The sequence below is a fragment of the Streptomyces pallidus (ex Mingjun et al. 2026) genome (assembly GCF_051550185.1).
Classification (GTDB): Bacteria; Actinomycetota; Actinomycetes; order Streptomycetales; family Streptomycetaceae; genus Streptomyces.
The window spans coordinates 1352923-1466770 of the sequence record NZ_CP196181.1 but is presented as its reverse complement, the minus strand read 5'-3'; the positions used below and the strand labels follow the sequence as shown (position 1 = coordinate 1466770).

Sequence of the window (113848 nt, the reverse complement as noted above, 5' to 3'; positions counted from 1 at the left end):
GTCGTGCGTCGGCGGGCCCTGGTGCTGGAGGACGTACGGGACTTCGCGCGGTTCGCCGGCAACGCCGTCGTCGACGAGAGCGGCGTGCGGTCGTACGCGGGCGCGCCGCTGACCGACCGCCAGGGAATGGTCCTGGGCACGGTCTGCGCGGTGGACGTGGAGCCCCGCCGGTGGGGGACGGAGGGCGTGGCGACCGTGAAGTCCCTGGCGGCGGAGCTCGCGGACCTGGTCCGGACGCGGGAGGACGCGGTGCGGGTGGGCTGACGGGGGCGACGGTTGTCGGTGCCGGACGCCACGGTCACTGACGCGGACCCGCTGACCGCCGAGCCCGTGGATCCGTGGATCGGACCGGGCGGAGCCGCGGGCGATCCTCGTCGACTCCTGGCGGCAGGCGGCCCCCACCGCCTGCCCGAGACCCACCCCGACCTGGCAGGGAAGTGACGGTGCCCGGCGGGGGCGGGATCACCGCAGGAACGCGGTGATCCGTTCCCGCAGGGACCGGGCGTCCAGCCCGTGGGCCGCGGTGTGCTGCTCGATCGTGCCGTAGCGGCGCAGCTCCGCCCGGCCGACGCCCAGCCCGAGCACCCGGTGCGGCACGTCGACGAGCGCCTGAGCGGCGGCCGCCGAGGAGGTGCCGGCCAGGTACGGCTCGACGAGGACCACGTCGGCCGTGGCCCGGCCGACGGCCGCGCGCAGCGCCGCACCGTCGAAGGGCCGCACGGTGGCGGCGTACAGCACCGTCACGTCGAGCCCCTCGGTCGCCGCCAGGACCTCGTCCAGCAGCGGGCCGACGGCGACGACCACCCCGCCGCCACCCTCCCGTAGGGTCTCCGTCCGTAGACCGTCCACCGGGCGCGGGGCCGCGTTCGACTGGAGCGAGAGCCGGACGTAGACCTTGTCGTCGCCCGCGGCGTAGGCGTGCCGCAGCAGCGCCTCGGCCTCGTCGGGGTGGCCGGGCACGTGGACCGTCCAGCCTTCCAGGGTGTCCATCAGCGCCACGTCACCCGGTGACATGTGCGTGAAACCGCCGGCCGGCCAGTCGTAGCTGGCCGCCGCGCTCACCAGGACCCCACCCGTTCCCTGGTGCCCGAAGTCCAGCTTGAGCTGCTCGAACGGCCGCTCGACCAGGAAGCTCGCGAAGGTGTGCATGACCGGTCGCACGCCGGTCAGGGCCAGCCCGCCGCCCACCCCGACCAGCAGCTGCTCCCGGATACCGACGTTGATCACCCGGTCCGGGTGGCGCTCCCGGGCGGGCCGGAACCCGTCCATGCTGATCTCGGCCAGCACCAGGGCCAGCCGGGGGTCCTCGTCGAGCAACCGCGACGTGACCGCGATGAACCGCTCCCGCATGGTGTCCATGGCTTCTCCCCTCAGGCCTTCTTCTCGACGCGGGCGACCACGGCGTGCGGCCGTCCCGGATGCGGCGCGGTGAACGCGGCGTACAGCGCCTCGTGGTCCCGGCCGTCCACGGTCACCGCCGACCAGCCGGCCGCCTCGAAGCGGGAGGCGATCCCGCCCCGCCAGCCGTGGGTCGCCGAATCGTTGTCGATCACCACCGTGTGCAGCCGATCCAGCCCGGCCGACCCCGCGTAGGCGAGGGCCTCGTGGTTGCTGCCCTCGTCAAGCTCGGCGTCGCCGATCAGCACCCACACCGCCGGACCGGCCAGCCCCTGGGCCCGCAGCCCCAGGGCGCTGCCGACGGCGAGCGGCAGCCCGTGCCCCAGCGAGCCGCTGGCGATCTCCACGCCGGGGACCAGCACCCGGTCGGGGTGGTGGCCCAGCGGGGAGTCGTACGAGCCGAAGCCGCTCAGCCAGTCCACGGGGAAGAACCCCTTGGCGGCGAGCACGGCGTAGTACGCCATCGGCCCGTGCCCCTTGGACAGCAGGAAGCGGTCCCGAGCCGGGTCCTCGGCGGTCTCGGGCCCGACCCGCAGCACCCGGTCGTAGAGCACCCACAGCACGTCGAGGGTGGACGTGGCGGCGGGCCCGTGCTTCTCGGCGCCGGTCATGAGCGCCATGAGCCGGCCCAGGTCCTGGTGGCGGAACTCCGTGTCCGCGGTTCCTTGTGTCATGCATCGATCCTGCAACCTCAACCGCGGTCGAGGTCAACCGCCGACCCCCACGCCCCGCGACCGAAACCTGCGCGCGACCACCCCGGGAAGTGCGGTATTGTTCTTGTGCGCGTACGGCCGGGGGAAACCCCAGGTCAGCGGGCATCGGGACGTGGCGCAGCTTGGTAGCGCACTTGACTGGGGGTCAAGGGGTCGCAGGTTCAAATCCTGTCGTCCCGACTTTGCGAAGTCGCAGGTCAGGGGCCGTTTCAGAGGAAATCTGAAACGGCCCCTTGATCATTTTCGTGGGCCGGCTGGGGGCCGCTGGGGGCGGGTCGATTGGGCTGCTGCGCACCTCGGCACAGCCGGATGCGCCATACGGTCCGTCACGTGCGCGTTTTCCGTTGACCGGGCCCGGTGGCAGTCCGTGAGCGTGCCCATGGCCCGGTATCCGACCAGTGACAGGTGCCGCGGCGCCGTCGTGGCGGCAGGAGGCGCGAGGGGGTGACGTCCCAGGTGCTTCCTGTTCGGCGGCTCGTCGGTGTGCTACGGACATCGGGGTGCCGTGTCGGCAAGGAGCTGGTCGGCGCCTATGCCGGATCGCGCATTCCCCTGTAGTCGCGGACTCCTCGCTGCGAGGGCGGCTCAGTTGCAACGGCCCCTGGAATCCACCGTGTTCTGGTGGCGCTTGGCGCGCCGTGATCGTGTGTCCGACGGATCCTTGTGCCCGTCGGGTACCCCTCCGGCGGGCCTGACCAGTCATCGTCCTGGCTCCGAGGTGAACGCGGACGCTCCCCTGCCGCCTTCCGGTGTACCTCTGCGGTGTCGCAGCGCCCACAGCGCGACGGGAGCTCCCGCCCCCACCAGTGCTGACGCCAAGCACAGACCGGCCTGGTAGCCGGAGAGAAAGGCATCCGAGTCCTTGGCCCCGGCTGCGGCTGCGGCATGTTTCACGAACGACGTGACGGCGCCCACCAGACCGATCCCGACGACTCCGGACGCCTCCCGGACGGCGCTGAATAATCCGGCCGCGATTCCGGAAAGGTGATCGGGTGAGGATTCCAGAGCACGGGTGGTCAGCGGAACGGCCAGCGCAGAGCCGAAGCCGATGGCCGAAAGCCCGGGCAGGATATGGGTGAGACTCCCTCCGGAGCTGCCCAGTGCGACCATCAGCAACCCGACGCCGACCAGGAGCAGGCCCGCAGCGGAGATCCGGCCGTCTCCCCAGCGGCGCGCCATACGCGCGATGAAAGGGGTGGTGATGATCAGGAAGAAGGCCACGGGAATGAATGCGAGCCCAGCTGGGGTCGGGGCGAGGCCGAGGCCGTTCTGTAGGAACTGGGACGTCAAGAAGAAGACTCCGCTCACGCTCAGGCCCCACAGTAGTTGAATAATGACTCCGCCGGTGAAAGGGCGTTGCCGGAAGAGGGGCCGCAGCACGGTGTTCCGGCGCGATGTCAGTTCGTAGGAAAGACCGACGGCCGATGCGGCGATGATGCCTGCTGACGTGGCGAGGGGAATGTCGCCGAATCCCTTTTCGGGCCCTTCGATCAGGCAGTAGGCGAGGGCCGCCAGCGAGCAACAGGCCAATGCCACGACGCGGAGCGAGAGTGTGGCCGAGGGCGTGGACGCGGTACGGGGCGAGGGCCCGGGCCGGGGGACGAGGAAGCCGGCGAGGAGGCTCGTGCAGCCGAGTGGCGTGTTCATGGCAAACACGGATTGCCAGCCCAGGTGCTGTGTCATGACCCCGGAGACCACGGGGCCGCAGGCCAGCGCAGAAGCCAACGCGGCGGTGATGGCGTTGAATGCCGCATTGCGCGCGCGAGGCGGCAGGTCGTGGGAAAGGACCGCCAGTGAGGCCGGCAGGATCAGCGCCGAGCCCGCTCCCTGCAGCCCCCGGCAGGCGATCAGCGCCATTCCCGAGGGCGCCGCACTGCACCCGACCGATGCGACGGTGAAGAGGGCGACACCGAGCCACAGCGTCGCACGCCGCCCGACGGTGTCGGCCAGATGCCCGCCCAGCAGCAGAAGGCTGGCGAGGGTGAGCGGATAAATGGCCGCAACCCATTTGAGGTCTGCCTCGCGCAATGCGAGTTCGGCCTGGATCTGAGGCAGGGCCACATTGACGACGGTGTTGTCCAGGGCCGTCATGAAGGACGGCAGCAGTACAGCCACGAGGATTGCGAGGACACGCAGTCGGCTCACGATACCTGCCTTAAGCGGCGTGGGCGCTGGTAAGGCGCCGCCACGTTCTGCGCGCCCTTTCTGCGTACTCTGCCCCGTGGGCGTGCAGGCGCGACTACCGTTTTGAGGCCCCCCCGCCGGGGAGATGCTGAATAGCTGGTCGGGTGGGTCGGCGTGATTTCAGGTTCGCCTATTCGGTGGCTGCCTGGTTGGCGTATTGTTTCTGCTCGAACCCGATGGGGCTGAGGGAGCCGGGCCGTTTCCGGATACCGCGGGGGTTGTGGAAGCCGCCGGTGTACTCGAAGAGCGCTGGATCGGCCTCGGCCCGGGCCCCGGCTCCGGTGACGAAGACGTGGCCGCGGACGCACTCGGTCCTGACCGGCACCCACAGGTTCTCCGCCAGGGCATCGTCACACGAGTCTACGATCGAGCCCACGGATACCTGGGCTCCGGCTCTGACCAGGCGTGTTGTGAACTCGATGGCGTGCACTGCCCGGGCTCCGCATGATGCACGAGCTGCCGGGCGGCCTCGCGACCGACCAACGCGCACTCCCGCGAGGTGAGGACCAGACCGGCGTCCGCGTGGGCGGAGGTCTGCCAGGCCACGACCCGGCGGGAGAAGGCGTCCCGGATCGCCGACAGCCACAGCGCGGTCCCTCCGGGGTGGCGATCACGGCGAGATCGGTGGTACCCGGAGTACGGGCTCGCCCCCGGGAGGGGGTGCTTGCTCGCCGGGGAGCGCGGTCGCCTGGGCCGGGTCGGGCCGTCCCTGATGAGTCCCATCTGACCTGTTGCCACCTTTTCGTTTCTCGGGGGAGCCCCAGGCACCCTGATGACGGTATCCGGTGGGGAAAACGCCGCTCGGGTTCCGTACGCCGATCGGGCGTGGCCCTCGGCGTGGCGCTGCCTCTCGGTACCCGGCCGTGTTTGGCTGATCGCCCACCATTGCAACTATCCGTTGCGAAGCGGTGATGGGCAGCGGCGGCTGCCCATCAATTCGCCTGACGGGCTGACGGCCGAGGCGTCCCGAATGCCTGTCGAGAACGAAGGTCCGGTGAGTTAGTGCTGAAAGCCATGAAAGACACGATCAGTCATCATCTCGCCCGGGCCGCGGCGCAGACCCCAGATGAAAAAGCGTTTACTCTGGTGGACTTCAGCACCGATCGTGACGGTTCCTACAGCTGTCTGACGTGGCGCCAGCTGGAGCAGCGGGTACGTACCCTCGCGGCTGTCCTGCGTCACGGCGGCGCGGCCGGCGAGCGGGTGGCGGTCGTCGGTCCGCAGAACCTCGACTACGTCGTCGGCTTCCTCGCGGCCACGTGCGCCGGTGCGATCGCCGTACCCCTTTTCCCCCCGGCTCTGCCGGGCCATGCGGAGAAACTGGCCGCCGCGCTCACCGACGCCAACCCGGTGCTCGCCCTCACCAGCCCCGACTCGCTTCAGGCCGCGGAGAAGTTCTGCGCCAACCAGGACGGCCTCCGCGTGCGAGTGGCCACCGAGGAGGACCTGCTTTCGGACTGGGCGGCACAGGCCGCACCGACGGACGGCGAGCCCTCTCATCCGCGCCCCGAGGACTGTGCCTACCTGCAGTACACCTCGGGTTCCACCCGCATGCCGTCCGGCGTGGAGATCTCCCACGCCAACGTCTGCGCCAACGCACGCCAGGCGCTGAAGGCGTACGACATCCGAGCCGGGCGCAACTGCACCGTCGGCTGGCTTCCGCTGTACCACGACATGGGGCTCGTGCTGGCGATCGTGCTTCCTGTCGTCGGCCGCATCCATTCCGTGCTCATGGATCCGCTGTCCTTCGTACAACAGCCCGTCCGGTGGCTGCGGCTGCTCAGCGAATACCCGGGTGCGCTCACCGCCGCCCCCAACTTCGCGTATGACTACTGTGTGCGCCGCGTCACCGACGAGGAGCGCGCGACGCTGTCGCTGGGATCGGTCGCCGCCATGGTCAACGGCAGTGAACCCATCGCCGAGAAGACGCTCCAGCGGTTCCAGCAGGCCTTCGCCCCGGTCGGAGCGGTCCCCACAGCGATGCGCCCGTCCTACGGGCTGGCCGAGGCGACTGTGTTCGTCTCCGCCTCACCGGCCGGTGCGGAACCGACCGTCACCTCCTTCGACCGTGACGCGTTGGCGGCCGGCACCGCCCGGCCTGCCGAGGGCACCGACGGACAGGCCGTGACCCGCCTGGTCGGCTGCGGACGGCCCACCGACCAGGAGGCCGCCATCGTCGACCCGGTCGGCCTCGTCCGGCTGGAGGACGGGCGAGTGGGCGAGATCTGGCTGCGCGGCCCCAACGTCGGACGCGGCTACTGGGGACGCCCGGAACAGAGCGAGGCCACCTTCCGTGCCACCCTCCACGGCGACGACCCGGCTGAGGGGACGCATCACTGGTTGCGCACGGGAGACCTCGGTCTGTGGCACGACGAGCACCTCTACATCACCGGTCGCATGAAGGACCTCGTGATCATCGACGGGACCAATCACTATCCGCAGGACATCGAGCACAGCGTCGAGAACGCCCACCCGGCGATCCGCCGCCACCACACCGCGGCGTTCTCCGTCCCCGGTGATGACGGAGAACGCCTGGTCGTCGTCGCCGAGCACACCCGTGACCTCGCGGAGCCCCACAGGGTCCAGGACGAGGTGACACGCGCCGTACGCGTGGCGGTGTCCGCCGGTCACGCCATCGCGATGCACGACTTCGTCCTCGCCCAGCCCGGCACCGTACCCCACACCACCAGCGGGAAGGTCGCCCGCAGCGCCTGCCGCGAGCACTACCTCAGGGGTGCGTGGACCTCCGACCCCCAGGTACAGAGGGAGACCGACAACGTATGAACCAACCAGGCGGACACCAGGAGTCAGTCGAGGACAACGCCCAGGCCGCCACCTCCACCACGGATGGCCGCTCCGGACCGGGCGTGGCAGAACTGCGAAACGCACTGGTGCAGTTGGTCTCGAACATCAGCGGTATCGCTCCGGAACAACTCGACCACGGCCGACCTCTGGCGGAGTACGGCCTCACCTCCCGAGACGCCGTCGGACTGACCGGCGAACTGGAGAAGATGCTCGACCGACCACTGGCCGCCACGCTGCTGTGGGAGCACCCCACCATCGAACAACTCGTCGCCACCCTGACGAAGGCCGACCAGGCCGATGCTGCGCAACCGGACCGGCAGCCCCGTGCCGCCGATGAGACAGCCTCCACCGCCCGCTCCGACGACGGTGCGATCGCCGTCGTCGGCATCGGCTGCCGCCTGCCCGGCAACGTACAGGGGCCGGACGCTTTCTGGCAGCAGCTCACGGCGGGAACGGACGCGGTCGGCCGGGTGCCAGAAGGCCGCTGGCCGAACTTCGCCGGCACAGCGCCCGACGTCACGGCCCTGATGGAATCCACCACCCAGTGGGGCGCCTTTCTCGACGACATCGAGGGATTCGACGCCAAGTTCTTCGGCATCACGCCCCACGAGGCCGAAGTCATGGATCCCCAGCAACGGCTGGTACTCGAAGTCATCTGCGAGGCCCTGGACCACGCGGGGGTACCCGCCCACGCCCTGCGGTCCACCCCCACCGGCGTCTTCGTCGGCTTGAGCGCCCTGGAGTACGGGTATCTGACCACCTCGGATCCCGCGCGACTGACCCCGTGGACCAGCACCGGATCCGCAGGCAGCATCGTCGCCAACCGCGTGTCCTACCTGCTCGACCTCCGCGGCCCCAGCATCACCACCGACACGGCCTGTTCGTCGTCCCTCGTGGCCGTGCACCTGGCCTGCCGCAGCCTGCGCAGCCGGGAGTGCGACACGGCACTGGCCGCGGGAGTCAACCTGCTCCTCTCCCCAGCGGTCACGGCCTCGCTCGAACAGGCCGGCCTGCTGGCCGCGGACGGCAGGTGCAAACCCTTCGACGCCGCGGCGGACGGCATCACCCGCGGTGAGGGCTGCGGCGTCGTCGTGCTCAAGCGGCTTGCCGACGCCCGGCGCGACGGCGACAGGGTGCTCGCCGTCATCAAGGGCACCGCCGTGAACCAGGACGGCCGGTCGGCGGGCCTCATGGCACCCAACCCGGCAGCGCAGGAAGCGCTGCTGCGCGACGCCCTGCGCGACGCACGCATCGACGCGGCCGACGTCGACTATGTCGAGGCGCACGGCACGGGCACCCTGCTGGGGGACCCCATCGAGGCGGCCGCCCTCGGAGCGGTCGTCGGACGCGGCCGGCATCCCGACCGGCCACTGCTGATCGGATCCGTCAAGAGCAATCTGGGCCACCTCGAAGGCGCGGCCGGCATCATCGGCCTGATCAAGACCGTGCTGGCCCTGCATCACGGCCGTATCCCGGTCAGCCTGCACTTCCACAGCCCCAACCCCCACATCGACTTCGCCGAGCTGGGCCTGCGCGTGGTCACCGAACCGACAGTTTGGCCCACGGCGGGGGGCCGCCCGGGGCGCGCCGGTGTGTCCGCCTTCGGCTTCGGCGGCACGAACGTCCACGCCGTGCTTGAGCAGGCACCGCCGACCGCTGCGAATCCCGCACAGCCTACGCGGGCCGACGACGAAGAGGCCGGCCACCCGCACATCCTGGTGGTGTCGGCCCGTTCCTCGGACAGGCTCGCCGACGTGGCCGCGAGCCTGTCGCGATGGGTGGCCGCCGACGACGCGCCCGCCCTCACCGACATCGCCCACACGCTCGCCTCGCACCGCCGCGGCCCGTCCTGCGCCGCCGTCATCGCGCGGACCCGCTCCGAGACGGCTGCCGGACTGGCCGCGCTGGCCCGGGGCGAGACGGTTCCCGGCGTGGTCGCCGCGTGCACCGACGCGCGAGGATCGCAGTCGTTCACAGCGTGCCGACCGGTCTTCGTATTCTCCGGCTACGGCTCACAGTGGGAGGGCATGGGGCGGCGCCTGCTGACCGACGACGCTCTCTTCGCCGCCCAGGTGTCCGCGCTCGACGCGAACTTCCTCGCGGAAACCGGCTCCTCACTGACCGACATGCTCATGTCCGATGCCGCCCGGACAGTGGACCGGATCCAGCCGCTGGTCTTCGGACTCCAGCTGGCCCTGGCACGTACCGTGCAGGGCTACGGCGTGGAGCCCGCCGCCGTCATCGGCCACTCGATGGGCGAGGTCACAGCCGCCGTGGTCGCCGGCGCTCTCGACGAACGCGACGGACTGCGCGTCATCGCCCGCCGATCGGCCTACCTCGCCGTCCTCGAAGCCGAAAACGCCGGCGCGATGGCCGCGGTGGAGCTTCCCGTACAGTCCCGTGCGGCCGTCCTCGGCCGCTTTCCCGGTGTCGAGGTCGCCGTCCACTCCTCGCCCCAACGCTGCACGGTGACCGGACCGGCCAGAGCGGTGCGCGACCTGGTGGACGAGCTGACCGAGCAGGGCTGGCTCGCCCGACTGCTCGAGACCGGCGCAGCCGCACACTCAGCCTTGGTCGATCCCGTCCTGCCGTCCCTGCGCGAAGATCTTGTCGACGTGCACCCGCACACGCCCACCACACCCTGGTACAGCACAGTCCTCGATGATCCCCGCGCCGGCACGGCAGCCGATACGAGCTACTGGTGCGCCAACGTCCGCCGCCCGGTGCGCCTGCAGCAGGCGGTGACCGCGGCAGCGGAGGACGGCCACACCCTGTTCCTGGAGATCTCGCCCCACCCCATCGTCATCGTCCCGCTCGCGGAGAGCCTCGACGCCACCCCGGCGGGGGACCAGGCGCTGGTCGTCCCGACCCTGCACAAGAACACCGACGACGCCGTTCAGCTAAGGGCCGCACTGGCCAGACTGCACTTCGCCGGCGTCACGCTGGACCCCGGGCTGTGGCCCGCCGGTGCGCGCACCTCACTGCCCACACCCGCCTGGCGGCACGAACGCTTCTGGTTCCCCTGCCCCGCCCGGACGACCGAGGCCGGCGGCCACCCTCTGCTGGGGGGCCGCACCGACGACCCGAGGACCGGCGCAGTGCTGTGGCGGGGAGACGTCGGCACGCGCCGGCACGGCACCCGCAGCACGGTCCACGGCAGAGCGGTGCTGACCCTCGTCGAGGCGGCGGAGCTGGTGATCGAAGCCGCCCTGGACCTGTGGGCCCGGGAGGGCGTCACCCACCTCGGCATCGAGGACCTGCAGATCCATCAGTGGCTCGCCATCTCCGGCAGCACCCCCCTGACCGCGGTGTGGGAACCGACCTCCGGCACCCACGGAACCATCACCCTCCACGCCCGCGGCCCCGGCACCACGTGGCGCTGCTACGCCTCGGCCCGCGTCACCCGCGACCCGGAACCCCAGGACGAGCACGACCCCGAATCGGAACCGGCCCCCGCCCTCGTCCGGCACTTCGCCCCCGAAAACCCCCGGTCCCCCCACCGGTCGTCCTACGCAGATGTTCTGACCGCCATGCTGTGTCCGCAAAGCGCTGCGGACACGCCACCGGGCAGCGCCCCCGCCGTCGAGGCCGCCGCACACACCGTCCCGGTCGGTGTACGGTTCCTGCACATCAGGGGGCAGGGCCTCCTCGACACCGGCTATGACATCCGCTGCACGCCCGTCGACGGCGCCGACCCGGCGGAGGCGGGCGTCGACCAGTGGCACGTCTCCGCCCGGGGCGCCACGAGCGAGATCGTCGCCCGGTTCGTCCAGATGCAGCCCGTCGAGCGGCGCGAGGTCCCCCGGTCCCTGGAGACGTTCACTTACGACATCCAGTGGGAGAAGTCCACCGTTCCCCTGCCGGCGCGCCGTCTGGAACGAGCCCTGCTCCTCAGTGACGAACCGGACGCCGGGGGCGGTGCCACGGCCTCGCTCGTGGCGGCCCTGGAAGCCGAGGGCGTCGACGTCACGCCGACCGACGCCCTGGACGAGGCCTGCGACGCCGTCCTCGACGCCTGGCTGGAGGCCCCGCAGGACGGCCCGAGCGCCGTAGTCCTGTTGTTCCAGCATCACGAACGCGACGACGACATGCGGCCACTGCACAGAGCGGCCCGGTTGGCGCGCCGTCTGGCCGGCGCCACGCGCCGGGAACCCCCGCGTCTGTGGATGGCCACCGTGCTGGCACAGGCGACGGGGGCCGGGGAACCCGGGACGCCGTATCTCGCCTGCCTGCGTGGACTCGTCCGGGTCCTGGCGCTCGAACACCCTCATCTGAGGGCCTCGCTGGTGGACATCGACAAGCAGCCCGGCGCGCTGGACGACCTCGCCCGCGAACTCCTCGCGGGCGGCGACGCGGACGAGATCGCCTGGAGGGCCGGCACACGCCTCACCGCCCATCTCGCCCGGGCCGACCTCAGCGCACAGCACAACGACAAGGTGGCCTTCACCCGTCCCGACGGCGCGTACATCATCACCGGCGGCCTGACCGGACTGGGCTTGGCGACAGCGGGCCGGCTCGCCGAGCAGGGCGCCGGGCGCATCGTCCTCAACGGACGCCGTGCCCCGGGACCCGAGGCCCAGGCCGCCCTGGCCGAGCTGCAGGACCGGGGAACCTCCGTCGTCCTGGTCCAGGGGGACATCGCGGACGCAGACGTGTCCACGGACCTGGTGCGCGCCGCCCTCGCCGAGGGGCACACCCTGCGCGGCATCGCGCACTGCGCCGGCGTCCTGCACGACCGCGTGATCACCGACCTCGAACCGGCGGACATCGACACGGTGCTGCGGCCGAAGGCCGTCGGAGCCCGGAACCTCGAGGCGGTCATCGCCGACCACGATCTGGACTGGTGGGTGATCTACAGCTCCGCCGCGGCACTTCTCGGCTCACCCGGACAGTCCGCCTATGCAGCCGCCAACGCCTGGCTCGACGCCGTGGCCCTCCGCCGCAGAGCCAGCGGCCTGCCCGCGATCTCCATCGCCTGGGGCCCCTGGGCGAACGTCGGCATGGCGGCCGGGAACCCGGTGTCGGCCCTGGAGCCCATCCAGATGAGCGAGGGACTGGACGTCCTGCAGGCACTCGCCACACTCAATCGCGCGCACGTGGGCGTCGTCCACCTCGACACGGAACGCGTGCTGGAGGCGTTCCCCGGCCTGTCCGCCATCCCCTTCTTCTCCGACGTCCTCGGGGAAGGCTCTCCCGGCGCCGACGACTGGGTAGGCCCCCACGGCATCGCGAATCTCGGCAGCTCCGCCCCGGACACGGTGTACGCACGCCTGGTCAGGAGAACGGCGGCCATCATGGGGTTCACGGCCGCCGAACTGAGCGAGACGATCCCGCTGACCGAGCTGGGCCTGGACTCCCTGGTGGCGGTGCGCATCCGCAACGCGTTCCGCCAGGACTTCGGCATCGACCTGCCGGCTCCCCTGCTGCTGCGTGGTGCCAGCCTGCGTGAACTCGGCCGCGCGGTGCTCGAACAACTCGGTCTGGAGGCTACGCAGCCGACGGCCCCGATGGCGCCCAACGACACACGACAGGCAGAGCCTTCCACACCCGCGCTGCCGAGCTTCCTCGGCCCCAGGGACGCCGCGGAGCGGCTGGTTGCGAGCACCTGGGCCGAAGTCCTGCAACAAGGGCCCAAGGACATCCGGGAGGACTTCACCACCGCCGGCGGGGACCAGGCCGCCGCCGCGGCCATGGCGGACGCCATTCGCCGGCGCCTCGGCGACGACACCGAGTTGAGCCTGACGGCCGACGCCATTCTCGCCCAGCGCACCGTCGCCGCCGTCGCCGAACTGATCCGGCCGGTCGTCAACCGAACCGGCCGGTCGGCGGTCACCACCCTGCGCCCCCCACTCGCCGGGTCGGAACGGCCCCCGCTGTTCACCTTCCACCCGGCCGGCGGCCCGACCTCGGTCTACCTGCCCCTGATCGGGCTGTTGCCGGCCGAACAGCCTGTGTACGGCCTGGAGCGCGTCGACGAGTTGGGCACCATGGAGGAGAAGGCGGCCCACTACCGCACACTCATCCGTGACCTCCAGCCGGAAGGGCCCTACCACCTGCTCGGCTGGTCCTTCGGAGGATGTCTCGCCTACGAAGTGGCTTGTCAACTGAGGCAGGAAGGACGGGGCATCGGGTTCCTCGGACTGATCGACACCATCCTGCCGCCCGCCTTGCCGCAATCGGAATCCCGGGAGTTCCTGCTCGAGCGTTTCGGTCGTTTCGCCGAATACATCGAGAAGACGTACGGGCACCGTCTTGACCTGCCCTACGAAGAGCTGGCGGCCACCCCGGACGATCAGCAGATCGACGTGGTCATGCGTCTGGTCGCCGAGGCGGGCCTCGACATGAGCCCAGGAATCATGGAGCACCAAAGGACCTCGTACGTCGATGCCCGCGTCGGCGAACGGTATGTCCCCCGTCCCCAGGAGGGCCATGTGGTCCTCTACCGGGCCAAGCAACCGCAGCTGCTCACCGCCGCTCTGGACCCGCGCTACCTCCGGCAGGACGCCGACCTCGGATGGGCGCCCCTGTGCGGGACCCTCGAGATCGTCCCCGTCGAGGGCGACCACCTCTCCGTCATCGACCCTCCCCACGTCCAAACCATTGCGCGGCACGTCACCCGCTCCATGGGGTGGCCGACCCAGTGATCGTGCACCGCGCCTGTTCCGTGGGCCCACCTGCGGAACAGGCGCGACCGCACGTCCAACACGGAGGTGTACGGGACACTGGTCAGCACGCATCGCGATCACAGTGAGTGACGGGCGTTTGCGGGGAATGGCCGATTCGCTGGCCTCGCACCTTCGTGGAGCGGCCTGTCGAACAGGTGGTCAGCGAAGCAGGAAATGCCTCTGGCCAGCGAGAATGAGGGCCGAAGTCCTGTTCCCGCTCCCGGCGGAGGCGCTTTGCTGCTCCGATCGAGTGACGCGGCAACCTGGGGCTTGCGGCATATGCCGGGTCCTTGCGTTACTGGATGTATTCCAACCACTGGGCAGCCCGTACCGCTCGGGAAACGTGGTACCGGGGTTGACTGCCCCCTCCACACGTGGGGAGGGTTGCAGGTTCGCCGGGATCACGATGGGCATCCCGAGAGGGGTTGGATCGCCAGTCGGTGCCGCTTGCGCGGTGCCGACTGGCCTGTTTTCTGCTGACCCTGCAGAGCGAACTGTTACGGGTTCGGTGGAGAATCAGACGCGTCTAGGTCGTGTTTCAGGAAGCGCGGGCGGCTAGCCACTTGGTGAGGTCGCCCGCGATGCGGTCAGTGCTGGTCTCGACGGTCACGTCGTGTTCGCGGCGCGTGGTGTCGCGGCGGACGACCTCGTATCCGCCCTCGTCCAGGACGGCGACAGAGGCAAACCAGACAGGGGCGTCCTGGTCAGGCTGGATCACGACGAACGTGTTATCCGAGTCGTTCAGGTCGCCGATCAGGGTGAACAGGGCGTTCTCGGACGGGTCGTCGACGTGGTCGCCGTTCTCGCTGTCGGCGCAGTGGTACCTGGCGGCCCGAAGCCCTCCCCAAAGATGTGCTGCCCAATGCCGTGATCAGCATGGTAAGGCCGTGCGGGCATCCGCTGATTCACAGCCACTGGTGGATCGCCGCGATCTGGACGGCCGCCTCGAACCGGACGGCGAGCTCGTCATACCGGGTCGTGACAGCCCGGTTGCTTGTGGCGGCTGATTGCGCAGTCGACCGCGTGGCGGGCCTTGTGGTCCTCCCGGTCGAAGGCCGGCGGTCGGCCACCGGCCCGGCCGCGGCGCTTGCGGTTGCGGACACGGGACGGCCACCGCCGACCTTGGGCACGGCGCTCGCTTCGAGGACCGGTTCGAACTGCGGACTGTCACCCCGCTGACCCGCCGTGACCAGCAACGACAGCGGCTTCTGCCCCTGCTCGCAGGCCAGATGGATCTTCGTGGAGAACCCGCCCCGCGACCGGCCCGGCCCGTCATCCTCCGGCTCGGCCCCGACCCCTCCGGGGGGCTCCTTCTGCCCGGCCCCGTCCCGGCGGGCACCAGCCGCGTGCTGATGGGCCCGGCAGACCGTGGAGTCGACGTTCACCTCCCACGTGATCAGCCCGGCCGCGTCAGCCCTCGCCTGCAGCAAGGTGAGAATCCGGGCCCACACACCCTCTAACTGGGTGTTTCATCCCTGATTTGTGGATCATGTTCCGCGCCAGGTCGGGGTGGTTTCGTTGGTCAGTCGGCGGGTCATGAGGTTGATCATTGCGACGTGGATCACGGCTTCGGAGCGGGCTGGGAGGGCTTCGTAGTCGCGGGCGAGGCGGTGGTGGTTCATGAGCCAGCCGAAGGTTCGCTCGACGACCCAGCGGCGGGGCTGGACAACGAATCCCCTGGTCGTGGGGTCGCGGCGGGCGATCTCGACGTCGATGCCGAGGGTCGCCCCGTGTTCGATGACGGCGGTCTCGTAGCCCATGTCGGCCCAGGTCTTGCGTACGGTGGGGTGGTCGGCGGCGACCGCGGTCAGCAGGTGCTGGCCTGCGGTGCTGTCCTGGACGCTGGCGGCGGTGACCAGGACGGTCAGCAGGAGTCCGATGGTGTCGGTGACGATGTTCCGCTTCCGGCCGGCGATCTTCTTACCGACGTCCACGCCCTGGGTGGCGGACGGGGCGTTGGTGGAGGTCTTGACGCTTTGCGAGTCGATGATGCAGGCCGTCGGCTCCGGATCGCGGCCCTCGCTGGCGCGGACCAGACGACGCAGGAGCCCGTTGAGCTGCTCGAACACGCCGTCGCGTTGCCATCGGGCGAAGTAGGCGTAGACCGTTTGGTGGGGCGGGTAGTCGTGCGGCAGGTAGCGCCGGGGGATGCCGGTGCGGTCGACGTAGAGGATCGCGTCGAGGAGGTCTCGCAGGTCGTGCTCGGGCGGCCGGCCGAAGGCGAGTGCGCGTGCGGTCCGGGCCTGGCGCCAGGCTGTCAGGGTTGGTTCCACCAAGGCCCAGCGGGCGTCGGACAGGTCGCTCGGATATCGTCGACGATCCGTCATAACGACGGCATACTGCGGAATCGCCGCTCCGGCCAGGGTCCGCGGGAGTAGGCAGACAGATGCTCTCCGGCCTGGCCTTTTGGAATGAGACAGAACGAAGTGCACGGTTCCGGCGGACATGCGCGCGCCAGCGACACTCCTGCCACCACAGCTTCCGGAGTCACCGCAGCAGAGCCGATCACACACCCCGCGAACCGGCTTGAAACGGCGATTTCGGAGACGAAACACCCAGTAAGGGCTGAGTCATGGCATGGCCTTCCTCCTGCTCGCTTGAGTTGCGTCGACGTGCGGTGCGTATGGTCGCCGAAGTGCTCGGCGACCACCCGGCCGAGCCGGCCGCGCTGAAGGCCGTCGCCCAGAAGCCGGGAGCCGGTACGGCCGAGGCACTGTCCAAGTGGGTGCGGCAGGACCAGACGGGCTCCGGCCGGCGGCCGACCGCGAAACCCCGGCTCGCGCCCGACCACCGAGATCTCTGCCGAAGCCGGACCGGTTCAGAGATCGATGGCGTACGCCGGTGACATTCAAGCGCCCGTGTGGCGCGCTCAGCCATCCAAGTGCATTGATTGACGCCTTGTCAGCGATATGGCCGTGTGGGTTACTTGAACCAGCGAACCGGTGGGCCGCCCATCCCATGGCCGGGGATCACGATAGAGGGCGGTGTCTGCCGGTTCTTCCTTTGTGCTCCTACGAGGGAACTCCGTTGACCCGGCGGCACGGTTCAGCCGTCCGTCCTCCCGTGAGGGTCTTCCGCGAAGGTCGGCCCGGCGGTCCCCCGGTTCCGCTGTGTCCTCTGGCCCCGTCCTGTCAGCGAGGAGTCTCTCCATGCCCATCTCTCCGAACCAGGGATCCACCGGCGGCGGCACACTGGTGACCATCACCGGTGCGAACCTGTCCGGCACCACCGCCGTCACCTTCGGCACCAAGCCGGCCACCAACGTCACCAACGTCTCGCCGACCCAGGTCACGGCTGTGTCGCCGTCGGGCTTCGGCAGCGTCGGGGTGACCGTGACCACCCCGGGTGGCACGAGCAACCCGATTCCGTTCTTCTACGTCGGAGCCCCGTTCAAGTCCACGCTCCAGCCGCTGTCCGGCGCCCTCGCGGGCGGCAACACGGTCACGCTCAGCGGTGTGGGGCTGGCGACGGCCACCAGTGTGTCTTTCGGTGCCAACACCGCCACGCCGACGGTCCTCTCCGACACGCAGCTGACCGTCACCGTGCCGGCGGGCGCAGCGGCGGGCCCTGTCGGAGTGAGCGTGACCACCGCGGGCGGGACGCACAACGGCATGTCCTACACCTACGTGGACGTCCCCACGGTGACCGCTGTCACGCCGACCTCGGGACCGACGTCCGGCGGTACCGGTGTGACCATCACCGGCACCAACCTCGGCACCACCGAGTCGGTCACCTTCGACGGCAACCCGGCACCGTTCTCCGTGGTGAACTCCACCACGGTCTCGGCGGTGACCCCGCCCGGGACCGCCGGCGCAGTCGACGTGGTGGTGACCAACCCGGCGGGCTCCGTCACGGCCGACGACGCGTTCACCTACGTCGCGGCTCCCGGCATCTGACCCTCAACCGCGCTGCCGCCCGGTCTTCACCGGGCGGCAGCGCGATCGTTGTTTCCCGCCCTCCCCGCCGTCCGGCCACGTGATCCTCAGTGGGCGGACGCCCCCATCCGCCGAAGCCAGACGCGACGGTTCCCCCGGCGCCGGATCGGCATCCGCGTCAACCGGGTTTCGTCCAGGCTGCCTAGGAGCATCCTCATGCCGCCCACGATCAATACCATCAATCCCTCGCAAGGGCCGACCACCGGGGGTACCACCGTCACCCTCACCGGCACCGGAATGACGGGGTCCATCGCCGTACGGTTCGGCAGCACCAACGCCACCTCCTTCACCGTCAACTCGGCCACCCAGATCACGGCTGTGAGCCCGCCCTACGCCGCAGGTGCGGCGGCGGTGACCGTCGTCCATCCGACCGGCACCAGCAACTCGGTGATGTTCACCTATACAGCGGCGCAGGTGCCGGTGGTCACGGACATCGCGCCCAACAACGGTCCGACGTCGGGCGGTACCAGTGTCATCCTCACGGGAACGGGGTTCACCGGCGCCACGGCCGTGAAATTCGCCGGCGTCCCGGCGACGTCGTTCACGGTGAACTCGGCCACCCAGATCACCGCCGTAACCCCTGCCGGAAATGCCGGAGCCGCTGCCGTGACCGTCACGACACCGGCCGGCACCAGCGCCCCGGGCGCCTTCTTCTACGTCGCGCCTCCCGTCCTGAACAGTGCCGATCCCGCCCAGGGCCCGACGGCCGGAGGCGCGGTGGTCACACTGACCGGGAGCAACCTGCTCAATGCCACTACCGTACGGTTCGGCAGCACCAACGCCGCCTCTTTCACCGTGGTGTCAGCGACACAGATCACAGCCACCGCCCCGCCCGGAACGGGCAGTTCACCGATCACGGTGATCACATCGGGTGGCACAAGCAACCCCGTCGCGTTCACCTATGTCGCCACACCCGCCCTGACAGCACTGGTGCCCATTGCCGGTCCGACGTCCGCGGGCACCGTGGTGACCCTCACCGGCACGAACCTGGCGACCGCCAAGGCCGTCACTTTCGGGGGCACGGCCGTCTCGTTCACCGTCGTGTCGGACACACAGATCACGGGGGTCGCACCCGCGGGACCTGCAGGTCCGGTTACTGTGACCGTCACCACTGCGGGTGGCACCAGCCCCGGGCTGACCTACACCCGGAAAGCCCAGCCCGGCATCTGACACCCGGACAGCGGGGAATGGAAGCACGCCGCCCCCCGCACCTCGTACGGCCCTTGTGCCGCTCCCGCACTCGTCTGCCGACGACCGGTTCAGGCGGTGATCCGACCAGGCTACTTGCGCGCGCCGCCTTCCCGGAAGGCAAAAGGGGTCGCCATAACGTGAAGCTCCACGGCGCCGGCAACCCGCCGGCCCGCGACAGAACGAGGAGTTGAACCGGTGAGGATCACACAAGGAAGAACGAGACTGGTCTTCGTCACAGCCCTGGCTGCCGTGCTGGGGCTGGCCTCGCCCGCCTGGGCCGTAGCGTCGGGCACCACCGTGACGGCCACTCCGCAGTCCGCCGCGGCGGGCGCTCCGGTGCAGCTGGTGGCCACGGTCGACTGCCCTGCCGACCCCGCCGGCGGGCTCGGCGTGACGTTCTTCGACGGCAGCGACCTGCTCGGCACCGTGCCCGTGCACGCCAACGGCCAGGCCAGCTACACCGCCACGTTCGCCACCGCCGGCTCGCACAGCATCACCGCCGCCTACAACGGCAACGCGGAGTGCGACGCCTCCCACGACACCACGACCGTCCAGGTCACGTCCGCCCCGACGCTGCCCGCCCCCGGATTCTGTCTCCTCGTCTGCGGCGGCCTGATCAACTTCTCCGTCGGTGACATCAACAACACCGTCAACATCTCCGAGGGCACGTACAGGGCCCAGGTGCAGCGACACCTCCGCTAGCGTCCGGCCCCGGGAATCCGTCGAACCAGTAGGCTGCCGCCATGGTCAGGGGCGGTACATCGTTCGGCTCTGACGAGACTTTCGTAGTCGTTGATCGTCTTCTCGGTTCCGGCCTCGGTGGGTGGCCCGTTCGGGGCAGGCTGGTGGAGTACGGCGTCGAGTTGACGGCGCTACTTCCCCCCTGGCTTCGGTGCTGTTCGAGGTGGTGGAGACAGGCAGTACTGCGAGAAACGGGCTGCTCCAAGACCACGTTCGTCGAGCAGGTCCCGGGCTGACGCTGCTACAGCGGCGTACCCCCGGTGCTGCAGAAGGCGATCGCGGCGGTCGCGTCGGCTCCGGCCGGGAGAGCCGGGGCCCGGCTGCTGCTCCCCCTGCACGGAAGAGCCCGCCGTGGGCGAGCGTGCCGACCCGCTCGTTACGCATCCCCTGCCCCCAGTAGGGGTGCCCCCAGTGCTCGGTGCTGACGACTTCACCATGCGGTGAGGCCGCCGCTACGCCACGATCCTGAACGACGCCGCAACCTGCGAGCGCGTCGACGCGCTGCCCGACCGAGCCGTTCGTTGGACAGACCCGGAGTCCTGGCGACGCTGTGCGGCTGTACGGGCTACTGGCCTCCGTTGAACGGAGTGTCTGGTGGTGATGACCAGCGCATTTCGTCATGCTCCCAGCTGTGTGGGTCACTTTTCTGAAGTACGCAAGAACGTATCTGGTGTGCCTTTGGCTCGCCGCCGCTCTCCTCTCGACCGAGGCGCACGCAGCTGAGCGGAGCCCGGACGGCACGTCCGGGCCGCACCACGCAGAGGCTCGTGTCACTGCCGTAACAGTCATCGACGACCGGATTCACGATCTCACGGTCCGTTCTCCGGCGATGGGAATGACGATCCCGGTCCGCGTCATCCTTCCAGCGAGCTGGAAAACAAAGCCGAAAGCCACCTTTCCGGTTCTCTACATGTTCCACGGCGGAGACGACGACTACACGTCCTGGGTGCGCGAGACGGACGTGGAAGAGTTGGCGAGGGACTCCGACGTGCTCATCGTCATGCCGGACGCCGGAAGGGCCGGCTACTACAGCGACTGGTTCGCCGGTGCTCCCCGCTGGGAAACTTTTCACACCGGCGAACTCGTGAGGCTCATGGAGAAGAAGTACCGTGCGGGCCCCTCACGGGCCATCGTGGGACTGTCCATGGGAGGCTTCGGCGCCCTCAACTATGCGGCGCACAACCGGGGGATGTTCCGTTACGTGGCCTCAATGAGTTCTTACGTGGATCTGAACGATTCTGCCGTGCGCCTGGAACTCTCACTCGGCACCTGGAGGGAGGGAATCGACATCAGAGAAGTGTGGGGCGATCCGGTGGACAACGCCGAAGTCTGGCAAGCCCACAACCCCGCTGCCATGCCGCGTTCGTTCCGCGGAACGCACGTCCACCTGTCCGCGGGCAGCAGCAAGCCCGGACCGTTGGACACGGGACGCCCACACGATGTGCTGCTGGTGAGCATGCTGGGCGAGGCACCGCTGTCGAAGCAGACCAAGAGATTCGCGCGGTCGCTCCGCTCGGCGGGTGTAGACGTCACGACGCACGTGTACACACCGGGGACGCATTCCTGGCCGTACTGGCAGAACGAGTTGCACGCCATCTGGCCGACGGTCATGAAGTCACTCGGGTAGCGGTTTCATGCGGACAGTGGTGATCTTCGCCGCGGGGTCCCGCGGCGACGTCCAGCCCTGCCTGGCCCTGGGGCGAGCACTGCTCCGTCGGGGCGACACGGTAAGGATCTTGGCCAGCGTCCGCTACGGGCGTCTGATCGCCGAGGCGGGCCTGGACCTCCATCCCCTTCCGGTCGACCCCGCGGAGATCATCGAGTCCGCAGAGGGGCAGGAACTCCTCGCCGGACGACGGAACCCGGTGGCGTTCATCCGCCGCATGGACCGGGTCCTGCGGCCCTGCATCATGCCGATGCTGCAGGAGACGCAGGCCGGTGCGGAGGGAGCCGACCTGGTTCTGGCGCCGACCTTCAGCTTCCTCGGAGTTCACCTGAGCCAGTACCTCCGAGTCCCCCACGCTGTAATCCACTTCCAGCCGAGCCAGCCCACGAAGGCCTTTCCGCACCCGTTCGCACCGGCTGCACGGATGCTGGGGGGCGTGGGCAACCGGCTCAGTTACGGTGCGGTCGACCTCGGGTCCTGGATGGTGTTCCGGCGGTTCGTCAACGCATGGCGCCGGGAGAGCCTCGGCCTCCCGGCGCTCTCCCTATCGGCCCCCTTCCGGCAGGTTCGCCGAGCCCCCGTGCTGTGTGCGTTCAGCCCGACGGTCGTACCGCGGCCGTCCGACTGGGGACCGAACGTCCACGTCACCGGCTTCTGGCACCATGACCAGCCGCTGTGGAAACCCCCACGGCGACTGCTTGCCTTCCTGGCCGACGGCCCCCCGCCCGTCTACGTCGGATTCGGCAGCATGAGGACCGGCGACCCCGAGGCGACCGACGCCCTCGTACGGACGGCCCTGCGTCGGGCGAACCTGCGCGGAGTGCTGCCAGGGGACCCCGCCACCAGCGAGGACGACGTCCTCGTGGTCGGCGACACCCCCCATGACTGGCTGTTTCCCCGGATGGCCGCTGTCGTCCACCACGGCGGGGCAGGCACCACGGCCTCGGCGCTGCGCGCCGGAAGACCATCCCTGGTCTGCCCGTTCTTCGGGGACCAGCCCTACTGGGCCGCACGGGTGCACGAGCTCGGCGCGGGGCCCGCGCCCCTGCCGGTCCGTGAGCTCACCGCCGCCGCCCTCGCCCAGCGCCTGCAGGCCCTCACCCGGCACGCTTCCTACGCTGAGGCCGCGCGTCGGCTCAGCCGGGCACTGGAAGCCGAGGACGGCATCGCTCGGGCCTGTCAAGTCCTGGAACGGTACGGGGTCGGCTCTGGGTGACGGGTGATCAAAACGTCCTCGAACGCTCCCGTCGGAGAACGCGGTGTCCAGGCCCGACGTGCGGACCGTCTCGGCCGGCAGCGCCGCCCGGGCCTACGAGACGACGGGGCGGCGATATGTGCTTGATCTTGACTTATGCGGCATTTAGTATCTGCCGGGACGCGAACGCTGCGAGGCCCGAGCCCCGTGCCACCGTCCGGAAGCGAGGTGTGGAGCGCGTGCACGCGAGGTGCGGCTGCCGGCCGGTTCCGGGTCGGAGGGGAAGTCGCAGAGGGACGCGCTGGCTGCGGGCGTTCGCCGTGATGCCGTTGCTGGCGTCGGTGCTCTCCGCGTGTGGCGGTGACGAGGGCTCCGGCAGGCCGACCCTCAACTGGTACAACTTCCCCGACGACTCCGGTGCGCTCCAGAAGGCGGCCGACCGGTGCAGCCGGGCGTCGGGCGGCCGCTACCGGATCAGCTACAACAGGCTCCCGCGTGCCGCGGACGGCCAGCGCCAGCAGCTCGTACGCAGACTCGCCGCCGAGGACGACTCGCTCGACATCCTGGGCCTGGACGTCACCTGGGCGGCGGAGTTCGCCGAGGCGCGCTGGATCCGGGAATGGACGGGGGCGGCGAAACAGCAGGCTGTCGAGGGCACCCTGCGCGTACCGCTGCAGACCTCGACCTGGAAAGGCAAGCTGTACGCCGTCCCGTACAACACCAACACCCAGCTCCTGTGGTACCGCAAGGACCTGGCGCCCACCCCGCCCAGGACCTGGGCCGAGATGCTGGACATGGCCGGCGCCCTCGCCCGGCAGGGCAAACCGCACTTCGTCGAGATCCAGGGCGCCCAGTACGAGGGCCTGACCGTCTGGTTCAACACCCTGACCAACAGTGCGGGCGGCTCCATCCTCAACGCGAGCGCGACCGGGCCCTCCCTCGGCCCTCCTGCCGTGCGGGCCGCGGGGATCATGCGTGAACTGGCGAATTCCCCGGCCGCGAACCCCTCCCTGCCCAACCAGATGGAGGACCAGAACCGCCTCGCCATGGAGGCGGGGACGGCGGCCTTCGAGCTCAACTACCCGTTCGTCTATCCGTCGATGAAGGCGAACAACGCCGAGCTGTTCAAGAACTTCCGCTGGGCGCCGTACCCCCGGGTCGACGCGAACCGTCCGGCACGGCCCACCATCGGCGGCATCGATCTGGCTGTGAGCGCCTACTCGCGCCACCCCGACCTGGCCTTCGAGGCGGCGCTGTGCCTGCGCAACCGGGAGAACCAGCTCACCGCCGCGATCGAGGGCGGTCTGCCGCCCACCCTGCGCGCCCTGTACGACGAGCCCGCGTTCATGAAGGAATACCCCTTCTCCGAGGCGGTGCTGGCCGCCCTGGAGTCGGCGAGCGTGCGCCCGCTCACCCCGGCCTACCAGAACGTGTCGATCGCGGTTTCCCACACGCTGTCTCCGCCGGCCGGGATCGAGCCGGAGAGGTCCGTCGACACCATCAGGGAGCAGATCGACGATGCCCTGCGATCCGAGGGTGTGATCCCGTGAACCACCACCTCCTCCCGCCCCGCTCTGCCGGCCGGCGCCGCAGTGCGCGGGCCTCGTCCTCGGGCGGCCCGACATGAGCACGCGAGCGCAACCGGCCGGAACCCTGCCGCCCCCCGCGGCGAGCACGCAGCAGGCGGGGCCGGACCGGGCGGCACTCTCGGCGGGCGCCAGGCAGGAGAGGCGGCTCGGCTGGCTGCTCTGCGCGCCCGCTGTCGTCGTCATGATCGCCGTGACCGCCTACCCCATCGGGTACGCCGTCTATCTGTCACTGCAGCGGTACGACCTGCGCTTTCCCGGACGAGCGGAGTTCGTGGGCCTGAGCAACTACGGGGCGGTGCTGTCCTCCCCGTTCTGGTGGGACGCCTTTTGGGTCACCCTGTTCATCACTGTCGTGTCCGTGGCGATCGAACTGGTCCTCGGCATGGGGCTCGCCCTGGTGATGCACCGCACGATCTTCTGGCGCGGCGTCGTCCGCACATCGGTCCTCGTGCCGTACGGGATCGTCACCGTGGTCGCCGCCTTCTCCTGGCAGTACGCCTGGACCCCGGACCTCGGATACCTCGCCGGGCTGTTGCCCAGCGGAGAGGCGCCGCTGACCGAGCACTGGCCCGCCCTCTGGCTGATCATCCTCGCCGAGGTGTGGAAGACGACGCCGTTCATGGCCCTGCTGCTGCTCGCGGGCCTCGCGCTCGTCCCCGAGGAGACCTTGAAGGCGGCCATGGTGGACGGTGCCACCGCCTGGCAGCGCTTCACCAAGATCATGCTGCCGCTGATGAAGCCGGCCATCCTGGTGGCACTGCTCTTCCGCACGCTGGACGCGTTCCGGATCTTCGACAACATCTACATCCTGACCGCCGGCGCCCAGGACACGGGCTCCCTGTCGATCCTCGGGTACGACAACCTGTTCACCGCGTTGAACCTGGGCATCGGGTCGGCGATCTCGGTACTGATCTTCATTTGTGTCGGGGTCATCGCCTTCGCCTTCGTCAAAATGTTCGGCGCCGCCGCACCCGGCGCGGAGACGAAGCGCTGATGGCCGCGGCAGGAAGGACGCATGCCGCCCGATGGGGCGTCGTGAACGTGTTGGTGGTGCTGTACGCGCTGTTCCCGGTGTGGTGGATCGCCGCCCTGTCGTTCAAGGACCCCAGCACCCTCACGGACGGCGACTACATCCCCAGGGACTGGACCCTGGAGAACTACCGGGGCATCTTCGACACATCCGAGTTCACCCGCGCACTGATCAATTCGATCGGCATCGCCCTGATCACCACGGTGATCGCGGTGGCGCTCGGCACCATGGCCGCGTACGCGGTGGCCCGGCTGCGCTTTCCCGGCAAGCAGGTGCTCATCGGCATGTCGCTGCTGATCGCCATGTTCCCGCCGATCTCCCTGGTGTCACCGCTGTTCAACATCGAGCGGATCGTGGGGATCTTCGACACCTGGGTCGGGCTGATCATCCCGTACACGGCCTTCTCCCTGCCGCTGGCGATCTACACCCTGTCGGCGTTCTTCCGGGAGATCCCCTGGGATCTGGAGAAGGCCGCCAAGGTCGACGGGGCGACGCCCGCGCAGGCCTTCCGGATGGTCATCGTGCCGCTGGCCGCGCCGGGCGTGTTCACCACGGCCATTCTCGTATTCATCTTTTGCTGGAACGACTTCCTGTTCGCGATCTCGCTGACTTCCACCGAGTCCGCGCGCACAGTACCGGCCGCGATCGCGTTCTTCACCGGGAGCTCCCAGTTCCAGCAGCCCACGGGGTCGATCGCCGCCGCCGCTGTGGTCATCACCGTCCCGATCATCGTTTTCGTCCTGTTCTTCCAGCGGCGGATCGTCGCCGGACTGACCTCCGGGGCAGTCAAGGGGTGAACGGGCCGACCGCGGCAGACGGGCCACCGGTCCGAGACATCGACCGCAGTGCTCGGACCCCGGAGGAATGAAGGCAAGGAGGCACCATCCATGGCCGAGATCATCCTTGAGGGAGTCACCAAGCGCTTTCCCGACGGGGCCCTCGCCGTGAAGGACGTGGACCTCGAGATCGCCGACGGCGAGTTCGTCATCCTGGTCGGTCCGTCCGGATGCGGCAAGTCCACCACCCTGAACATGATCGCCGGACTTGAGGACATCACCGAGGGCACCCTGCGCATCGGCGGCCGAGTCGTCAACGAGCTCGCTCCCAAGGAACGCGACGTCGCCATGGTGTTCCAGAGCTATGCCCTGTACCCGCACATGACCGTCCGGGAGAACATGAGCTTCCCGCTCCGCCTGGCCAGGGTGGACAAGGACACCATCAACGCCAAGGTGACGGAAGCCGCCCGGATCCTCGACCTGACCGAGCACCTGGACCGCAAGCCCGCCAACCTCTCGGGCGGTCAGCGCCAGCGGGTGGCCATGGGGCGGGCGATCGTCCGTGATCCCAAGGCGTTCTTGATGGACGAGCCGCTGTCCAACCTGGACGCCAAACTCCGGGTACAGATGCGCACTCAGGTCTCCCGGCTGCAGCGGCGCCTCGGTACGACCACCGTGTACGTCACCCACGACCAGACCGAGGCGATGACACTCGGGGACCGCGTCGTGGTCATGAGGCAGGGCCTGGTCCAGCAGATCGGCACCCCTGCCGAACTGTACAACTCGCCGCGCAACATCTTCGTCGCCGGTTTCATCGGCTCCCCGGCGATGAACTTCCTGAACGCCACTTTGGAGGACGGTGCCCTGCGCTCGCCCCTGGGCGACCTGGCCCTCGACGACCGTACGAGGCAGGCGCTGGAAAGACGGAACGCGCCCCGCGAGGTCATCGTAGGGCTACGGCCGGAGGCATTCGAGGACGTCGCCCTGTCACAGGACCGGGACCGGACGGGCCCGGTCTTCACCGCTACCGTGGAGGTGCTGGAGTCGCTGGGCTCCGATGCGTATGTCTACTTCACAGCGGAGGGGCGGCCGGCGACGACCACCGAGCTGGAGGAGCTCGCCAAGGACTCGGGCCTGCGCGACACCGGCGCCGACACCCATCCCGTCGTGGCCCGCCTGGACGCCGCCACGCGTGCCCGGGAAGGCGATCCGATAGAGCTGCAGGTCGACATGGCCAAAGCCCACGTGTTCGACCCGGCGACAGGAGCGAATCTCAGCCATCCGGTGGGGGCGGACTGACGATGCGCCACGCAGGGCTGCCCTCGCCACGCAGACGCCCGCACCCCAGCAGCTCGGCCGGGCCCCGGTCGGCTGCTGTTCACGGTCGGTCTCCGACACCTTCCCGGACCCCGGCCGCTGGGGTCCGTGTACGTGGTGTCCTTCATCCCGAGATCCCTGGCAGCGGCGTTCATCTTCTCCACGAACGCGGCCTCGGAGTCGCTGCCGCTGTCCCAGCGGGCCAGCAGCCGGGCGGCGTTGTTGCCCGACGGGATCATCAGCATCTTGAGCATGTCCTGCTGGCTGAACTTCGACCCGGCCGTGAGCCCCTTGATCCGGGACTCGTTCTCGGAGGTGCCCTCGGCCACGGCCTTCGCGTCGACCGTGATCTCGGGACCGGGCTCGTTCTTGCGCAGGGGGTGGTCCTTGAGGATCACGTAGGCCGTCATCACCTTGGCCACGCTGGCCGTGGGGACGGGCTTCTGCTCGCCGAACGTGCCGATCTCGCCGGAACCGGGGATGCGGACCGCGCCTTGGCCCTTGGCGGGCCAGGGGACGGAGAACTGCCCGTCGACGGTGCGGCTGGCCTCGGCGGCGACGAGCCGGGGGGCGGGGAGCGGCCGCAGCAGCTGGGCGCCGGCGTATGCCCCGGCGAGGACCAACAGGATCGGCGTCCACACCTTGACGCGGCGCACCGCGGTCCGGCGGGGGGTTTTCCGGCGGGGGAGGGGTGTTGGTGAGCTCGGCCAGCAGATCCAGCGGTGCCTTGGGCGTCGTGGGGGTGGAGGCCTGCGGGGCGAGCGGTCGGCCTTCCGTCTGGCCTCGGCTTCGGGCTGGGCTACGGGGCTGTCGCCGGACGTGGCGGCGCCGCGCGCGGGCTGCGTGCCACCGGTCGGCCTGCGGGCTTCGGCTGCGATGTCGGCGTGGCTGTCGGCCGAGGACCGGGCCTCCGCCCCGCTGCTCGCGGCTTCGTTGCCTGCTGCGGCAGGGGTGGCTGCGAGCGGCGGCGCCGCGCCCACGTGGTCGCCCCCGGGATCCGTCTTGTGCCGGACGGTGTCGCGGGCAGGCTCGGGCCCGTCGGACTCGGCCCTGCTCTCGGGCTCGGCGCCCGGTGCACCAGCACCGCGGGTGAGGAGCGCGCCGTCGGCGTCGGTCTCGGCCGTGTTGTCGGCCGGCGGCAACGCCACGGCAGGCGCGACTCCGGTCTCGGCGACATCCGCGGTGACCGGGTCCGTTGGCGCGTCGTCAAGGCCCGCCCCAGCTGCGGTGACTCTCCCGGGCTCCCGGTCGTTCGCAGAACCGCCCGCCACCGTCATCGCCTTCATCGGCGGACGCCGGCCGCGGACGGTCAGGGTCGCCCGCCCGCCTGACCGTGCGCACGCTGTGCGGCGAGTGCACGGTCCGCACCGCCGCCCGGGTGTCCGTGCGCTGGTCAGACCGCACCGCCCGGCGCCTGCTCCTCCAGGACACCGACGGCCGGCACGCCGAGACCGACCCCGGCGTGCCGTTCGCCGATCCCCGCATGGGCCCCGGTTCGGCACCGACGCGCGGGCCCCGCGCGGCGCGGCGCGCTGCGGTACGGGGCGTCCGCGCTGCGGCGACTGGCCGCACGCGTCTACGGGGAGGCAGCCGAAGACCGTGTTGGGGGCCGCCGGACTCCGGCTGACCTCGTGCCAGGTCGTCAGGACGACTGGTCGGTCAGGATCGCCGGGTCGGAGAAGCCGGCGGCGCCGGTTTCGACCTTGCCCGCGAAGCGGCGCACGAAGTCCGGAGCCCCGGACGCGGTGACCGTCACGTCGTACCAGCGGCGGCTGTTCTTCAGCGGGACGCTGTGCGTGACCGTGGTGCCCTTGGCGACCGTGAGGCGCTTCGGGTCGCCGCCGTAGGCGTTGGCGACCGTGAGGATGGCCGTAGAGCCGCCGGCGTTGGTGCAGGTGAGGTCCAGGTTGCCGGTGGCGGCGTTGTGCCGGGCGGTTACCTCCGGGCCCGGGGTGGTGCCGGGGTTGCGGAAGCGGCGCAGGAAGCCGTTGGGGCCGTGCACGGTCAGGTCGGTGACTCCGGCCGAGTAGCGGGTGTTCCAGGTGTCCGCGATCGACTTGCCGGCCTCGGCCGTGTACGTCCAAGGGGCGTCGGTGCGGTTGCCGGAGGTGACGTAGAACTGCGCGCCCAGGTCCGGGCCGGCGCCGAAGGCCAGCCGGAACTTCCCCTCGCCGGTGAGGGCTGTGCCGTCCACGTACGGGGCGTACTTCAGCGGGCGGGTGGGGCGCAGGCCCCTCTCCTGGCGGGGCATGCTGCCCACCGCCGGAGGGACGGCGTGGAAGTCGGGGTGGCGCTCGCGGTCCTGCGGCTGCCAGGCGCCGGTATCGGGCAGCCGGACCTCGCCGGTGTCCTTGCGGGCGAAGTCGAAGGCGGAGGTCAGGTCACCGCAGACGGCGCGGCGCCAAGGCGAGATGTTGGGCTCCAGGACGCCGAAGCGCTTCTCCATGAAGCGGATGACCGAGGTGTGGTCGAAGGTCTCGGAGCAGGAGTAGCCGCCGGTGCTCCACGGGGATACCACCAGCATCGGCACGCGCGGGCCCAGGCCGTACGGGCCGGCGACGTAGCCGGGCTTGCCGCCGAAGACGTCCAGCGCGGTGGGCGTGGTCGACAGGCCCTGGCCGGCGTCGGTGGGGGCGTACGGCGGGACGACGTGGTCGAAGAAGCCGTCGTTCTCGTCGTAGGTGATGAACAGGGCGGTACGGGCCCACACGTCCGGGTTCGAGGTGAGGGCGTCCAGTACCTGTGCGATGTACCAGGCGCCGTAGTTGGAGGGCCAGTTGGAGTGCTCGCTGAAGGCTTCGGGGGCAGCGATCCAGGAGATCTGGGGCAGCTTGCCGGCCTGGACGTCCGCGCGCAGCCGGTCGAAGTAGCCTTCGCCCGCCTTGGCGTCGGTGCCGGTGCGCGCCTTGTCGTAGAGCGGGTTGCCTGGCTGGGCGCCCCGGTAGTTGTTGAAGTAGAGGAGCGAGTTGTCGCCGTAGTTGCCGCGGTAGGCGTCGTTGATCCAGCCCCAGGAGCCGGCCGCGTCGAGGCCGTCGCCGATGTCCTGGTAGACCTTCCAGGAGATGCCGGCCGCTTCGAGGCGCTCCGGGTAGGTGGTCCAGCCGTAGCCGAGCTCGGCGTTGTTGAGGACCGGGCCGCCGCCCTTTCCGTCGTTGCCGGTGTGGCCCGACCACAGGTAGTAGCGGTTGGGGTCGGTGGAGCCGATGAACGAGCAGTGGTAGGCGTCGCAGATGGTGAACGCGTCGGCGAGGGCGTAGTGGAACGGGATGTCCTCGCGCGTCAGGTACGCCATGGTGGCGGGCGTCTTGGCGGGCACCCAGTTGTCGTACCTGCCCTTGTTGAAGGCGCTCTGTCCGCCCGCCCAGTCGTGGTTGAGGCCCTGGAGGAACTCCATGCCCAGATCGTCCGAGGGCGGCCGGAACGGCAGGGTCTCCTTGCCCGCGTTGTCGGCCTGGTGCCAGACGGACTTGCCGCTGGGCAGGGTCACCGGGCGCGGGTCGCCGAAGCCGCGCACACCGCGCAGCTTGCCGAAGTAGTGGTCGAAGGAACGGTTCTCCTGCATGAGCACGACGATGTGCTCGACGTCGGCGATGGTGCCGGTGGTCCCCTGCGCGGGGATCGCGGCAGCGCGCGCGATGCTGTCTCCCAGCATGCTCAGGGCGGCGGCGCCACCGGTGAGCTGCAGGAACCGGCGGCGGTTGAGTTCTGCCATGGCGGATGACCTCTGCGGTTGAGGGGGTGCGGAGCGCCCCCAGCACAGCGGGCCCGGGGGACAGGAGAGGGAGCCTGGCGTGACCGCGGGGGATACACCAGGCGAACGGCAGCCGGATTCCGCAGGGGTTCGGCCACATACTGCCGCCGCCCGCCCGCCGGTGCCATGCCCGATCGCACCTGACGAGACGTCAAATGATGTCGCGCTAGGGTGAGTACGGTGAACCTTCATGTTGTCGTGGGATTCGGGCCCGCCGGAGCCGCGACCGCCCGGCTGCTGGCCGCGCAGGGCAAGTCCGTACGGGTCGTCACCGCGTCGGGACGCCGCCCGGAACCCGGAATCGAGCACGTCGCGCTCGACGCGCGGGACGCCGAGCGGCTGACCGAGGCCGCGAAGGGCGCGGCCGCCGTCTACGGCTGCGCCGCACCCCCCTACCACCGCTGGGCGGGCGAATGGCCGGCGCTGTCCTCGTCGCTCTGTGCCGCCGCCGAGGCCACCGGGGCCGTCCTGGCCGTGCTCGGGAACCTCTACGGCTACGGTCCGGTGGACGGCCCCCTGACCGAGCGGCTGCCGCTCGCGGCGACCGGCACCAAGGGGCGGGTCCGCGCCGCCGCCTGGGAGCAGGCGCGGAAGCTGCACGAACAGGGCCGCATCAGGGCCGTCGAAGTGCGGGCCTCGGACTTCTTCGGACCCGGCGTGACCGACGGCGGACACCTGGCGGCCCGGGTCGTGCCGGCGCTGCTGCGCGGCAGGCCGGTCTCGACCCTCGGGGACCCGGACGCCCCGCACAGCTGGACCTATCTGCCCGACGCGGCCGCCGCCCTGGTGGAGGTCGCGGGCGAGGAACGGGCCTGGGGGCGCGCCTGGCACGTCCCGACGGAGCCCGCGCTGTCCGTCCGCGAGACGGCCGGCCGCCTGGCCGGGCGGGCGGGGACGGGGCCGGTCGCGGTGCGCAGGCTCCCCGCGGCCGTGCTGGCGGCGGCCGGGCTGTTCTCGCCGCTGCTCCGCGAACTGAAGGAGGTCCGCTACCAGTTCGACGGGCCGTTCGTGGTCGATTCCCGTGCCTACGAGGCCCGGTTCGCGGTCCGGGCCACGCCCCTCGACCGGCAGATCGAGGCGACCGTGGACTGGTGGCGCGACCGCCTCGCGCCCCCCGGCTGACGGGCGGCCCGGGTCCTTACGCGGCCCTGCCCGGGGCCGGAGCCGTCAGGGAAGGGTTGAGGCGCGCGAACCCCTCCTGGCGCTCGTACGGGAAGTAGGGGTAGGGCGCCGGGCGGTGGCTGACGGCGTCCAGGCGCGCGCTCTGCTCCGGCGTCAGGCTCCAGCCGACGGCCCCGATGTTCTGGCGCAGCTGCTCCTCGTTGCGGGCGCCGATGATCACGGAGGACACGGTGGGCCTGCCGAGCAGCCAGTTGAGGGCGACCTGGGGCACGGTCCGGCCCGTCTCCTGCGCCACGTCGTCGAGCACGTCGACGACGTCGTACAGCAGGTCGTCGTCGACCGGCGGGCCGTAGCCCGCGGTCGCGTGCAGCCGGCTCCCGGAGGGCAGCGGACTGCCCCGGCGCACCTTGCCGGTGAGCCGGCCCCAGCCCAGCGGGCTCCACACGAGGGCGCCGACGCCCTGGTCGCTGCCGAGCGGCAGCAGCTCCCACTCGTAGTCGCGGCCGATGAGGGAGTAGTACACCTGGTGGGCGACGTACCGGGGGAAGCCGTGGCGGTCGGCCGCGGCCAGGGACTTCATCAGCTGCCAGCCCGCGAAGTTGGAGACGCCGACGTAGCGGATCTTCCCGGCGCGCACGAGCCGGTCGAGGGCGGACAGGACCTCCTCGACCGGGGTGGCCGCATCGAAGGCGTGCAGCTGGAACAGGTCGATGTGGTCGGTGTCCAGGCGCCGCAGGGCGTCCTCGGTGGCCCTGATGAGGCGCGACCGGGAGGTGCCGGCGTCGCCGGGGCCGTCCCCCAGGGGGAGGCCGGCCTTGGTGGACAGCAGCACCCGGTCGCGGCGGCCCCGCACGGCCGCTCCGAGGACGGACTCCGAGGCGCCCGCCGAGTAGACGTCGGCGGTGTCGAAGAGCGTGATCCCGGCGTCGATGCAGATGTCGACGAGGCGGCGCGCCTCGCGGACGCCGGTGTTGCCCCAGGCTCCGAAGAGCGAGCCCTCGCCGCCGAACGTGCCGGCGCCGAAACTCAGGACGGGAACGGTGAGACCGGAAGTGCCGAGCTGCCTGTAGTCCATGATGAGCCCCCTCAAGACTGTTAACGGAACTGTGGACCCCTTAAGCTGTTCCCACCGTAACAGCTGGAGCGTGCTAATGGAACTGGAGGACCGTTATGGTGGATGAGGGCGCCGTGGAGCCGGGCACGCTGCGGCCGGGCGGCCGCACGGCCCGGGTACGGGCCGCGGTTTTGCGCGCGGCCGGCGACCTGCTGGCCGAAGCCGGATTCGACCGGCTGGACCTGGCGGAGGTGGCCCGGCGCGCGGAGGTGGGCAAGACCACCGTCTACCGCAGGTGGGGGACACCGTCTGGGCTCGTAGCGGACCTGCTGGGCGACATGGCCGAGCAGTCCGCGCCCCGTACCGAGACGGGCTCGCTCGACGGCGACCTGCTGGCCAACGCCGGCCTGGTCCGCCGCACCCTGGCCGACCCGCGCCAGGGCCCGCTCTTCCGGGCCGTGATCGCGGCCGCCGGTACGGACCCCAGGGCAGCCGAGGCCCTGCACCGCTTCTACGCCGTACGCGTGCGGGAGTGGGCGCCGTGCGTCCGGCAGGCGGTGGACCGCGGCGAACTGCCGGAGGGCACGGACGCTGAGGAGGTCATCCGGTTCGTCTCCGCGCCCCTGTACTACCGACTCCTGACGGCCGGCGCACCTCCGGACGCGGCCGCGGCCGAACGCGCCGCCCGCGCCGCCGCAGCGGCCGCCCGCGCAGGCGTCTTCACCTCACCGGGACCGGGGGCGGCGGCGGTGGCGGGTGCTGCGGAGGACTGAGCGTCAGGTGTACAGGAAGACCGTGTCGAACCAGACCCGGTCGTCCTTCTCGTGCAGGAGGAACCGGCCCTCGGCCTCCTCGCCGGACGGGGACTGCGACGGCTCCCGGGCGAGGACCCGCAGGTCGTACGCCGTACTCGCCCGCCAGCCGGCCCGGTCGGGCACGTGCTTCGCCAGTGGCGCGGGGAGGTCGGCGGGCAGGGACACCGTCTCGAAGCGCTCCCCCGCCGGGGCCGCCGCGAGCGTGGCGGCCACCGCGCCGGCGGCCAGCCGGGCCACACCGACCAGCCGGATCCGCGAGTCCTGGCCAGGGATGGTCTGCCGCTTGCCCGCCTCGTCGAGGTCGTACCCGAGCCAGTGCGCGTCGGACAGCTCGCCCAGCGCCGGGAACCGCTCGCGCAGCGGTTCGGTGCCGGTCCGTACGCGGAGGTGGTCCTCGTTCGGCCGGAGCTCCGCGCAGCCGGCCGTCGCGGCGAGGGGCAGCAGCGCGGCCCCGCCGAGCAGGGTGAGGAACCGCCGGCGCTCCGTGCCGCCGCTCCGCCGTCCGGTCATCGGTTCCCCCCGCTTCGTGCGTGCCACCGGGCCCGGCCCCCGTCCTTCCGCCGTGCCGCGACGGCCGGGATACCGGAGAGACGCTCTCGGGACGCGGGCGGTTGCGCCGCGTACCCGCGGTCCGCTTCCACCGGCCGGAGCTCGACCCGGGTCACCGGCCCCCGCCGTGCCGCTCGGGCGGGCCGGACCCGGCGATGACGAGGGACCGGCCTTCGGCGGCGTACGGCGGCACGGACGCCGGCCGGTCCCGTCCGGCGGCTCCGGGCAGGGCGAAGACCCGCAGGAAGAACTGGGCGAGCGGGCCGATGGCCAGGGCGTAGAGGACGGTGCCCAGGCCGACGCTGCCGCCGAGCAGGAAGCCGGCCGCGAGCACGGTGAGCTCGATCCCGGTGCGCACGAGCCGCACCGACCGCCCGGTTCGCCGGTGCAGCCCCGTCATGAGGCCGTCGCGCGGGCCCGGCCCGAAGGCGGCCGCGATGTACAGGCCGGTGGCGACGCCGTTGAGGACCACGCCCGCCGCCAGTGCACCCGCCTGGGCCGGAGCGCCGTGCACGTCGGGCACCACCGCCAGAGTGGCGTCCATGGACAGCCCGACCGCGAACACGTTGGACACGGTGCCCAGGCCGGGCCGCTGCCGCAGCGGCCACCACAGCAGCAGCACCAGCGCCCCGACGGCCACGGACACGGCGCCGATGGTCCACCCGGTGTGCTCGGCGAGGCCCTGGTGGAAGACGTCCCAGGGGCCGAGCCCGAGCCCCGCCCGGACCAGGAGCGCCGAGCTCGCGCCGTAGAGGGCGAGGCCGGCGTAGAGCTGGAGGAGCCGGCGGGGGAGGCGCCCCGCGGGGCGTGCGGAGGGTGGGGCGGTGGACACGGGTGGTGCCTTTCGTGCGAGCCAAAGACCGTCGTCCCACACGGTGTGGCATGCGCTCCTGGTCCGCACAGGGCCAATTCCGGGTAAGTGGCCCTACTTCCGTTCCGTGCTGCTGTCCGGCATGGGGGCGGACGTGATAACACGCACATTTTTGGTCGTTTTCGTCCGAATTGGTGAATCCTGGTGAGCGGTCCGGCGCACGGTTCGTGTCTCGGGTGGGTCGCCGGCCGCCACAGCCACCACTGCGATACGGCATACCGCCGCCACGGGAGAGACATGCGACGCGCACACCGCCTGCTGAACGACTGGCGTACGGCCCTGCCCCTCGCGGGCGGAGCCGTCGTACTCGGTTTCGGCGGCCTGTACCTCGCCGGCCTCGCCGCGGGCGACGTCATCGCCGACGGTACGAGCGTGCGCGGCGTCGACATCGGCGGCATGAGCCGCGCGGAGGCCCTGACCGCCCTCGAGCGGAGCCTCGGCCCGGCGGCCGCCGCGCCGATCACGCTGCAGCTCGAAGGTGGCCGCACCGCGCAGGCCGTGCCCGCCTCCTTCGGCCTCACCCTCGACGCCGAGGCCACCGTCGACCGCGCCGCGCGGTCCGGCTCCGACCCGGTCACCGTGATCGGGCGGCTGGTCGCACCGGCGGAGAACCGCGCCGTCGAGCCGGTCGTCCGCGTCGTCGACGGCTCAGCCGGCCCGGCCCGGGCGGCCGAGGAGCTCGCCGACTCCGCCGGGAGCGCGCCCCGCGACGGCGCCGTCACCTTCAGTGACGGCGAGGCCCGGTCCGTCGCCCCCGCCCAAGGGGTGACCGTACGGGCCGACCAGGCGGCCCAGGTCGTCCGCGCCGCCTACCTGAGCCCGCAGGCCGGCCCCGCGACCCTGCCGGTGGTGCTCACCGAGCCGGCGGTCGACCAGCAGGAGACCGCGCGGGCCATGAAGGAGTTCGCCGAGCCCGCGATGTCCGGGCCCGTCACCCTCACCGCCGCCGGGAAGCGGATCGTCCTCACCCCGGAGGTCCTCGGCCGGCACCTGACGCTGGAGGCCGACGCCGCGGGCCGGCTCGTCCCGAAGCTCGACTCCGCGGGGCTGCTCGCGGAGAAGGACGTCGCCCGGCAGGTGGCCGCGATCACCAAGGCCCCGCGCACGGTCGCCTTCGACGCGGACGCCGCCGGCCGGGCCGTGGTCACCAGGGACGCGCGCAGCGGCGTACGGGTCACCGCGAAGGACCTCGGGGACGCCGTCCTGCCCCTGCTGACCCGGACGGGCGCCGACCGTACGGCGGAACTCGCCACGACGGCCGTCCCGCCGCGGCTCACCGCACAGGAGGCCCGGCAGATCGGCATCAAGGAGCAGCTGTCGACCTTCACGGTCAACTTCCCGGCCGCCCCGTACCGGACCACCAACATCGGGCGGGCGGTGGAGCTGATCAACGGCTCGGTCGTCCGGCCGGGCGAGACCTGGAGCTTCAACAGGACGGTCGGCGAGCGGACCGAGGCGAACGGCTTCGTCGACGGGATCATGATCAACGACGGCCGGTTCGTGAAGTCGCCCGGCGGCGGCGTCTCGGCGGTCGCGACGACGATGTACAACGCCATGTTCTTCGCCGGGCTGAAGCCGCTGGAGCACGGGGCGCACTCCTTCTACATCGAGCGCTACCCCGAGGGCCGCGAGGCCACCGTCGCCTGGGGCACCCTCGACCTGCGCTGGAAGAACGACTCCGGCAACGCGGTCTACGTCCGGGCGAAGTCCACGGACTCCTCGCTGACCGTCACCCTGCTCGGCACGAAGGCGTACGACGAGATCCGCGCCGTCAAGGGCCCCCGGACCAACGTCACCCCGCCGAGGAAGATCGAGGACTCGGGTCCGAAGTGCGAGGTGCAGACGCCGCTGGAGGGCTTCGACGTGGCCGTCGACCGGCTCTTCCTGCGGGGCGGGCAGGAGGTCAAGCGGGAGACGTACCACACCCACTACATCCCGCGCGACGAGGTGACCTGCGACCCGAAGACCCCCGCGGCTCCGGCCGCCCCCGCGGCCCCCGCCGCTCCGGCCGCCCCCGCGGCCCCCGCGGCTCCGGCCACTCCCGCGGCCCCCGCCGCTCCGGCGGCGCCCGCTTCCGCGTAGACGCCGCCGGCCCCGGCGGGGGCGCCGTCCGCCCCCGCCGCCCTCAGTGGGTGAACGGGGGACGCGGACGGGCGCGCCAGGAGTGCACGGGATGCTCGACCAGGGACGGCAGGTTGCGGTCCCAGTGGGCGCGGTGACGCCGGGTCGAGTGGTGCGGCACCGCCATGGCGCCCGTACGGGCCAGCATCATCAGGGCGGCCGTGAGGGCCGCCAGTTCTATGTGGTCGGGGCGGCCCCGCACCACCCGGATCCGGTGCCGGCGTATCACCAGGACACCGGGAGGGACTTGGGTCCGCGGATCAGCCCGCCGGTCTGCCATTCGACCTGCTCCGGCGGGACGGCCAGGGCGAGGCGCGGGTAGCGGTCGAGCAGCGTGGCCAGCATGAGCTCGGACTCCATCCGGGCCAGCATCGAGCCGACGCAGTGGTGGGGGCCGTTGCCGAAGGCCATGTGGGCGATCGGGCCGCGGTCGAAGTCGAGGGTGTCGGGGTCGGGGAAGACCTCGGGGTCGCGGTTGGCGGCCAGATACGAGGAGTAGACCGCCTCCCCGGCCTTGATGGTGACCCCGGCGATCTCGACGTCCCGCATCGCGATCCGCGGCAGGCCCACTCCGCTGCGGTGCGGGATGAAGCGCAGCAGTTCGTCGACGGCCTGGGGGATCAGGTGCCGCTCGGCGCGCAGCCGTTCGAGGTGCTGCGGATGGGTGAGCAGGGCGTAGACCATGTTGGCGCTGTTGTTGCGGACCGCGTGCGCCCCGCTCACCAGGATGGCGGTGGCCAGGGAGACGGCTTCGTCGTCGGTGATCTCGCCGGCCGCGGCGGCGGCGGTGAGCACTCCGGCGAGGTCGTCGCCGTGCTTCTTGCGGCGCATGTCGAGCAGGGCCACGATCGTCTCGCGGACCGTCTTCAGGGCGTCGACGCTCTGGGCGGGGGCCGGGCCCGGTGTCATGGCCACGTTCGCCCAGGAGGTCATGTCCGCCCGCATCTCCTGCGGCATGCCCAGCAGGTCGGCGACGGCCGCGAGCGGGAGCGGGCCGTGCAGGTGCTCGACCAGGTCCGCGGGGGATCCGTGCCGCTCCATCGCGTCCAGGAGGCCGTCGAGGGTCTGCTGCACCGTCGGGCGCAGCCGGTTCATCGCCTTGCCGGTGAAGGCCCGCGCCACCACCCGGCGCATGTTGTTCAGGCGGGGCGGGTCCGCGTAGTTGAGCGACGCCTTCTGAGAGGCGATCGCGTGCGGGGAGGAGGCCGTCACCGAACGGCCGACCAGCTCCTCCCGGCTGAAGCGGGGATCGGTCGTGGCCGCCTTGACGTCGCTGTAGCGGGACATCAGCCACGCACTGCCCTGGCCGAACGGCAGCTGGATCCGGGCGGCCCGTTTCTCCTTCAGGCGGTCGTGCAGGAACGGGTCGAACTCGAGGGCCTCGAAGTCGTCCAGGCTCCAGCAGTGCACCGTCTCGTCCGTGGCCGGGTCCTTGCCGGGCTCCACGGCCGTGTGCGGGTCTGACGTCATCGTTCACATCTCCCTGCGTGGATGGCACCCCCCGCGGCTCGATCCCGCGGAAAAAGGACTTCCGCGGACATATCGACCAGCTCATCCTTTCCCGCTCGCCCCGCGCACCGCTGCCTTCCTCCGGCAGCGTCACCGGATTGGCCCATGTCCCCCAACGCCGTAGTCCCGCGCGCGCATCGGCCCGGGGTCCGTGAGGCTGTGTCAGACACGAAAGGAGAGCCACCCATGGCGACTCTGTGCAGGCCAACGGTGTCCGTACCCGAGCACGTGATCACGATGGAGCAGACCCTCGACCTGTGCCGGTCCGTCCACGCGGACCATCCTCAGCTCGAACTGGCGCTGCGCCTGATCCGGAACACCGGCGTAGCGAAGCGGCACATCGTGCAGCCCATCGAGGAGACCCTCAAGCACCCCGGCTTCGAATCGCGCAACGCCGTGTACGAATCCGAGGCCAAGGCCCGGGTCCCCGCGGTGGTGCGGCAGGCGCTGGAGGACGCGCAGCTGCGCGCCAAGGACATCGACATGATCATCTACGTGTCGTGCACGGGCTTCATGATGCCCTCGCTCACCGCGTGGATGATCAACGAGATGGGCTTCCGGACGGACACGCGGCAGCTGCCCATCGCCCAGCTGGGCTGCGCGGCGGGCGGGGCGGCGGTCAACCGGGCGCACGACTTCTGCACCGCGTACCCCGAGGCGAACGCCCTGATCGTTTCGTGCGAGCTCTGCTCGCTGTGCTACCAGCCGAGTGACCTGGAGGTCGGCAACCTGCTCTCCAACGGCCTGTTCGGCGACGGCGTGGGCGCCGCAGTGGTCCGCGGCCGCGGCGGAACGGGCATGGAGATCCACCGCAACAGCTCGTACATCATCCCCAGGACCGAGGACTGGATCATGTACGACGTCAAGTCCACCGGGTTCCACTTCAAGCTGGACCGGCGGGTGCCCGGCACCATGGAACCGCTCGCCCCGTCCCTCAAGGAACTGGCCAAAGCCCATGGCTGGGACGCCGCCGCCCTGGACTTCTACATCATCCACGCGGGCGGTCCGCGCATCCTGGACGACCTCAGCAAGTACCTCGGTGTGGCACCCGAAGCATTCCGCTTCAGTCGGGCCACACTGACCGAGTACGGCAACATCGCCAGCGCCGTCGTCCTCGACGCACTGCGTCGACTCTTCGAAGAGAACCGCACGGCCGACGCCGCGAAGGGCCTGCTGGCCGGATTCGGCCCGGGCATCACCGCAGAGATCTCACTGGGCAGCTGGACCTCGCAATGAGGAACCGGGTGAGGGAGGAATCCGAAGCATGCTGAAGGACGGCCCCGCAACCGCACGGCCACCCATCACGCACTGGCCCACCCCGGCCCTGGACGGGGTCGACTTCGACCCCGTCCTCGCCGGCCTGATGGAGGCGGGACCGGTCACCCGGATCCGCCTCCCCAACGGGTCCGGCTGGGCCTGGCTCGTCTGCCGGTACGACGACGTGCGGATGGTGGCCAACGATCCCCGGTTCAGCCGCAAGCTGGTCGCCGAACACGACGTCACCCGGCTGGCCCCCCACTTCATCCCCGCACCGGGCGCGGTCGGCTTCGAGGACCCGCCCGACCACACCCGGCTGCGGCGCACCGTCGCGGCCGCGTTCACCACCACCGGGGTCGAGCGGCTCCGCCGCCGCGCCCAGGAGATGCTCGACGTCATCGTCGAGCGGATCCTGGCCGACGGGCCGCCCGCCGACCTCACCGAGCGCCTCCTCGCCCCCTTCCCGCTCGCCGTCGTGTGCGAGCTGATGGGCGTTCCCGAGGAGGACCGGCCCATGGTCCACGAATGGACCACGCTCATCCTCTCCTCCGCCCAGGGCGCCGAGCGCAGCGAGCGGGCGAAGGACGAGGCGTTGGCCTACCTGGCCGCCCGGTTGGGCTCGGGGGAGGTGCCCCACGACGACAGCGTCATCGGGCTCCTCGACAAGGCCGTCCGGGACGGCGAGGTCACGCTGGAGGAGGCCACCGGCCTGGGCCTGCTCATCCAGATCGGCGGCGAGGCCGTCACCAACAACGTGGGCAACATGGTCTACATCCTGCTCACCCGGCCGGACCTGATGCAGAAGCTCCGCGACGACCCCTCCCTGCGCCCCGCCGGCCTGAACGAGCTGCTGCGCTACATCCCCCACCGCAACGCGGTGGGGCTCTCCCGGATCGCCCTGGAGGACGTCACCGTCGCCGGCCACCGCATCCGGGCCGGCGAGGCCGTCTACGTCTCCTACCTGGCCGCCAACCGCGACCCGGACGTCTTCCCCGACCCCCACGAGCTGCACCTGGACCGCAGCCCCAACCCGCACGTCTCCTTCGGGTACGGCCCCCACTTCTGCCCCGGGGCCATGCTCGCCCGCCTGGAGTCCGAGCTGCTCGTCGACGCGTTGCTCGACCGCTTCCCGGACATCCGCTTCACCGTCCCCCTGGACGAACTGCACTGGCGGCCGGGGGCGCTGATCCGCGGCCCCGAAGGCCTGCCGGTGACCTGGTCATGACCGCGCACGTGGCCCGTGACGGCCTGCTCGTCCCACCCGGCCACGGGCGCACCCTCCACACCGAGGCCCAGCAGGTCACCTTCAAGGTCACCGGCGAGCACTCCTCGGTGGCCTCCAGTTTCGAGGTCGTCGTCCCGCCCGGATTCGACGTCGGGGCCCACCGGCACGTGCGCAGCGAAGAACTGTTCTACGTCCTGGAGGGTGAACTCGACGTCATGGCGTTCGAGCCGCGCGTGCGCAGCGGCGACGACTGGCGACACTGGGAGTCGCTCGACGGGCGCCAGGTCGTACGGGCCACCCCCGGCACCGTGATCGTGGTCCCGCCAGGCTGTCCGCACGCCTTCGCCAACCCCACCGGCCAGCCGGCCCGCATGTTCTTCCAGGCCTCACCGCCGCCCGACCACGAGCGGTACTTCGAGGAGCTCCTCGCCCTGCTCGACGCGGGTACCTCCCCGGATCCCGCCGAGATCAGCCGACTGCGGGCCCGCTACGACATCGAACAGCTCACGCCGCTGCGCCACGGGCTGTCCTGACCGACCACCACGCACCACCCCCACCACCACACCCCCACGCTCGGGAGAACCTGATGTTGCGCACTCGCCGCAAACTCCGCACCGCCACGTACGCTCTGGCCGGCTCGGTCATCGCCGCCGCCGCGCTGGCGGCGGGCCCGGCCCAGGCCGCCGATTCCCTGCCGTCCTACTGGTGCTACCTCAACGGTGTCGAGGTCCGGTCCGGGCTGACGGTGGTGAGAGGCACGCCGGGCGTCGACACGATCCTGTGCGAGAACGACGTCGAGAACGTCATCATCGACGGCGCCGGCGGCAACGACAACATCCGGGTCAAGGGCATGGTCGTCGACTCCCAGGTGCTCGGCGGCGAGGGCGACGACACCATCCAGGTCAACAACCTGTACCCGCGGGGCGGCAACTCGTCCGTGCGCGGCGGCGCGGGCGACGACACCATCATCACCGCGCTGGTCATGGGCACGGCCGAGCACGGCGCCACCGTCTACGGCGACCACGGCGCCGACAAGATCACCACGGGCAGCGTGCTGGGCGAGCCCGGTGCGTACCAGCGCGGCGGCGGCCAGGTGTTCGGCAACGACGGCAGCGACACCATCCGCACGGGCAACGTGGACCTCGGCGGCCGGGTCCTCGGCGGCAGCGAGCACGACATCATCGAGCCCAAGTCGGTGGGCGCGGAGTCCGCGGGCACCGTCCAGGGCGGCCCCGGCAACGACAAGGTCCGCGGTCAGGACGACTCCGTCCTGACCATCGGTCCCGGCTACGCCCAGGTCGACGGCGGCCTCGGGGTCAACTCCTGCAAGCTGAAGCACTTCTCGACCGGCGAGCGGGTCCGCAGCTCGGTCGCGAACTGCGCGGTGGCCACGACCCCGGCCACGTCCACGACGCCGGCGGCTCCCGCGAACCCCGCGACGCCGGCGAACCCGGCGATGCCCGCGGCCCCGGAGGGCTCCGCACCCGCGGCGCCGTCCGTCTCCTCCCCCTCGACCCCCAAGGAGCCGGCGGCGCCGGGGCGTCCGTCGCGTCCCTAGGGCTCAGGCCCCCGAGGGACGGCGGCCGCCGGGAGCGCCGTGCGCGCGCTCCATGGACAGGCCGCCGGGCAGCAGGAACAGGGTCAGCACGGCCCCGGCGGTGAAGATCGCCGCCGAGGCCGTGAACACCGTGTGGTAGCTCTCCAGGGAAGCCCGCGCCATCAGTTCCGGCGCGGGCTGCCGGCCTGCCAGGACACGGGAGACGGTGCCCGCGGCCAGGGTGCTCATGAGGGCCGTCCCCACCGACCCCCCGATCTGCCGCATGGCGTTGACCGTCGCGGAGCCCACCCCGGCGTCCCGGGGGTCGATGCCCGCCGTACCGAGGTTCATGGCCGCCGCCGTGATCAGCCCCATGCCGAGGCCCGTCGCCATCTGCCCGGGCAGCACCTCGACGACGTACGGGCCCGAGGCCGACAGGTGCGACATCCAGGCCATCCCGCACGCCGAGAGCAGCATGCCCGTGACGATGCGGGGCCGCCCGCCCGCCTTGCCCAGCAGGCCCAGGTTGCTGCCGATAGCGCTGAGCATGGTGCATCCGGACATCGGCAGGAACGCCAGGCCGGTCCTGGCCGGGCCGTACCCGCGGGTGTGCTGGAGGTAGTACGTCAGGAACAGGAACACCCCGAACATGCCCACGCCCGTGATGAACACGGACATCAGGGCCGTCGCCCGGACCCGGTCGAGGACGATCCGCAGCGGCAGCAGCGGGTGCGTGCTGCGCCGCTGCCACCAGGCGAACGCGGCCAGCAGTGCGGTGCCGGTGGTGAGCAGGCCCAGCGGCTCCAGCGAGCGCCAGCCGTGCGGGCCCGCGGTGGCCAGCCCGTAGACCAGGCAGAACAGCCCCGACGAGGCCAGGACCGTGCCCGGCAGGTCCAGCCGGGGCGGGGCGGTGGGCGCCGAACGGCGCAGCAGCAGGACGCCGCCGGTGACGGCGACGGCCGCGAACAGGACGTTCACGTACAGGGTCGAGCGCCAGCTCAGGTGCTCGGTGATCACCCCGCCGAGCAGCAGCCCCACCGCGCCCCCGGACGCGGCCAGCGCCCCGAACACGCCGAAGGCCTTGCCGCGTTCGGCGGGCGCCGAGAAGGTCGTCGTGAGCAGCGAGAGCGCGGCCGGGGCGAGCAGGGAGGCGAACACGCCCTGCAGGGTGCGGGCCGTGACGAGGACGCCGAACGTGGCCGCCGCCCCGCCGACGGCCGAGGCCGCGGCGAAGCCGATCTGGCCGGTGAGGAAGGCCCGGCGGCGCCCGATCAGGTCCGCGAGGCGTCCGCCGAGCAGCAGCAGGCTGCCGAAGGCGATCGCGTACGAGGTGACCACCCACTGCCGCTGCTGGTCGGAGAAGCCCAGGTCTTCCTGGATGGAGGGGAGGGCGATGTTCACGATGGTCGCGTCGAGGACGACCATCAGCTGGGCCAGGCCGATGACGGCCAGGACCCACCAGCGGCGCGGATCGGGTGGGGCGGCGGCGCCGGCGGGCGGGGCGGTGCCGGTGGCGGGCCCGGATCCGGGCCCGGTGCGGCGTCCGGGGGTGGAGCCTGGGCCGGCAGCTGAGCCGGTCGGTTCTGCGGACATGGTGGACTCCATGGGTTCCGCTCGTTCCCGCAGGCGAGAACGTGTGGGCGTGGGGGGACTGTCTCCTCCGACGATGCGTGAGACCGGCCCGCCGTCCGCGCGTCGCCACGCCACGGGGCCGCCCGGATGGCCCAGCAGCCCCTACCGCTTCCGGTCGGCCGCCCCGCCCGCACCGACCGGGCGGCCCGCGTGCAGCTCCAGCGGGCCGGTGCCCTCCGCGCGCGCCCGCAGGCAGGCCTCGATCTGCCGGCGCAGGTTCGGCTTGACCAGACCGCGCAGCTCCCCGGGGGCCGCCGTGCGCCAGCGCAGCAGTTCGCCCGGGGCCAGGCGGATCCGGGCGAGCGTGCCGGCGTCCAGGACCCCGCCGTCGTAGAGGAAGCGGATCCGGGCCGGGTAGCCCGGCTTGTGGGCCCAGTTGACGCCGAGCAACCGGCCCGGCTCCAGTTCGAGGCCGAGCTCCTCGTGCGCCTCCCGCCGGGCCGCGGCGCGCGGGATCTCCCCGAGGTCGCTGTCGATGCCGCCGCCGGGCAGGTGCCACCGGCCGGGCCTGCCGTACGCGGGCTCCACCAACAGGACGCCGCCGGCCTCGTCGGTGCACAGCATGCTCGCCGCGGTCAGGGCCTTGGGCCGGGAGGCGCGGTGGCTCGCCGCGTCGAACAGGCCCGCGTGCTCCAGGGCCGTGCGCCGCTGCGGGTCCAGGCCGGCCGGCGAGCCCGCCTGCGGCACGCCGCCGACGAGGTGGGCGATCGAGCCCGCGCGCAGGGCGGCCAGCCCGGCGCGCAGCCGGGGCGCGATCCGGGCGGGCAGCACCGCGTACGCCTCCTCCGGTGGGAGCCAGTGGGCCCCGCGGACCTCCCCGTCGGGGAACGACAGCGCGGCGGCCTGCGCGCGGGACAGCGGCCCGACGAGGTGGACGTGCACGACGAGGGAGCGCCCCAGGGACCCCGGGGTCCGCGCGTCCACCGCGAGCAGCCGGCCGACCGGAACGCTCAGGTCCAGCTCCTCCTTCAGCTCGCGGGCCAGCCCCTCCTCCGGTGTCTCGGTGTCCTCGACGGTGCCGCCCGGCAGCTCCCGGCCCGCCTTGTAGGAGGGGGTCAGGACCAGGACCCGCCCGGCGTCGTCCAGGACGATGCCCGTGGCGGCGACGAGCGGGGCCGGCTGGGCGGCGTAGTACGCGCGCACCTGCTCGGGGGAGGGGCGGTCGGTCGGGCGGTCGGGCGGGGTGTCGGGCACGGCGGGCTCCTGTGGTCGGGCGGAGGCAGGGTGTGCGTACCCCGCGCCCCGCCGGGCCACGCCCCGCCGGGGTCGGGCCCGGGCGGCGGTCAGGCGCGGGCCAGCAGCATCCCGCCCATGGTGACCATGGTCGCCGCGACGAGGCCGTCCAGCACCCGCCAGGCCCTGGGCCGCGCGAGCACGCCGCTGAGCAGGCGGGCCCCGTAGCCGAGGCCGGCGAACCAGATCAGGCTGGCCAGCCCGGCCCCGATGCCGAAGGCCCAGCGCAGGTCGCCGCGGTCGGCGGCGAGGGAGCCGAGCAGCAGCACGGTGTCCAGGTAGACGTGCGGGTTGAGCCAGGTCATGGCCAGGCAGGTGAGGACGGCCCGGCGGCGGGAGGAGGAGGCGGCCCCCGCGGTGTCCAGGGCGGCGCCGGGCTCCGGCCGCAGCACCCGCCGGGCGGCGAGGACCCCGTAGCAGACCAGGAACGTGCCGCCGGCGAGGCCGACGGCGGTCAGTGCGGCCGGCCAGGCGGTGACGAAGGCGCCGACCCCGGCGACGCCGAGGGCGATCAGGGCGGCGTCGGAGAGGGCGCAGATGGCGACCACGGCGAGGACGGCCTGGCGGCGCACCCCCTGGCGCAGGACGAAGGCGTTCTGGGCGCCGATGGCGACGATGAGGGAGAGTCCGGTGCCGAAGCCGGCGAGGGCCGCCGTGATGATGCCGTGTGTCATGTGTTCGACCATATGAACGGCGCGGGGCGCAGTACAGCTAAAGATTTTTACGTACCCTTAGCGATCGTGATGGACGAACTCCCCCTGGACCAGGTCCGCACCCTCCTCGCCGTGGTGGACGAGGGCACGTTCGACGCGGCCGCGGCCGCCCTGCACGTCACCCCGTCGGCGGTCAGCCAGCGGGTCAAGGCCCTCGAACAGCGGACCGGGCGGGTGCTGCTGATGCGCACCAAACCGGTCCGGGCCACCGAGTCCGGGCAGGTCGTGGTGCGGTTCGCCCGGCAGTTGGCCCGTCTGGAGCGCGACGCGCGGGCCGAGCTCGGCATGGCCCAGGAGGAGGGCGGCCCGGTGCGGCTGCCCATCGCCGTCAACGCGGACTCGCTCGCCACCTGGTTCCTGCCCGCCCTCACCCGCGTGCCGCAGGACCCGCCGGTCCTCTTCGAGCTGCACCGGGAGGACGAGTCCCACACCACGGCGCTGCTGCGGGAGGGACAGGTCATGGCGGCCGTCACCTCCTCCCCGGACCCGGTGGCGGGCTGCACCGTACGGCGGCTGGGCCTGGCCCGGTACCTGCCGGTGGCGAGCCCCGCGTTCGTCGCCCGGCACCTGCCGGGTGCGGGTGCGGGGGAGCCGGCCGTGCGGGCGGGTCTGGGACGGGCGCTGCGCCGGGCGCCGGTGATCGTCTTCGACCGGCGGGACGTGCTCCAGGACGCGTTCGTACGCTCGCTGACGGGCGACGAGGACGCCGCTGCCGGCCCGCTGCGGCACCACGTGCCCACCTCGGAGGGGTTCTGCGACGCGGTCGCCGCCGGACTGGGCTGGGGGCTGGTCCCGCAGCCGCAGGCCGAGCCGCTGGTCCGGTCGGGCGAGCTGGTGCTGCTGCTGCCCGGGCGGCCCCTGGACGTTCCGCTGTACTGGCAGCAGTGGAAGCTCGACTCGCCCGCCCTGTCGCTGGTCGCGGGCGTGGTCGCGGCCGCCGCGGCCGGGGCGCTCCTGCCCGGGGCGCCCGCGGGGCCGGGGTCCGGCCCGTAGGCTGCGGCCATGGACTCCTACACGATCGGCCAGGCGGCCCGGCTGCTCGGCGTGAGCGTCGACACGGCCCGCCGCTGGGCGGACGCCGAGCGGTTCCCGACCCGCCGGGAGGGCGCGCGGCGCATGGTGGACGGGCCCGACCTCGCCGCGTTCTGCGTCCAGGTCGCGCGGGAGGCGGCCGAGGCCGGGGAAGCCTCGTCCACCTCGGTGCGCAACTCCTTCCCCGGCATCGTCACCGCGGTGAAGCTCGGCATCGTGGACGCCCAGGTGGAGATCCAGGCGGGGCCGCACCGGGTGGTGTCGCTGCTGACCCGGGAGGCGGTGGAGGAACTGGGCCTGGAGGTGGGGGTACGGGCCGTGGCCCGGGTGAAGTCGACGAGCGTGTTCGTCGACCGCGCCTGACCCTCGGCGCGGGGCGCGAGCACGGGCGGGCACCGGCGGCGGTGGCAGACTGGCCGCTGATCCGCCGAAGGGAAGTACACCGTTGTCCATGTTCAGCAACCTGCGCCGGGCGGTGCGCCGCGGCTACCGGCGGGCCGTCGACCTGAGCCACCCGGCCCGTTCCCCGCTCGGCAGCGCGGTGGTCAACTGCATCGTCTACCAGGACGGGGTGCGCCAGGAGGGTTGCGCCGAGGTCGAGGAGGCGCTGCGGCGGGTCCGCAAGACGGGCGAGGGCTTCGTGTGGATCGGTCTGCACGAGCCGACGCAGGAGGAGCTCGCCGGGCTGGCCAGGCTGTTCGGCCTGCACCCGCTCGCGGTCGAGGACGCCGTGCACGCCCACCAGCGGCCCAAGGTGGAGCGGTACGACGACATACTGTTCGCCGTCTTCAAGACCGTCCGCTACGTGGAGCACGAGGAACTCACCGCGACCAGCGAGGTGGTGGAGACCGGCGAGCTGATGGCCTTCACCGGGGAGGACTTCGTCATCACCATCCGGCACGGCGGCCGCGGCACGCTCGGCCCGGTCCGCGAGAGCCTGGAAGCGGCCCCCGAGCAACTGGCCAAGGGTCCGGCGGCCGTTCTGCACGCCATCGCCGACCACGTCGTCGACGACTACGTGGCCGTCACGGACGCGGTGCAGAACGACATCGACGCCGTCGAGACCGCCGTGTTCAGCGACGACGGCGCCCGGGGCGACGCGGGCCGCATCTACCAGCTCAAGCGCGAACTGCTGGAGCTGCGCCGGGCGGTGGCCCCGCTGGCCCGGCCGCTGGAGCAGCTGGCCACGCAGCCGATACAGGCCATCCCGCTGGAGGCGCGCGCGTACTTCCGGGACGTCGCCGACCACCTGACCCGGGCGACCGACCAGATCAACGGCTACGACGCCCTGCTCGACTCCATCCTCCAGGCCCACCTCGCCCAGGTGACGGTGGCCCAGAACGAGGACATGCGGAAGATCACCGCATGGGCGGCCATCGTCGCCGTGCCGACCATGGTCTGCGGGGTCTACGGCATGAACTTCGACCACATGCCCGAACTCCACTGGACCTACGGGTATCCGGCCGTGCTCGGTGTGATGGCCCTGGCGTGCTTCGTCATCCACCGCGGGTTCCGCCGCAACGGCTGGCTCTGACGAGGTCGCGGTGGCGTAACGATGTGGCCAACGGAGGGCTGCGATCCGCAGGTTGCCGGGCCTGAGGCGGTGCGGTTGCCGGCTCCGGCGAACCGGGCAAAACGGCACGCGCGCCCCCCTGGGCACCTCACGCCACCTCCTTTTCGTCACGCCGCGTGACAGGTGGTCGCCGGTGTGTTCCAAGTGGCCCCTGAGGGCGCTGGAATTGGTCGCCCAGGGCGCCGGAATGAGTCATTCCGCCTACTCCGCAAGTGGCTTGACCGCGACGTAAGCGGGGCATAAGTTCTGCCCCGGCTTGCTCCAGCAGGACGGGCCGACGAACCGTCCTCTGGGGGGACCTGTGAACCACTACACCGACGTTCTCAAGAAGTACGCCGTCTTCTCCGGCCGCGCCCGCCGGCAGGAGTACTGGATGTTCTTCCTGTTCAACATGGCCGCCGCGATCATCCTCGCCATCGTCGACGGCGCGCTCGGCACCTACCCGCTGCTCTACGGCATCTACGCCCTCGCCGTGCTGCTCCCGAGCCTGGCCGTCGGCATCCGCCGCCTGCACGACACCGGCAAGTCCGGCTGGTGGATGTTCATCGGCCTCGTCCCGCTGATCGGTGGCATCTGGCTGATCGTCCTCATGGCCACCGAGGGCCAGCCGCAGCCGAACCAGTACGGCCCGAACCCGAAGGCCGTCCAGGCCTGACCCGGCCGTCCGCCGGCCGACCGGCCGGTACGTCCGAACGCCTGAGCGCCGCCCCCGCCGGAAACGGTCGGGAGCGGCGCTCTCGCCGTCTCCGGGCCGGGAATCCGCCGGTCAGGGCGCCCCTTCCGGCGCAGGGGTGACAAGCGTCTCGCGACGCATCGGGCAGGGGACTGTCCAGACCTGCCCGATCACGAGATATCTTGATGTCGAGCAATCTTGCAGACGTGAGACGCAGACTGTGGAGCGGAGCATCCGGTGACTGACTCGACCATCATCTACACGCACACTGACGAGGCCCCGGCCCTCGCGACGTATTCCTTCCTGCCTGTGATCCAGGCCTACGCGTCGACGGCCGGTGTGAATGTCGAGACCCGTGACATCTCCCTGGCCGGTCGCATCATCGCCTCCTTCCCCGAGTACCTGGAGGAGGGCCAGCGCATCGCCGACGCCCTCGCCGAGCTCGGCGAGCTGGCGAAGACGCCGGAAGCCAACATCATCAAGCTGCCCAACATCTCGGCCTCGATCCCGCAGCTGAAGGCCGCGGTCGCCGAGCTCCAGGGCCAGGGCTACGCGCTCCCGGACTACCCGGACGACCCGAAGTCCGACGAGGAGCGCGAGATCCGCTCCCGCTACGACAAGGTCAAGGGCTCCGCCGTGAACCCGGTCCTGCGCGAGGGCAACTCCGACCGCCGCGCCCCCGCCTCGGTCAAGAACTACGCCAAGGCCCACCCCCACCGCATGGGCGCCTGGACCGCCGACTCCAAGACCAACGTCGCCACCATGGGTGAGAACGACTTCCGCTCCACCGAGAAGTCCGCCACCGTCGCCGAGGCCGGCACCCTGCGTATCGAGCACGTCGCCGCCGACGGCGCCGTCACCGTCCTGCGCGAGTCCGTCCCGGTCCTGGCCGGCGAGGTCGTCGACGCCTCCGTGATGCGCGTCGCCGCCCTGCGCACCTTCCTGTCGGAGCAGGTCGCCCGCGCCAAGGCCGAGGGCGTGCTGTTCTCCGTGCACCTCAAGGCCACGATGATGAAGGTCTCCGACCCGATCGTCTTCGGCCACGTCGTGCGCGCCTTCTTCCCGCAGACCTTCGCCAAGTACGGCGAGGTCCTGGCCGCCGCCGGCCTGTCCCCGAACGACGGCCTCGGCGCCATCCTGAACGGGCTGGCGTCCGTCCCGAACGGCCTGGGCGACGAGATCAAGGCCTCCTTCGACGCCGAGCTCGCCGAGGGCCCGGCCCTGGCGATGGTCGACTCGGACAAGGGCATCACCAACCTGCACGTCCCGTCCGACGTCATCGTCGACGCCTCGATGCCGGCCATGATCCGCACCTCCGGCCACATGTGGGGCCCGGACGGCCAGGAGGCCGACACCCTCGCCGTCCTCCCGGACAGCAGCTACTCCGGCGTCTACCAGGCCGTCGTCGAGGACTGCAAGGCGCACGGCGCCTTCGACCCGGCCACCATGGGCTCCGTCCCGAACGTCGGCCTGATGGCGCAGAAGGCCGAGGAGTACGGCTCCCACGACAAGACCTTCGAGATCGCCGCCGCCGGTACCGTCCGCCTGGTCGACGCCGCCGGCAACACCGTCCTGGAGCAGGAGGTGTCCGAGGGCGACATCTTCCGCGCCTGCCAGACCAAGGACCTGCCGATCCAGGACTGGGTCAAGCTCGCCGTCACCCGCGCCCGCGCCACCGGCGCCCCGGCCGTCTTCTGGCTCGACGAGACCCGCGCCCACGACGCGCAGCTGATCGCCAAGGTCAACACCTACCTCGCCGACCACGACACCGAGGGCCTGACCATCAAGGTCCTCTCCCCGGTCGAGGCGACCAAGTTCTCCCTGGAGCGCATCCGCCGCGGCGAGGACACCATCTCGGTGACCGGCAACGTCCTGCGCGACTACCTGACCGACCTCTTCCCGATCCTGGAGCTGGGCACCAGCGCCAAGATGCTGTCGGTCGTCCCGCTGATGGCGGGCGGCGGCCTGTTCGAGACGGGTGCCGGCGGCTCCGCCCCGAAGCACGTCCAGCAGCTGGTCAAGGAGAACTACCTGCGCTGGGACTCGCTCGGCGAGTTCTTCGCGCTGGCCGCCTCCTTCGAGCACCTCGCCACCACCACCGGCAACGCCCGCGCCCAGGTCCTGGCCGACACCCTCGACCGCGCCACCGGCACCTTCCTCAACGAGGACAAGTCGCCGACCCGTCGCGTCGGCGGCATCGACAACCGCGGCAGCCACTTCTACCTGGCCATGTACTGGGCGCAGGAGCTGGCCAAGCAGACCGACGACGCGGAGCTCGCGGCCGCCTTCGGCCCGCTGGCCAAGTCGCTGACCGAGGCCGAGCAGACCATCGTCGGCGAGCTCGTCGCCGTCCAGGGATCCCCGGCCGAGATCGGCGGCTACTACCAGCCCGACCCGGCGAAGGCCGCCTCCGTCATGCGTCCGTCGGCGACCTTCAACCAGGCGATCGCCACCCTGGCCTGAGGCCGGACGGCCCCGTGACCGGGCCGTCCGCAGGTCTTCCCGGGTCCGCCCCGGCCGGCAGCAGCCGGCCGGGGCGGACCCCGTGTCCGGCGGTGCGCGCACCGTTCGCGGGCGGTGCGGAAACCGTTTGCGGTCCCGGCCGGAGCGGGGCTAGGAAGAACGGGTGATCCAGGGACAACTCGCCGGACTGCGCGCCCGGCACGCCGATGACGTCGCCGTACTCCACGCCGAGCTGTACGAGGACGTCGCGACCCGCTCGCGCGCCGACTCGCGGCCCTGGCGGCCGCTGGCCGCATCCGGCGGCCACTCCCCGTACGAGCCCGCCGCCCCGACCGACGACGCGGCCGTCTTCTCCGTGGTCGAGCGGGCCTCGGGCGAGCTGGCGGGGGAGGCGCTGCTGTGGGGCATCGACACCCACAACCGCTGCGCCCACCTCGGCATCTCGCTGCTCCCCGGCAGCCGGGGCCGCGGGCTCGGGGCGGAGACCGTGCACCTGCTGTGCCGGGGTACGGGTTCACCGTGCGCGGGTTGCACCGGCTCCAGGTGGACACCCTCGCCGACAACACCGCGATGATCAGTGCGGCGCGGCGGGCGGGCTTCACCCTGGAGGGCACCCTCAGGCGGTCCGCCTGGGTGTCCGGGGAGTTCGTGGACGAGGTCGTCCTCGGCCTGCCCGTCGACGAGTGGAAGCAGCCCTGACGGGATCCGTATGACCCGTCGCAGGTGCGCCACGACTGTCCAACAGTGGCCCCTGGCGCGGGTGTTGCCCGTGCGTTAGCGTGCGGCCCCGGAGTGGGGGGAGGCTTGGTGACACGTCGCGACAACACGTCACGCGCGGGAACCGGCTGCGCGGGCTACCTGCTGCTCAACGTCGTGGGGCTGGTCGGCTGCCTGCTGGCCCTCCCCGTCCTGCTACCGGACCTGATGGCCGAGCAGCCCCCGCCGCTGGAGGTGGAGGGCGCCGGCCGGTGGGCCGTCGTCTACGGTGTCCCGGTCGCCGCGGCGTGCGTGCTCACAGCCGTGGCGGGCGGGGCGGGGCGCTTCCTGTGGTGGCTGTTCCTGCTGCGGGCCGCCGTCCTCCTGGTCGCCGCCGCCGGGGCCGTGCTGTACGCCGAGACGCGGGTGGCCGGACAGCCGTGGCACGTGCGGGCCCCGGTCGAGGCCCTCTCGGCCGGGCTCGCGGCCCTCGCCGTGCACCTCGTCGTGCGCCGGTGGGACAAGCGGCGCGGGGCCCGCCCGCTCGCGGGCGAGGTGTGGCTGGCCATGGTGCCGTTGCGGGAGGACCCCGAGCGACAGCTGCGGCACTACTGCGTGGTGCTGCAGACCGGCTCCGGCGCGGCGCAGGTCGCCCAGATCACCAGCAAGGACAAGGACGGGCGCCGCGACCACATCCGGATCCCGAACACGGGCTGGGACGAGGTGTCGGGCCGCCCGCACTGGGTGGAGATCGGCCGGCAGCCCCGGGTGGTGCCGTACCGCAGGTTCCTCAAGTCCCGCCCCCAGGGCCGCTGCCCGGACGCGGTCTGGGCACAGCTCCGGGCCCGGCGGCCGACCCCGGTCGCAGCACCCGCGGGGGCCGGTGCGGCGGGCCCGCAGCGGGCGGCGGCCCGGCTGCTGCGACTGGTGCTCGGCCGGAACCGCGGCTGACCGGGGCCGCGTACCCGCCCGCCGCTCAGAGGCGGTGCACGCGCTCCCCGGCCAGTCCGAGCGGGAACCGCCCGGCAGCCAGGATCCGCACCCCCGGGGCCGCCGCGAGCAGCTCCCCGAGCCAGGGCAGCGCCTGCGGGGTGAGGAACTCGCCGCCGTCCAGGACGAGCAGCATGTCCCGCTCGGCGAGCCACGAGAGGGTGCTCGCCGCCCCGCACGGCAGGAACGCCGCCCCCGGGACGCGGCCCAGGGCCGCCGTCAGCTCGCCGATGCCGAAGCGGCGGTCGACGCGGACGACGGCGGTGCCGTCGCAGAAGTTGGACGCGAGCCGCTCGGCCATCTCCCGCACCAGCAGGCTCCGCGGCTCCCGGAACCGACCGGTCACGGTCAGCACCCTCCCGCGCCGCACGGCGGTGAGCAGCCTGGACAGTTCGTCGGACGTCGCCGGGAGCGTCCCGGCGCGACCTGGTTCCCTCATCGGCACGATGCCCCCCATTGCATGCGTGTCCATGCGCGGCCAAGGGTGGATTCGGGCCGCGTGTCGCTGATTATCCGCCACTCCTGACGCAGTGCCAGGGGAATAACCCACTCCGGAGAAACGACCCGCTCGTCCGCGGCCGGCGTAACCCTCCTGGGCCGCACGCTGTACGCGCCAGGGCGAACGGTTGTCCGGGAGGCGGTAATCGGCTCTACTGCTCTTCAGCCCGGACCCCCGGGAGGGCTCCAGGGAGGACACGCACCATGAGAGCGGACCGGACCACGGGCCGACGCGCGCAGCCGCAGGCCGGAACCCGAGCCGAACGGCGCCGCGCCTCGCACCGGCGGCGGCGCGGCTTCCGCCGCCGGCCCCTGCTGACCCTGCTGCTGTCCGGCTCCCTGCTCCTCGGCGTCCTCGCGGCCGGCCTGGCCCTCGACCCCTTCACGGCGGGGGCCGGACAGGACACCGCAGCCCCGCGCACCGGTGAGCCCCGGCCCGCCGCCCCCGCCGCCCCCGGCGGCTCCGGCGCGAGCGGGCGGGACGGCCCCGCCCCCACCCCCGGCGCGGGCCAGGACGGCCCCGGCAAGGGCAAGGCCCCGGCCCCGGTCCCGGACGCCGGCGACAGCGGCGACCACCGGCCCGCCGGCGCCCTGCCGTTCGACATGCCCGAGCCGGCCGCCCTGCGCGCCGCGGCGGGCCCGGGCCGCAAGCCGGTGTTCGCCCACTACTTCACGCCGTACCCGCTCTCCCTCGACAACGTCCGGGCCGACCAGGACTACTACACCCGCAACTACCTGAACCCCGACGGCGAGAACGGCAAGCACGAGCGGTACGGCGGCCTGCTGCGCGACCGGCCCCTGCCCGTCAAGCCCAAGAGCGGCGACTGGGAACTCGCCAACCTCCGCCAGGAGGTGCGCACCGCCCGCACCGCCGGCCTCGACGGGTTCACCCTCGACCTGCTCTCCCTCAGCGGGCAGAACTGGGACCGGGCCAATCTCCTGATGGAGGCTGCCCGTTCGGTCGACCCCGGCTTCAAGATCATGCTGATGCCGGACATGACCTCGTTGTCGACCGAGGACCCGGCGGTCCTCGCCGACGCCGTCGCCGCCCTCGGCGGGGCCCCCGCCGCCCACCGCCTCGGCGACGGCCGCCTCGTCGTCTCCCCCTTCAAGGCGGAGGCGAAGGACCCGGCCTGGTGGAGCCGCTTCATCGACCTGCTGAAGTCCCGGCACGGCATCCGCACCGCGCTCGTCCCGACCTTCCTCGACTTCGACTCCCACCACGAGCGGTTCGCGCCGATCAGCCACGGCTTCTCCGAGTGGGGTTCGCGCAGCTACGTCGGGCAGGAGGGCGCCGCCCGCGACGTGCGGCGGGCGCACGACCTGGGCAAGGTGTGGATGCAGCCCGTCTCCGTCCAGGACGCCCGCCCCAACCAGGGCGTCTACGACGAGGCCGGCAACACCGCCACCCTGCGCACCACCTGGACCCGCGCCATCGAGGACGGGGCCGACTGGGTCCAGCTGACCACCTGGAACGACTACTCCGAGGGCACCCAGTTCGCCCCCTCCGTGCACAACGGCCACGCCTACCTCGACCTGACCTCCTACTACCTGACCCGCTTCAAGACGGGAAGCTGGCCGGAGATCGTCCGCGACACCCTGTACGTCACGGCCCGCACCCAGTTCGCCGCCGCCGACCCCGTCGGCGACCAGTCCCTGGTGATGTCCCTGCGCAAGGGCAGCGCCGCGGCCCGCGACACGGTGGAGGTGCTCAGCTTCCTGACGGCACCGGCGGCCGTCCGCACCCGGACGGGACCGGCCACGGGCACGTACGGGGCCCCGGCCGGGCTCCACTCCGAGCTGCTGCCGCTACGGACCGGCACCAGCGCGGCGGCCGTCGTCCGCGGCGGGAAGACGGGCGCCCGGGCGGAGCTGCCCGTGCCCGTGCAGGGCACGGTCAAGGTCCAGGACCTCCAGTACCACGCCGTCACCAGCGGCCGCAGCTGACCCGTCACCCGTGGCCGCGGCCCCGCGAGGTGGGCCACCCTGGCGCGATTGGCCCTTCCGGCCCGCCCCGCAGCCCCCGATGATCCGGAGACGACCGCACCGTCCACTCCGCGGAGGATCCGTGACCCAGCCGACCAGCGACGCACCGCACGCCGCCCCGTCCGTGTTCCCCGGCGGGCCCGGGCTGTTCCGACTGGACCCGGGCGTCGCCCACCTCAACCACGGTTCGTTCGGCGCCGTCCCCGTCCCGGTCCAGGAGGCCCAGGCCGCACTGCGCGACGAGGCGCACGCCGACCCCGACGCCTTCTTCATCGGCGCCCCCGACCGGATCGCCGCCGCCCGCACCCGGATCGCCGCCCACCTGGCGTCCGACCCCGACGGCATCGCGTTCATCTCCAACGCCACCGAGGGCGCCAACCTCGCCCTCGCCGCCGTCCCGCTGGCCGACGGCGACGAGATCCTGGTCACCGACCACGGCTACGGCACCGTCACCGCGGCCGCCGCCCGCCGGGCCCCCGTCACCACCGTGGCCCTGGACCCGACCCTGCCCGACGAGGACGCCGTCCGCGAGACCGTCCTCGCCGCCCTGACCCCCCGGACGAAGGTGGCCGTACTCGACCACATCAGCTCGCCCACCGCCCGGGTCCTCGCCACGCCCCGGCTGCTCGCCGACCTCGCCGCGCGCGGGATCACCACCGTCGTCGACGGCGCCCACGCCCCCGGCATGCTCGCCGACCCGCTCGCCGTCGGCGCCGACTTCTGGTTCGGCAACCTGCACAAGTGGGGCTACGCCCCCTCCGGCAGCGCCGTCCTCGCCGTCGCCCCCGCCCACCGCAGCCGGATCCGCGCATTGGTCCCCTCCTGGGAGGACCCGCACGGCTTCCCCCGCTCCGTCGAGAACCGGGCCACCGCCGACTACACCGGCTGGCTCGCCGCCCCCGAGGGCCTGGACCTCCTGCAGCGGCTCGACCCCGCCAAGGCCCGGGCCCACAACGCCGCGCTCGCCGGCTACGGCGCGGAGCTCCTCGCCGGACTCCCCGGCATCACCCCGCTGCCGTACACCGAGGGCCTGGCGATGCGCTCGCTGCGGCTGCCGGCCGGGCTGGCGGGCACCCCGGACGAGGCCCGCGCCCTGCGCGAGCGGATCGCGGCCGAACAGGGCATCCGGGTGCTGATCTGGCCGTGGCCGGGCGGCGGCGGCCTCCGCGTGTGCGGGCAGCTGTACAACCGCCCGGAGGAATACGAACGCCTCGCCGCCGTCCTGCCCCGCTACCTCAGCCGCGCCTGAGCAGGTACGTGTCCATGATCCAGCCCTTGCGGGCGCGGGCCTCGGTCCGCAGCTCCTCGATCCGGCCGGAGACCTCCGCCAGCCTGCCCTGCACCAGGATCTCGTCCGGGGTGCCGACGTAGGCGCCCCAGTAGATGTACAGGTCCTGATCCAGGTGGGCCGTGAAGGCGTGCCGCGCGTCCAGCATCACCACCACGTCGTCCGCGTCCGCGGGCCAGCCCTCGGCCAGCCGACGCCCGGTGGTGATCTGGACCGGCCGCCCCACCCGGTTCAGGGTGGTGCGGTGCCGGGCCAGCAGCGCGGAGATGCTGCTGACGCCGGGCACCACCTCGTGCTCGAAGGTCACCCGCCCCCGCTCCAGCACCTCGTCGAGGATCGCGAGGGTGGAGTCGTACAGCGAGGGGTCGCCCCACACCAGGAACGCGCCGGTCTCGCCGTCCGCGAGGTCCTCGGCGACGAACCGCTCGAAGATCTCCGCCCGCGCGCTGCGCCAACCGTCGACCGTCGGCGCGTACGCGGCCGGGGTCCGGTCCCGGTCCGGGTCCCGGCCCTCCACGATCCGGTGCCCGGGGCGGGCGTGCGCGGCGAGCATCTCGCGCCGCAGCCCCGTCAGGTCCGCCTTCTCCTCGCCCTTCTCCAGGATGAGGAACGCGTCCGCCGCGCCGATCGCCCTGACCGCCTGCAGGGTCAGGTGGTCAGGGTCGCCCGCGCCTATGCCGATCACTGAGAACTTCTTCACGCGGCTATTCTGCCTTCCGTGCGTGCCGCCCTGTTCGTCACCTGCGTCAACGACGCGCTGTACCCCCGCACCGGGACCGCCGTCGTGCGCCTGCTGGAGCGGCTCGGCGTCGAGGTGGACTTCCCCGCGGCCCAGAGCTGCTGCGGGCAGCCCCCGTACAACACCGGCTACCGGCGCGAGAGCGAACCCCTGCTGCGGCGCACCGCCGAGGCCTTCGCCGGCCACCGCTACGTCGTCACCCCCTCCGGCTCCTGCGCCGCGATGATCCGCACCCACTACCCGCGCATCGGCCGCCTCGCGGAGCGGGAGGGCCGCGGCCCCGGGACGGCCCGGCTCGCCGAGGACCTCGCCCCGCGCGTGTACGAGCTCACCGAGTTCCTCGTCGACGTGCTCGGCGTGACCGACGTCGGCGCCTACTTCCCGCACACCGTCACCTACCACCCCTCCTGCCACGGCCTGCGCGGCCTCGGGCTGGGGGACCGGCCGCGCCGGCTGCTCGCCGCCGTCAAGGGCCTGGAACTGGTCGAACTGCCCGGCGCCGAGGAGTGCTGCGGCTTCGGCGGCACCTTCGCCGTGAAGAACCCCGACGTGTCCGCGGCCATGGGCGCCGACAAGGCCGCCGCCGCGGCGGCCACCGGCGCGCAGGTGCTCTGCGGCGGCGACAACTCCTGCCTGGCCCACCTCGACGGCGTCCTGCGCCGCCGCGGCACCGCGCTGCGCACCCTGCACCTCGCCGAGATCCTGGCCTCGACGGAGGAGGACCCCCTCGTATGACGGGCACGTTCGTCGGCATGCCGGCCTTCCCACCGTTCCCGCCCTTTCCCGCTGCCGCGCGCGAGGCCGTCCGGGACGAGGTGCTGCGCGCCAACCTGCGGCACGCCACGCACACCATCCGCGCCAAGCGGGCCCGCGCCGTCGCCGAACTCGCCGACTGGGAGCGGCTCCGCGCCGCCGGCAAGGCGATCAAGGACCACACGCTGCGCCACCTCGACCACTACCTCCTCCAGCTGGAGGAGTCCGTCACGGCCGCGGGCGGCACCGTCCACTGGGCGGCCGACGCGGCGGAGGCCAACCGGATCGTCACCGACCTGGTCCTCGCCACCGGCGAACGGGAGGTGGTCAAGGTGAAGTCGATGGCCACCCAGGAGATCGGCCTCAACGAGGCCCTGGAGGCCGCCGGGATCGCCGCCTACGAGACCGACCTCGCCGAGCTCATCGTGCAGCTCGGCCGGGACCGCCCCTCCCACATCCTGGTCCCCGCCATCCACCGCAACCGCGCCGAGATCCGCGAGCTGTTCGCCCGGGAGATGGGCCGCTGGGGCCGCCCCGCCCCCGACGGCCTCGGCGACGACCCGCGCGAACTCGCCGAGGCCGCCCGCCGCCACCTGCGCGAGAAGTTCCTGCGCGGCGGGGTCGCCGTCTCCGGCGCCAACTTCATGGTCGCCGAGACCGGCACCATGGTCGTCCTGGAGTCCGAGGGCAACGGCCGGATGTGCCTCACCCTCCCCGACACCCTGATCTCGGTGGTGGGCATCGAGAAGGTCGTGCCGACCTTCCGCGACCTGGAGGTCTTCCTCCAGACGCTGCCGCGCTCCTCCACCGCCGAGCGCATGAACCCGTACACCACCATGTGGACCGGCACCACGGACGGCGACGGCCCGTCCGCCTTCCACCTGGTCCTCCTCGACAACGGCCGCACCGACGCCCTCGCCGACGAGGTGGGCCGCCAGGCACTGCGCTGCATCCGCTGCTCGGCCTGCCTGAACGTCTGCCCCGTCTACGAACGCGCCGGCGGCCACGCCTACGGCTCCGTCTACCCCGGCCCCATCGGGGCCGTCCTCAGCCCCCAACTGCGGGGCACCGGCAGCGCGATCGACGCCTCGCTGCCCTACGCATCCACCCTGTGCGGGGCCTGCTACGAGGTGTGCCCCGTCGCCATCGACATCCCGGAGATCCTCGTCCACCTGCGCGAACGGGTGGTCCAGGGCGGCCCGGTGACCCGTGGGGGCGTCCGTGTGCGGCTCCGGCCCGCACACGGCCACACCGCCGAGCGGGCCGCCATGCGCGCGGCCCGCCTCCTCCTGGACCGCCCGGGCGCGCTGCGCGCCGGGGAACGCCTGCTGGCACGGGCCCGGCGCATCCGGCCGCGCCGACTGCCGGGGCCGGGGCGGGCCTGGACCGACAGCCGCGAGCTGCCGCAGCCGCCGCCCGAGCCCTTCCGCGACTGGTGGGCCCGGGAACGCGGCGACCGCACCCCGGGCGGCCGGGACCGAGGGGGCCTGGCATGACCAGCAGGGACCGCATCCTGGGCCGCATCCGCCGGGCGGTCGCCGCCGACCTCGGCCGGCCGGGCGTCCCGGACCGACCCCGCCCGACCGAGGACCCCGTCCCGCGGGACTACCTGCGCGTCCACGCCGCCCGCAGCCGCGCCGAGAGCACCGACCTGCTCGCCGCGAACCTCACCGAGTACCGGGCCCTGGTCCACCGCGCGGAGGAGGCCGCCCTGCCGGCCCTGCTGGCGGCGCTCCTGGCCGACCGGGGCGCCCGGACCGTCCTCGTACCGCCGGGCCTGCCCCCGCACTGGCTCGCCGCGGCCCGGCAGCAGCGTGTTCCCGACCTCGCACGGGCCACCCCGTACGAACTGGACGCCGTGGACAGCGTGGTGACCGGCTGCGCCCTCGCGATCGCCGAGACCGGGACGATCGTCCTGGACGGCGGTCCCGACCAGGGCCGGCGGCGCATCACCCTCGTCCCCGACCACCACGTCTGCGTGGTCCGCGTCCCCGGACAGCTGGTGGACTCCGTCCCCGAGGCGCTGGGGCGCCTCGACCCGGCGCGCCCGCTGACCTGGATCTCCGGCCCCTCCGCCACCAGCGACATCGAGCTCGACCGGGTGGAGGGCGTGCACGGCCCCCGGACCCTGGAGGTCGTCCTGATCACGCCCTCCGCACAATAGGAGGCATGTCCGCACGCATCGCCCTCACCGCACTCCTGGTCCGCGACTACGACGAGGCCATCGACTTCTACACCCGCGCGCTCGGCTTCACGCTCGTCGAGGACACCCCGCGCCCCGACGGGTCCCGCTGGGTCGTGGTCCGCCCGCAGGGCGCCACCGAATCCGCGCTGCTGCTGGCCCGCGCCAAGGACGGCGCCCAGCAGGACCGGGTCGGCGACCAGACCGGCGGCCGTGTCGGCTTCTTCCTCCACACCGACGACTTCGCCCGCGACCACGCCCGCATGACGAAGGAGGGCGTCCGCTTCATGGAGGAGCCGCGCCACGAACCGTACGGCTCGGTCGCGGTCTTCGAGGACCTGTACGGCAACCGCTGGGACCTCCTCCAGCCGGCCGGGGAGGCCTAACCGCCGGACCCCCCGGGAACATCGGGGAGGTCCGGCACGCCAGGGACATCAGGGATACCGAGGGCATCAGGGGCGTCCGGCGCGGCGGGGTCGTCCGGAAGCAGGCGCGGGGCCTCGGTCGCGGCGTCGACCGGTTCCCCGGCCTCGACCCGCCGGGCCAACTCCCGCGCCCAGGCCACCAGCCCCGGCACGTCGATCCCGTACGCCTCCGCCACCGGGGCGGGATCCAGGGCCCCGGCCCCGCGCCGCAGCAGCCGGGCCCCGCCCACGGCGTTCCCGCGGGCGGCATGGGTCAGGCCGACCGCCAGCTGTGCGAGCCCCCGCCACAGCGGCGCCTGCGGCGCGGGCCCCGACTTCCAGGCGTCCTCGAACACCTCGTGCGCGTGGAACGGCATCCCGGCGTCCAGCAGACGCTGCGCCTCCCCGACCGTTTCCGACGGCGTCCGCACCACCCCCTCGGGCTGGCGCGGCACGCCGGCCTCCCCGTAGGGCAGCGGCCGACCCAGCCCGTCCCGCGGCCGCGCGCTGCGCGCCCGCCCGGCGGCATCCCGATCCCGTCCGTCCATGCGGCCATCCTGCCCCGCGACGGATACCCGTGCATACGCACCCCTCAACGTGGGGTAATGTTCTGCATGTGCCGCCGGGACGGCAGAACCCCAAGTGGGAAGCCCCGCCGGAGCACATCGGGACGTGGCGCAGCTTGGTAGCGCACTTGACTGGGGGTCAAGGGGTCGCAGGTTCAAATCCTGTCGTCCCGACCACGCGGAAACGCAGGTCGGAGGCCGTTCTCTCAACCATGAGAGGACGGCCTTTCGTGCGTCCGGGACCATGGTGGTCGCCATGTGGTCGCACGTCCAGCCTGAGGCCGGTTGGCGGCGACACAGAAGGCCGGCGGCGCAGGGGAGCGCAGTCGGCCGAGGACTTCGCGGAGCCCACCCGCGGCTCGACCGGGTCTTCGGTGCCGTGATCGTTCCGGTGCCGGCGGGCGGCGTCGCCGAGGGCGCTGGAGAGGGTGGCCGGGCAGCGGTAGAGGGTGGTGCGGCAGCGTCCGGCGGCGAGCTGGCAGGTGACGAAGGCGGAGACGTGCCGCCATGGCGCCCACGGCGATGGCGCCGGGGACACGAGGTCGTACCCCGGTGCAGGTGGGGCCGGGCTGGGCGGTGCCGTGGCTGCGACCTCCCCCAAGCTCTCGGCTTCGCTCGAGCAGGGGGGACCCCCATCCCAGCCCGGAGTTTCAGGCTGCCTCTGCGGTGTGCTCGTGGACGTCGCAGGCGTCGTCGTTTCCGTACGTCCCCCACGCGGGGAACTCGTCACCGTCCGGTGCGGCTTCGTCCGGTGCGAGCAGGCAGGCGTCAAGCGCCGCCAGGAGGGCTGCGTGGCGCAGGCCCGTGCCGATGAAGACCAGTTCCTGGCCTTGGGCGGTGCCGGGTCCGCGGGTGCCGGAGGGTTCGAAGCGGGCCACGGCGCCCGCCTGGGACCACAGACCGGTCACCTGGGGGCGGCTGGCGAGCCAGAAGAAGCCCTTGGAACGCAGGATGCGCCCGAAGGTTCCGCTGTCGAGGCCCTTGGTGACGAACGTCCACAGCCTGCCGGGATGGAAGGCCGTGCCAGCGCGGAACACGACCGAGGAGACCCCGTACTCCTCGGTTTCGGGGATGTGGTCGCCGTTGAGCTCCTGCACCCAGCCCGGCGCCTGCTGAGCCTTCTCCACGTCGAACAGGCCAGTGCCCAGGACCTGTTCGAGGGCGACGTGCCCGCGCACGGCTGGCACGAGGCGGGCGGCCGGGTTCAGCCGGGTCAGTGCGGCCCGCAGGCGCGCGGCCTGGTCCGGCTTCACCAGATCGAGCTTGTTGAGGACGATGACGTCGGCGAACTCGACCTGGTCGACGAGCAGGTCACTGAGGGTGCGCTCGTCGTCCTCGTGCGCGGCGAGCCCGCGCGCGGCCAACTCGTCCCCGCCTTCCAGCTCGCGCAGGAAGTTCGCGGCGTCGACGACCGTCACCATCGTGTCCAGGCGGGCGAGATCACCGAGGGTGGCGCCGTCGTCCCGGGGGAAGGAGAAGGTGGCGGCCACCGGCATGGGCTCTGAGATACCGCTTGACTCGATGAGCAGGTAGTCGAAGCGGCCTTCGCGGGCGAGCCGGTCGACCTCCTCCAGCAGGTCGTCGCGCAGGGTGCAGCAGATGCACCCGTTGGTCATCTCGACCAGCCGCTCCTCGGTGCGGGAGAGCGCCGCCCCGCCGCCGCGCACGAGCGCGGCGTCGATGTTGACCTCGCTCATGTCATTGACGATCACCGCGACCCGGAGGCCTTCGCGGTTGCCGAGCACATGGTTGAGCAGGGTGGTCTTTCCCGCGCCCAGGAAGCCGGACAGTACCGTCACCGGCAGGCGGTCGTACGACGTCACGGACTCAGCCCTCGGGGCGGAGCAGGCCGCGCTCGTATGCCTTCACCAGGCGCTGCGGGACCTGGTAGACGGAGCCGTCGACGGTGACCGGCACCAGCTGGGGTGTGGTCGCCTTCCACCGGGCCCGGCGGTGACGGGTGTTGCTGCGGGACATCTTCCGCTTGGGAACGGCCATGTGAAGCTCCTCGCCTCGGTTGATTGCATGTTCCGCCGTGACGGCACGGCTGACTCGTGAGCCCGTGTACGGCACCCCGCGGAGCCCCCTTGCTTGCCCGTAGGGGTGCCGCACACGGACCGACGCACCCTAAACCGTAACGGTAATCATTTTCAATAGATGATTCCGGCGCGCGTGCGGCTGGTCTCGACTACCAGGACGACTTGGTGACTCCGGGCAGGAATCCCGCGTGCGCCTGCTGTCGCGCGCGTACGCGGGAGAGTCCGAACTTGCGCAGGTGGCCCCGGGGGCGGCCGTCCACGCTGTCGCGGTTGCGCACCCGGGTGGCGCTGGCGTTGCGCGGCTGCCGGCGCAGCTCGGCGAGGGCGGCGTCCCGGTCGGCCGTGCTGGAGGACGGCCGGCGGATGACCTCCTTGAGTTCGGCCCGCCGGGCGGCGTGCCGCTGGACGACCGCCTTGCGCTTCTCGTTCTGAGCGATCTTGCTCTTCTTCGCCATCAGACCTTCCCTCCTCGTGCGCGGATCCGGGCCACGGCCGCCTCGATGCCGATCGCGTCCACCGTCTTGATCGCCTTGGCGCTGAGCGTGAGGCGGACGTGGCGCCCCTCGCTGGGCAGCCAGTAGCGCTTGTGCTGGATGTTCGGGTCGAAGCGGCGCGAGGTGCGCCGGTGCGAGTGGGAGATGTTGTTGCCGAATCCCGGCTCGGCGCCGGTCAGTTGGCAGTGCGCTGACATGGGTCTGTCGCCTCTCTCGATGGCCGTGCATGTTGGTAATGGAAATCATTGTCATATACTGGCGCCATGGCACGCAACGAGATCCGCCCGATCATCAAGCTCCGCTCCACGGCGGGCACCGGATTCACCTACGTCACCCGCAAGAACCGGCGCAACGATCCCGACCGACTGGTGCTGCGCAAGTACGACCCCGTCGCCCGGCGCCACGTCGACTTCCGCGAAGAGCGCTGACCGCCCCCCAACCCCGCCCCACCGCCGAAAGGTTCCAGCCATGAAGCCCGGAATCCACCCCGCCTACGGCCCCGTCGTCTTCCGCGACACCGCCTCCGGCACCGCCTTCCTCACCCGCTCCACGATGACCAGCGACAAGACCGTCGACTGGGAGGACGGCAACACCTACCCGGTCGTCGACGTGGAGATCTCCTCCGCCAGCCACCCCTTCTACACGGGCACCGCGCGCGTCATGGACACCGCCGGCCGCGTCGAGAAGTTCGAGCGCCGCTACGGGGCCCGGTGATGGGCCACGAGCACCAGCTCCCCGTCGTGATCGTCGCCGGGATGCACTCCGAAGCCCGCAGGGAGGTCGTCGATCGCCTCCTGCGGACCGTTCCCGGGAGTGTGGCGCTGCACCACGACCTGTCCGCTGCGCCCGACGGCACCGTGCTCCGTCGGATCCGCGACGCCTCCGGCCCCCTCTCCAGCGGTGAGACGCCGCTGGTCAACGACTGTGCCTGCTGCGCCCTGCGCGAGGACCTCGTCCCGGAACTGGAGCGGATGGCGGACAGCGGGCTCACCCGGCTCGCCGTGGTCGAGCTGTGGGACTCGGTCGAACCGAAGGCCATGGCGGAGGTCGTCGCCGGGTACGGCGCGGACCGTCTGGTGGTGACGAACGTGATCACCGCCGTGGATCCCGCCCTCGTCCTGCCCTACCTCGCCAACGGTGACGACCTGGCCGAAGCCGGCCTTGCTGCGGCCCCCACCGACCAGCGGACCGTCGGCGACACCTGGGCCCGCCAACTGGAGTACGCGCCCGTCCTCGCCCTCGTCGACAGCGAGGGAGCCGACGACGAGGACCGGGCACTGCTCGCTCAACTGCACCCCACGGCACGGCGCGTACCGGCTGCTTCCGTCGACCTCGCCCGGGCCGCGTTCGCCGGGTTCGACGTCGAGGCGGCCGCAGCCGCGCAGCACCCGGCGTGTGCGCTACTGCCGCAGGCGGCGGACGATGCCGGCGTGACCACGCTGGTCTGGCACCGCCGACGGCCGTTCCATCCCGAGCGCCTGTACGAGGCGTTGGAGGACCTGTGCTGTGCGGCCGCCCGAAGCCGCGGCAGGTTCTGGCTCGCCGACCGCCCGGACACCCTCTTGACCTGGGACGCCGCGGGCGGCGCGCTGTGCGTCGAGAGCGCCGGGCCGTGGCTGGCGTCATTGCCCGACGCGGCGTGGGACTTGGTCCCCCCGATGCGGCGGGCCGCTGCGGCCCTGGACTGGCACCCCGAGCACGGCGACTGCTGCCAGCACCTGGTCTTCACCTCGCCGGGCCTTGACCGGGACGGGCTGGAACGGCTGCTCGACTCCTGCCTGTTGACGGACGCGGAGTACCTGCCGGGGCGCGAGGCCTGGAAGGACCTGCCCGCCGCCTTCGACTCCCTCCTCGACGCCGCCTGACCTCCGTACCCACCACCTGCTCACGGCCTCGTGCGGCCGTGAGCGAAACGCTCACCCAAGGAGACGCCGCCATGGCCCGACGCCCCGTTCCCCACAAACCGGTCAAGTCCCGGCCCAACCCGCTCGACGCCGCCGGGATCACCTACATCGACTACAAGGACACCGACCTGCTGCGGAAGTTCATCTCCGACCGCGGGAAGATCCGCAGCCGGCGCGTGACCCGGGTGACGGCCCAGCAGCAGCGGGCACTCGCCGCCGCCGTCAAGAACGCGCGCGGGATGGCCCTGCTGCCGTACGCCGGTCGCTGAAGGAAGCCCGGCGAGCGGTGATCGCGGGGGCCGCCAGGGCCTCCACCGGGTGGGCGAGCGGGAGTCGACCGGCGAGCCCGCGCCAGCAGAGGCGACGGCGGGGCGCTGACGTGCCCCCACGTCTCCGGGGCGGGCGGTGGTCGCAGCCACGGCACCGCCCGCCCCGGTATTCCTCGCATCGCATCCGACCGCCCTGGCCCTCACGCCGTCCAGAAGAAGACCGCCGTCATGCGCTTGTCCTCAAATCATGTGGGCGGTGTAGAGGAGCAGCCGGTTGTAGCGGTGCGGTACGCGGATGTTCGGTTCTGGCCGGACAGCGGGTCCGGACGGCGTCCACGTCGGGCAGCGCGTCGTCGGCAGCCGCAGCGGCGGCACCCGCGCTGACCAGGGGAAACGGTGCTTGGCGTGGGTCCCCGGCGGCGCGCTCGATCACATGGCGCGCAGCCTCGTTCACAGGGCCGGGTCGGAGGGCGGAGGGGTGGAGGCCGTGCGGCGGATGGCGACGAGGGCTGCGTCGTCGTCGAGGTGTGCGTGGACGTGGGCCAGGAGGTCGGCCTGGAGATGGCGGAGGAGTGTGTCGGGGTCGTCATTGGTCCACTGGGGTGCGCGCTCGGTGAACGGGTAGAAGAGTCCGTCGGTGTTGCGTGCCTCGATGACGCCATCGGTGTAGAGGAGGAGCAGGTCGCCGGCCTCGAACGGGAACGTCTGGACGTGGTAGTCGGCGAGGCCGAAGGCCCCTCCGAATCCGATCGGCAGGTGGCTGGCCTCGGCCACGAGCGGGATGAGCCGGTTTCCGCGGAGGATGACCGGTGGTGGGTGCCCGCAGCTGATGAGGTGGACGACCGGATCGTGGTCGGGGATGTCGAGCAGCACGGCGGTGGCGAAGTCCTCGACGGTGTCCTGCTCTGTCTGTGACCCCCACTGGCTGGTGTCCCAGCGGAACGCGGCGTCCAGGTGGACGGCGAGACGAGGAAGGGTGGCCTGCCGATGGGCGGCCGCCCGGAAGGCGCCGAGGAGCAGGGCGGTCTTGCTGATGGCGCCCAGACCGCTGCCGCGTACGTCGCCGATGAGCAGCCGGGTGCTGTGGTGGGTGGTGCGTGCGGCCGCGTACAGGTCTCCGCCCAGCTCGGCTTCCGCCTCGGCGGGGATGTACAGGCCGGCGATCCGCAGGGGGCCGGCGCGTGAGGGCAGCGGCTGCAGCAGCACTCTCTGGGCTGCCTCGGCCACCGACCGCACCTGGTGCAGCTGCTGCTCGCGCCGGTCCCGCAGCACGCAGACGGTGACGCAGACGGCCGAGACGACGATCAGGGCGGCGATCTGAGCCTGGATGTTGGCGGTGTCGAAGACTCCCCTGAGTACGCCGATCAGCACCTGGGCTGCTACCGCGAGAGCCCCCATCACCGCCGTCGTACGGGCCCCGCCGAACGCCACCGTGATCGCGGGCGCCGCCACGAGCAGTGGCCCGAGATGGATGTGCGGCGGGGCCAGTACATCCACGACGCAGACGGTGACGATCAGCCCGAGCGGGATCACCAGCAGCGCGGGCGCGTGCCCCGCCCGCCAGGAACGCCGGGCGTCCAGCCAAGCTCGAAGGGCCATGCCTCAAGCCTTCCATCTGCCTCTGCAAGGTGAGGACGCGGCACTCCGGGGGCCGCTGTCCGTGGCTGTGCGAGACGGGACGAGAACGCGAAGAGCGCCCGACTGCCTTGCCCCCCCCCGCAGCCACGTGGGCGCGGGGGCGGTGTACGCGCGGGCGATCTGGTCAGGACGTCGACCGTCGCGTGCAGGGCCCGGCCCGGCTCGGTGAGGTGTACTCGACACGTGGCGGCACAGTGGGGTCCGTGCATCCCGGGACGGTCCGCCGTCTTCGGGTCCGCCCCTACCCTCTCCGCTAGCATGTTCGAGTCAACGCTGACCAAGTTGAATCATGAACATCGGCTGAAGAATTGATATCTGCGGAACCGCGAGTGCTCTCGCGAACGGACGGGGGCACCGACTCCACCGCACGGCGCCGGCCGCGGGTCGTGCTGTGGGCCGCGGTGGGCACGGTGGCCCTCGGCTTCCTCATCGCCCTGGAGATCGCCGCGCGCGGCTACGGCGAGCCCGGTCCGATCACCGCCCAGGCGCGGGAGGTGATCTTCGCCCCCGCATCGGGCACGGTGCTGTACGCCAGCATGATGTTGATGCTGGTGGTGCTCACCTGGCGGCAGCGGTTCCTCGCGGTCGGCGCCGCGATCGCCATCGACCTGGTTTTTTGGCTCGTACGGTGGGCCGTCGGCGCCGAGATGATGTACGGCAACGGAGCGCTGTGGGTGACCCTGGCCTGCGCCGTGATCGCCGTGACGCGCCGCACCGGGCGGGAGCGCGTCCTGCTGCTCCAGGGCGTGGGGCTGGCCCTGCTGCTCGTGGCCGGCCGCAAGACCGGCTACACCTGGCTGCTGATCACGTCGAAGACCCGCCCGGTGGTGCTCGACCAGTACGTGGCCACCGCCGATCACGCCCTGGGCAATCCGTCATGGGTGGCGGGCCGGATCGTCGAGGCCACCGGCACGGTCGGCGCCCACGTCCTCGACTGGGTCTACGTCCAACTCGCGGTGGCCGCCGTCATCGTCGCCCTCTACCAGCTGCGCAACGTGGCGGTCGAACGCCGCTTCCCCGGCCACCACCTGGTGCGCACCTTCCTGGTGATCGGGCTGCTCGGGCCGGGTATCTACATGGTCTTCCCGGTGGTCGGCCCGATCTTCGCCTACGGCGCCGACGGCGGCCACTGGGCGCTCGCCGACCTGTGGCCGAACACGCCGTCGCCGGTCGGCACCCCGCAACCGATGCCCTTCGACGGGGTCACCCCGCGCAACTGCATGCCCAGCCTGCACACGGCATGGGCCACCGCGATCTTCCTGCATTCCCGCAGGGGCCCGCGGGCCCTGCGCTACCTGGGCACGTTCTGGCTGGTCAGCACGCTCGGTGCGACCCTTGGCTTCGGCTACCACTACGGCGCGGACATCGTCGCCGGCGTGGTGTTCACCCTCACGATCGACGCGGCGATGCGCTCGCTCGACCGCGGCTGGGACCGGGCGGGGGTCCAGCTGGTCTGCTACGGCGCCGCCGTGTTCGTCGGGCTCCTGGTGGCCTACCGCTACCTGTCGCAGGAGATGGCCGCACACCCGTGGGTGTTCGGGCCCCTGGTCCTGCTCGCGATGGCGTCGGTGGCCTACGGCTACGTACGCACCGGCAGGCGGGGGGAGCAGGGGACGGGGGCGGTGCGGCTGCCGGAACCGCGACGGGAGCGGCAGCCCGAACCGGTGTGAGGCGGGCGGCACGGGGTCGGGGCGCCGGCGCGGGTGCCGGCGCCCCGGGCCGTCAGCCGAGGTTCGCCGTGATGCGCTGGAGCGGGACGAACTTGAAGTTCTGGTTGCCGCTCGTGCCGGGAGAGCCGTTGGAGCCGTCCTGGCAGACGAAGACGCCCTGCGGGAAGGCCGGTCCGAGGTCGGCGGCGGTGGCGTCGATGCCGTCGGTGTCCTCGCAGTCGTCGGCGGCGGTGCCGTTCCCGACGGAGAAGCGGCCCAGGTAGGCGTGGCTGGTGCGGTCGTAGACCGTGAAGTCGTTGCTGCCCTGGGAGGAGACGAAGATCCGGTTCCCGGCGGCGGTGATGCCCTCGGTGTCCGCGGTGATGTGGCCGCCCGAGCCGGTGGAGTCGAGCCTGCTGCGGCCGGTTCCGGCGGTGGGCTCGGCGCCGTAGATCCAGACGCCGACGTCCTCCTCGCCGAGGTAGAGCTTGCCGGTGGTGTCGTCGGCGTAGCAGCCCTCGACGGCGGAGCCCGCGTCCCACAGACGGACCGAGGTCGCGGTCACGGCGTTCCCGCTGACAGCCAGCTCCCACTGCTCGACGCGGCCGGAGGTGGAGTTGGGGAACGCGTACAGCCTGCCCGAGACCGGCGAGGAGTACAGGCAGATGCCGTGCGCGGTGACCTCGGTGGGGACGTCCTTCAGCAAGGTCAGCTTCCGGGTGCCCGGGTCGATGCGGTACACGTGCATGGCGCCGTTGCCGCCGGCGGCCTCGTCGTCCGCCGAGACGACGATGTTGCCGCGCAGGTCGACGTTGTTGCCGTAGTCGCCGCTGATCCGCTGGATCCGCGCGCCGGTCATGTCGTAGACCTCCAGCGCGCCCTTCTTGTCGGTGGCGACGACCACGGACTTGGCGGGGTCGGTCGGGTGGACCCAGATCGCGGGGTCGTCCGCGGCGTCCCCGCTGTGCGAGACGGGCGCGGTCTCCACGGTCGCGGTGACGGAGGCGCCGGCCGCCTGCGCGGGCGCGGAGGGCATGAGCAGTGCGGCCAGGGCTGCGGCGGGGAGGGCCGCGCGGCGGACGGAGACGGTGACGGACACCGGGTTCCCTTCCGGTCGGGGGGTGGACAGGGGGAGGTTATGGTTCCCCAACGAGCCCTGGATGAACGCCACTTGAACCTGCGGTGAGGGCTGCGGCGGCCGCGAAGAGCCGGGCGCAGCGCTGCGTCATGGCCTCCGGGGACTGCTCCGGGTGCTTCACCCACCAGCGGACGAGGGTGGAGACCAGGTCCCGCCAGACGTACTTGAGCGCGTCGGCGTCCAGCGGGTCGGTGGATCCGGCCGCGCGCAGCACGTCGGCGGTGCCCTCGGCGGCGAACCGGTCGATCGGCGCGCGGTACTCCGCCGCACGGCGGGCGGCTTCGCCGTCCGCGGGCAGGGAGGGGTCGTAGAGGACGAACCAGGCCTCCCGCTGCCCCTCCAGGGCGGTGAAGACGCCGTGCAGGACGCGCAGTGGCGCGGGCGGTGCCGCCCCGGCGCCCGCCCCGTCCGGCTCCATCGCCGCCCGGACGGCGCCGAGGAGCCGGTCCCCGACGGGGGCCAGGCAAGCGGTGTAGAGCTCCTCCTTGGTGCCGAAGTACTGGTGCAGCAGCGTCTTGGTGACGCCGACCCGCGCCGCGATCGCGGCGAGCGAGGCCCCCGCGTAGCCGCTGGTGCCGAACTCCTCCGTGGCGGCGGCCAGGATCTGCCGCCGGCGCTGCTCCCGCGGGACGCCCTTGGTGCCGGCCTTCGAGGAAGGGGTTGCCATACCCCCATATTATCAGTAAGTAATTTACCGCTCGGTAAATTCGCTTCCGTCTCCTTCGACGACCCTTGGAGCGCATCCCATGGACGGCACCACGGGCATCACCCCCCGAACCACCGACACCGTCGCCGGCGGACGGCCGGCGTCCCGGACCCGCTCCTGGTGGGGGTGGGGCTGGGCCGACGCCCACCCCGCCGACGCCGAATGCGTCGCCATGGGCGCCCTGCTCCCCGGCACCCTCGCCCGTCCCCTGCCCGTCCCGCGCGTGCGCGACCTCGGCATCGGCAGCCCGGCCGTGCAGGCCCCGCCGAGCCTCGCGCACCTGGTCACCGCCGACCCCGCGGACCGCGCCGCGCACGCCATGGGCAAGGCCTACCGCGACGTCGTACGCGCCCTGCGCGGGCGGCCCGGACGGACGCCGGACCTCGTCGCCCGCCCCACGGACGACCGGGAGGTGGCCGACCTGCTGGACTGGGCCGGGGAGCGGGGGGTCGCGGTCCTCCCGTACGGCGGGGGCTCGTCCGTGACCGGCGGCGTCGAGTACCGGGGCGACGCCCACCGCGCCGTGCTGTCCCTCGACCTGACCGCCATGGGCAGCGTCCTGGAGGTGGACGCCGCCGGCCGGGCCGCCCGGATCCAGGCCGGGACGCTCGGCCCGAGCCTGGAGAACCAGCTGCGGCCCCACGGGCTGACGCTGCGCCACTTCCCGCAGAGCTTCGAGTTCTCCACCCTCGGCGGCTGGCTCGCCACCCGCGCCGGCGGCCACTACGCGACCGGCCGCACCCACATCGACGACTTCGTCCAGTCCCTGAACGTCGTGACCCCGGCCGGTACGAGCACCTCGTGGCGGCTGCCGGCCTCCGGTGCAGGGCCCTCGCCCGACCGGTTGTTCCTCGGCTCGGAAGGGGCGCTCGGCGTCATCACCGAGGCCTGGGTCCGCCTCCAGCGGCGTCCCGTCCACAAGGCGTCGGCCTCGGTGGCCTTCACCGACTTCCACGACGCGCTCCGCGCGGTGCAGGCCGTCGCGCAGTCCGACCTGGCCCCCGCCAACTGCCGCCTGCTGGACGCCGGTGAAGCCGGGCTCGCCGGCGCCGCGCAGGACGGGTCCGCCGTGCTCGTACTGGGCTTCGAATCCGCCGACGCGCCGGTCGCCGCCCTGCTCGACCGGGCCCTCGACCTGGCCCGCGCCCACGGCGGACGGCACGACGCGGTCCCGGCCGCCGGGGCCGCAGCAGCCGCGGGGGCCGGACCGGCCGTCGGTGCCGACGCCGCCGTCAGCGCCTGGCGGGCGGCCTTCCTGCGGATGCCGTACCTGCGCGACGGGCTGGCCCGGATGGGGGCCGTCGCGGAGACCTTCGAGACCGCGGCCACCTGGGACCGGATCCCCGGCCTGATCGAAGCGGTGCGCTCCGAGGTCGGCGCGGCGGCCCTCAAGGCCACCGGCCACCCCGCGACCGTCAACTGCCGGCTGACCCACGTCTACCCCGACGGCGTGGCGCCCTACTTCACCGTCCTCGCCGCCGGGCGGCCCGGGGACGAGGCCGCCGTCTGGGACGAGCTGAAGGCCGTCGCGAGCGAGGTCCTGCACCGCCACCGGGCCACCGTGACCCACCACCACGCCGTCGGCCGGGACCACCGCCCCCACTACGACCGCCAGCGCCCGGACCCCTTCGCCCTGGCCCTGCGCGCCGCGAAGGGCGCCCTCGACCCGCGGGGGATCCTGAACCCGGGCGTCCTCGTCGGCTGAGCCCGCGGTGACCGTCCCCGGCTTCGGCCGGGGACGGTCACCGGCCGCGGGCCCGTGCCCCGGCCGACCCGGCTACCGCGTGCGCAGCCGGGCCGGCCGGCGGCGGGAGATGCGGGACCTGCGCCCGGACAGGGCCGGCGCGGCCAGCGCGAAGGTCACGGTGATGTGCGCCCCGCCCAGGGGGCTCCGGCCGATGCGCATCGACCCGCCCGTGGCGGTCGCGGCCCGCTGCGCGATGTCGAGGCCCAGCCCGGTGGAACCGGTGCTGCTCCCCCGGGAGAGCGCCCGCTCCGGCTCGGGGATGCCCGGTCCGCCGTCCTCCAGGACCAGTTCCACGGCCTGCGCCGTGCGTACGACGTGGACGCCGAACGGGGTACCGGGGGCGGTGTGGCGGAAGATGTTGCCGATCAGCGCGTCCACCACGGCGGCTATGTCGTCGTCCGAAAGGCCGACGGCCGTGGGCTCCGGGGTGAGGTCGACGGAGCACGACCGGTCCTGTTGTTCCGCCAGGACCGCCCAGAACGCGGTGCGGCGGCGGACCACGTCGGCCACCTCGCAGCGCGGTCCGGCCCCCTCCGGCGTACCCGCGGCGCGCACCCCGCTCGCCGTGGGGGTTTCCGTGCCGAGCATGCCCTGGCCCATGGGCCCCACGGCGAGCGGGGTGCGCGCCGCGGCGATGATGGCCTGGAGCTCCGTCTCCAGTTCACCCACGGCCGCCTCGACCCTGGCCGACTCCGGTGTGCCGGCCATCCGCTCCGACGCCAGGTGCAGGGCGGTCAGCGGGGTCCGCAGCCGGTGGGACAGGTCGGCGACCAGTTCGCGTTCGACGGCGAGCAGTTCGGTCATCCGGTGGGCCATCGCGTTGAAGGCGACGCCCGCGTCCCGCAGTTCCCTGGGGCCCATGGGATCGACTCGGGTCTCCAGATCGCCCTGGCCGAGGGCGTGCGAGGCCTGCGCGAGCCGCTTCGAGGACCGGACGACCTTGGCGCCGAGGCGGTCGGCGACCAGCACCGAACCCGCGATCAGCCCGACGGCGAGGAAGCACATGACCGCCCAGGACTCCATCACCCCGCGGGTCAGCTCCTCCTCGGGGACGAAGTTCTCGATGACGGCGACCCGGTCGCCCGGGAGCACCACCGGCTGCAGGCAGATCCAGCCGCCCGGGACCTCCCGGGAGATGGACTCCCGTCCCTTCTGCGCCCGTTCGAGCAGGGCCGCGGGGGCCCTGGAGCTGCCGAGCGGCCCGGAGTCCGGCAGGTGGACGACCAGGTGCTCGGCCGCGTCGAGGCTGGCCGCGGACTCCCGCAGGGCGGCCGGGTCCGTGGTCAGCGTGAGGACGGGGGCCAGGGCCGCGGCGCGCTGTTCGGCCGCGGTGACGCCCTGCTCCTTCACGAGCGACATCACCAGGGCGGCCAGCGGAATGAGGAAGGACAGCGCGACCATGGAGGTCACGGCGAGCGCCACTCCGGCCAGTGAGCGTCTCACCGCGGAGCCACCAGCTTGATGCCCACGCCGCGGACGGTCAGCAGGTAGCGCGGGGCCGCCGCGCGTTCGCCGAGCTTGCGGCGCAGGGACGACAGGTGCACGTCGACGGTCTGGTCGTCCACGTACGGCTCCCGCCACACCTCGGTCAGCAGCCGGCGCTTGGAGACGACCTGGCCGGTGTGGTGTGCGAGGAACGCCAGCAGGTCGAACTCGCGGCGGGTCAGGCGGAGCTCCCGACCGGCCAGGTACGCGGTGCGCGCTCCCGGGTCCACCGTCAGTTCGCCCACGGTGGTGGCGCGCAGGGGATCCGCCGCCGCTGTCGCCACCGGCGCACCCGCCGCCGCGGGACCGGCGGCGGGCAGCTGGCCGGTGCGCCGCAGGACGGCGGACAGACGGGCGATGAGCTGGCCCCCGGAGAACGGCTTGACCAGGTAGTCGTCGGCGCCCGCGTTGAGGAGGCTGATGATCTCCCGCTCGTCGTCGCGGGCGGTGGCCACCAGCACGGGCACGGAGGAGATGCCCCGGATCATGCGCAGGGCGTCCCCGCCGTCCAGATCGGGCAGGCCGAGGTCGAGGACCACGGCGTCGACGGGCGTCTGGGTGACCTCGCGCAGGGCGCCGAACCCGTCGGCCGCGCTGCGCACGGCGAACCCGTGCTCCGCCAGGACCTCGATCAGTGACTGGCGGATGCTGGGGTCGTCTTCCACGACCAGGACGCTGGGCATGGGGACACCTTAGGGGCTCGGCCGACCGTGTTCTCGGGCACCCTAGCGGGCATCGAACACCGGTCCGTCTGGGGTGACGCGCAGGCGGACGGGGCGGTCGGAGACCGGGATGGTGCAGCCCTCCCGCTCGCTGCAGCTCGCGTAGCCGAGCAGTACCGTCGCCTCCCCGTTCGCGTCGGCGCGGACGGGCAGGGTGGTGGTGACCGGGCCGTCCGGGTAGACCGGGACCGGGGCGCCGACGCCGGGCACGGTGATGGACCGTACCTTCGCGGCCGCCGTCAGCCTGCCCTCCGCCTTGAGGGCGCCGGTGACGGACACCGCCGTGGGCCGGCCCACTCCTTCGATGCCGTCGGCCGGCAGGTCGGTGCTGTAGAGGTGGAAGCCCTTCTCCTCGGGGGCGAAGACCGTGGTGAGGGTGCCCTTCGAGCCCTGCCAGTCGGACACCGAGAGGGTGACGGTGACCCCCTTCTCGCTGAAACTCGTCCTGGGGCCGGGCGTCGGAGGGGACGCGGACGCGGGTGCGCTGGCGGGTGCTGCCGGTGCGGCGGCGCCGGCGTCCGCCGCGGGCTGCCCGCCGCACGCCGTGAGCGCCCCCAGGGACAGGAGGGCGGCCGCGATACGGGCCTTCCGGGCACGTCCGGCCTGCGGGGAAACGTTCATGTGTGCCTCTGCGTCAGGTGGGTCGGGTCTGTCAGGTTTGTGGGGTGATACGGGGTCGGTTCGGTTCGTGTCCGGGGTCGCGCGGCGGGGCGGAGGCGGCACGGGGCGGAGCGCCGCCCTACAGGGCCGGGCTGAAGTCCGCGCTCCACAGCTGGAGCACGTACACCAGGTCGTTCCACACGCCGGTGGCCAGCAGCGCGCCGACGAGTACGAGCATGCTCCCGCCGGTCCGCAGGACCCACGGGTAGTGCCGCTTGACCAGGCCGAAGGCGCCCAGTGCCCGGCGGAAGGCGAGCGCGGCCGCGACGAACGGCAGGCCCAGCCCCAGACAGTACGCGGCCGTCAGCAGCGCTCCCCGGGCCGCGCTCGCCTCGGTCCAGGCGAGTGCCTGGACGGCGGCCAGCGTCGGGCCGATGCACGGGGTCCAGCCGACCGCGAACACCGCGCCCAGCAGCGGGGCTCCCGCGAGCCCCAGCGCGGGACGGCGGTGGCTGCGCAGCTCCCGCTGGGTGAGGCCGGGCAGGAAGCCCATGAAGGACAGCCCCATGAGCACGGTGAAGACGCCGAGCACCTGGGTGACCGCCTCCTGGTGGGCCAGCAGGCTGCGTCCGGCGTAGCCGAACAGGGCGCCCCCGGAGACCAGGACCGCGGTGAAGCCGAGGACGAACAGCAGCGCGCCGCCCACCATGCGGCTGCGGTGCCCGCTGCGCGGGTCGGCGAGGTCGGCGACCGACAGGCTGGTCACGTAGCTGAGGTAGCCCGGGACGAGGGGCAGGACGCAGGGGGAGAGGAAGGAGACGAGCCCCGCGACGAGCGCCACCGGGGCGGCGACGAGCAGGGTCCCACTGACGAGGGAGGGGGCGTCCGCGACGGCGAGGACCGGTGGTGCGAGGGGTGTCATGACGGCTCCCCCGCCAGGCGCGCGAGCAGGGGCCGCAGCTCCTCGGCGGTGACGGCGCCCCCGATCCCGGCGGCGATGCGCCCGCGCCGGTCGATCACCAGGGTCGAGGGGATGGCCTGCGGGTTGAGCAGCGCGGGCGGGAAGCGGAGCAGGAGTTCGCCCGCGGGGTCGTGGAGGCTGGGGAAGGTCACGGCGTGGGCCCGTACGAAGGACCGGGCCGCGGCCCGGTCCGGGTCCCGGGTGTTGATCCCGAGGAACCGGACCCCGTCCGCCCGGGTCTGTCGGCTGAGCAGCTCCAGGTCGTCGGCCTCCGCCCGGCAGGGGCCGCACCAGGAGCCCCAGACGTTGAGGACGACGACCTGCCCCCGCAGTTCGGCGAGTCCGACCGGGTTCCCCTCCAGGTCCTCGCCGGAGAGCACGGGCGCGTCCTGCCGGGCGGCGGGGGCGATGACCGCAGCCCCGGCCGCGGCCGTGACCGTGCCCGCCTGGTCGTCGGCACCGGTGGCCGCACCGGCCGCGCCGTCCCGGCCGTCCGCCCCGTCCGTCGCGAGGCCGACGAGGACGCAGCCGGCCGCGACGGCGAGACCGGCCGCCGCGGCCCGTACCGCTCGTCTCACGACGCCCACTGGCGCAGGAAGGCGTTGATGCCGTCCGCGGTCAGGGACGGGTTGCCCGTGGCGTGGGTGTCGGTGCGCACCGTGCCGGACGGGGAGACGACCACCAGGACCGGCATCTTGTAGGTGCCGCCCCCGGGGCTGTACTTGCGCAGGAGCGCCGAGTTGGCGGAGCTGTTGCCGCCGATGTCCACCTTGACCATGTGGTACGAGGCCCCGAGGACCGCCGCGGTCGGCGCCTGGGCGAACACCTTGTCGGCGGCCTTGCAGTTGCCGCACCAGTTCGCACCGAAGTCGAGCAGCACCATCCGCCCGTCGGCCTTGGCCGCGCGCAGCGCCGCGTCGATCTGCTTCTGGGCGTCGGCCGAACTGTCGTAGCCGGGGCCGGGCACCGGGGCCGGCGCGGCCGCCGCCGACGTACGGGCCGCCGGCTTGGCGGACGTACGGGCGGGGGCGGCGGACCCGGTGCCGCCCTGCGCCGGTGCGGCCGACGCGGAGGCGGAGGCGGAGGCGGACGGCGATGCGGAGGCGGACGGGGAGGCCCCGACCGAGGCTCCGGCGGACTCCGGGGCGGAGGGGAGGGCCTGTGCGGACTGGCGTGCCGCCTTCGGCGCCGCCGATCCGACGGGCTGGGAGGACGGCCCGCAGGCGGCGGTCAGGCCCGCCGCGACCACGGCCGCGGCGGCCAGCGGAAGGCGCTTGCCCAGGGCGGCGGCGGAGCGGGACGGTGCCGTACGGCGGTCGGCGCGGACGGGTCGGAGCATGCGGGAACTCATGGCGAAGACACCCCAAGGCACGGTTCGGACTGCGGGACGGGCGCGACGCCCTCCGCACGGTGGAACGGCGGCCCCACGGTCCGCCGGGAGGCGCGTCCCGGCGCCGAGGCCGCTCGGCTGACGCGAGCATAGGACCGCTCGGGGCCTTCGGAACCCTCTCGGCGGGATCTTCAGACTGCCCTAAGGAACAGCTCACCTTCCGCTTCGCCGGAGCTCCGCAAAAGGTGCAGGAAGGGCCCCGGACGTGCGGGCGAGCGGAACGGCGGGGGTCAGAAGGACGTCTCGCGGACGCTGGCCCTCGGCCCCGGGACGATCGTCGCGGTGACGACCGACCGGTGGTCGTCGCTGCTGAAGGTGACGGTGAGGGTGTCGTCCGCGGTCTGCGCGGTGCTGGTCTTGAAGCCGCGACCGGGGATCGCCGAGATCAGGCACACGCCCCGGCTGCCGTACCGCACGGTGACCTTGCCGCCCTGCGCGGGCACCGTGTGCAGGCCCGCTCCGCCGTCCTCGCAGTCGACGTCGGGCTTCGGCGCGGTGGCACGGGGCGTTCCGGACGCCGCCTTGGCGGGGGTGGCGCTCGCGGCGGAGGGGGAGGGCTTCTGCGTCGCCGAGGGCGAGGGGCTCGCGGACGTGCTGGGGGAGGGCGAGCCGGGCGAGGGCTCCTGGCCCGCCTGCCAGGCCGGCGGGGTCTCGATGACCGTCGGAGCGGACCGCGCGACCGGGGGCGTGTGCCGGGTCGTGCCGACCACGAACTGGACCGTGAGGAGCACGGCAGTCACGCTGGCGGCCGTGCACGACAGCCATATGAGCAGGTAACGCGGAAGTCGGGGCACGGCCCCATAGTGGCCGACGCCCCGGCCGGGCCGACACCGGCTCCCCCCCGAAGCGCCCCGACGGGCCGGAGGCGCCCGGGGCCCCGCGGCGCCGCCCGACGCCGACGTCCCCCGGACCCGCGGACGGGTCGGGGGACGTGACGGTGGGGTTGTGGGGGGTGGCGGTACGGGGGACGCGGGGGATGAGGGAGGAGCGGGAGGGGGCTCCGTTACCTCGAGGCGCCGAAGTTCTGGGTCCACCACGGGCCGCCGTCGCCCTTGTGGACGCCTATGCCGATCTCCTTGAAGGCGCAGTTGAGTATGTTCGCCCGGTGGCCGGGGCTGTTCATCCACGCCTTCATGACCGCGTCGGCGTCGGCCTGGCCGCGGGCTATGTTCTCGCCCAGGTTGGACCACTTGTAGCCGGCCGCCTCGACCCGGCTGGTCATGGTGGACCCGTCCGGTCCGGTGTGCGACATGACGCCGGCGCGGGCCATCGTGTCGCTGTACGCACGTGCGGCGGCGCTCAGCTTGGAGTTCGTGCTCAGCGGGCCGCAACCGGCGGCCGACCGCTCCTTGTTGACCAGGGCGAGGACCGCGGACTCGGCGTCGGCGTTCACGGTGCCGCCGGAGCTTCCCGAGCCCCCGGACCCGCCGGACCCCCCGGACCCGCCGGACCCGCCCGAGCCGCCGCCCGTGGCCGGCTTGCCCGCCGGCTTGTCGCCCTTGTTCGACGCCGACTTGGCCGCCGTGCCCTCCTCCTCGCCCGCGGGGGCCGAGGCGGAGGCGGATGCCGAGGCGCTGGCGCCGGGCGTCCCGGACGGGCTCGGACTGGCCGAGGCCGAGGCCTCGGTGGTGGGGGTGCCGGGGGTCGGGGCTGCGGTGGCCGACCCGTCGCCGGCACCCGCCGCGGACGCCTTGCCGGTGGCGCCACCGGCCCGCTGGTCGACGCGGCCGTCACCGTCGGAGTCGGCCACCGCGACCCCGACCGCCACCGCCGCGGCCGCCGCGGTGACAGACAGGACGATGCGGGTGCGCACCGTCTTCCTCCGCCGGGCCTCGGCGCGGGACGGGGTTCCGGTGGTTCGGCTGCGGCTCATGCCGGTGACACCTCACTAAGCAGGGGAAGTGGAACTCCGTCCGAGCCTAGGGCGGTGACCAGCGGGAAAACCCTCCTGGAGGGGTTCTTCAGGTTCCCTTAAGGAAGCCCGAAGGGTCGACTCAGGAACGAGCCGGGCAAACGCGCCGAATCGGAACTCCCGGCGGGTGTTGCGGGGTTGGTGCCGGGCTGGTGTCCTCAGCCGCCGAAGTCCGGGAGGACCAGGGAGCCGTCCTCGGCGAGGGTGAAACCGGGGTTGTGCGCGATCTCCCAGGCGTGCCCGTCGGGGTCGGTGAAGACGCCGGAGTAGAAGCCGATCGCATGGACCGCGGCGGGCCGGGTGACGGTTCCCCCGGCGGCCGCGGCGGCGTCGAGGACCGCGTCGACCTCGGCGTCCGTACGCACGTTGTGGGCCAGTGCGATGCCGCCGAAGCCGGCCGCCGGCGGGGCGTCGCGCAGACCGCAGTCGGCGGCCAGCTTGGCGCGGTCCCAGAGCACCAGGGCGAGGCCGCCCGCCTGGTGGAAGACCGTCTCCTCGACCTCGGTCCCGCGCCAACCGAGCGCCGTGTAGAAGCGCTTGGAGCGGGCGAGGTCCGCTACGCCCAGGGTGATCAGGCTGATCCGCTGTTCCATCCCGCCACCGTAGCGGCCGGGCGTGGCCGAGCCCGGCAGGCGGGCGGGGTCAGGGCAGGAGCTGGCGTACGAGGGCGTCCGCCGCCCACTCCTCCCAGCGGGCCGGGCTCCAGCCGCGCCGGGTGACGAGCAGGTCGTAGGTTTCCGGGCCGAGCACGGTCACCGCGATGTCGGCCGCGGCCGCACGGTCGTGGCCGGGCCGCAGGGACCCGCCGGCCTTCTCGTACAGCGCCTCGGCGAAGCGGAGTTGGACGGCGTGCCGCTGCTCGTGGTTGAGCCGCCACAGCTCGGCGAGCTCCGGATCGGCGGTCGCGGCGCCCCGGACGACCTCCAGGACCGGCGCGGCCCGCTCCAGGATGCGCCGGGCGCCGGCGGCCTGGAGGGCGAGCTGGACTGCGGGGTCGGGTTCGTCGAGGACCTCGCGGGCCCAGGGCCGGTCGAGGGTGGCGACCGGGTCCGCGTCACCGGCGACGGCGGTGTCCAGGAGTTCCTTGAGCAGTGCTCGCTTGCTGCCGAACGTGAAGTACACGGTCTGCACGCCGACCTCCGCGGCGCGGGCGATGTCCTCGACCGTCGTCCCGGTCCAGCCCTTCTCGGCGAACAGTCGGGCGGCGGCGTCGCGCATCCGCTGCCGGGTGCGGCGGGCCTTCTCCGCGCGGGTCAGGGGTGCGGCCACCGGTTCTCCTCGGGTCCGGGAATTTTGACTGTAGTGAGACTACAGTGTAATTCACTGGAGCATGACTACAGTGAAATCGGGTCGCGTCCTGGTGGTGGGTGGCTACGGCGCCGTGGGCGCGACGGTGGCGGGTACGCTCGGCGCCTGGTTCCCCGGGCGGGTCGTCGTGGCGGGACGCGACGGCGCCAGGGCGCTGCGGCTCGGCGGCGTCCGCGTCGACGTGACCGATCCGGCCGGGTTCGGGCGCACGCTCGACGACCTCGGCGACGTGGCGGCGGTCGTGCTGTGCGTGGAACCGCCCGATGCCGCTGTCGCCCGGGCCTGCCTCGGCCGCGGTGTCCACCTGGTCGACGTCGGCGCCACCAGGCGGCTCCTCGACGGCGTCGCCGAGCTGCACGGAGCGGCCGTCGGCCGCGGGGCCACGGCCGTGCTCAGCGTCGGCGTCGCCCCGGGGCTGACCAACCTCCTCGCCCTCCGGGCGCACGAGGCCGTCGGCGGCGCGGAGCGCATCGACCTCACCGTGCTGCTGGGCGCCGGCGAGCGGCACGGCGCCGACGCGGTCCGCTGGACGGTCGAACACCTGGCCGCACCCGCCACGGCCCACCCGCTGCGGGCGGAGCTGCCCGGATACGGCACGCGCACCGCGTACCCCTTCCCCTTCTCCGACCAGTACACGCTGCCGCGCACGCTCGGGGCCGCGCGCGTGACGACCCGCCTCTGCCTGGATTCGAGACCGCTGACCTCCACGCTCTTCGCGCTGCGCCGGGCCGCCCGCCGACCGGCGGTGCGACGGGCCCTCACCGCCGTCTTCCGCCGGGTCCACGCGGGCGGGGACGGCTTCGCCGTACGGGTCGACGCCCGACGCGGCGACCTGCACGCGGCCTACGCGCTCACCGGGCGGGCGCAGGGCCGCGTCACCGGGCTGGTCGCGGCGCACGTCACGCGGGAGCTGCTCGCCGGCACCCTGCCCGCCGGGGTCCACCACATCGAGCAGCTGCCCGCCCTGGCCCGGCTCCCGGAGGCGCTGGCCGGGCACGGGGTCGCCGTCCGGCGCCTCGACGGCCCGCCGGAAGGGTGACGGGCGGGGTCCCCGATCGCCGCACCACCTCCCCCGGCAACACCCTCCGGAATACCCCTAGGGGGTATATGGTTTGCGGTGTGGAGAGCAGGGCACGGTCCTGCACCGGACGGACACGGGGACGAGGGTCATGGGCGACAGCGCACACCAGCACCACTCCGCCGCACACCAGCACGATGCCCGCCACGACGCGGGCGGGGCGGGCCACACCGGCCACGCGGGCCACAGCCACGCGGACCACGGGCAGGGCCGTGGCGGCGCCTCGTGGGGCACGGCCGCCAAGGCGACCGTGCACTGCCTCACCGGATGCGCCATCGGCGAGATCCTCGGCATGGCCGTCGGCACCGCCCTGCTCTGGGGCAACGTCGCGACCATGGCCCTGGCGATCGCCCTCGCGTTCGTCTTCGGCTACTCCTTCACCCTGTTCGCGGTCCGCCGGGCGGGTCTGGACCTCAAGGCCGCGATCAAGGTGGCGCTGGCCGCCGACACGGTCTCGATCGCCGTGATGGAGGTCGTCGACAACGGCATCGTCCTCCTCGTACCGGGCGCGATGGACGCCCACCTGGACGAGGGGCTGTTCTGGGGCGCCCTGCTGGGCGGCTTCGTCGTCGCGTTCCTGGTCACCACCCCGGTCAACAAGTGGATGATCGGCCGCGGCAAGGGCCACGCCGTCGTCCACGCCCACCACTGACGGCCGGAAAAAACGCTTGGACGGCGCGCACGGCCCTGCGGGACACTGCGGATCCTGTCCTGCCGGTCCAACAGCACAGGGTTGCGATGGGATCGTCTGAATCGCCTCGACCGCCAGAAAACCCACCGCGCAGGGGCTCGGTGCTCCTCGCACTCCGCCACTACTCCAAGGAGCTCGCCCGGCTCCGCCGTCTGACGGCGCCGGCGATGCTGCTCCCGGCCCTCGGCAACATCGGCATCAACTACATCGCGCCGCTGATCGTCGCCAAGCTCGTCGGCCGGATGGCCGCGGGCGACGACGACATCGGCATCGGCGCGATGCTGCCCTACGTCCTCGGCTTCGGCGGCGTCCTGCTGCTCGCCGAGTCCCTGTGGCGCATCGGCCTGCACTGCCTCAACCGCCTCGACGCCCTCGGCATCGAGCACCTGTACGTGATCGGGATGGACGAGCTGTTCGCCAAGGACGCCGCGTTCTTCCACGACAACTTCGCCGGATCGCTGACCAAACGGGTCCTCAGCTTCGCCTCCCGCTTCGAGGAGTTCGTCGACACCCTCACCTTCTCGGTCCTCGGCAGCCTCGTACCGCTGGCCTTCGCCTCCGTGGTGCTGTGGTTCTACGAACCGCTGCTCGTCGTGGGCCTCCTGGTGATGATCGCCGTGACGGCCCTGGGTGTGGCGCCGCTGATCCGCCGCCGCCAGGCCCTCGTCGACCAGCGCGAGGAGGCCATCGCCCGGGTGTCGGGGCACGTCGCCGACAGCCTGATGAACATGGACACCGTCCGGGCCTTCGCCGCCGAGGAGCGCGAGGCCGCCGAGCACCGGTCCCGGGTGGCGGAGTCCCGGCGGCTCACGCTGCGCTCCTGGGACTTCGGCAACCTGCGCATCGACACGGTGGTCGCGCCCATGTCCGTACTGACCAACGCGCTCGGCCTGCTCGTCGCCGTCGCGCTCGGCGCGGGGGAGCACGGGGTCGAGGCGGTCATCGTCGCCTTCGCCTACTACTCCAGCGCCACCCGGATCATGTTCGACTTCAACCAGATCTACCGCCGTCTGGAGCGCTCGATGACGGAGGCCGCCCAGTTCACCGAACTGCTGCTGACGCCGCCGGCGGTGCTCGACCCGGAGTCGCCGGAGCCGCTGCGGCCCCGGGCCTGCGCCGACGTGCGCTTCGAGCGGGTGACCTTCGCCCACGGGGGAGCCGAGCCCCTCTTCCGGGACCTCGACCTGGACGTGCCCAGCGGCGCGAGGATCGGCCTCGTCGGCCGGTCCGGCGGCGGCAAGACCACCCTGACCCGGCTGCTGCTGCGGATGACGGACATCGAGGCCGGCCGGATCCTGATCGGCGGCCAGGACATCAGCCGGCTGAGCCAGGCCGACCTGCGCAGCCGGATCGCCTACGTGCCGCAGGACCCGGCGATGTTCCACCGCACCCTGCGGGACAACATCGCGTTCGCCCGGCCGGACGCCACGGACGCCGAGATCCGCCGCGCCGCGGAGGCGGCACACGTCACCGAGTTCGCCGACGCCCTGCCCGACGGCTTCGACACCATGGTCGGCGAACGCGGCGTCAAACTCTCCGGCGGACAGCGCCAGCGGGTCGCCCTCGCCCGGGCGATCCTGCGCGACGCACCGATCCTGCTGCTCGACGAGGCCACCAGTGCCCTGGACTCCGAGAGCGAGATCCTCGTCCAGGAGGCGCTGTGGCGGCTCATGGACGGCCGGACCGCGCTGGTCGTCGCACACCGGCTGAGCACCGTCGCCAGCATGGACCGCCTCGTCGTCCTCGACCGCGGCCGCATCGTCGAGCAGGGCACCCACGACCAACTCCTCGCCTCGGACGGCACCTACGCCCGCCTCTGGCACCACCAGTCCGGCGGCTTCCTCGACGACACCCCCGCCCCGGACAACGTCGTCTGACCACCCCCCGGACCCGCACCCCGCGTCCCGCAGGGCACGTCCGCCTCGGCGCACGTGCCCTGCGGGCAGTGGTCCGGGACGCGTGCCCGCCGGTCCTCCCGGCGGTCACGGCAGGCCCCGCCGGTGCGCCCCGCTCACCCGCCCGGAGCAGGTGCACCTCCCGTGCGGGCCGCCGGCCCCGCTCCACGCCGGCGTCCGAGCACGGGGCGGCGCCGCGTAATCCGCGCCGGAGCACCGCCCCGCCCGGCCCGCGCCACGGGGCTCCCGCAGCAGGCGCCCGGCGCCGCCCGCGGCCTTAGCGTGGGGGCGGGGAGGAGAGGACGGGACCGCTACGGCGAAGGGACTCGTATGCGCCGCTATCCGCCGATCGGGGACCACGGCCTGATCGGAGACCTGCGGACGGCCGCGCTGGTCTCCTCCGACGGGGTCGTCGACTGGTTCTGCGCCCCGCGCTTCGACTCGCCCAGCCTCTTCGCCTCCCTCCTGGACCACGACCGCGGCGGGTACTTCGCCGTCACCGCCGACGACCCGGATGCCGTCACCCGCCAGCTCCACCTCGCGGACAAGGCCGTCCTCGTCACCCGGTTCATGACCGAGAAGGGGGTCGGCGAGGTCATCGACTTCATGCCGCTGGGCGAGGCCGAGGCCCCCGCCGACCGGCACCGGATCATCCGGATCATGCGGGTCCCCCGCGGTACCGTGCGCTTCCTGATCGACTGCCGGCCCGCCTTCGACTACGGGCGCGAGGAGCACGGCCTGGCCGTGGCCGAGGACACCGCCCACTTCACCACGCCGGACCTGGCCGCCTTCCTCCAGGCCGGGAGCCCGTTGCGGCTCACCGCGGACGGGCCGGGCGTACGGGGGGAGGCGCTCCTGCGGGCGGGCGACACCACCACGGCCGTGCTGACGGTGTGCCACGACCCGGCGGCGGGCGTGCCCGAGCCGCCGACCGCGGCGGGGGTGCGGCGGGCGTTCCTCGGCAGGTACGGCTACTGGCACCGCTGGGTGCGTCGCAGCAGGTACCGGGGCCGCTGGCAGCAGATGGTGAACCGGTCCGCGATCACCCTGAAGCTGATGACGTACGCCCCGACGGGCGCACCCGTGGCCGCGGTGACCGCAGGACTGCCGGAGCGGGTGGGCGGGGAGCGGAACGGGGACTACCGCTACACCTGGGTGCGGGACGCCTCCCTGTCCGTGAAGGCGTTGGTGGACCTGGGCCGGGACTTCACCTACAGCCGGCTCAATGTGCTGGACGGCCTTCGACCGGGGGATCCGGCTGGCCGGCCAGCTGGCCCGGCCGACCGACGCCGCCGGCTGGACCGCGGCGCGGGACGCGGTGTTCCAGCAGGTCGTCGACCGCGGGTACAGCGCCGCCCGGCAGGCGTTCGTCCAGTACCTCGACGGTGACGTGCTGGACGCGTCGCTGCTGCTGATGCCGGTCGTCGGATTCCTGTCCCCGCGCGAACGGCGGTGGCTGTCGACCCTGGACGCCATCGAGGCCGACCTGGTCTCCGACAGCCTGGTGCACCGCTACGACCCCGAGCGGGCCCCGGACGGGATCTCCGGCGACGAGGGGACCTTCTCCCTGTGCACCTTCCTGTACGTGGGTGCCCTCGCCCGGGCCGGGCGGCTCGACATGGCCCGCTACGCCTTCGACAAGATGATCGCGTACGCCAACCACGTCGGGCCGTTCGCCGAGGAGATCGGCCCGACCGGTGAGCAACTGGGCAACTTCCCGCAGGCGTTCACCCACCTGGCGCTCATCACGGCGGCCATGGCCCTCGACGAGGAGCTGGACCGCGCAGAGCGCTGAGGGAGCCGTGCCGCAGACGACCTCCGGCCGGTCCGGCGGTCAACGCTGGTCAGGAGCAGTCAGTGGTGGTCGGCGGGCTCAGCGGTGGTACGCCGCGGCCGCCGCGAAGGGGGCCGCGCTGGCGGCCGGCGTGGCCAGGACCGCGACCCACGAACCGTCGGTGAACTCGATGTCCATGCGGCCCTTCTGGAGCAGGCCCTTCGGGTTGGCGCGCAGCGCGGAGACCGCCGCCCGCGGGGCCTCCCAGTACGGCTTCATCACCGGCGTCGACCGCCACAGCGGCGAGACGTCGGTCAGGGCGAGCCAGCGGCGGTCGGTCACGGCGAGGACGCCCTGGACCGAACCGCGGGCGGCGGCGCGGCTGATGAGGAAGCGTCCGGCCGCGCTCTGCCAGCCGCCCTCCATGCTCGTGCCGTGCATCATGCGGGCGCCGAGGTCGTCCACCGCGTGCGGCAGCCGGTCGACGGCGGCCGCGGCGGCGGCCGGCCCGGAGTGGCGGGGGTCGAGCGCGTGGGAGGCCAGCAGCCGCCGCAGCGGGCCCGGTATCCGATCCTCGATGCGCTGGGCGAGCGCGGTGGGTTCGGCCGGGGGGATCAGCTGCTCGGGCGGGGACGGCACGCCGGGGCCGAGCTCGTAGCCGCATGCGGCGATCAGCCGCTCGCCCTGGTGCATGAAGTTCTGGGCGTGTTCGCGCGCCTGACGGTTCAACGCGTGCGCTCCTGTTCCGTTTTCCGTGGTTCGGTCCGTGAATGGGCTGCCGGACTGAGGATGATCTTGCCCGGTCGAGGGCCATTGTCCCTGGGGGGAAGGTTTTGTTCCGCACTGGGTGTCCTGTAAACCGGACGGGCGTGCGAACTCCATCCGACCGGCTCATGAATGGGATTCGGCTGGAACTGGAGCCCGCAACACCCTTGCGGTGTCCGGAACGTGACCTGCTGTCAAGTGACGTGCTCAAAGCCGCTAAGATTCCGGGCCGTTGTCATATGATCATTCGCTTTCGATCGTTTGAGGGTTCTGATGGTTCGCGTGGGATCGTCGCCCGGAAGTCCAGGGCCCACCTCACCCGTCGTATGGGCGCTCCCCGCCCTGGCGACCGCCGCAGCCGCGGTCGCCGCCCTGGTGCTCGTGTCCGCACCCGCCCGCACGCCCGTGGCCTGGGTCGGTGCCGTCGCCTGTGTCGCGGTCGCCCTCGCCTGCGGTGAGGCGGCCCGCCGGGGCAAGGCCATAGCCGCACTGCGGGCCGTGGCCGCCGCCCAGGAGGCGGCGCTCGTCCGGCAGCAGGTGGAGACCGTACGGCTGGCCCAGGAGCTGCTGCCCGACGTCGTGGAACGCCTGCGCAAGGGTGAGTTCCCGGAGGAGGTGCTCGCCTCCCTGGAGGAGCCCGGTACGCACGGGCCCGGCCTGAGCCCCGAGTTCAGGGCCGCCCACCAGGCCGTGCTCCGCTCGGTGCTCGACGCCGTCGTCGCAGAGGAGGACCTGCGCGACTCCGCGCAGCGCGCCTTCGTCAACATCGCCCGTCGAGTTCAGGCCATTGTGCACCAGCAGGCCCAGGAGCTCCGCGAGATGGAGGACCGGCACGGCCGCAGCCCCGACGTGTTCGGCGATCTGCTGCGCCTGGACCACGGCACCGCGCTCATCGGCCGGCTCGCCGACTCCATCGCCGTCCTCGGCGGTGCCCGCCCGGGCCGCCAGTGGTCCAAGGCCGTCCCGCTGTACAGCGTGCTGCGCGGCGCCATGTCGCGGATCATCGACTACCAGCGCGTCGAGCTGCACTCGGTCTCCCAGGTCGCCGTCGTCGGCCCGGCCGTCGAACCGCTCATCCACGCGCTGGCCGAGCTCCTCGACAACGCCACCCGCTACTCGCCGCCGCAGACCAAGGTCCACCTGACCGCGGTGGACGTGAACTCGGGCATCGCCGTCGAGATCGAGGACGGCGGCGTGAGCATGAGCGAGGAGGCCCGCCAGCGGGCCGAGCGCATGCTCCGCCAGGCGCAGCAGGGCATCGACCTCACCGACCTCGGTGAGACGCCCCGCCTGGGCCTCGCCGTCGTCGGCCGGCTGTCGCAGGCGTACGACTTCCAGGTCTCGCTGCGCTCGTCGGCGTACGGCGGTGTGCGCGCCGTCCTGGTGATCCCGCAGGCCCTGATCACCGCGGCCTCGTCCGCGACCGGCGTCGCACACGGCATCGGCACCTCCTCCGGCCCCCGGGCGGCCCTGCAGCCGGGGTCCGCCCCGGCCGTCGCACCGGCCTTGACGGGCGTGTCGGCCGCGGCGGGCGTGTCGGCCGCGACGAGCGCGCCGGTCGCGACGCGCGCGCAGGCCGAACGCGTCGTGCACACGCGGCCGGTCACCGGCCCGCAGCACCCGCTGGAGATCGACGAGGTACCCGTGGTGACGGAACGCACCGCCACCGGTCTCCCGCAGCGCCGCCGCCGGACCCGGACGGCCGCGCCCGACCTGCCCGGCACCCACACCGGCGGCGGCGCCGGCACCGACCCGGTCATCGACGCGGCGGCGGCCGCCGCGGCCCGGGCCGGAGCCGCCCCGGCGCCCGCACCGGCGCCGGAACCGGAGGTGCAGCCCGGCATGTGGCTGGCCGCCTTCCAGGGCGGCCTGACCGGAGAGAGCAGCAGCAGGACCGTCGCCGGCCGCAGCGGCGCAGCAAGCCAGAACACAGACGCCTCGCCGAGCCCGGCGAGCAAGGGGGAACAGCCGTGAGCCAGCAGCAGAGCAACATGGACTGGATGCTCAAGGACCTGGCCGAGAGCGTTCCGCAGACCCGGCACGTCATCGTCCTGTCCGCGGACGGCCTGCGCATGGCGCAGTACGGCGCGGAGACCGACACCGCCGACCGGCTCGCCGCCGCCTGTGCCGGGCTGCAGAGCCTCGCCGGCGCCGTCGCCACCGAACTGCCGCACAGCAGCGGCCGCATGCGGCTCGTGGTCATCGAGATGGACGGCGGGTTCTTCTACCTGATGGCGGCCGGTGCCGGCGCCTACCTCGCCGTCCTCGCGGACGAGGGCGTCGACGCCGGCCTGATGGGCCAGCGGATGCGCGACCTCGTCGCCCGGATCGGAGAGCACCTGAGCAGCCCGCCGCGGCGCGACGGGCAGCCCGCGTGAGCAACCCGGGCCGGGACTGGGAGGAGGGCACTCCCGAGCGGCTGTACGTGATCACGGGTGGGCGCAGCGGGGCGGACACGCCCGCCCCGCTGGACCTGGTCACCCTGATCATCGCCAAGTCGGGGCCCAAGCCCGGGATGCAGCCGGAGCACGCGGCGATCATGCGGCTGTGCCAGTCGCCGCTCTCGGTGGCCGAGGTGTCCGCCTACCTCGGACTGCCCGTGAGCGTGGTCACCGTGCTGCTCGGCGATCTGATCAACGACGGCCGTGTGCTGTCCCGCCCGCCCGTCGCCCCCGCCAAACTCCCCGACCTGGCACTGATTGAGGCAGTCATCGATGGACTTCGAAAGCTCTGAGCCGTCCGCGGCATCCCACCACGGGCACCTCCGGGCCGGCCCGCGGCGCGAGGAGGTGCTCCCCGCCACGGCCGCCGCCGCGGTCAAGGTGGTGATCGTCGGCGGTTTCGGGGTCGGCAAGACGACCCTGGTCGGCTCCGTGAGCGAGATCCGGCCGCTGACCACCGAGGAAACGATGACCCAGGCCGGGGTCGGCGTCGACGACACGGCCGGCGTGGAGCGGAAGACCTCCACCACCGTGGCCATGGACTTCGGCCGCATCAGCATCAACGAGGAGCTGGTGCTCTACCTGTTCGGCACCCCCGGCCAGGAGCGCTTCTGGTTCCTGTGGCGGGGCCTGTTCGAAGGCGCCCTCGGCGCGGTGGTCCTGGTCGACACCCGCCGGCTGGAGGTCAGCTTCGACGTGATCGGCCGGCTGGAGGAGCGCGGCGTGCCCTTCGTCGTCGCCGTCAACTCCTTCCCCGACGCGCCCGAACACCCCCTGCAGGACGTGCGCGCCGCCCTCGACCTGCCCGAGTCCGTACCGCTGGTCGTCTGCGACGCCCGGCGGCGCGACTCCAGCCGTGACGTCCTGATGACGCTCATGCGCTACCTGCACTCCCTCGCCGTCACCCCGGAGGCCTCGTGAGCACCCCCCCGCCGTCCGATCCCGCAGCCCCGCCGCCGGGCTGCCCGGCCCACCGGCTCTACGGCCCCGAAGCGGAAGCCGACCCGTCGGCCCTGTACGAGAAGCTGCGCGCCGAGTACGGTCCCGTCGCCCCCGTACTGGTCCAGGGCGACCTGCCCGCCTGGCTCGTCCTCGGCCACCGCGAGAACCTCGACGTGGCCCGCACCCCGTCCCGCTTCTCGCGCGACCCGCGCCGCTGGCGGGACATGCAGGAGGGCAACGTCCCGCCGCACCACCCGCTGACCCCGATGACCGCCTGGCAGCCGGTGTGCCACCTCGTCGAGGGGGCCGAGCACGAGCGGCTGCGCGGGGCGGTCACCGAGTCGCTGGAGCGCTTCGACCGGCGCGGGATCCGCCGCTACGTGACGCGCTTCGCCAACCAGCTGATCGACGGGTTCGTGCAGACGGGCCGGGCCGACCTGGTCTCGGACTTCGCCGAACCGCTGCCGATGCTGGTGATGACGCAGCTCGTCGGCATGCCGGACAGCTACGGTCCCCGCCTCGTGGAGGCCGCCCGCGACATGATCAAGGGCTCCGAGACCGCCGTCGCGAGCAACCGGTACGTCACCGAGACCCTCGAACAGCTGGTCGACCGCAAGCGGGTGGTCCCCGGCCGGGACTTCACCTCCTGGCTGCTGGAGCACCGCACGCAGCTCTCCGACGAGGAGATCGTCGAGCACCTGCGCCTGGTGCTGATCGCCGCCTTCGAGTCGACGGCCAACCTGATCGCGAACACGCTGCGCGTCATCCTGACCGACCGCCGCTTCCGGGCGAGCCTCTCCGGCGGCCACATGACCCTGCCGGACGCCCTGGAGCAGGTCCTCTGGGACGACCCGCCCTTCATGACCATCCTGGGGCGCTGGGCCACCGGCGACACCGAGCTCGGTGGTACGCCGATCAGGGCCGGGGACATGCTGCTGCTGGGCCTGGGCCCCGGCAACGTGGACCCCGAGATCCGGCCCGACCTCGCGGTGCCCGTCCACGGCAACCGTTCGCACCTGGCGTTCAGCAGCGGGCCGCACGAGTGCCCCGGCCAGGACATCGGTCGTGCCATCGCCGACACCGGCATCGACACCCTTCTCACCCGTCTGCCGGACCTGGAGCTGGCGGTGTTCGAGGGTGAGCTGCAGTGGAAGTCCTCGCTGATGTCGCGCCACCTGGTGGAGCTGCCCGTCGCCTTCTCCCCGCACGGGGCTACGGTCACCGGCGCCAACCCGGTCCCGCCGCGGGTTCCGGCACCGGCCCCCGTGCGTTTCGCCGCGCCCGCGCAGCCCGAGCGGCCGGCCCGCCGGGCCTCCTGGTGGTCCAGGCTGCTCCGGCGGGGCTGAACCGCCCTTCCCGGGTCACCCGTCGAGCTGCTGCCACCACCCGGCGAGGGTCGGCACCGGCAGCGGCTCGGCGCTCGGATCCGCAGGCGCGTCGGCGTACACCACGTCGTACGAGGCCCCCTCGACCGGCAGGACGTTCCGGTTGCGGGGGCTCGTGTACCGGGGGGCCCGGTTGTGGTATTCGGCGTCGCCGGCGATCCAGTGCTCCAGTGACCGCAGGTACCGCAGCAGCTCCGGGGCGGCGCCGCACGCCACGCGGTCGCGGAGCCTGACGAAGAGCCCGACCACGCGGTCCCTGAGGGCCACCGCCTCCACCAGCGCCTGCGCCGGCGTCATGCCGCGTTCCTGGGCGAGGACGTTGACCAGGTTCTCCTCCAGCGGCTCCTGGTGGTCGTCCTTGTTGTACGAGAACAAGTCGTTGTCGCAACCGACGATGAAGCCGGCCGCGTCGGTCAGGGCCTGCACGGGCGCCGAGTGGAGGACCTCCGGCGGCAGGTCGATCCCGTTGGCGGCATCGCACCACGTGAGGGTGAAGCGGGTGCCGTTCACCGCCATGCGCATGGCGGCGAACTCGTTCAGCGCGGGCATGAGGCCCCGCTCCCCGTATCCGGTCTGCCAGGTCGAGCCGAACACCCAGTCCTGCATTCCCTGGAGGAACCGGTGCAGCTGGGTCGGGGTGAGCACGGCATGGGTGCGGACGGCCAGATCCTCCAGGGCGGCCGTGAACGGCCCGGGGGGCAGCAGACCGGACCCAGGGGCCTTGACGGACCGCACGAGCCGCGCGCCGTGGTCGGCCACGACGGCCGTGCGGGACAGCCCGGAAGGGGAGCCGGAGTCCTGCCAGTCGTCGATGGCGAACGCCCAGTAGTTCCACTGGGCGAACAGCAGCATCGTCTCCACGTCGCCGTACGGGATGATCCGGGCGGTGAACTCCGCGCTGCGCGTGGCCAGGCCCCACGCCCGCTCGGTGTCGTCGGCGTACAGGCGATGCCCGTCGAGCCACGCCACCGCGCGTTCTTCCAGCTCGGCGGCCTTCGGATGGATCAGGTTCCGTTCGAAGGGGCAGTAGAGCGGGGGCAGCTGCCAGCCGATCCGGGAGGGGGCGGAGGCCTTCGCGTACGAGGGCGGCACGGCGTCAGTTCCTCCCGGTCAGACGGAACAGCAGCAGCCGGGTCTCCAGCGCGTGGTCGCGCCAGATGCGGAACAGCTTGCCGTGCGTGATCGTGGACTCCTGGAGCCGCTCGCGCGACCAGGCGGAGCGGGCGCCCTGGAGTTCCACCCGGTCCAGCTCGGCGGTGTTCCAGGCCATGGACTGCACCCAGAACTCGGCCACCCGGTCGGTGACGTCCTCGTCCTGCTCCAGTTCGAAGCCGGCCGTCTCGGCGGCGCGCAGGTACTCGGTGAGCGTGCCCAGGCGGGTCTTGTAGTAGCCGTCGATGAACTCGGTCCACTCCGGCCGGCAGATGAAGTGCTCCTGGATGCCGAACCAGCCGCCGGGCTTCAGGCAGGAGGCGACGACCTGGAAGAGCCGCCCGCGGTCCATGTACCCGGAGCTCTCGTTGGCGTACGCGCCGTCGAAGTCGCCGCCGCCGGTGTACTCGTGGACGTCGGCGAGGAGCGGGGTGACCCGGTCGGCCACCCCGGCCTGGCGGGCGAAGTCCTGGATGACGGGTATGTGGTCGGCGGCCACGGTCAGGCCGGTGACGTGTGCGCCGTGCTCCTGCGCCCAGTAGAGGGAGCCGCCGCCGACGCCGCAGCCGATGTCGAGGAGCCGGCCGGGCGGGTTGGCGTACGCGCCCCACGCGCGGGCGGCGTGCTCGACGATCGCCTCCTGCGACTCGACGATGCGGCGCTTGATCACGCGCTGTGTGACGGTGGTGTTGGGGGTGGCGCCGGGTCCGAACAGCCCCATGTGGAAGTGCACTCGGGGGCCGGGTCCGTACTTGTGGAGGATGTCCGCGGTCTTGCGGGTGTAGTAGAGCGGCACTTGGCTCTCGTCGAATGCCTTGCCACCCCGGGGGGTCTGGATGACGAGGTTGCTGTCCATCGGTTCTCCGGTCCTGCGGTCCTGTGGGGGTGTTTCTCGGCCGCCCCACTCTGCCCATAAGTGATCGATAAAACTCCTCGACCACTCAAGTCATGAGCATAGCCACAGCTGAAACAGCTACAATTCCGGCCATTTGATGGCACGTCAGCGATCGGCGCCGGCCAATTTCCTTGAACCAGCCGCAAGTTGCCCGGAATACCTCCCCCTTCGGCCGCCCGGTGGTGCGGTTCGGGGCGTTCGGGCGGTCCGGGGCCTGCGGTGGGTGGTCGCCGGTGGGGCGCTGCGGCCGCTAAAATGGGAACGTGAGTACGAATATCGAGGAGTCCCGGCCCGCGCTGAATTCGGAACTGTCCGGAGCGGAACTGCGGCGCTGGTACTGGACCCTCGCCGAGCTGACCTCCCTGGCCCGCACCATGGGCCTGTCCACCGGAGGCGGCAAGGCCGCGCTGACCGACCGCCTGGCCGCCGCCCTCGACGGCCTCCCGGCCCCCGCCCCGGCGCGGCGGCGGACGGGCCGCCAGCTCGCCGCGCCCGTCGACCGGGACAGCGTGATCCCCGAGGGCCAGCGGTGCAGCCAGGTGCTCCGGGAGTTCTTCGTCCGGGAGATCGGGCCCGCCTTCCACTTCGACGCCTTCATGCGGGACTACGTCGCCGGGGGCGCCGGCCGCACCCTCGGCGACGCCGTCGCCCACTGGCACGCCACCCGTGCGGAGGCCGCCGGGCCCCAGGAGGTCGGGGCCCAGTTCGAGTTCAACCGGTTCCTGCGCGACTGGCACGCCGGCCACCCGGACGGCACCCGCACCGAGGCCCTGACCGCCTGGCAGGCCCACCGGGCCCGCCCCCGCGGCTGACCCCGTCCCGTCCGCCCGTCCGCACGGGTGCTAGGAGCGCGCGTACGCCAGCCGGACCACCCCGTTGCCGAACGTGCGGGTCCCCTCCAGCCGGAGCGGCGTCCTCCCGTCCACAGGAGCGAACAGCGGCTTGCCGCGGCCGATCCGCACCGGGTGCACGTAGATCCGGTACGCGTCCACCAGGTCCTGGCGCAGGAACGACGCGGCCAGGTCGGCCCCGCCCAGCATCAGGTCGCCGCCCGGGGCCGCCTTGAGCGCGGCCACCTCCTCCGGGACGACGTCCCGCACCACGGTGGTGTTCCAGGCGAGGTCCTCCTGGCGCAGGGTGCGCGAGTACACGTACTTGGGCTTGTCGCGCCAGATGGCCGCGAACTCGGCCTCGGGCCCGGTGCTCGCCGGATCGGCGTCCGCCGTCGGCCAGTAGTCGGCCATGAGCTGGTGGACGACCCGCCCGCTGAGGAAGGCGCCCGCCCGGCGGAGCTCCTCGTTGAAGTGCCGGTGCAGCTCGTCGTCGACGACGTGCCAGTCGAGCTGCCGGTCCGGGCCCTCGACGTACCCGTCGAGGGAGACCGACATCATGAGGACGATCTTTCGCACGGCACCCCACGCTACACATACTGGCTGCCGTGAAGAGCGAAAACGCCGCAGACGACCCCGTCCTGTTCCACACCGAAGGGCGAACGGGGGTGATCACCCTCAACCGCCCCCGGGCCCTCAACGCCCTCACCCACCCCATGGTGCTGCGGATGGAGGAGACCCTGCGCGCCTGGGAGCGGGACCCGGCAGTCGCCCAGGTCCTCGTCCGCGGGGCCGGCGAGCGCGGCCTGTGCGCCGGCGGGGACATCCGCGCCATCCACGACGACGCCAAGGCCGGCAGCTCGGCCTCCGCCGCCTTCTGGCGCGACGAGTACCGGCTCAACGCCCTGATCGCCCACTACCCCAAGCCGTACGCGGCCCTCATGGACGGCATCGTGATGGGCGGTGGCGTCGGCGTCTCCGCGCACGGCAGCGTCCGCGTCGTCACCGAACGCTCCCGCGTCGCCATGCCCGAGACCGGCATCGGCTTCGTCCCCGACATCGGCGGCACCCACCTCCTCGGCCGGGCCCCCGGCCTGCTCGGCACCCACCTCGCGCTCACCGGCACCGCCGTGGGCCCCGCCGACGCGATCCTGTGCGGCCTCGCCGACCACGTCGTCCCCGCGGCCCGGCTCCCCGAGCTCACCGCCGCCCTCGCCGACGCGCCCGTCCACGAGGTGCTCGCGCACCACACCGCCGCCCCGGACCCAGGCGAGCTGGCCGCCCGCCGGGACTGGATCGACCGCTGCTACGCCGCCGACACCGTCGAGGAGATCGTCGAGCGGCTGCTCGCCGAAGACGACCCCGCCGCCAAGGAGACCGCCGAGACGATCCTGACCAGGTCCCCGACCGCGCTCAAGGTCACCCACGCCGCCGTCCGCAGGGCCCGCGGCCTGGGCAGCCTGGAGCGGGTCCTCGCCCAGGAGTACCGGATCTCCTGCCACGCCCTGCGCTCACCCGACCTGGTGGAGGGCATCCGCGCCCAGGTCGTCGACAAGGACCGCACCCCGCGCTGGTCACCGCCCGCCCTGTGCGACGTCACCGACGAGGACGTGGCCCGGTTCTTCGCCCCGCTCGGCCCCGGCCGCGAACTGGAGCTGCCCGAACCGCCGGCTCACCGGTAGCCGGTGGTGTCGGCCGGCCGGCCCGGGTCCTGGACCTCGACCAGGTACCGCCAGGCGTCCGGCCGGCTCCCGTCGAGGTCGGTGAAGCCGTACTCCCGGGCCAGCTGCCCGCTGGACAGCGACCGCCCGTTCCAGCGGGCCACCTCCGGGTCCGCGGCCAGCGCCGCCACCGCCCGGCCGACGTACGACGGGGTCTCGGAGATCGCGAAGTGCGGGGACCTCGCCACCGCGTCGCGCCAGTTCGCCTCCGTCACCCCGTGGGCCTCCAGCATCATCTCTGAGCGCAGCCAGCCCGGCGTCAGGGCCACCGCCGTCGCCCCGCGCGGCCCCAGCTCGTGCCCGAGCGAGAACGCCATGCGCAGCACGGCCGCCTTGGCGAGGTCGTAGAAGAACGACACCCGGTAGTGGCCGCTGTTGTAGTCGGCCGTCCCGTCCGTCATCTCCACCACCAGCCCGCCCGGCTCCCGCAGCAGCAGCGGAAGCGCGAAGTGGCTGGTGATCACATGGGTGTCCACGGCGAGCCGGAGCAGCCGCAGCCCCTTGTCGAGGTCGTGCTCCCACACCGTGCTGTCCCACTCGAACAGCCGCTCCCCGCCCCAGATGTCGTTCACCAGCACGTCGAGGCGGCCCCGCTCGGCGGCGATCCGCCCGACCAGCGCCTCCACCTCCTCCGCCACCAGGTGGTCCGCGCACACCGCGATCCCCCGCCCGCCCGCCGCCGTGACCAGCTCCGCGGTCTCCTCGACGGTCTCCGGCCGGTCGTACTCCGAACGGCGGCCGCGCGTGCTGCGCCCGCTCACGTACACTGTCGCGCCCTGCGCTCCCAGCTGGACCGCGATGCCCCGGCCCGCGCCCCGCGTCGCCCCCGCCACCAGGGCGACCTTGTTCTCGAGAGTCCGCCGTGTCTGCGTCATCCCCCAAACTATGCCGCCCGGGCGCGCGCCACGAGCGGTGCTCCGGCCCTGTCCCCGGCCGTGTCCCCGGCCGTCTCCGGTGGCCCGCCCGCCCCCGTGGCCGGACCCGCCGTCTTCCGGTGGCGCCCCTGCCCGGATACGACAGGGAGCACGGACCGCGCCCCGCCCCCACCGAAGCCCGAGCCCCCACCGAAGCCCAAGCCCCCAAGCCCCCTCCGAAGCCCCCCTCCGGCCCTCCGAGGAGAACCGCCCCATGAGCCCGACCGGCATGACCAGCTTCGACGAGGTCTACACCCTCCCCGACCCCCGCGGATACTTCACCCGCCTCGGACCGTACGCGTACCAGACCCCCGCCCACGCCCAGCCGGTCTTCCGCGCCCTCGCCGCCGAACTCGGGCCCGCCCGGCCCGCGATGCTCGACCTGTGCTGCTCGTACGGGATCAATGCCGCGCTGGTGAACCACGACGTGACGCTCGACGAGTTGTACGCGCACTACACCGCCCCGGCGGCGGCCCGGCTCACCACCTCCGGGCTCATCGCCCGGGACCGCGACTTCTACGCCGCCCGGCGCCGCCCCGACGCCGTTCCGGCCATCGGCATCGACGTCTCGGAGCCCGCCGTCGCGTACGCGGTCGCGGCCGGACTCCTCGACGAGGGCCACGCCGTGGACCTGGAGACCGCCGAACCGGGGGAGCGCCTGCGGCGCTCGGCCCCGGGAGTCGGCCTGATCACCGTCACCGGAGGCACCAGCTTCCTCACCGAGCGCACCTTCGGCCGGCTGCTCACCGCCGTCGGACGGCCCGTGCCGGTGGCCGCGTTCGTCCTGCGCACCCACGACTACCGGGCGATCGCCGGCTGCCTGGAGTCATACGGGCTCACCGTCGAACGGGCCGACGGCACCAGCCCGCAACGGCGGTTCACCGGCCCCGAGGAGCAGCGGCGCGCGGTGGAGGCCGTCACCGCCCTCGGCGAGGACCCGGCCGGGAAGGAGGCCGCGGGCTGGTTCCACACCCGGCTGCACCTGGCCCGCCCGGCCACCACCGTGATCACGGCCCGGTAACCCGCTCTTGTCCAACCCGGCCTCCACATCGCACTGTTGGCCGGGAATCGCCGACACGGTCAGGAGAGCCCGCTTGTCACCCGACATCCCAGCCCACACCACCGCCCCCGCACCGGGGGCCGAGCCCGCGTCCCCGTACGCCATCGACCCGTCCGGCGGCTGTCCGCACGCCCTCAACGCCTCCCTGCGTACCCGGGGACCCGTCGCGGACGTGGTCCTGCCCGGCGGGGTGCCCGGCGCGGTCGTCCTCGGCCACGATGCGCTCAGGGAATTCCTCGCCCACCCCGACGTGGCCAAGGACTCCCGGCACTGCCCCGCCCTGAACGACGGCACCATCCCCCCGGACTGGCCGCTGCGGGTCTTCGCCAACGCGCAGGGCATGCACACCGCCGACGGTGCCGACCACCGCCGGCTGCGCTCCCTCGTCGGCAACGCCTTCACCGCCCGCCAAGTGGAGCGGCTGCGCCCGCGTATCGAGGAGCTCACCGCCGGATTCCTGGACGACCTCGGCCGGGCCGCCACCGCGGACCCGGACGGCGTCGCCGACCTGCGCACACACCTGGCTCTCCCGCTGCCGATGAGCGTGATCTGCGAACTCCTCGGCGTGGACCCCGAGCACCGCGAGCGGTTGCACCACCTCTCCTACACGGTGATCATCGACACGGGCACCGGACCCGCCGAGAAGACGGCCGCCGCCCGCGAGCTGATCGAACTGATGGGCACCATCGCGGCCGCCCGCCGGGCCGCTCCCGGCGACGACCTGACCAGCGCCCTCATAGCCGCCCGCGACGACGACGGCGACCGGCTCAGCGAGGCCGAACTCATCGGCACCATGCGCCTGATGCTGGTCGCCGGCCACGAGACCACCCTCAACCTGATCAGCAACGCCGTCCGTGCGCTGTGCACCCACCAGGACCAGCTCGCGCTCGTGCTCGACGGCAAGGCGAGCTGGTCGGACGTGGTGGACGAGACCCTCCGCTGGGACGGGCCGGTCAGCTGGTTCCCCTTCCGCTACCCGACCCGCGACCTGGACCTCGGCGGACACCTCATCCCGCAGGGCACCCCGGTCCTCGCCGGCTACACCGCGGCGGGCCGCGACGAGACCTTCCACGGCCCGGACGCCGGCCGCTTCGACCTCACCCGCCCCGGCGCGGCCCGCCACCTCTCCTTCGGGCACGGCGTGCACTACTGCGTGGGCGCCCCGCTGGCCCGACTGGAGGCCGTGATCGCCCTGGAGGGGCTGTTCACCCGCTTCCCGGACCTCGACCTCGCCGTCCCCGAGACCGAACTGCCCCGCCAGCGCAGCTTCATCGGCAACAGCGTCGAGACCCTCCCGGTCCGCCCGAACGGATGCGGACACTGGACCACGTGACGGAACATCAGCCCGGCTCGACCGGACCCTGCCGGTGGCGGGCGCATCCAGCTGCGCGCGGTCCCGTGCGCGGCTGGCATCGGCCCCGGTCGTTGCCGGGCTGATCACCGCCCCGCACGGCACGCCGCTCATCCGGTCATGCTCCCGATTGTCGTGAATTCGTAACAACGCGCGTCGTCCGCACGGTTGTTGCAGGTCAGGCGGTGGGGCTTGCATAAGCTCGCCTTGTCCATATGCGTAGAAGCAGAGGCGAACCCGGACGCATGCAGGTGAATCCCCGCGATCCTGGCGTCCGTGTCGAGGGGGTCTCGGGCGGGTGCCACAGCAGGGAGCGGCGCCGGGGCGGGTGCCGGGTTGCCGGCAGGAAGACCTTTCACGGAACGGGGGAGCATCGTGTTCGACTGGGACATCAAGCCGGACGGCGTGCGCGGGGTCCTGAGCAAGACCGCAGAGGCCGCGAGCAAGTTCGAGGAGGAGTTCACGTCGTACGGTGACGGCCTGGTGGGCGCCGCCACGTCGGCGGGCACGATGGTGCTGGGCGGGACCGAGGTCCCCAAGGGCGGAGCGTTCGGTCCGGTGGCTCAGGCGTTGCAGGAGTTCCAGCAACGGACCGAGAACGACCTGAAGTTCCTCCCCGTCCGGGCGGGGAAGTCGATCACCGGAGCGCGCCTGGCCACCGAGGAGTACGTCAAGGGCGACCTGGAGATGGCGGCGAACAAGCAGAAGGAGTACTCCAAGGCTCCTACCGCGGAAGAGCTGAAGGGCCCCAAGAAGTGATCGACCTGGGGAAGATACCGACCTTCACGGGCAATCTGGAGACGCTGGAGAAGCAGGCGGCTTCGCTGAAGACGACCGCCTCCAGCATCCGTGGTACCGGCAGGGACGTCCACAACGCCTTCCAGGCCCTGGATCCGGTCTACGACGCTCCCGAGCAGGAGCAGTTGCTCAGTTCGACGGTACCGGTGCGTGACAAGGCGGACGACTTCGCCAAGAAGCTGGAGTCCGTCAGTGGTGCGCTGACGGGTTTCGCGTCGAGCGCCCGTCCGCTGGTGGAGAAGATGAAGCAGCTCCGCGTGGACGCGGAGAAGTTCGTCGCCGACAACAAGGACGATGACGACTGGCAGCAGGACCAGGGCAAGATCGACGAGAACGCCCGCCTGGTCCGCGAGGTCGGGACGACCTGGGTGGCGTTCCAGGGCGTCGAGCGCGACGCGGCCAACAAGATCACTGCGTTGGTGGGCGGTACGCACTTCGTCGTCGACGACGGTTCGCACAAGGCCGGCATGTACGGCTTCAAGGAAAGCGACGTCAAGGATGCGAAGGAGACGCCCTGGGGGACGGCCGACGAGCGTGAGTACACGGGCCTGCGGGCTGCGTGGGAGTGGACGAAGGACAACGTCGGCGGCGCGCTGAAAGGTTTCTTCGTCGACGGTGTCGGAGGCACCCTCAAGGGCCTGGGCAGCATGCTCAACATCTTCGACTGGGACAACTTCAAGAAGACCTGGTCGGGCATCGGCGACGTCTTCGGCGGCGTCAGCGGGTACCTCATCACCCCGTACGACTGGGCGATGGACAAGATGTTCGGCCCGGCCGACCACAGTGAACGCGAACGCCAGAAGGCGGCCCTGCGCAACTTCGGCAAGTCGATGGTCGCCTGGGACGAATGGGACAAGGACCCCTCCCGCGCGTTCGGGACGGTGGTGTTCAACGTCCTGACCCTCGGCTCGGGCACGGCGCTCAAACTCGGCAAGGCCGGAAAGCTGGGCGTGGGCGCGGAAGCCCTGACCGCGGTGGGCAAGGCGGGCGCACTCGTGGACCCGATGAGCTACCTCGGCAAGGCGGCGGGCCTCACCAAGCTCAAGGTCGGCGACCTCATGGAGAGCCTCAAGGCCAGCCGGGCGGGCGTGGACGACATGGCCAAGAACATGCCCACGGGCACGTCCCCGCACCCGACCGACGCGACCCCGGCCCCCGGACACACCGGGGACTCGCCCTCGACCCCCGCCGGCTCCGGCGACAGGACGCCCCCCGGCCGCGAGTACGTCGACCACGCGGGCAACAAGCGCGTCATCGGCAACGACGGCGCCATCAGGGACGAGCACGGCAACGTCGTTCCCGACACCGAACCCGTCCGGGAGCCGCACAAGGACGACCTGCCCAACGTCAAGGAGCACGAGACCGCTCCCGCCAAGGAGAAGGTCCTCGAAGGCGCCGGCGGCCCCAGCCGCGTGGAGAACGGAACGGGCCACCCGACCGCCTCGGCACACCCGCCCGGCGGCTCCCACCCGGCCGGCGGGGGCGGCGGCACGCACGGCACCACGGGCGGCGGGTCCCACTCGCCGGGTGGTGGCGGCGGTCAGGGCACCCCGGGGCACTCCGGTCATGACTCGTCAGGCACCGGAACCGGCTCGGGCAGCCACACTCCGGGCACTCCTGCCGGCCACACACCCGGCGAGACGGGCGGTCACGGCCCAGCGGACTCCGGCCACGGTCCCGGCGACCCGGGCAAGGGCGACCCTGGGAAGGGCGACCCGGGCAAGGGCGGCGACTCCGGTTCCGCGGACGGCGGCGGTACGCCGCCGCCGAGTGATGGTCCGTACGCTCCCCGCCCCGGCGAAGACGTCCCCAACCTCCGGCGCCAGGACAACGACTTCTCGGACCAGTACAACGCCAAGGGGCAGCGCAAGAGCTACATCAACGAGGACGGTGACCTCGTGCCCGCCAATCCCGATGGCAAGGCGACGATCGTCGACCACGTCGTGGGGCGTGAGCCCAGGAAGTCGGACAGTCCGTTCACCTCGACCAGCAAGGACGGGGCCGACGCCAAGGACTACGGTGGCAAGACGATCACCGTGGACCTGCCGCGGCTGATGGAAGACATCGCCAACGGCAAGGTCCAGGGCGTGGAGGTCTATTCGCCGAAGGAAGTCGAGGCGGCTATTCAGGCAGCCGCTGACAAGGTTGCCGGGCGCCCGATCGACATCTCGGTCCCGCCGCGTACGAGCTATGAGAAGATCCGCGAGATGGCGGAGGGGCTCGGCTTCGGCAGGAAGAAGACGGACAGCCTCGAACAGCGGATGAAGGACATGATGCACACGCGCCGTGACTCGGAGTGGCTGGTCAAGGGCGTTGTGCCGAAGGAATACATCACCGGGCCGTTCTAGTATCCGGATCTGAACACGAAGGGAGGCCAGTCATGACACGATTCAACGAATTGCTCGCCACGGATTTCAATGGCGAGCCGACAACAGATATCGACGATGTGATCGACAGTGGGATCGATGAGCCCGGGCACAGGGATCGTGTCCCCGGCCTCGTCGAGCTGATGAACGATCCGGGTGAACCCGAGAAGGAGCGCTTCCTGGCCTGCCTGGCGCTGACGACATGGGCTGAGCCGGCCGGCTTCGAGGCTGTGATCCGTGCGGCTGCGAACCCCGAGGGCACGCCCTGGTACGACTTCTCGATCGACCGGAAGTTCTCGGTGGACAGCACCTTTTCGCAGCTGGCGGTGGCTGTGGACAGCAGCCGTCACCTGATTGAGGAGAAGGGGACGACGGCATTGCGTGGGCAGGCCTTCCGTGCTCTCGTGCAGATCGCCGACAGCCAGTACTTCGAGGACAGGCTCGGTGAACTGATCGACAGCGCCACGGTCAGGGGCGTACTGGGCGACATCAAGGATGCCGTGGGCCGTGGTGTGCGTTCTCTGGCCGAGGGCGAGAAGCAGCGGTTTGATCTGGCAACGCAGTTGGTGGACCTGGCGTGTGCCGTGGCACCCGTCGACGGGGCCCTGTCGGTGGAGCTGGCCATGAGTGTGCTGCACGTCAGCGCCTCCCCCCGCACGGTGGACCACGCCGTCACCATTGTCTTCCGCGCCGAGGGCCCGGAGGTCCGGCAATTCGGCGAGTACCTGCTGACGGTCGGCGACGCGTCAGTGCGCGCGGAGGTCCGCCAAGCGCTGGGCCACGCCGAGTAGGGGGCTTCTCAGCCGAACGGCCTGGTGGCCGGTGTAGCGCTGCGGCGGTGCACCGGCCGCGTGATCCGGCCCTGCGCGCCCGGCCGTTGCCGGGCGCGCACCTTCAAGGTCACGGTCGACGACGCCCCGGTTGCCCGCGGCCTGACAGGCACCGTTCTCGGGCAGATGGCGGTCTTCGGCGGAGGATCCTTCCGAGAGTTGGCCTGAGCGGAGCTGGAAGCGTGGAGCGGTGAACGGGGTGGGAAGGCCGAAGTGACCGCTCCCGGTAGCCCCCATGGTTGTTTCGACCGATGAGGCGTGACGCGCAGACCGTTTACCCGCTCATGCCGTAGCAGGCGAGGAGGAGAACAGAGCAGTGTCCCGCACCAAGTACCACATCGAGGACGCGTTCGAGGTGCCGTCCTTCTCCGAGCCTGACGAGCTGATGTTCCTGGGAGAGTGGGTGACGGCCGGCATCCAGCTCTCGCCGCTGTCCGGAATCCGTGACTTCTCAGGGTGCGACGCCCTGCCGAGCCGCCCGCGCCGGTCGCGACCGCGGGTGGCTGAGCGGTGACGGGTGTGGGGAAGGACGTGGGGGAGATCGTGTCATCCGGTATCCGCAAGGACTGGAAGCCGGCTGTGCTCCCGGCCGATCCGGAAGCCATACGGCAACTGCGGGAGTGGCTCGCCTCAGAGGAATACGACCTCAATGGCATGCAGCGCGACTTCCGGGGCGCCGACCTTTCGGGCGGGGACTTCTCGGATGCGTGGTTCACCGATGCCGTCCTCGCGGGTGTGCGACTTGCCGGCGCGTCTTTCTACCGGGCCGACCTGCAGTCGGCGGATCTGACCGGTGCGGATCTGACCGGCGCGGACCTCGTCAGGGCGAACCTCGACGGGGCCGTGCTCAGGTCGGCGCGGCTCGACGGTGCCGACATGGTCAAAGCTTCGCTGCACGGGGTCGACGCGTCCGGAGCGAGCTTCAGAGGAACGCGGATCATGGGGGCCTCGCTCTTCGGCGTCGACATGAGGGGCGCGGACCTGACCGACGCGGTCCTGTTCCAGAACACCTTCAAGGTCACGGTCGACGACTCCACGACGGTGCGCGGCCTGACGGGCACCGTCTTCGGGCCGATCGCGCTCTTCAGTGGCGAATCCTCCCGACAGTTGGCCGGCGCGGAGCTCGAGGCATGGATCGGTGAGCGGGGCGGGCAGGTCGAAGTGATCGCTCCACGCAGGCCCTTGCAGTAGGGCGGATGTGCCCCCTTTCCGTAATCCGCGACTTTCATAGCAGGTGGCAGGTCGGCCCGTACACGGTTGTCGTGCGGGCGAGGAGGAGAACAGAGCAGTGATCCGCACCCGGTACTACATGACGAACCAATTCGATACGCCGCACTTCTGCGGGCCTGCCGAGCTGAGTGTCCTGGGGCACTGGGTGACCGGCGACATCCAGCTCTCGCCGCTGTCCGTCCTGGAGGCGATCGACCTGGTGGCCGAGGCCAGGGGCAACCCCGGCTTCGTGCCGGAGGACTTGGACGGGAACGCGCACACCGCCACCGTCAGCCCGCAGGGCGTGCGGGTGGAGAACCACTTCGTCGAGCACGTCCAGGGCGACTTCGCCCTCGACGACGCGTTCCGGGTGCTCGTCGACTTCTGGGACTACTGCTGCCTGGCCGATCCCCAGAAGGCCGACGCGCGCCGGCGCGAGTACGCCGACGAGTTCGGACGTGATCCCCTGGCCGGGATCCGCGACCGCCGCGACACGGGATTCGAGATCCGTGAGGGCCGCTGCCCCGTCGGGCCGCGTCGGATCGCCGAAGCCGCTGATCTGGCGGATGCCGTCGGTCAGATGTACTCCTCCGAATCCGAGGACGCCGTCCTCGTGTGGAACCGGGTGCCGATCCGGCTGACGTACCGCTACGACATCGCGGTGTTGCTGGACGACCTGGTACCGCTGCTGGAAGAGGTCCGGCGACCGGGATTCTCCGCGGCCGAGGTCTTCTGGGGGTCGGACACCTTCTGCGCCGAATGGGAGCTGGCCCGTGAGGGCGGCGGCCTGAGGATCCGGGCGCGGTGGCACAGCACGCCCGGGAACCACGAGTCCCTGCTCACCGAGCGGGGCGATGTGGCGGTGGCGGCGGAGGAATTCGTCAGGGAGTGGTCCAAGGTCCTGTGGCGCATCGTGACCGATGTCGAAACGGGCTCCGTGGAGTTGGCGGACGACGACCTCCTCGTCCGCGCCAAGGCGCTGCTCGGGACGACGGCGACCGAGCAACCCGGCTGATCCAGGTGGCGACGCCGAGATGACAGCCGATCAGATATGAGCAGAAGGAACGACACTGCATGACCAAGGACGTGATCGCGCTCACCGAGCGCATGCCGGACCCGCTGAGCGTCCTGGCGGGCCTGCTCGCGGGCGGACCGGACCTGCGGGTCGAGACCACCGGCGAGGGTGCCGTGGTCCAGCTGTGCGACGCGGAGGGCCGGCCGCTCGTCTCGATCGAGGTGCCGCTGCTGCTCCAGGTGCCGGGCGAGGCGGCCCGGCTGCTGGGGCCCGGCGCAGGGCCGTCCGGTGACGGCCCGCTGTGGTGGATCGAGGCCCGCGCCGCCGCGGGCGTCCCCCAGGCCGAGCAGCTCGCCGGTACCTTCGCGGCGCGTCTGACCATGCTCCTGGGCGGCCGGGTCTGGCCGCCGGACGCCCCCGGCACCACCGGTGCGGCCCGCCCCGTCGACGTCTCCGGCCTCACTGCCGTACCGGTCCCCGCCGCCGCCCAGCCGGCCGTCGACATGCTCACCGACAAGGCCGCCGTCATCCTCCAGGACCGACCCGTCGTCCCCATGACGAGCTGGCTCTCCGAGGCACTGCGGGCGACCCTGGAGAGCGACCGGACCCTGCAGATCGTCACCCCGCAGCACTGCCGCCTCTCCCTCCCCACCCGCCTGCTGCTCCAGACCACGTCCTCGCGCTGGGTGGTGCAGGACGAGAGGTGCGGCTACTACGACGGGCTGACCGGCGCCGTACTGCGCTGGCAGGACGACGCCTTCTCCCCGGCCCGGGACGAGAACGGCGAGACCCCGGTGGCGGACGCCTTCGAGGAGGTCTCGCCCACCGGCGAGCGCCAGCTCGTCGTCTCCTTCCGCACCCTGCACCGTCCCACGGCGGACCTCGTGCTCGGCGGCGCACTGGAAGCCGCCTGGCAGGCGCTGACCGGCGGCCCGCCGGCCAGCTGGGGAACATCGGAACCGGCCGGTCTGACCTGGTCGCGGCGGCAGCTGACCGATTTGGCGTACGAGCGCGCACCCCGGTCCACCTGGATGGTGGCCGTCGGCACCCCGGACCGGCCCGCCGTCGCCACCCTGCGCGTGATCCGGTCCACGGAGGGCGTCGAGGAGGACGTCACCCTCACCCTGGGCTACGGCCCCGGGGAGGAGCCTGCCCTGGAGGCACTGCCGGGGCTGGCCGAGGAGCTGGTGACGCGGTACGGGCTGAAGACCATGATGTGCCAGTTGCGCGAGGCACGCCGGGACCTGAGCGCCCCGCCCCGCTTCGAACACCCGCCGCTGCCGTACGCCTTCGTGCTCGGCCCCGCGGAGGTCCGGGAGGCGGGGCTCGACACCGCGAGGAGGACGCCGCTGAAGGAACGCCCGGTACAGCTGGGCCCGAGCGCCCGGCCGGGCTTCTACTACCCCCTCGGCGGCGGGACCGCCGAGAGCTGGACCGCCCTGGAACAGCTCGTGCGTCATCTGCGCGGGGCGCCGCCCCTCTAGTGCGGTGGCCGGAGCCGCTCGGTTCACGATCGCGGTCGGCTTCTGCCGATGCCGATGCCGATGCCGATGCCGGTCAGTGGTCGGCGGTGGGCGGGGAGAGTTCGGTGCTCAGCCAGCCCAGGGCGTCCCCGTACATCCCGCTCCACGACTGGAAGTTGTGGCCGCCGACCGGGCGGACCAGGGTCCTGACCCGGACCCCGCTGCCCGCCGCGGCCACGCGGAACGCCTCCAACTGCCCCGGCGGGCTGGACCGGTCCTGCTTGGAGGTGGCCAGGAACAGCCCGACGTCGGCCCGCTTCACCTGCCGGACCAGCCACAGCGGGCTGTTCCGCTCCCGCAGCACCGGGTCGGGCAGCACCTCCGGATCACCGGCCAGGGGGTCCGGGTCCAGGGCCGCGCCCGCCCGGAACGCCTTCGGGTACTGCAGCGGCAGCTTGGCCGCGCACAGGCCCCCGGTGGAGACGCCGAGCAGGCCCCAACCGCCGGGGCCGTGCAGGGTGCGGAAGTGCCGGGCGACGACGTCCGGGACGTCCTGGGCGAGCCAGTCGGCTACCTTGCGCCCGGGGACGTTGCTGCAGTCGGTGTTCACCCCGCCCGGGTAGACCTCCGGGATGACGAGGATGAACGGACGCGCCGCGCCCCGCCGGATCAGCTCCTCCGCGGCGCCCGGCATGTTCCCCAGGTCGAGCCAGGTCCGCGGCGATCCCGGGTAGCCGTGCAGCAGCACCACCACCGGGAACCGGGTGCGTTTGGCGCCGGGGGCCGCGTACTCCGGGGGCGTCCACACGATCACCTGCCCGGCGAGCTTCGACCGGGAGCCGCGGAACCAGGTGCTGCGGGTGCCGTCGGGGCCGGGGTCGAACGTGGCCCGGCCCGGCGCCGGCCCGCTCATCGCCGAGGGGTCCCGGGTGCCGCCGGTGCCGAGCAGGTCGTCCCAGGAGGTGTAGAGCCCGAAGCTGCCGTTGATCCAGGCGCCGGTGACGGCGATGGCGGTGGTCTGGCACAGCGCGAGCATCACCACCCGGGCGGGCCAGCGCAGCCAGCCGGGCCCGGGCATCCGGTTCCACAGCAGCAGTGCGGCGAGCATGGCGAGGACGGTGACGGAGATCAGCGTGACGAGCAGCGGCGTACTGGTCAGCTCCACGGCGGCCGGCTCCTGGCGTGCAGTCGGGCGGGGGTGCGGCGATGAGGCGCGGGACGGGTTGGATTATCCCGGTGCCGCGGCGGGATCGCGGTCACGTCGTCAACTCTCCCGCGCGGCAGGGCCGGGCCGGACGTGCACGGTCACGGTGTGCAGGCCGGTGGCCCCGTCGGGAACGGTCGGCGTGCTCCGCTCCGTCTGCACCGCCCCCGTGCCGTCCGTGGCCCGGACCTGGAGGGTGTGCCGGCCCGGAGCCGCCTCCCAGGGCCAGGTCCACAGCCGCCACGTGTCGACGCCGTCCGCATCGGCGAGCCGGGCCTCCTGCCACGGGCCCCCGTCGACGCGCACCTCCACCCGGGCGATCCCCCGGTGCTGCGCCCACGCCACGCCCGCCACCGCCACCCGGCCCGCCGCGGGTGCGGCGCCCGCCCGCGGCGTGTCGATGCGGGACTGCGTCTTGACCGGTGCCTGCTGGGCCCAGGACCGGCGCACCCAGTACGCGTCGTACGCCGCGAACGTCGTCAGCTCCAACTCCCGCAGCCACTTGCAGGCCGAGACGTACCCGTACAGGCCGGGCACGACCATCCGTACGGGGAACCCGTGCGCGAAGGGCAGCGGCTCGCCGTTCATCCCGACGGCCAGCAGCGCCTCCCGGCCGTCCATGACCGCCTCGACGGGGGTGCCGATCGTCATCCCGTCGACCGAGCGGGCCACCAGCTGATCGGCCGGGCCGCCCCGCGAGGGCGGCCGTACGCCCGCCTCGCGCAGCAGGTCGGCCAGGCGCACGCCGAGCCAGCGGGCATTGCCCGCGTACGGGCCGCCGACCGGGTTCGACACGCAGGTGAGGGTGATGTCGTGCTCGACCAGCGGGCGGGACAGCAGCGCGGGCAGGTCCAGTTCGAGGGGGCGGGCGACGCCCTTGCCGTGGATCCGCAGCCGCCAGCTACCGGCGTCCACCCGCGGGACCACCAGGGCGGTGTCCACCCGGTAGAAGTCCCGGTTCGGCGTGAGGAACGAGGACACCCCGGGCACCGCCAGGTTCGCCCCGGGCGGCACGGGCGCGGCCGGCACCTCCGGCGGGGGCAGCGAGAAGGCGGCCCGGGAGGCGGTCGCCCCGGCGGAGCCGTGCGCGCCGAGCCGCCGGCCCGCGTAGCCGATCCCGGCCGCCCCGACCAGCGTGGCCACGACGAGCCTGCCGAAGCCGCGCCGGTCCAGCGCCCAGGTGCCGCCCGGCGGGGCGCCGGCCGGGCGGGGTGTGCGCAGTGCGCGGACCAGCAGGCACAGCACCGCGGCCGTGGTCAGGGCGCCGACAGCCGACGGCAGGGCGTCCTGCCAGGACGCCTGGGGTCGGCTGACCGCGGCCAGCGCCCCGAGCAGGCCGACCGCGCCGACCAGCGCCAGGGCTGTCGGCAGGTGACGCAGGGCGAGGACTCCGGCGGTGGCGGCGAGCAGGCCGAGTACGGCGAGGACGCCGAGGGTGAGGACCAGCTTGTCGGCGGTCCCGAACTGGGCCACCGCCCACTCCCTGAGCCCGACGGGCGTGCGGTCGACCACGGCGCCGCCGACGGCGGTGACGGGGGCGGCGTCGGGACGGACCACCGCGGCGGCCAGCTGGGCCACGGCGAGGCCGGCGCAGGTGGCGGCCAGGCCGCAGGCGGTGCCGGTGGCGAGGGTGCGGGGGTTCGGGTGCGGGTGGGGGGTGGCGCGGTGCGGGCGTTCGGGTCCCGCCTGATCGGAGGTCATGTGCACCTCACCGTTCGCTCGCCGGTCCGGTCCGGTCCGGTCCGGTCCCGCCCTCCGGTCCAGTGTGCACCGGTGCCGTCGTCCTTCCTGGCCGCCGTGGGTGCGGCGCATTCCGCTGCGCGGAGCGGTCCCCCGCCCCGCCCCTTCCCGAAACCGTGGGCTGCGCCCCCGGACCCTCTCCCAGCTACCGCTGGGGGCACCCCCAGCGCCTGAAACGCCGGCGAGGCCGGATTGCCGGACGCACGGCGAGGCCGGATTGCCGGACCCCCGGCGCGGCTGGGGGCGGCGGTCCCCGGCGGGGCCGGGGTGTCGGGACCGGGGACGGTTCCGTCGGGCTCGGTCAGCCTCGGGGGCGGCGGTCGGCGGCCACGCGTTCCGCTGCCTGGCGGGCCATCGCCTCCAGAGGATGCGCCGCCTCCCCGTCGGCCGGGCCGCCCCGTTTGCGCAGCTCCACCACGCCGTCCGCGGGCCAGGGGGCCGGTAAGCGGTCGGGGGGCGCGGTGCCCGGCCCGGCGGTGGGGGGCTCCGGAGCCGGTGGGGCGTCCGGGCTTCCGGTGGTCGGTGACCCCTGCGCGGGGACGTCCGGTGCGGGGACGTCCTGCCCGGGCCGGTCGGGCCGCTCGTGTCCGGTCTGGGACATGCTCGGTGCACTCCTTCTCGCGTCGGGCCGTCACGGCGTCGGGAGGGGCGGCTGCCGTATCGATTCGGCGTCCACCCCGATCGCTTCCGGGCCAGTGAAACGACTGCCCGCCCGCGAAACGGGTGCGCGGGCGGGTTCTCCCCCACAGGGGGAGCGAGAATCCCCCGAAGGGGTGACCCTTCGGGGGCGGTCCGATCATCCGCTCGTCGGATCGTGTAGCAGCGCGGCGACCGCCGTGGCCAGTGCGTGCGGATCCCCGCTCGGGCCCTTCGCGCCGCTCGGATGCCCGGTGGTCCGGCGGGCCCACGCCTCCTCGAAGGCGTGCCAGTCGATCTGCGGCGGGGCGGTCTTCGTGACCAGCGCCTCGTCCAGCGTCTTGAAGTACGCCGCCCAGCGCGGCGCGTACAGTTCCCGGACCAGCCCGCTCCACTCCCGGTTCGCGTAGTCGTGCAGGAATCCGCCCTCGCTGGTGCCGCGCTCGCCCCACACGCTCAGGATCGAGCGGGCGTCGTACTCGTACCGGTCCTGCTCCGCCCGGTCGGCGCCCGCGGCGCGCGCCGCGGCCAGCCAGTCGCCGAGCAGGAAGTTCGGGTCGGAGCCGATCAGGGCGTCCAGCCGCTGCTCCGCGTCCTGCCAGGCGGCGGTCAGCGCCCGGAACCGCGCCAGGTCCCCCGCCTCGTACGCGGCTCTGATCGCCGGCAGCAGCACCCGCGAGTGGTTGGCCAACGCCTGCCGCGCGGTGTCCACCAGGTCGAAGCGGTACGCGCTGGAGCGGCGCAGCCGCGGGTCCACCTTGAGGAGGTGGTCCAGGGCCCGGCGGACCGAATCGGCCGGGTAGCGCATCGAGCGGGGGCTCCAGTACGCGGCCCCCGCCGCGGTCAGGCTCGGCCGGGCCGTGAACAGGCTGTCCTGCGACTCCGACCACAGCCCGGACGAGGTGCTGTACGGGCCCGTGCGCAGTTCCTCCCAGGCGGCCGCAGCCTCCGCGTCGGGGCGCCCGTACCGGCGCGCCGCGAAGTCCGCGAACCAGGCCTTCTGGTCGATCGGGCCCGGCTCCCACGCCAGATCGGTGAACAGGTCGAAGGCGGCCGGATTGGTTCCGGTGGCCTCCGGCAGGTAGGCGGTGCCGCTCAGGGCGCTGTTGCCCTTGGTCCGCCAGGCGCCGAACCGGTCGATCCACACGGAGGTGTTGGCGCCTACGGTGGTGTGCCCGCCGAAGTTGTAGATCGTCCCCAGGGCGTACGGCACCCCGCCCCAGCGGGACTCCCGGTCCAGCCGGTTGTACCGGTCGGACAGCCCGTCGAGGATCAGCACCTTCGAGGTGTCCAC

The 113848-nt window shown here is 72.4% G+C and carries 100 protein-coding genes, 2 tRNA genes and 5 pseudogenes (2 of these 107 running past the window's edge); 61 read left to right on the top strand and 46 right to left on the bottom strand.

All coding sequences use genetic code 11. From position 1 onward, the window contains the following. On the top strand, positions 1-264 hold the end of the coding sequence (locus ACSHWO_RS06290) for a GAF domain-containing protein (RefSeq protein ID WP_438310369.1). The gene continues 288 nt to the left of window position 1, outside the view; the window shows 264 of its 552 coding nt (coding positions 289-552); its start codon lies beyond the left edge, outside the window; its stop codon occupies positions 262-264. 198 nt (positions 265-462) lie between these two features. Here the strand turns inward: ACSHWO_RS06290 and ACSHWO_RS06285 are convergent, their stop codons facing one another. Continuing rightward, the gene (locus tag ACSHWO_RS06285) at positions 463-1359 is read right to left on the bottom strand and encodes a transketolase family protein (RefSeq protein WP_438310368.1); all 897 of its coding nucleotides are present in this window, start codon (positions 1357-1359) and stop codon (positions 463-465) included. An 11-nt stretch (positions 1360-1370) separates the two neighbouring features. Beyond that, a complete protein-coding gene (locus ACSHWO_RS06280; RefSeq protein ID WP_438310367.1) occupies positions 1371-2072 on the bottom strand; it encodes a transketolase in 702 nt (233 codons plus the stop codon). A 145-nt stretch (positions 2073-2217) separates the two neighbouring features. On the opposite strand from ACSHWO_RS06280, the gene ACSHWO_RS06275 reads away from it, so the two are divergent. Continuing rightward, positions 2218-2291 (top strand) — tRNA-Pro (locus ACSHWO_RS06275). A 519-nt stretch (positions 2292-2810) separates the two neighbouring features. Here ACSHWO_RS06275 and ACSHWO_RS06270 read toward each other — a convergent pair. Both ACSHWO_RS06270 and ACSHWO_RS06265 read right to left on the bottom strand, forming a co-directional pair. Then, positions 2811-4256, bottom strand: coding sequence for an MFS transporter (locus tag ACSHWO_RS06270; RefSeq protein WP_438310366.1), 1446 nt, complete (start codon positions 4254-4256; stop codon positions 2811-2813). Positions 4257-4425: 169 nt separating this feature from the next. Beyond that, positions 4426-4725, bottom strand: coding sequence for a hypothetical protein (locus ACSHWO_RS06265; protein ID WP_438310365.1), 300 nt, complete (start codon positions 4723-4725; stop codon positions 4426-4428). Positions 4726-5309: 584 nt separating this feature from the next. Between ACSHWO_RS06265 and ACSHWO_RS06260 the strand changes: the two genes are divergently transcribed. Next, positions 5310-7079, top strand: coding sequence for a fatty acyl-AMP ligase (locus tag ACSHWO_RS06260; protein WP_438310364.1), 1770 nt, complete (start codon positions 5310-5312; stop codon positions 7077-7079). Next, the gene (locus ACSHWO_RS06255) at positions 7076-13744 is read left to right on the top strand and encodes an SDR family NAD(P)-dependent oxidoreductase (protein WP_438310363.1); all 6669 of its coding nucleotides are present in this window, start codon (positions 7076-7078) and stop codon (positions 13742-13744) included. Before ACSHWO_RS06260 ends, ACSHWO_RS06255 begins: the two co-directional genes overlap by 4 nt. 559 nt (positions 13745-14303) lie before the next feature. Here the strand turns inward: ACSHWO_RS06255 and ACSHWO_RS06250 are convergent. The 3 genes and pseudogenes from ACSHWO_RS06250 to ACSHWO_RS06240 all read right to left on the bottom strand — a co-directional run bounded on the left by ACSHWO_RS06250 (position 14304) and on the right by ACSHWO_RS06240 (position 16092). After that, positions 14304-14643: pseudogene (locus ACSHWO_RS06250) on the bottom strand (hypothetical protein). Between the two features lie 27 nt (positions 14644-14670). After that, positions 14671-15228, bottom strand: a pseudogene (locus tag ACSHWO_RS06245) (IS5 family transposase); the annotation flags it as partial. Between the two features lie 24 nt (positions 15229-15252). Beyond that, positions 15253-16092, bottom strand: a complete 840-nt coding sequence (locus ACSHWO_RS06240) for an IS5 family transposase (protein ID WP_438310362.1) — start codon at positions 16090-16092, stop codon at positions 15253-15255. 245 nt (positions 16093-16337) lie between these two features. Here ACSHWO_RS06240 and ACSHWO_RS06235 point away from each other — a divergent pair, with 245 nt between their 5' ends. The 10 genes from ACSHWO_RS06235 (at position 16338) to ACSHWO_RS06190 (ending at position 27187) form a co-directional block, all read left to right on the top strand. Continuing rightward, positions 16338-16610 carry a hypothetical protein gene (locus ACSHWO_RS06235; RefSeq protein WP_438310361.1) on the top strand — a complete coding sequence of 91 codons (273 nt, stop codon included), beginning with the start codon at positions 16338-16340 and terminating at the stop codon, positions 16608-16610. A gap of 304 nt (positions 16611-16914) precedes the next feature. Continuing rightward, on the top strand, positions 16915-17661 hold the full coding sequence (locus ACSHWO_RS06230) for an IPT/TIG domain-containing protein (RefSeq protein WP_438310360.1): 747 nt from the start codon (positions 16915-16917) through the stop codon (positions 17659-17661). A 195-nt stretch (positions 17662-17856) separates the two neighbouring features. Next, the gene (locus ACSHWO_RS06225) at positions 17857-18870 is read left to right on the top strand and encodes an IPT/TIG domain-containing protein (protein ID WP_438310359.1); all 1014 of its coding nucleotides are present in this window, start codon (positions 17857-17859) and stop codon (positions 18868-18870) included. 216 nt (positions 18871-19086) lie between these two features. Next, complete coding sequence (locus ACSHWO_RS06220; protein ID WP_438310358.1) at positions 19087-19593, top strand: Ig-like domain-containing protein; 507 nt, start codon at positions 19087-19089, stop codon at positions 19591-19593. Between the two features lie 658 nt (positions 19594-20251). Then, entirely contained in the window at positions 20252-21259 is a 1008-nt protein-coding gene (locus ACSHWO_RS06215) for an alpha/beta hydrolase (protein WP_385804819.1), read from the top strand. 7 nt (positions 21260-21266) lie between these two features. Further along, complete coding sequence (locus ACSHWO_RS06210; protein WP_438310357.1) at positions 21267-22514, top strand: glycosyltransferase; 1248 nt, start codon at positions 21267-21269, stop codon at positions 22512-22514. 302 nt (positions 22515-22816) lie between these two features. Next, positions 22817-24043, top strand: a complete 1227-nt coding sequence (locus tag ACSHWO_RS06205) for an ABC transporter substrate-binding protein (protein WP_438310356.1) — start codon at positions 22817-22819, stop codon at positions 24041-24043. A 73-nt stretch (positions 24044-24116) separates the two neighbouring features. Further along, positions 24117-25076, top strand: coding sequence for a carbohydrate ABC transporter permease (locus tag ACSHWO_RS06200; RefSeq protein ID WP_385804816.1), 960 nt, complete (start codon positions 24117-24119; stop codon positions 25074-25076). Continuing rightward, positions 25076-25909 (top strand): carbohydrate ABC transporter permease, encoded by an 834-nt coding sequence (locus tag ACSHWO_RS06195; RefSeq protein ID WP_361092445.1) that lies wholly within the window; start codon positions 25076-25078, stop codon positions 25907-25909. Before ACSHWO_RS06200 ends, ACSHWO_RS06195 begins: the two co-directional genes overlap by 1 nt. 90 nt (positions 25910-25999) lie before the next feature. Further along, positions 26000-27187 (top strand): ABC transporter ATP-binding protein, encoded by a 1188-nt coding sequence (locus ACSHWO_RS06190; RefSeq protein WP_438310355.1) that lies wholly within the window; start codon positions 26000-26002, stop codon positions 27185-27187. Between the two features lie 173 nt (positions 27188-27360). Here the strand turns inward: ACSHWO_RS06190 and ACSHWO_RS06185 are convergent. After that, positions 27361-27615, bottom strand: a pseudogene (locus ACSHWO_RS06185) (D-alanyl-D-alanine carboxypeptidase); the annotation flags it as partial. Positions 27616-28847: 1232 nt separating this feature from the next. Then, the gene (locus ACSHWO_RS06180) at positions 28848-30917 is read right to left on the bottom strand and encodes a phosphocholine-specific phospholipase C (RefSeq protein WP_438310354.1); all 2070 of its coding nucleotides are present in this window, start codon (positions 30915-30917) and stop codon (positions 28848-28850) included. Between the two features lie 219 nt (positions 30918-31136). On the opposite strand from ACSHWO_RS06180, the gene ACSHWO_RS06175 reads away from it, so the two are divergent. Beyond that, a complete protein-coding gene (locus ACSHWO_RS06175; RefSeq protein ID WP_438310353.1) occupies positions 31137-32078 on the top strand; it encodes an NAD-dependent epimerase/dehydratase family protein in 942 nt (313 codons plus the stop codon). Between the two features lie 16 nt (positions 32079-32094). On the opposite strand, the gene ACSHWO_RS06170 is transcribed toward ACSHWO_RS06175, so the two are convergent. Continuing rightward, complete coding sequence (locus ACSHWO_RS06170) at positions 32095-33153, bottom strand: aldo/keto reductase (RefSeq protein WP_438310352.1); 1059 nt, start codon at positions 33151-33153, stop codon at positions 32095-32097. Positions 33154-33248: 95 nt separating this feature from the next. Between ACSHWO_RS06170 and ACSHWO_RS06165 the strand changes: the two genes are divergently transcribed. Beyond that, complete coding sequence (locus tag ACSHWO_RS06165) at positions 33249-33905, top strand: TetR/AcrR family transcriptional regulator (protein ID WP_438310351.1); 657 nt, start codon at positions 33249-33251, stop codon at positions 33903-33905. Positions 33906-33908: 3 nt separating this feature from the next. Here the strand turns inward: ACSHWO_RS06165 and ACSHWO_RS06160 are convergent, their stop codons facing one another. Continuing rightward, positions 33909-34457, bottom strand: a complete 549-nt coding sequence (locus tag ACSHWO_RS06160; RefSeq protein ID WP_438310350.1) for a hypothetical protein — start codon at positions 34455-34457, stop codon at positions 33909-33911. Between the two features lie 151 nt (positions 34458-34608). Beyond that, on the bottom strand, positions 34609-35328 hold the full coding sequence (locus ACSHWO_RS06155) for a YczE/YyaS/YitT family protein (RefSeq protein ID WP_438310349.1): 720 nt from the start codon (positions 35326-35328) through the stop codon (positions 34609-34611). Between the two features lie 276 nt (positions 35329-35604). Here ACSHWO_RS06155 and ACSHWO_RS06150 point away from each other — a divergent pair, with 276 nt between their 5' ends. Further along, positions 35605-37449: a VanW family protein gene (locus ACSHWO_RS06150; RefSeq protein ID WP_438310348.1), complete on the top strand. Its 1845-nt coding sequence runs from the start codon at positions 35605-35607 to the stop codon at positions 37447-37449. Between the two features lie 43 nt (positions 37450-37492). On the opposite strand, the gene ACSHWO_RS06145 is transcribed toward ACSHWO_RS06150, so the two are convergent. Both ACSHWO_RS06145 and ACSHWO_RS06140 read right to left on the bottom strand, forming a co-directional pair. Next, entirely contained in the window at positions 37493-37717 is a 225-nt protein-coding gene (locus tag ACSHWO_RS06145) for an acyl-CoA carboxylase epsilon subunit (protein WP_361092463.1), read from the bottom strand. Then, positions 37714-38958, bottom strand: coding sequence for a cytochrome P450 (locus tag ACSHWO_RS06140; RefSeq protein WP_438310347.1), 1245 nt, complete (start codon positions 38956-38958; stop codon positions 37714-37716). Before ACSHWO_RS06140 ends, ACSHWO_RS06145 begins: the two co-directional genes overlap by 4 nt. Before the next feature lie 225 nt (positions 38959-39183). On the opposite strand from ACSHWO_RS06140, the gene ACSHWO_RS06135 reads away from it, so the two are divergent. The 4 genes from ACSHWO_RS06135 to ACSHWO_RS06120 are packed head-to-tail and all read left to right on the top strand — an operon-like array spanning position 39184 to position 43037. Then, the gene (locus ACSHWO_RS06135) at positions 39184-40233 is read left to right on the top strand and encodes a type III polyketide synthase (RefSeq protein WP_361092469.1); all 1050 of its coding nucleotides are present in this window, start codon (positions 39184-39186) and stop codon (positions 40231-40233) included. 28 nt (positions 40234-40261) lie between these two features. Next, entirely contained in the window at positions 40262-41479 is a 1218-nt protein-coding gene (locus ACSHWO_RS06130; protein WP_404234951.1) for a cytochrome P450, read from the top strand. Further along, positions 41476-42012 (top strand): cupin domain-containing protein, encoded by a 537-nt coding sequence (locus ACSHWO_RS06125; protein WP_361092475.1) that lies wholly within the window; start codon positions 41476-41478, stop codon positions 42010-42012. The genes ACSHWO_RS06130 and ACSHWO_RS06125 overlap by 4 nt, the downstream gene beginning before the upstream one ends. A 53-nt stretch (positions 42013-42065) precedes the next feature. Continuing rightward, complete coding sequence (locus tag ACSHWO_RS06120; RefSeq protein ID WP_361092478.1) at positions 42066-43037, top strand: hypothetical protein; 972 nt, start codon at positions 42066-42068, stop codon at positions 43035-43037. Between the two features lie 3 nt (positions 43038-43040). Here ACSHWO_RS06120 and ACSHWO_RS06115 read toward each other — a convergent pair whose 3' ends face one another. From ACSHWO_RS06115 to ACSHWO_RS06105, 3 genes are all read right to left on the bottom strand, one after another. Beyond that, a complete protein-coding gene (locus ACSHWO_RS06115) occupies positions 43041-44609 on the bottom strand; it encodes a DHA2 family efflux MFS transporter permease subunit (RefSeq protein ID WP_438310346.1) in 1569 nt (522 codons plus the stop codon). A 141-nt stretch (positions 44610-44750) separates the two neighbouring features. Beyond that, positions 44751-45842 carry an NUDIX domain-containing protein gene (locus tag ACSHWO_RS06110; protein WP_438310345.1) on the bottom strand — a complete coding sequence of 364 codons (1092 nt, stop codon included), beginning with the start codon at positions 45840-45842 and terminating at the stop codon, positions 44751-44753. A gap of 89 nt (positions 45843-45931) precedes the next feature. Then, on the bottom strand, positions 45932-46555 hold the full coding sequence (locus tag ACSHWO_RS06105; RefSeq protein WP_361092487.1) for a LysE/ArgO family amino acid transporter: 624 nt from the start codon (positions 46553-46555) through the stop codon (positions 45932-45934). Positions 46556-46624: 69 nt separating this feature from the next. On the opposite strand from ACSHWO_RS06105, the gene ACSHWO_RS06100 reads away from it, so the two are divergent. From ACSHWO_RS06100 to ACSHWO_RS06070, 7 genes and pseudogenes are all read left to right on the top strand, one after another. Next, the gene (locus tag ACSHWO_RS06100; RefSeq protein WP_385805011.1) at positions 46625-47587 is read left to right on the top strand and encodes a LysR family transcriptional regulator ArgP; all 963 of its coding nucleotides are present in this window, start codon (positions 46625-46627) and stop codon (positions 47585-47587) included. A 9-nt stretch (positions 47588-47596) separates the two neighbouring features. After that, the gene (locus ACSHWO_RS06095) at positions 47597-47989 is read left to right on the top strand and encodes a TOBE domain-containing protein (RefSeq protein ID WP_438310344.1); all 393 of its coding nucleotides are present in this window, start codon (positions 47597-47599) and stop codon (positions 47987-47989) included. An 88-nt stretch (positions 47990-48077) separates the two neighbouring features. Further along, on the top strand, positions 48078-49160 hold the full coding sequence (gene corA, locus ACSHWO_RS06090) for a magnesium/cobalt transporter CorA (RefSeq protein WP_361092494.1): 1083 nt from the start codon (positions 48078-48080) through the stop codon (positions 49158-49160). A 340-nt stretch (positions 49161-49500) separates the two neighbouring features. After that, positions 49501-49854: a DUF805 domain-containing protein gene (locus ACSHWO_RS06085; RefSeq protein WP_361092501.1), complete on the top strand. Its 354-nt coding sequence runs from the start codon at positions 49501-49503 to the stop codon at positions 49852-49854. Between the two features lie 255 nt (positions 49855-50109). After that, positions 50110-52335 carry an NADP-dependent isocitrate dehydrogenase gene (locus tag ACSHWO_RS06080; protein WP_438310343.1) on the top strand — a complete coding sequence of 742 codons (2226 nt, stop codon included), beginning with the start codon at positions 50110-50112 and terminating at the stop codon, positions 52333-52335. Between the two features lie 163 nt (positions 52336-52498). Continuing rightward, positions 52499-53034: pseudogene (locus ACSHWO_RS06075) on the top strand (GNAT family N-acetyltransferase). Positions 53035-53142: 108 nt separating this feature from the next. Continuing rightward, entirely contained in the window at positions 53143-53982 is an 840-nt protein-coding gene (locus ACSHWO_RS06070) for a type II toxin-antitoxin system PemK/MazF family toxin (protein WP_438310342.1), read from the top strand. Positions 53983-54007: 25 nt separating this feature from the next. Here the strand turns inward: ACSHWO_RS06070 and ACSHWO_RS06065 are convergent, their stop codons facing one another. Further along, the gene (locus ACSHWO_RS06065) at positions 54008-54493 is read right to left on the bottom strand and encodes a hypothetical protein (RefSeq protein ID WP_438310341.1); all 486 of its coding nucleotides are present in this window, start codon (positions 54491-54493) and stop codon (positions 54008-54010) included. 230 nt (positions 54494-54723) lie between these two features. Here ACSHWO_RS06065 and ACSHWO_RS06060 point away from each other — a divergent pair, with 230 nt between their 5' ends. After that, on the top strand, positions 54724-56466 hold the full coding sequence (locus ACSHWO_RS06060) for a glycoside hydrolase family 71 protein (protein ID WP_438310340.1): 1743 nt from the start codon (positions 54724-54726) through the stop codon (positions 56464-56466). A gap of 121 nt (positions 56467-56587) precedes the next feature. Next, positions 56588-57754, top strand: a complete 1167-nt coding sequence (locus ACSHWO_RS06055; RefSeq protein ID WP_385804775.1) for an aminotransferase class V-fold PLP-dependent enzyme — start codon at positions 56588-56590, stop codon at positions 57752-57754. Here ACSHWO_RS06055 and cobF read toward each other — a convergent pair. After that, positions 57741-58493 carry a precorrin-6A synthase (deacetylating) gene (gene cobF / locus ACSHWO_RS06050; protein WP_438310339.1) on the bottom strand — a complete coding sequence of 251 codons (753 nt, stop codon included), beginning with the start codon at positions 58491-58493 and terminating at the stop codon, positions 57741-57743. The two genes, ACSHWO_RS06055 and cobF, sit on opposite strands and share 14 nt — an antisense overlap. Before the next feature lie 18 nt (positions 58494-58511). On the opposite strand from cobF, the gene ACSHWO_RS06045 reads away from it, so the two are divergent. The 4 genes from ACSHWO_RS06045 to ACSHWO_RS06030 are packed head-to-tail and all read left to right on the top strand — an operon-like array spanning position 58512 to position 61853. Then, positions 58512-59267 carry a (Fe-S)-binding protein gene (locus ACSHWO_RS06045; RefSeq protein ID WP_438310338.1) on the top strand — a complete coding sequence of 252 codons (756 nt, stop codon included), beginning with the start codon at positions 58512-58514 and terminating at the stop codon, positions 59265-59267. Next, positions 59264-60781, top strand: a complete 1518-nt coding sequence (locus ACSHWO_RS06040; protein WP_438310337.1) for a lactate utilization protein B — start codon at positions 59264-59266, stop codon at positions 60779-60781. The genes ACSHWO_RS06045 and ACSHWO_RS06040 overlap by 4 nt, the downstream gene beginning before the upstream one ends. Next, positions 60778-61449, top strand: coding sequence for a LutC/YkgG family protein (locus ACSHWO_RS06035; protein WP_438310336.1), 672 nt, complete (start codon positions 60778-60780; stop codon positions 61447-61449). The genes ACSHWO_RS06040 and ACSHWO_RS06035 overlap by 4 nt, the downstream gene beginning before the upstream one ends. A 5-nt stretch (positions 61450-61454) precedes the next feature. Then, on the top strand, positions 61455-61853 hold the full coding sequence (locus ACSHWO_RS06030; protein WP_438310335.1) for a VOC family protein: 399 nt from the start codon (positions 61455-61457) through the stop codon (positions 61851-61853). On the opposite strand, the gene ACSHWO_RS06025 is transcribed toward ACSHWO_RS06030, so the two are convergent. Beyond that, positions 61850-62419 carry a DUF309 domain-containing protein gene (locus tag ACSHWO_RS06025; protein WP_438310334.1) on the bottom strand — a complete coding sequence of 190 codons (570 nt, stop codon included), beginning with the start codon at positions 62417-62419 and terminating at the stop codon, positions 61850-61852. The two genes, ACSHWO_RS06030 and ACSHWO_RS06025, sit on opposite strands and share 4 nt — an antisense overlap. 118 nt (positions 62420-62537) lie before the next feature. Between ACSHWO_RS06025 and ACSHWO_RS06020 the strand changes: the two genes are divergently transcribed. Further along, a tRNA-Pro gene (locus ACSHWO_RS06020) sits at positions 62538-62614 on the top strand. Positions 62615-63087: 473 nt separating this feature from the next. Here the strand turns inward: ACSHWO_RS06020 and ACSHWO_RS06015 are convergent. The 4 genes from ACSHWO_RS06015 to rpmB form a co-directional block, all read right to left on the bottom strand. Next, positions 63088-64260, bottom strand: a complete 1173-nt coding sequence (locus tag ACSHWO_RS06015; protein ID WP_438310333.1) for a GTP-binding protein — start codon at positions 64258-64260, stop codon at positions 63088-63090. Positions 64261-64264: 4 nt separating this feature from the next. Further along, positions 64265-64435: a 50S ribosomal protein L32 gene (gene rpmF, locus ACSHWO_RS06010; protein ID WP_385804764.1), complete on the bottom strand. Its 171-nt coding sequence runs from the start codon at positions 64433-64435 to the stop codon at positions 64265-64267. Positions 64436-64625: 190 nt separating this feature from the next. Then, positions 64626-64931 carry a 30S ribosomal protein S14 gene (gene rpsN / locus ACSHWO_RS06005; protein ID WP_438310332.1) on the bottom strand — a complete coding sequence of 102 codons (306 nt, stop codon included), beginning with the start codon at positions 64929-64931 and terminating at the stop codon, positions 64626-64628. Continuing rightward, entirely contained in the window at positions 64931-65167 is a 237-nt protein-coding gene (gene rpmB / locus ACSHWO_RS06000; RefSeq protein ID WP_385804760.1) for a 50S ribosomal protein L28, read from the bottom strand. The genes rpsN and rpmB overlap by 1 nt, the downstream gene beginning before the upstream one ends. Before the next feature lie 66 nt (positions 65168-65233). Between rpmB and rpmG the strand changes: the two genes are divergently transcribed. From rpmG to rpsR, 4 genes are all read left to right on the top strand, one after another. Next, entirely contained in the window at positions 65234-65398 is a 165-nt protein-coding gene (rpmG, locus tag ACSHWO_RS05995) for a 50S ribosomal protein L33 (protein ID WP_037929581.1), read from the top strand. A 40-nt stretch (positions 65399-65438) separates the two neighbouring features. Next, positions 65439-65684 carry a type B 50S ribosomal protein L31 gene (locus tag ACSHWO_RS05990; protein WP_393830677.1) on the top strand — a complete coding sequence of 82 codons (246 nt, stop codon included), beginning with the start codon at positions 65439-65441 and terminating at the stop codon, positions 65682-65684. Next, on the top strand, positions 65684-66835 hold the full coding sequence (locus ACSHWO_RS05985) for a CobW family GTP-binding protein (protein WP_438310331.1): 1152 nt from the start codon (positions 65684-65686) through the stop codon (positions 66833-66835). Before ACSHWO_RS05990 ends, ACSHWO_RS05985 begins: the two co-directional genes overlap by 1 nt. A gap of 71 nt (positions 66836-66906) precedes the next feature. Further along, positions 66907-67143: a 30S ribosomal protein S18 gene (gene rpsR / locus ACSHWO_RS05980; RefSeq protein ID WP_438310330.1), complete on the top strand. Its 237-nt coding sequence runs from the start codon at positions 66907-66909 to the stop codon at positions 67141-67143. A gap of 450 nt (positions 67144-67593) precedes the next feature. Here rpsR and ACSHWO_RS05975 read toward each other — a convergent pair whose 3' ends face one another. Further along, positions 67594-68742: a PP2C family protein-serine/threonine phosphatase gene (locus ACSHWO_RS05975; RefSeq protein WP_438310329.1), complete on the bottom strand. Its 1149-nt coding sequence runs from the start codon at positions 68740-68742 to the stop codon at positions 67594-67596. A gap of 425 nt (positions 68743-69167) precedes the next feature. Here ACSHWO_RS05975 and ACSHWO_RS05970 point away from each other — a divergent pair, with 425 nt between their 5' ends. Beyond that, positions 69168-70451, top strand: coding sequence for a phosphatase PAP2 family protein (locus ACSHWO_RS05970; protein WP_438318949.1), 1284 nt, complete (start codon positions 69168-69170; stop codon positions 70449-70451). A 52-nt stretch (positions 70452-70503) separates the two neighbouring features. Here ACSHWO_RS05970 and ACSHWO_RS05965 read toward each other — a convergent pair whose 3' ends face one another. Together ACSHWO_RS05965 and ACSHWO_RS05960 are read right to left on the bottom strand one after the other, a co-directional pair. Next, positions 70504-71529: a phytase gene (locus tag ACSHWO_RS05965; RefSeq protein ID WP_438310328.1), complete on the bottom strand. Its 1026-nt coding sequence runs from the start codon at positions 71527-71529 to the stop codon at positions 70504-70506. Between the two features lie 37 nt (positions 71530-71566). After that, a complete protein-coding gene (locus ACSHWO_RS05960) occupies positions 71567-72235 on the bottom strand; it encodes a TetR/AcrR family transcriptional regulator (protein ID WP_438310327.1) in 669 nt (222 codons plus the stop codon). Between the two features lie 79 nt (positions 72236-72314). Here ACSHWO_RS05960 and ACSHWO_RS05955 point away from each other — a divergent pair, with 79 nt between their 5' ends. Beyond that, positions 72315-73979: an FAD-binding oxidoreductase gene (locus tag ACSHWO_RS05955; RefSeq protein ID WP_438310326.1), complete on the top strand. Its 1665-nt coding sequence runs from the start codon at positions 72315-72317 to the stop codon at positions 73977-73979. 72 nt (positions 73980-74051) lie between these two features. Here the strand turns inward: ACSHWO_RS05955 and ACSHWO_RS05950 are convergent, their stop codons facing one another. The 10 genes from ACSHWO_RS05950 to ACSHWO_RS05905 form a co-directional block, all read right to left on the bottom strand. After that, the gene (locus ACSHWO_RS05950) at positions 74052-75464 is read right to left on the bottom strand and encodes a HAMP domain-containing sensor histidine kinase (protein ID WP_361092561.1); all 1413 of its coding nucleotides are present in this window, start codon (positions 75462-75464) and stop codon (positions 74052-74054) included. Continuing rightward, the gene (locus ACSHWO_RS05945; protein WP_438310325.1) at positions 75461-76189 is read right to left on the bottom strand and encodes a response regulator transcription factor; all 729 of its coding nucleotides are present in this window, start codon (positions 76187-76189) and stop codon (positions 75461-75463) included. Before ACSHWO_RS05945 ends, ACSHWO_RS05950 begins: the two co-directional genes overlap by 4 nt. Positions 76190-76231: 42 nt before the next feature. Next, positions 76232-76849, bottom strand: a complete 618-nt coding sequence (locus ACSHWO_RS05940) for a hypothetical protein (protein ID WP_438310324.1) — start codon at positions 76847-76849, stop codon at positions 76232-76234. 118 nt (positions 76850-76967) lie between these two features. Then, positions 76968-77750: a cytochrome c biogenesis CcdA family protein gene (locus ACSHWO_RS05935; RefSeq protein WP_438310323.1), complete on the bottom strand. Its 783-nt coding sequence runs from the start codon at positions 77748-77750 to the stop codon at positions 76968-76970. Further along, entirely contained in the window at positions 77747-78367 is a 621-nt protein-coding gene (locus tag ACSHWO_RS05930) for a TlpA family protein disulfide reductase (protein ID WP_438310322.1), read from the bottom strand. Before ACSHWO_RS05930 ends, ACSHWO_RS05935 begins: the two co-directional genes overlap by 4 nt. Then, positions 78364-79128, bottom strand: coding sequence for a thioredoxin family protein (locus tag ACSHWO_RS05925; protein ID WP_438310321.1), 765 nt, complete (start codon positions 79126-79128; stop codon positions 78364-78366). The genes ACSHWO_RS05930 and ACSHWO_RS05925 overlap by 4 nt, the downstream gene beginning before the upstream one ends. 281 nt (positions 79129-79409) lie before the next feature. Beyond that, positions 79410-79973, bottom strand: coding sequence for a hypothetical protein (locus ACSHWO_RS05920; RefSeq protein ID WP_404234877.1), 564 nt, complete (start codon positions 79971-79973; stop codon positions 79410-79412). Between the two features lie 209 nt (positions 79974-80182). Continuing rightward, on the bottom strand, positions 80183-81052 hold the full coding sequence (locus tag ACSHWO_RS05915) for a CAP domain-containing protein (RefSeq protein WP_438310320.1): 870 nt from the start codon (positions 81050-81052) through the stop codon (positions 80183-80185). Between the two features lie 197 nt (positions 81053-81249). Further along, positions 81250-81684 carry a VOC family protein gene (locus ACSHWO_RS05910; protein WP_361092585.1) on the bottom strand — a complete coding sequence of 145 codons (435 nt, stop codon included), beginning with the start codon at positions 81682-81684 and terminating at the stop codon, positions 81250-81252. A 49-nt stretch (positions 81685-81733) separates the two neighbouring features. After that, positions 81734-82360 carry a TetR/AcrR family transcriptional regulator gene (locus ACSHWO_RS05905; protein WP_438310319.1) on the bottom strand — a complete coding sequence of 209 codons (627 nt, stop codon included), beginning with the start codon at positions 82358-82360 and terminating at the stop codon, positions 81734-81736. A 61-nt stretch (positions 82361-82421) separates the two neighbouring features. On the opposite strand from ACSHWO_RS05905, the gene ACSHWO_RS05900 reads away from it, so the two are divergent. From ACSHWO_RS05900 to ACSHWO_RS05885, 4 genes and pseudogenes are all read left to right on the top strand, one after another. Beyond that, positions 82422-83438, top strand: coding sequence for a saccharopine dehydrogenase NADP-binding domain-containing protein (locus ACSHWO_RS05900; protein WP_438310318.1), 1017 nt, complete (start codon positions 82422-82424; stop codon positions 83436-83438). A gap of 130 nt (positions 83439-83568) precedes the next feature. Continuing rightward, positions 83569-84129 (top strand): DUF4396 domain-containing protein, encoded by a 561-nt coding sequence (locus ACSHWO_RS05895; protein WP_438310317.1) that lies wholly within the window; start codon positions 83569-83571, stop codon positions 84127-84129. A gap of 86 nt (positions 84130-84215) precedes the next feature. Beyond that, positions 84216-86045 carry an ABC transporter ATP-binding protein gene (locus tag ACSHWO_RS05890; protein WP_438310316.1) on the top strand — a complete coding sequence of 610 codons (1830 nt, stop codon included), beginning with the start codon at positions 84216-84218 and terminating at the stop codon, positions 86043-86045. A 348-nt stretch (positions 86046-86393) separates the two neighbouring features. Beyond that, positions 86394-87858: pseudogene (locus tag ACSHWO_RS05885) on the top strand (glycoside hydrolase family 15 protein). A 78-nt stretch (positions 87859-87936) separates the two neighbouring features. Here ACSHWO_RS05885 and ACSHWO_RS05880 read toward each other — a convergent pair. Next, a complete protein-coding gene (locus ACSHWO_RS05880; RefSeq protein ID WP_438310315.1) occupies positions 87937-88566 on the bottom strand; it encodes a hypothetical protein in 630 nt (209 codons plus the stop codon). A 309-nt stretch (positions 88567-88875) separates the two neighbouring features. On the opposite strand from ACSHWO_RS05880, the gene ACSHWO_RS05875 reads away from it, so the two are divergent. Genes ACSHWO_RS05875 through ACSHWO_RS05855 form a run of 5 tightly spaced genes read left to right on the top strand, consistent with a single transcriptional unit; the run spans position 88876 to position 93331 of the window. Continuing rightward, positions 88876-90576: a sensor histidine kinase gene (locus ACSHWO_RS05875; protein ID WP_438310314.1), complete on the top strand. Its 1701-nt coding sequence runs from the start codon at positions 88876-88878 to the stop codon at positions 90574-90576. A 17-nt stretch (positions 90577-90593) separates the two neighbouring features. After that, positions 90594-90980: a roadblock/LC7 domain-containing protein gene (locus ACSHWO_RS05870; protein WP_360623255.1), complete on the top strand. Its 387-nt coding sequence runs from the start codon at positions 90594-90596 to the stop codon at positions 90978-90980. Continuing rightward, positions 90977-91336 carry a DUF742 domain-containing protein gene (locus ACSHWO_RS05865; RefSeq protein WP_438310313.1) on the top strand — a complete coding sequence of 120 codons (360 nt, stop codon included), beginning with the start codon at positions 90977-90979 and terminating at the stop codon, positions 91334-91336. Before ACSHWO_RS05870 ends, ACSHWO_RS05865 begins: the two co-directional genes overlap by 4 nt. Then, positions 91317-91964 (top strand): GTP-binding protein, encoded by a 648-nt coding sequence (locus ACSHWO_RS05860; RefSeq protein ID WP_361092607.1) that lies wholly within the window; start codon positions 91317-91319, stop codon positions 91962-91964. The genes ACSHWO_RS05865 and ACSHWO_RS05860 overlap by 20 nt, the downstream gene beginning before the upstream one ends. Then, entirely contained in the window at positions 91961-93331 is a 1371-nt protein-coding gene (locus ACSHWO_RS05855; protein WP_438310312.1) for a cytochrome P450, read from the top strand. The genes ACSHWO_RS05860 and ACSHWO_RS05855 overlap by 4 nt, the downstream gene beginning before the upstream one ends. Before the next feature lie 15 nt (positions 93332-93346). Here ACSHWO_RS05855 and ACSHWO_RS05850 read toward each other — a convergent pair whose 3' ends face one another. Next, positions 93347-94462, bottom strand: coding sequence for a terpene synthase family protein (locus tag ACSHWO_RS05850; protein WP_385846018.1), 1116 nt, complete (start codon positions 94460-94462; stop codon positions 93347-93349). 4 nt (positions 94463-94466) lie between these two features. Next, positions 94467-95378: an SAM-dependent methyltransferase gene (locus ACSHWO_RS05845; protein ID WP_361092615.1), complete on the bottom strand. Its 912-nt coding sequence runs from the start codon at positions 95376-95378 to the stop codon at positions 94467-94469. A 302-nt stretch (positions 95379-95680) separates the two neighbouring features. Here ACSHWO_RS05845 and ACSHWO_RS05840 point away from each other — a divergent pair, with 302 nt between their 5' ends. Further along, on the top strand, positions 95681-96229 hold the full coding sequence (locus tag ACSHWO_RS05840; RefSeq protein WP_438310311.1) for a DUF6434 domain-containing protein: 549 nt from the start codon (positions 95681-95683) through the stop codon (positions 96227-96229). Positions 96230-96259: 30 nt separating this feature from the next. Here ACSHWO_RS05840 and ACSHWO_RS05835 read toward each other — a convergent pair whose 3' ends face one another. After that, a complete protein-coding gene (locus ACSHWO_RS05835) occupies positions 96260-96826 on the bottom strand; it encodes a dihydrofolate reductase family protein (protein ID WP_361092621.1) in 567 nt (188 codons plus the stop codon). Between the two features lie 20 nt (positions 96827-96846). On the opposite strand from ACSHWO_RS05835, the gene ACSHWO_RS05830 reads away from it, so the two are divergent. Beyond that, a complete protein-coding gene (locus ACSHWO_RS05830; protein WP_438318945.1) occupies positions 96847-97929 on the top strand; it encodes an enoyl-CoA hydratase/isomerase family protein in 1083 nt (360 codons plus the stop codon). On the opposite strand, the gene ACSHWO_RS05825 is transcribed toward ACSHWO_RS05830, so the two are convergent. Then, positions 97920-98843, bottom strand: coding sequence for an SDR family oxidoreductase (locus ACSHWO_RS05825; protein ID WP_438310310.1), 924 nt, complete (start codon positions 98841-98843; stop codon positions 97920-97922). The two genes, ACSHWO_RS05830 and ACSHWO_RS05825, sit on opposite strands and share 10 nt — an antisense overlap. 253 nt (positions 98844-99096) lie before the next feature. Between ACSHWO_RS05825 and ACSHWO_RS05820 the strand changes: the two genes are divergently transcribed. The 9 genes from ACSHWO_RS05820 to ACSHWO_RS05780 all read left to right on the top strand — a co-directional run bounded on the left by ACSHWO_RS05820 (position 99097) and on the right by ACSHWO_RS05780 (position 108995). Beyond that, a complete protein-coding gene (locus ACSHWO_RS05820; protein WP_438310309.1) occupies positions 99097-99903 on the top strand; it encodes a hypothetical protein in 807 nt (268 codons plus the stop codon). Positions 99904-99976: 73 nt separating this feature from the next. Continuing rightward, entirely contained in the window at positions 99977-101275 is a 1299-nt protein-coding gene (locus ACSHWO_RS05815; protein WP_438310308.1) for a cytochrome P450 family protein, read from the top strand. Positions 101276-101668: 393 nt separating this feature from the next. After that, entirely contained in the window at positions 101669-102052 is a 384-nt protein-coding gene (locus tag ACSHWO_RS05810) for a DUF6507 family protein (protein ID WP_438310307.1), read from the top strand. Continuing rightward, entirely contained in the window at positions 102049-104439 is a 2391-nt protein-coding gene (locus tag ACSHWO_RS05805) for a hypothetical protein (protein WP_438310306.1), read from the top strand. Before ACSHWO_RS05810 ends, ACSHWO_RS05805 begins: the two co-directional genes overlap by 4 nt. Positions 104440-104471: 32 nt before the next feature. After that, entirely contained in the window at positions 104472-105248 is a 777-nt protein-coding gene (locus tag ACSHWO_RS05800) for a hypothetical protein (protein WP_438310305.1), read from the top strand. A gap of 355 nt (positions 105249-105603) precedes the next feature. Further along, positions 105604-105801: a hypothetical protein gene (locus ACSHWO_RS05795; RefSeq protein WP_438310304.1), complete on the top strand. Its 198-nt coding sequence runs from the start codon at positions 105604-105606 to the stop codon at positions 105799-105801. A 17-nt stretch (positions 105802-105818) separates the two neighbouring features. Then, a complete protein-coding gene (locus ACSHWO_RS05790; protein WP_438310303.1) occupies positions 105819-106478 on the top strand; it encodes a pentapeptide repeat-containing protein in 660 nt (219 codons plus the stop codon). Between the two features lie 97 nt (positions 106479-106575). Then, entirely contained in the window at positions 106576-107511 is a 936-nt protein-coding gene (locus ACSHWO_RS05785; protein ID WP_438310302.1) for a hypothetical protein, read from the top strand. A 59-nt stretch (positions 107512-107570) separates the two neighbouring features. Next, on the top strand, positions 107571-108995 hold the full coding sequence (locus ACSHWO_RS05780; protein ID WP_438310301.1) for a DUF6177 family protein: 1425 nt from the start codon (positions 107571-107573) through the stop codon (positions 108993-108995). Between the two features lie 73 nt (positions 108996-109068). On the opposite strand, the gene ACSHWO_RS05775 is transcribed toward ACSHWO_RS05780, so the two are convergent. From ACSHWO_RS05775 to ACSHWO_RS05760, 4 genes are all read right to left on the bottom strand, one after another. Further along, complete coding sequence (locus ACSHWO_RS05775) at positions 109069-110139, bottom strand: alpha/beta hydrolase (RefSeq protein WP_438310300.1); 1071 nt, start codon at positions 110137-110139, stop codon at positions 109069-109071. Positions 110140-110238: 99 nt separating this feature from the next. Further along, positions 110239-111879 (bottom strand): molybdopterin-dependent oxidoreductase, encoded by a 1641-nt coding sequence (locus ACSHWO_RS05770; RefSeq protein ID WP_438310299.1) that lies wholly within the window; start codon positions 111877-111879, stop codon positions 110239-110241. Positions 111880-112219: 340 nt separating this feature from the next. Further along, positions 112220-112519 (bottom strand): hypothetical protein, encoded by a 300-nt coding sequence (locus ACSHWO_RS05765; RefSeq protein WP_438310298.1) that lies wholly within the window; start codon positions 112517-112519, stop codon positions 112220-112222. Between the two features lie 195 nt (positions 112520-112714). Next, positions 112715-113848: the 3' end of an alpha-N-acetylglucosaminidase gene (locus ACSHWO_RS05760; protein ID WP_438310297.1), read on the bottom strand. 1224 nt of this gene lie beyond the right edge of the window; the window shows 1134 of its 2358 coding nt (coding positions 1225-2358); its start codon lies off the right edge, out of view — the gene reads right to left on this strand; it ends in the stop codon at positions 112715-112717.

Coding starts and splice junctions, on each gene's coding strand:
- ACSHWO_RS06285 (WP_438310368.1), bottom strand. CDS start 1,359: ATGGACACCATGCGGGAGCGGTTCATCGCGGTCACGTCGCGGTTGCTC.
- ACSHWO_RS06280 (WP_438310367.1), bottom strand. CDS start 2,072: ATGACACAAGGAACCGCGGACACGGAGTTCCGCCACCAGGACCTGGGC.
- ACSHWO_RS06260 (WP_438310364.1), top strand. CDS start 5,310: ATGAAAGACACGATCAGTCATCATCTCGCCCGGGCCGCGGCGCAGACC.
- ACSHWO_RS06255 (WP_438310363.1), top strand. CDS start 7,076: ATGAACCAACCAGGCGGACACCAGGAGTCAGTCGAGGACAACGCCCAG.
- ACSHWO_RS06240 (WP_438310362.1), bottom strand. CDS start 16,092: ATGACGGATCGTCGACGATATCCGAGCGACCTGTCCGACGCCCGCTGG.
- ACSHWO_RS06235 (WP_438310361.1), top strand. CDS start 16,338: ATGGCATGGCCTTCCTCCTGCTCGCTTGAGTTGCGTCGACGTGCGGTG.
- ACSHWO_RS06230 (WP_438310360.1), top strand. CDS start 16,915: ATGCCCATCTCTCCGAACCAGGGATCCACCGGCGGCGGCACACTGGTG.
- ACSHWO_RS06225 (WP_438310359.1), top strand. CDS start 17,857: ATGCCGCCCACGATCAATACCATCAATCCCTCGCAAGGGCCGACCACC.
- ACSHWO_RS06215 (WP_385804819.1), top strand. CDS start 20,252: ATGCTCCCAGCTGTGTGGGTCACTTTTCTGAAGTACGCAAGAACGTAT.
- ACSHWO_RS06210 (WP_438310357.1), top strand. CDS start 21,267: ATGCGGACAGTGGTGATCTTCGCCGCGGGGTCCCGCGGCGACGTCCAG.
- ACSHWO_RS06205 (WP_438310356.1), top strand. CDS start 22,817: ATGCCGTTGCTGGCGTCGGTGCTCTCCGCGTGTGGCGGTGACGAGGGC.
- ACSHWO_RS06200 (WP_385804816.1), top strand. CDS start 24,117: ATGAGCACGCGAGCGCAACCGGCCGGAACCCTGCCGCCCCCCGCGGCG.
- ACSHWO_RS06195 (WP_361092445.1), top strand. CDS start 25,076: ATGGCCGCGGCAGGAAGGACGCATGCCGCCCGATGGGGCGTCGTGAAC.
- ACSHWO_RS06190 (WP_438310355.1), top strand. CDS start 26,000: ATGGCCGAGATCATCCTTGAGGGAGTCACCAAGCGCTTTCCCGACGGG.
- ACSHWO_RS06180 (WP_438310354.1), bottom strand. CDS start 30,917: ATGGCAGAACTCAACCGCCGCCGGTTCCTGCAGCTCACCGGTGGCGCC.
- ACSHWO_RS06170 (WP_438310352.1), bottom strand. CDS start 33,153: ATGGACTACAGGCAGCTCGGCACTTCCGGTCTCACCGTTCCCGTCCTG.
- ACSHWO_RS06165 (WP_438310351.1), top strand. CDS start 33,249: ATGGTGGATGAGGGCGCCGTGGAGCCGGGCACGCTGCGGCCGGGCGGC.
- ACSHWO_RS06160 (WP_438310350.1), bottom strand. CDS start 34,457: ATGACCGGACGGCGGAGCGGCGGCACGGAGCGCCGGCGGTTCCTCACC.
- ACSHWO_RS06150 (WP_438310348.1), top strand. CDS start 35,605: ATGCGACGCGCACACCGCCTGCTGAACGACTGGCGTACGGCCCTGCCC.
- ACSHWO_RS06140 (WP_438310347.1), bottom strand. CDS start 38,958: ATGACGTCAGACCCGCACACGGCCGTGGAGCCCGGCAAGGACCCGGCC.
- ACSHWO_RS06135 (WP_361092469.1), top strand. CDS start 39,184: ATGGCGACTCTGTGCAGGCCAACGGTGTCCGTACCCGAGCACGTGATC.
- ACSHWO_RS06130 (WP_404234951.1), top strand. CDS start 40,262: ATGCTGAAGGACGGCCCCGCAACCGCACGGCCACCCATCACGCACTGG.
- ACSHWO_RS06125 (WP_361092475.1), top strand. CDS start 41,476: ATGACCGCGCACGTGGCCCGTGACGGCCTGCTCGTCCCACCCGGCCAC.
- ACSHWO_RS06120 (WP_361092478.1), top strand. CDS start 42,066: ATGTTGCGCACTCGCCGCAAACTCCGCACCGCCACGTACGCTCTGGCC.
- ACSHWO_RS06115 (WP_438310346.1), bottom strand. CDS start 44,609: ATGTCCGCAGAACCGACCGGCTCAGCTGCCGGCCCAGGCTCCACCCCC.
- ACSHWO_RS06105 (WP_361092487.1), bottom strand. CDS start 46,555: ATGACACACGGCATCATCACGGCGGCCCTCGCCGGCTTCGGCACCGGA.
- ACSHWO_RS06100 (WP_385805011.1), top strand. CDS start 46,625: ATGGACGAACTCCCCCTGGACCAGGTCCGCACCCTCCTCGCCGTGGTG.
- ACSHWO_RS06095 (WP_438310344.1), top strand. CDS start 47,597: ATGGACTCCTACACGATCGGCCAGGCGGCCCGGCTGCTCGGCGTGAGC.
- corA (WP_361092494.1), top strand. CDS start 48,078: ATGTTCAGCAACCTGCGCCGGGCGGTGCGCCGCGGCTACCGGCGGGCC.
- ACSHWO_RS06065 (WP_438310341.1), bottom strand. CDS start 54,493: ATGGACACGCATGCAATGGGGGGCATCGTGCCGATGAGGGAACCAGGT.
- ACSHWO_RS06060 (WP_438310340.1), top strand. CDS start 54,724: ATGAGAGCGGACCGGACCACGGGCCGACGCGCGCAGCCGCAGGCCGGA.
- ACSHWO_RS06040 (WP_438310337.1), top strand. CDS start 59,264: ATGACGGGCACGTTCGTCGGCATGCCGGCCTTCCCACCGTTCCCGCCC.
- ACSHWO_RS06035 (WP_438310336.1), top strand. CDS start 60,778: ATGACCAGCAGGGACCGCATCCTGGGCCGCATCCGCCGGGCGGTCGCC.
- ACSHWO_RS06030 (WP_438310335.1), top strand. CDS start 61,455: ATGTCCGCACGCATCGCCCTCACCGCACTCCTGGTCCGCGACTACGAC.
- ACSHWO_RS06025 (WP_438310334.1), bottom strand. CDS start 62,419: ATGGACGGACGGGATCGGGATGCCGCCGGGCGGGCGCGCAGCGCGCGG.
- rpmF (WP_385804764.1), bottom strand. CDS start 64,435: ATGGCCGTTCCCAAGCGGAAGATGTCCCGCAGCAACACCCGTCACCGC.
- rpsN (WP_438310332.1), bottom strand. CDS start 64,931: ATGGCGAAGAAGAGCAAGATCGCTCAGAACGAGAAGCGCAAGGCGGTC.
- rpmB (WP_385804760.1), bottom strand. CDS start 65,167: ATGTCAGCGCACTGCCAACTGACCGGCGCCGAGCCGGGATTCGGCAAC.
- rpmG (WP_037929581.1), top strand. CDS start 65,234: ATGGCACGCAACGAGATCCGCCCGATCATCAAGCTCCGCTCCACGGCG.
- ACSHWO_RS05990 (WP_393830677.1), top strand. CDS start 65,439: ATGAAGCCCGGAATCCACCCCGCCTACGGCCCCGTCGTCTTCCGCGAC.
- ACSHWO_RS05985 (WP_438310331.1), top strand. CDS start 65,684: ATGGGCCACGAGCACCAGCTCCCCGTCGTGATCGTCGCCGGGATGCAC.
- rpsR (WP_438310330.1), top strand. CDS start 66,907: ATGGCCCGACGCCCCGTTCCCCACAAACCGGTCAAGTCCCGGCCCAAC.
- ACSHWO_RS05975 (WP_438310329.1), bottom strand. CDS start 68,742: ATGGCCCTTCGAGCTTGGCTGGACGCCCGGCGTTCCTGGCGGGCGGGG.
- ACSHWO_RS05960 (WP_438310327.1), bottom strand. CDS start 72,235: ATGGCAACCCCTTCCTCGAAGGCCGGCACCAAGGGCGTCCCGCGGGAG.
- ACSHWO_RS05955 (WP_438310326.1), top strand. CDS start 72,315: ATGGACGGCACCACGGGCATCACCCCCCGAACCACCGACACCGTCGCC.
- ACSHWO_RS05945 (WP_438310325.1), bottom strand. CDS start 76,189: ATGCCCAGCGTCCTGGTCGTGGAAGACGACCCCAGCATCCGCCAGTCA.
- ACSHWO_RS05940 (WP_438310324.1), bottom strand. CDS start 76,849: ATGAACGTTTCCCCGCAGGCCGGACGTGCCCGGAAGGCCCGTATCGCG.
- ACSHWO_RS05935 (WP_438310323.1), bottom strand. CDS start 77,750: ATGACACCCCTCGCACCACCGGTCCTCGCCGTCGCGGACGCCCCCTCC.
- ACSHWO_RS05925 (WP_438310321.1), bottom strand. CDS start 79,128: ATGCTCCGACCCGTCCGCGCCGACCGCCGTACGGCACCGTCCCGCTCC.
- ACSHWO_RS05915 (WP_438310320.1), bottom strand. CDS start 81,052: ATGAGCCGCAGCCGAACCACCGGAACCCCGTCCCGCGCCGAGGCCCGG.
- ACSHWO_RS05910 (WP_361092585.1), bottom strand. CDS start 81,684: ATGGAACAGCGGATCAGCCTGATCACCCTGGGCGTAGCGGACCTCGCC.
- ACSHWO_RS05900 (WP_438310318.1), top strand. CDS start 82,422: ATGACTACAGTGAAATCGGGTCGCGTCCTGGTGGTGGGTGGCTACGGC.
- ACSHWO_RS05895 (WP_438310317.1), top strand. CDS start 83,569: ATGGGCGACAGCGCACACCAGCACCACTCCGCCGCACACCAGCACGAT.
- ACSHWO_RS05890 (WP_438310316.1), top strand. CDS start 84,216: ATGGGATCGTCTGAATCGCCTCGACCGCCAGAAAACCCACCGCGCAGG.
- ACSHWO_RS05875 (WP_438310314.1), top strand. CDS start 88,876: ATGGTTCGCGTGGGATCGTCGCCCGGAAGTCCAGGGCCCACCTCACCC.
- ACSHWO_RS05870 (WP_360623255.1), top strand. CDS start 90,594: ATGGACTGGATGCTCAAGGACCTGGCCGAGAGCGTTCCGCAGACCCGG.
- ACSHWO_RS05860 (WP_361092607.1), top strand. CDS start 91,317: ATGGACTTCGAAAGCTCTGAGCCGTCCGCGGCATCCCACCACGGGCAC.
- ACSHWO_RS05845 (WP_361092615.1), bottom strand. CDS start 95,378: ATGGACAGCAACCTCGTCATCCAGACCCCCCGGGGTGGCAAGGCATTC.
- ACSHWO_RS05825 (WP_438310310.1), bottom strand. CDS start 98,843: ATGACGCAGACACGGCGGACTCTCGAGAACAAGGTCGCCCTGGTGGCG.
- ACSHWO_RS05820 (WP_438310309.1), top strand. CDS start 99,097: ATGAGCCCGACCGGCATGACCAGCTTCGACGAGGTCTACACCCTCCCC.
- ACSHWO_RS05800 (WP_438310305.1), top strand. CDS start 104,472: ATGACACGATTCAACGAATTGCTCGCCACGGATTTCAATGGCGAGCCG.
- ACSHWO_RS05780 (WP_438310301.1), top strand. CDS start 107,571: ATGACCAAGGACGTGATCGCGCTCACCGAGCGCATGCCGGACCCGCTG.
- ACSHWO_RS05770 (WP_438310299.1), bottom strand. CDS start 111,879: ATGACCTCCGATCAGGCGGGACCCGAACGCCCGCACCGCGCCACCCCC.
- ACSHWO_RS05765 (WP_438310298.1), bottom strand. CDS start 112,519: ATGTCCCAGACCGGACACGAGCGGCCCGACCGGCCCGGGCAGGACGTC.